109 protein-coding genes, 2 tRNA genes and 1 other RNA gene (1 of these 112 running past the window's edge) are annotated in these 112,799 nt (G+C 65.9%); 77 read left to right on the top strand and 35 right to left on the bottom strand.

From position 1 onward, the window contains the following. The 5 genes from D579_RS0105285 to D579_RS0105265 form a co-directional block, all read left to right on the top strand. Positions 1-648, top strand: the 3' portion of a protein-coding gene (locus tag D579_RS0105285; protein ID WP_018951314.1) for a methyltransferase domain-containing protein. It extends 597 nt beyond the left edge of the window; only the last 648 of its 1,245 coding nucleotides appear in the window; the start codon falls outside the window, past its left edge; it ends in the stop codon at positions 646-648. 372 nt (positions 649-1,020) lie between these two features. Continuing rightward, on the top strand, positions 1,021-3,354 hold the full coding sequence (locus tag D579_RS0105280) for a DNA translocase FtsK (RefSeq protein ID WP_018951313.1): 2,334 nt from the start codon (positions 1,021-1,023) through the stop codon (positions 3,352-3,354). A 140-nt stretch (positions 3,355-3,494) separates the two neighbouring features. Further along, on the top strand, positions 3,495-4,166 hold the full coding sequence (gene lolA / locus D579_RS0105275; RefSeq protein ID WP_018167937.1) for an outer membrane lipoprotein chaperone LolA: 672 nt from the start codon (positions 3,495-3,497) through the stop codon (positions 4,164-4,166). A gap of 295 nt (positions 4,167-4,461) precedes the next feature. After that, positions 4,462-5,850, top strand: a complete 1,389-nt coding sequence (locus D579_RS0105270; protein ID WP_018951312.1) for a replication-associated recombination protein A — start codon at positions 4,462-4,464, stop codon at positions 5,848-5,850. Further along, positions 5,847-6,599, top strand: a complete 753-nt coding sequence (locus tag D579_RS0105265; RefSeq protein ID WP_018951311.1) for a TVP38/TMEM64 family protein — start codon at positions 5,847-5,849, stop codon at positions 6,597-6,599. Before D579_RS0105270 ends, D579_RS0105265 begins: the two co-directional genes overlap by 4 nt. Here the strand turns inward: D579_RS0105265 and D579_RS0105260 are convergent. Further along, a complete protein-coding gene (locus tag D579_RS0105260; RefSeq protein ID WP_018951310.1) occupies positions 6,534-7,091 on the bottom strand; it encodes a TMEM165/GDT1 family protein in 558 nt (185 codons plus the stop codon). The genes D579_RS0105265 and D579_RS0105260 overlap by 66 nt on opposite strands. Before the next feature lie 164 nt (positions 7,092-7,255). Here D579_RS0105260 and D579_RS0105255 point away from each other — a divergent pair, with 164 nt between their 5' ends. From D579_RS0105255 to D579_RS0105190, 14 genes are all read left to right on the top strand, one after another. Further along, positions 7,256-7,498 (top strand): hypothetical protein, encoded by a 243-nt coding sequence (locus tag D579_RS0105255; protein ID WP_018951309.1) that lies wholly within the window; start codon positions 7,256-7,258, stop codon positions 7,496-7,498. 91 nt (positions 7,499-7,589) lie between these two features. Beyond that, a complete protein-coding gene (locus tag D579_RS0105250; protein WP_018167932.1) occupies positions 7,590-7,946 on the top strand; it encodes a DsrE family protein in 357 nt (118 codons plus the stop codon). Between the two features lie 126 nt (positions 7,947-8,072). Continuing rightward, positions 8,073-9,398, top strand: coding sequence for a nitrate regulatory protein (locus tag D579_RS0105245; RefSeq protein WP_018650405.1), 1,326 nt, complete (start codon positions 8,073-8,075; stop codon positions 9,396-9,398). A gap of 464 nt (positions 9,399-9,862) precedes the next feature. Continuing rightward, complete coding sequence (locus D579_RS0105240; RefSeq protein WP_018951308.1) at positions 9,863-11,167, top strand: CmpA/NrtA family ABC transporter substrate-binding protein; 1,305 nt, start codon at positions 9,863-9,865, stop codon at positions 11,165-11,167. Positions 11,168-11,216: 49 nt separating this feature from the next. Further along, positions 11,217-12,155 (top strand): nitrate ABC transporter permease, encoded by a 939-nt coding sequence (ntrB, locus tag D579_RS0105235; RefSeq protein ID WP_018951307.1) that lies wholly within the window; start codon positions 11,217-11,219, stop codon positions 12,153-12,155. A gap of 25 nt (positions 12,156-12,180) precedes the next feature. Beyond that, entirely contained in the window at positions 12,181-12,981 is an 801-nt protein-coding gene (locus D579_RS0105230; protein ID WP_018951306.1) for an ABC transporter ATP-binding protein, read from the top strand. Further along, the gene (gene nirB / locus D579_RS0105225; RefSeq protein ID WP_018951305.1) at positions 12,981-15,470 is read left to right on the top strand and encodes a nitrite reductase large subunit NirB; all 2,490 of its coding nucleotides are present in this window, start codon (positions 12,981-12,983) and stop codon (positions 15,468-15,470) included. Before D579_RS0105230 ends, nirB begins: the two co-directional genes overlap by 1 nt. Then, positions 15,467-15,829 (top strand): nitrite reductase small subunit NirD, encoded by a 363-nt coding sequence (nirD, locus tag D579_RS0105220; RefSeq protein WP_018951304.1) that lies wholly within the window; start codon positions 15,467-15,469, stop codon positions 15,827-15,829. Before nirB ends, nirD begins: the two co-directional genes overlap by 4 nt. Before the next feature lies 1 nt (position 15,830). Next, positions 15,831-18,521 carry a nitrate reductase gene (locus D579_RS0105215; protein WP_018951303.1) on the top strand — a complete coding sequence of 897 codons (2,691 nt, stop codon included), beginning with the start codon at positions 15,831-15,833 and terminating at the stop codon, positions 18,519-18,521. A 2-nt stretch (positions 18,522-18,523) separates the two neighbouring features. Then, on the top strand, positions 18,524-19,972 hold the full coding sequence (gene cysG / locus D579_RS0105210; protein WP_026289447.1) for a siroheme synthase CysG: 1,449 nt from the start codon (positions 18,524-18,526) through the stop codon (positions 19,970-19,972). Beyond that, positions 19,969-20,820, top strand: coding sequence for a uroporphyrinogen-III synthase (locus D579_RS0105205; RefSeq protein ID WP_026289446.1), 852 nt, complete (start codon positions 19,969-19,971; stop codon positions 20,818-20,820). The genes cysG and D579_RS0105205 overlap by 4 nt, the downstream gene beginning before the upstream one ends. Positions 20,821-20,879: 59 nt before the next feature. Beyond that, positions 20,880-21,821, top strand: a complete 942-nt coding sequence (locus D579_RS0105200) for an aldo/keto reductase (RefSeq protein WP_018951300.1) — start codon at positions 20,880-20,882, stop codon at positions 21,819-21,821. A gap of 36 nt (positions 21,822-21,857) precedes the next feature. Then, positions 21,858-22,526, top strand: a complete 669-nt coding sequence (locus tag D579_RS0105195) for a DUF6064 family protein (RefSeq protein WP_018951299.1) — start codon at positions 21,858-21,860, stop codon at positions 22,524-22,526. Between the two features lie 74 nt (positions 22,527-22,600). Next, entirely contained in the window at positions 22,601-22,873 is a 273-nt protein-coding gene (locus D579_RS0105190) for a cupin domain-containing protein (RefSeq protein WP_018951298.1), read from the top strand. Positions 22,874-23,009: 136 nt separating this feature from the next. On the opposite strand, the gene D579_RS0105185 is transcribed toward D579_RS0105190, so the two are convergent. From D579_RS0105185 to D579_RS0105165, 6 genes are all read right to left on the bottom strand, one after another. Further along, positions 23,010-23,687: a glutathione S-transferase family protein gene (locus D579_RS0105185; RefSeq protein WP_018951297.1), complete on the bottom strand. Its 678-nt coding sequence runs from the start codon at positions 23,685-23,687 to the stop codon at positions 23,010-23,012. Between the two features lie 4 nt (positions 23,688-23,691). Beyond that, positions 23,692-24,156 carry an EVE domain-containing protein gene (locus D579_RS0105180; RefSeq protein ID WP_018176468.1) on the bottom strand — a complete coding sequence of 155 codons (465 nt, stop codon included), beginning with the start codon at positions 24,154-24,156 and terminating at the stop codon, positions 23,692-23,694. 19 nt (positions 24,157-24,175) lie between these two features. Continuing rightward, on the bottom strand, positions 24,176-24,823 hold the full coding sequence (locus D579_RS0105175) for a 5-formyltetrahydrofolate cyclo-ligase (protein ID WP_018951296.1): 648 nt from the start codon (positions 24,821-24,823) through the stop codon (positions 24,176-24,178). Between the two features lie 30 nt (positions 24,824-24,853). Then, positions 24,854-25,039: non-coding RNA, 6S RNA (gene ssrS, locus D579_RS14620), on the bottom strand. Between the two features lie 74 nt (positions 25,040-25,113). Next, entirely contained in the window at positions 25,114-25,548 is a 435-nt protein-coding gene (locus D579_RS0105170) for a rhodanese-like domain-containing protein (protein ID WP_018937960.1), read from the bottom strand. Between the two features lie 45 nt (positions 25,549-25,593). Next, entirely contained in the window at positions 25,594-26,100 is a 507-nt protein-coding gene (locus tag D579_RS0105165; RefSeq protein ID WP_018167912.1) for a heme-binding protein, read from the bottom strand. A 148-nt stretch (positions 26,101-26,248) separates the two neighbouring features. Here D579_RS0105165 and aroC point away from each other — a divergent pair, with 148 nt between their 5' ends. The 6 genes from aroC to greA all read left to right on the top strand — a co-directional run bounded on the left by aroC (position 26,249) and on the right by greA (position 35,536). Next, complete coding sequence (aroC, locus tag D579_RS0105160) at positions 26,249-27,352, top strand: chorismate synthase (RefSeq protein ID WP_018951295.1); 1,104 nt, start codon at positions 26,249-26,251, stop codon at positions 27,350-27,352. A 44-nt stretch (positions 27,353-27,396) separates the two neighbouring features. Continuing rightward, the gene (locus D579_RS0105155) at positions 27,397-28,560 is read left to right on the top strand and encodes an MFS transporter (protein ID WP_018951294.1); all 1,164 of its coding nucleotides are present in this window, start codon (positions 27,397-27,399) and stop codon (positions 28,558-28,560) included. Between the two features lie 71 nt (positions 28,561-28,631). Then, positions 28,632-29,426 (top strand): 4-hydroxy-tetrahydrodipicolinate reductase, encoded by a 795-nt coding sequence (dapB, locus tag D579_RS0105150; protein ID WP_018146247.1) that lies wholly within the window; start codon positions 28,632-28,634, stop codon positions 29,424-29,426. Positions 29,427-30,632: 1,206 nt separating this feature from the next. After that, positions 30,633-31,766: a glutamine-hydrolyzing carbamoyl-phosphate synthase small subunit gene (gene carA, locus D579_RS0105145; RefSeq protein ID WP_018937958.1), complete on the top strand. Its 1,134-nt coding sequence runs from the start codon at positions 30,633-30,635 to the stop codon at positions 31,764-31,766. A 60-nt stretch (positions 31,767-31,826) separates the two neighbouring features. Further along, a complete protein-coding gene (carB, locus tag D579_RS0105140; protein WP_018146245.1) occupies positions 31,827-35,060 on the top strand; it encodes a carbamoyl-phosphate synthase large subunit in 3,234 nt (1,077 codons plus the stop codon). Continuing rightward, positions 35,057-35,536 carry a transcription elongation factor GreA gene (gene greA / locus D579_RS0105135; protein WP_018146244.1) on the top strand — a complete coding sequence of 160 codons (480 nt, stop codon included), beginning with the start codon at positions 35,057-35,059 and terminating at the stop codon, positions 35,534-35,536. Before carB ends, greA begins: the two co-directional genes overlap by 4 nt. Before the next feature lie 49 nt (positions 35,537-35,585). On the opposite strand, the gene yhbY is transcribed toward greA, so the two are convergent. Beyond that, positions 35,586-35,885, bottom strand: coding sequence for a ribosome assembly RNA-binding protein YhbY (yhbY, locus tag D579_RS0105130; RefSeq protein ID WP_018951293.1), 300 nt, complete (start codon positions 35,883-35,885; stop codon positions 35,586-35,588). A gap of 67 nt (positions 35,886-35,952) precedes the next feature. On the opposite strand from yhbY, the gene rlmE reads away from it, so the two are divergent. The 31 genes from rlmE to D579_RS0104975 all read left to right on the top strand — a co-directional run bounded on the left by rlmE (position 35,953) and on the right by D579_RS0104975 (position 67,646). Further along, the gene (rlmE, locus tag D579_RS0105125; protein ID WP_018167907.1) at positions 35,953-36,579 is read left to right on the top strand and encodes a 23S rRNA (uridine(2552)-2'-O)-methyltransferase RlmE; all 627 of its coding nucleotides are present in this window, start codon (positions 35,953-35,955) and stop codon (positions 36,577-36,579) included. A 43-nt stretch (positions 36,580-36,622) separates the two neighbouring features. Beyond that, positions 36,623-38,602 carry an ATP-dependent zinc metalloprotease FtsH gene (ftsH, locus tag D579_RS0105120; protein ID WP_018146241.1) on the top strand — a complete coding sequence of 660 codons (1,980 nt, stop codon included), beginning with the start codon at positions 36,623-36,625 and terminating at the stop codon, positions 38,600-38,602. Positions 38,603-38,706: 104 nt separating this feature from the next. Further along, positions 38,707-39,594, top strand: coding sequence for a dihydropteroate synthase (folP, locus tag D579_RS0105115; RefSeq protein WP_018176463.1), 888 nt, complete (start codon positions 38,707-38,709; stop codon positions 39,592-39,594). Beyond that, positions 39,594-40,934, top strand: coding sequence for a phosphoglucosamine mutase (gene glmM / locus D579_RS0105110; RefSeq protein ID WP_018167905.1), 1,341 nt, complete (start codon positions 39,594-39,596; stop codon positions 40,932-40,934). Before folP ends, glmM begins: the two co-directional genes overlap by 1 nt. A gap of 145 nt (positions 40,935-41,079) precedes the next feature. Then, the gene (tpiA, locus tag D579_RS0105105; RefSeq protein WP_018937955.1) at positions 41,080-41,847 is read left to right on the top strand and encodes a triose-phosphate isomerase; all 768 of its coding nucleotides are present in this window, start codon (positions 41,080-41,082) and stop codon (positions 41,845-41,847) included. Continuing rightward, a complete protein-coding gene (gene secG, locus D579_RS0105100; RefSeq protein WP_018167903.1) occupies positions 41,844-42,227 on the top strand; it encodes a preprotein translocase subunit SecG in 384 nt (127 codons plus the stop codon). The genes tpiA and secG overlap by 4 nt, the downstream gene beginning before the upstream one ends. Positions 42,228-42,249: 22 nt before the next feature. Continuing rightward, positions 42,250-42,334, top strand: a tRNA-Leu gene (locus D579_RS0105095). Positions 42,335-42,599: 265 nt separating this feature from the next. Then, on the top strand, positions 42,600-42,956 hold the full coding sequence (locus tag D579_RS0105090; RefSeq protein WP_018146236.1) for an NADH-quinone oxidoreductase subunit A: 357 nt from the start codon (positions 42,600-42,602) through the stop codon (positions 42,954-42,956). Next, positions 42,947-43,423: an NADH-quinone oxidoreductase subunit B family protein gene (locus D579_RS0105085; RefSeq protein WP_012982122.1), complete on the top strand. Its 477-nt coding sequence runs from the start codon at positions 42,947-42,949 to the stop codon at positions 43,421-43,423. The genes D579_RS0105090 and D579_RS0105085 overlap by 10 nt, the downstream gene beginning before the upstream one ends. Positions 43,424-43,440: 17 nt before the next feature. Further along, positions 43,441-44,160, top strand: coding sequence for an NADH-quinone oxidoreductase subunit C (locus D579_RS0105080; protein WP_018146235.1), 720 nt, complete (start codon positions 43,441-43,443; stop codon positions 44,158-44,160). Continuing rightward, positions 44,153-45,406, top strand: coding sequence for an NADH-quinone oxidoreductase subunit D (locus tag D579_RS0105075; protein ID WP_018951292.1), 1,254 nt, complete (start codon positions 44,153-44,155; stop codon positions 45,404-45,406). Before D579_RS0105080 ends, D579_RS0105075 begins: the two co-directional genes overlap by 8 nt. Continuing rightward, entirely contained in the window at positions 45,406-45,936 is a 531-nt protein-coding gene (gene nuoE, locus D579_RS0105070) for an NAD(P)H-dependent oxidoreductase subunit E (protein ID WP_018167902.1), read from the top strand. Before D579_RS0105075 ends, nuoE begins: the two co-directional genes overlap by 1 nt. A 1-nt stretch (position 45,937) precedes the next feature. Further along, positions 45,938-47,218 carry an NADH-quinone oxidoreductase subunit NuoF gene (gene nuoF / locus D579_RS0105065; protein ID WP_018176461.1) on the top strand — a complete coding sequence of 427 codons (1,281 nt, stop codon included), beginning with the start codon at positions 45,938-45,940 and terminating at the stop codon, positions 47,216-47,218. 33 nt (positions 47,219-47,251) lie between these two features. Next, on the top strand, positions 47,252-49,651 hold the full coding sequence (gene nuoG, locus D579_RS0105060) for an NADH-quinone oxidoreductase subunit NuoG (RefSeq protein WP_018951291.1): 2,400 nt from the start codon (positions 47,252-47,254) through the stop codon (positions 49,649-49,651). A 12-nt stretch (positions 49,652-49,663) separates the two neighbouring features. Continuing rightward, positions 49,664-50,728, top strand: coding sequence for an NADH-quinone oxidoreductase subunit NuoH (gene nuoH, locus D579_RS0105055; RefSeq protein ID WP_018146230.1), 1,065 nt, complete (start codon positions 49,664-49,666; stop codon positions 50,726-50,728). A 10-nt stretch (positions 50,729-50,738) separates the two neighbouring features. Then, positions 50,739-51,227 (top strand): NADH-quinone oxidoreductase subunit NuoI, encoded by a 489-nt coding sequence (gene nuoI, locus D579_RS0105050; protein WP_018146229.1) that lies wholly within the window; start codon positions 50,739-50,741, stop codon positions 51,225-51,227. A gap of 15 nt (positions 51,228-51,242) precedes the next feature. Further along, positions 51,243-51,899 carry an NADH-quinone oxidoreductase subunit J gene (locus D579_RS0105045; RefSeq protein ID WP_018146228.1) on the top strand — a complete coding sequence of 219 codons (657 nt, stop codon included), beginning with the start codon at positions 51,243-51,245 and terminating at the stop codon, positions 51,897-51,899. An 89-nt stretch (positions 51,900-51,988) separates the two neighbouring features. Further along, a complete protein-coding gene (nuoK, locus tag D579_RS0105040) occupies positions 51,989-52,294 on the top strand; it encodes an NADH-quinone oxidoreductase subunit NuoK (RefSeq protein ID WP_018141813.1) in 306 nt (101 codons plus the stop codon). A gap of 6 nt (positions 52,295-52,300) precedes the next feature. Further along, the gene (gene nuoL, locus D579_RS0105035) at positions 52,301-54,310 is read left to right on the top strand and encodes an NADH-quinone oxidoreductase subunit L (RefSeq protein WP_018951290.1); all 2,010 of its coding nucleotides are present in this window, start codon (positions 52,301-52,303) and stop codon (positions 54,308-54,310) included. Positions 54,311-54,362: 52 nt separating this feature from the next. Beyond that, a complete protein-coding gene (locus D579_RS0105030) occupies positions 54,363-55,877 on the top strand; it encodes an NADH-quinone oxidoreductase subunit M (RefSeq protein ID WP_018167897.1) in 1,515 nt (504 codons plus the stop codon). A gap of 13 nt (positions 55,878-55,890) precedes the next feature. After that, positions 55,891-57,339: an NADH-quinone oxidoreductase subunit NuoN gene (gene nuoN / locus D579_RS0105025; RefSeq protein WP_018167896.1), complete on the top strand. Its 1,449-nt coding sequence runs from the start codon at positions 55,891-55,893 to the stop codon at positions 57,337-57,339. A gap of 3 nt (positions 57,340-57,342) precedes the next feature. After that, complete coding sequence (locus tag D579_RS0105020; protein ID WP_026287928.1) at positions 57,343-57,687, top strand: DUF2818 family protein; 345 nt, start codon at positions 57,343-57,345, stop codon at positions 57,685-57,687. A gap of 63 nt (positions 57,688-57,750) precedes the next feature. After that, positions 57,751-57,827 (top strand) — tRNA-Met (locus D579_RS0105015). Positions 57,828-58,041: 214 nt separating this feature from the next. Beyond that, positions 58,042-58,497 carry a ribosome maturation factor RimP gene (gene rimP, locus D579_RS0105010; RefSeq protein WP_018951289.1) on the top strand — a complete coding sequence of 152 codons (456 nt, stop codon included), beginning with the start codon at positions 58,042-58,044 and terminating at the stop codon, positions 58,495-58,497. Positions 58,498-58,574: 77 nt separating this feature from the next. Continuing rightward, positions 58,575-60,068: a transcription termination factor NusA gene (gene nusA, locus D579_RS0105005; RefSeq protein ID WP_018146222.1), complete on the top strand. Its 1,494-nt coding sequence runs from the start codon at positions 58,575-58,577 to the stop codon at positions 60,066-60,068. 64 nt (positions 60,069-60,132) lie between these two features. Continuing rightward, positions 60,133-62,895, top strand: a complete 2,763-nt coding sequence (infB, locus tag D579_RS0105000; protein ID WP_018951288.1) for a translation initiation factor IF-2 — start codon at positions 60,133-60,135, stop codon at positions 62,893-62,895. After that, positions 62,895-63,362: a 30S ribosome-binding factor RbfA gene (gene rbfA, locus D579_RS0104995; RefSeq protein WP_018951287.1), complete on the top strand. Its 468-nt coding sequence runs from the start codon at positions 62,895-62,897 to the stop codon at positions 63,360-63,362. Before infB ends, rbfA begins: the two co-directional genes overlap by 1 nt. Before the next feature lie 31 nt (positions 63,363-63,393). Next, on the top strand, positions 63,394-64,365 hold the full coding sequence (gene truB, locus D579_RS0104990) for a tRNA pseudouridine(55) synthase TruB (RefSeq protein WP_018951286.1): 972 nt from the start codon (positions 63,394-63,396) through the stop codon (positions 64,363-64,365). 114 nt (positions 64,366-64,479) lie between these two features. After that, positions 64,480-64,749 carry a 30S ribosomal protein S15 gene (gene rpsO / locus D579_RS0104985; protein ID WP_018146218.1) on the top strand — a complete coding sequence of 90 codons (270 nt, stop codon included), beginning with the start codon at positions 64,480-64,482 and terminating at the stop codon, positions 64,747-64,749. 122 nt (positions 64,750-64,871) lie between these two features. Then, positions 64,872-66,959 (top strand): polyribonucleotide nucleotidyltransferase, encoded by a 2,088-nt coding sequence (gene pnp / locus D579_RS0104980; RefSeq protein WP_018951285.1) that lies wholly within the window; start codon positions 64,872-64,874, stop codon positions 66,957-66,959. 69 nt (positions 66,960-67,028) lie between these two features. After that, positions 67,029-67,646: a class I SAM-dependent methyltransferase gene (locus tag D579_RS0104975; protein WP_018146216.1), complete on the top strand. Its 618-nt coding sequence runs from the start codon at positions 67,029-67,031 to the stop codon at positions 67,644-67,646. A gap of 176 nt (positions 67,647-67,822) precedes the next feature. Here D579_RS0104975 and D579_RS0104970 read toward each other — a convergent pair whose 3' ends face one another. Next, positions 67,823-68,101 carry a hypothetical protein gene (locus tag D579_RS0104970; RefSeq protein ID WP_018937948.1) on the bottom strand — a complete coding sequence of 93 codons (279 nt, stop codon included), beginning with the start codon at positions 68,099-68,101 and terminating at the stop codon, positions 67,823-67,825. A gap of 111 nt (positions 68,102-68,212) precedes the next feature. Between D579_RS0104970 and D579_RS0104965 the strand changes: the two genes are divergently transcribed. Then, positions 68,213-69,661 carry a circularly permuted type 2 ATP-grasp protein gene (locus tag D579_RS0104965; protein WP_018937947.1) on the top strand — a complete coding sequence of 483 codons (1,449 nt, stop codon included), beginning with the start codon at positions 68,213-68,215 and terminating at the stop codon, positions 69,659-69,661. 1 nt (position 69,662) lies between these two features. Next, the gene (locus D579_RS0104960) at positions 69,663-70,622 is read left to right on the top strand and encodes an alpha-E domain-containing protein (protein WP_026313083.1); all 960 of its coding nucleotides are present in this window, start codon (positions 69,663-69,665) and stop codon (positions 70,620-70,622) included. 19 nt (positions 70,623-70,641) lie between these two features. Here the strand turns inward: D579_RS0104960 and D579_RS0104955 are convergent, their stop codons facing one another. Continuing rightward, positions 70,642-71,466, bottom strand: coding sequence for a proteasome-type protease (locus D579_RS0104955; protein WP_018937946.1), 825 nt, complete (start codon positions 71,464-71,466; stop codon positions 70,642-70,644). Between the two features lie 162 nt (positions 71,467-71,628). Here D579_RS0104955 and D579_RS0104950 point away from each other — a divergent pair, with 162 nt between their 5' ends. Further along, positions 71,629-72,225 (top strand): histidine phosphatase family protein, encoded by a 597-nt coding sequence (locus D579_RS0104950; protein ID WP_018937945.1) that lies wholly within the window; start codon positions 71,629-71,631, stop codon positions 72,223-72,225. Between the two features lie 107 nt (positions 72,226-72,332). After that, the gene (locus D579_RS0104945; protein WP_018937944.1) at positions 72,333-72,932 is read left to right on the top strand and encodes a histidine phosphatase family protein; all 600 of its coding nucleotides are present in this window, start codon (positions 72,333-72,335) and stop codon (positions 72,930-72,932) included. 64 nt (positions 72,933-72,996) lie between these two features. On the opposite strand, the gene D579_RS0104940 is transcribed toward D579_RS0104945, so the two are convergent. Continuing rightward, entirely contained in the window at positions 72,997-73,446 is a 450-nt protein-coding gene (locus D579_RS0104940) for a host attachment protein (protein ID WP_018146209.1), read from the bottom strand. Between the two features lie 235 nt (positions 73,447-73,681). On the opposite strand from D579_RS0104940, the gene D579_RS0104935 reads away from it, so the two are divergent. Both D579_RS0104935 and D579_RS0104930 read left to right on the top strand, forming a co-directional pair. Further along, positions 73,682-74,719: a DUF21 domain-containing protein gene (locus D579_RS0104935; RefSeq protein WP_018937943.1), complete on the top strand. Its 1,038-nt coding sequence runs from the start codon at positions 73,682-73,684 to the stop codon at positions 74,717-74,719. A 20-nt stretch (positions 74,720-74,739) separates the two neighbouring features. Further along, entirely contained in the window at positions 74,740-75,321 is a 582-nt protein-coding gene (locus tag D579_RS0104930) for a GNAT family N-acetyltransferase (protein ID WP_026289444.1), read from the top strand. Positions 75,322-75,350: 29 nt separating this feature from the next. Here D579_RS0104930 and D579_RS0104925 read toward each other — a convergent pair whose 3' ends face one another. The 3 genes from D579_RS0104925 to D579_RS0104915 all read right to left on the bottom strand — a co-directional run bounded on the left by D579_RS0104925 (position 75,351) and on the right by D579_RS0104915 (position 78,853). Next, positions 75,351-75,737: a YajD family HNH nuclease gene (locus tag D579_RS0104925; RefSeq protein ID WP_018146206.1), complete on the bottom strand. Its 387-nt coding sequence runs from the start codon at positions 75,735-75,737 to the stop codon at positions 75,351-75,353. 70 nt (positions 75,738-75,807) lie between these two features. Beyond that, entirely contained in the window at positions 75,808-76,842 is a 1,035-nt protein-coding gene (locus tag D579_RS0104920; RefSeq protein ID WP_038038264.1) for an alpha/beta fold hydrolase, read from the bottom strand. Beyond that, positions 76,832-78,853: a site-specific recombinase gene (locus D579_RS0104915; RefSeq protein WP_018937939.1), complete on the bottom strand. Its 2,022-nt coding sequence runs from the start codon at positions 78,851-78,853 to the stop codon at positions 76,832-76,834. The genes D579_RS0104920 and D579_RS0104915 overlap by 11 nt, the downstream gene beginning before the upstream one ends. Positions 78,854-79,119: 266 nt before the next feature. On the opposite strand from D579_RS0104915, the gene D579_RS0104910 reads away from it, so the two are divergent. From D579_RS0104910 to D579_RS0104900, 3 genes are all read left to right on the top strand, one after another. Continuing rightward, complete coding sequence (locus tag D579_RS0104910) at positions 79,120-79,734, top strand: BMC domain-containing protein (RefSeq protein ID WP_018937938.1); 615 nt, start codon at positions 79,120-79,122, stop codon at positions 79,732-79,734. 1 nt (position 79,735) lies between these two features. Then, positions 79,736-80,308 carry an NUDIX hydrolase gene (locus tag D579_RS0104905; protein WP_018146202.1) on the top strand — a complete coding sequence of 191 codons (573 nt, stop codon included), beginning with the start codon at positions 79,736-79,738 and terminating at the stop codon, positions 80,306-80,308. A gap of 76 nt (positions 80,309-80,384) precedes the next feature. Beyond that, entirely contained in the window at positions 80,385-81,674 is a 1,290-nt protein-coding gene (locus tag D579_RS0104900; protein ID WP_018951283.1) for a TlpA disulfide reductase family protein, read from the top strand. A 139-nt stretch (positions 81,675-81,813) separates the two neighbouring features. Here D579_RS0104900 and D579_RS0104895 read toward each other — a convergent pair whose 3' ends face one another. Beyond that, positions 81,814-82,488, bottom strand: coding sequence for a rhodanese-like domain-containing protein (locus tag D579_RS0104895; RefSeq protein WP_019628467.1), 675 nt, complete (start codon positions 82,486-82,488; stop codon positions 81,814-81,816). Between the two features lie 271 nt (positions 82,489-82,759). Between D579_RS0104895 and D579_RS15295 the strand changes: the two genes are divergently transcribed. Then, positions 82,760-82,927, top strand: coding sequence for a hypothetical protein (locus tag D579_RS15295; RefSeq protein WP_018951281.1), 168 nt, complete (start codon positions 82,760-82,762; stop codon positions 82,925-82,927). 14 nt (positions 82,928-82,941) lie between these two features. Next, positions 82,942-83,139: an SHOCT domain-containing protein gene (locus tag D579_RS15290; protein ID WP_018951280.1), complete on the top strand. Its 198-nt coding sequence runs from the start codon at positions 82,942-82,944 to the stop codon at positions 83,137-83,139. Between the two features lie 35 nt (positions 83,140-83,174). On the opposite strand, the gene D579_RS0104885 is transcribed toward D579_RS15290, so the two are convergent. From D579_RS0104885 to D579_RS0104875, 3 genes are all read right to left on the bottom strand, one after another. Continuing rightward, complete coding sequence (locus tag D579_RS0104885; protein ID WP_018937935.1) at positions 83,175-84,479, bottom strand: TlpA disulfide reductase family protein; 1,305 nt, start codon at positions 84,477-84,479, stop codon at positions 83,175-83,177. A 108-nt stretch (positions 84,480-84,587) separates the two neighbouring features. After that, positions 84,588-86,102 carry a GGDEF domain-containing protein gene (locus D579_RS0104880; protein ID WP_018951279.1) on the bottom strand — a complete coding sequence of 505 codons (1,515 nt, stop codon included), beginning with the start codon at positions 86,100-86,102 and terminating at the stop codon, positions 84,588-84,590. 113 nt (positions 86,103-86,215) lie between these two features. Then, entirely contained in the window at positions 86,216-86,449 is a 234-nt protein-coding gene (locus D579_RS0104875; protein WP_018146192.1) for a hypothetical protein, read from the bottom strand. A 137-nt stretch (positions 86,450-86,586) separates the two neighbouring features. Here D579_RS0104875 and D579_RS0104870 point away from each other — a divergent pair, with 137 nt between their 5' ends. From D579_RS0104870 to D579_RS0104850, 5 genes are all read left to right on the top strand, one after another. Then, positions 86,587-87,903, top strand: a complete 1,317-nt coding sequence (locus D579_RS0104870; protein ID WP_018937933.1) for a rhodanese-like domain-containing protein — start codon at positions 86,587-86,589, stop codon at positions 87,901-87,903. A 221-nt stretch (positions 87,904-88,124) separates the two neighbouring features. Beyond that, positions 88,125-88,754, top strand: coding sequence for a TetR/AcrR family transcriptional regulator (locus D579_RS0104865; RefSeq protein ID WP_026287925.1), 630 nt, complete (start codon positions 88,125-88,127; stop codon positions 88,752-88,754). 12 nt (positions 88,755-88,766) lie between these two features. Further along, positions 88,767-89,258 carry a DsrE family protein gene (locus D579_RS0104860; protein ID WP_018937931.1) on the top strand — a complete coding sequence of 164 codons (492 nt, stop codon included), beginning with the start codon at positions 88,767-88,769 and terminating at the stop codon, positions 89,256-89,258. 70 nt (positions 89,259-89,328) lie between these two features. Further along, positions 89,329-89,829 (top strand): DsrE family protein, encoded by a 501-nt coding sequence (locus D579_RS0104855; protein WP_026289443.1) that lies wholly within the window; start codon positions 89,329-89,331, stop codon positions 89,827-89,829. Between the two features lie 384 nt (positions 89,830-90,213). Then, on the top strand, positions 90,214-91,254 hold the full coding sequence (locus D579_RS0104850) for a GGDEF domain-containing protein (RefSeq protein WP_018951277.1): 1,041 nt from the start codon (positions 90,214-90,216) through the stop codon (positions 91,252-91,254). 142 nt (positions 91,255-91,396) lie between these two features. Here the strand turns inward: D579_RS0104850 and D579_RS0104845 are convergent, their stop codons facing one another. Genes D579_RS0104845 through mscL form a run of 3 tightly spaced genes read right to left on the bottom strand, consistent with a single transcriptional unit; the run spans position 91,397 to position 93,607 of the window. Beyond that, entirely contained in the window at positions 91,397-92,164 is a 768-nt protein-coding gene (locus D579_RS0104845) for an ABC transporter permease (RefSeq protein ID WP_018951276.1), read from the bottom strand. Beyond that, the gene (locus tag D579_RS0104840; protein ID WP_018951275.1) at positions 92,161-93,129 is read right to left on the bottom strand and encodes a daunorubicin resistance protein DrrA family ABC transporter ATP-binding protein; all 969 of its coding nucleotides are present in this window, start codon (positions 93,127-93,129) and stop codon (positions 92,161-92,163) included. The genes D579_RS0104845 and D579_RS0104840 overlap by 4 nt, the downstream gene beginning before the upstream one ends. A gap of 55 nt (positions 93,130-93,184) precedes the next feature. After that, positions 93,185-93,607 (bottom strand): large-conductance mechanosensitive channel protein MscL, encoded by a 423-nt coding sequence (gene mscL / locus D579_RS0104835; protein ID WP_018937926.1) that lies wholly within the window; start codon positions 93,605-93,607, stop codon positions 93,185-93,187. A 227-nt stretch (positions 93,608-93,834) separates the two neighbouring features. Here mscL and D579_RS0104830 point away from each other — a divergent pair, with 227 nt between their 5' ends. After that, a complete protein-coding gene (locus tag D579_RS0104830; RefSeq protein WP_018951274.1) occupies positions 93,835-95,328 on the top strand; it encodes a plastocyanin/azurin family copper-binding protein in 1,494 nt (497 codons plus the stop codon). 161 nt (positions 95,329-95,489) lie between these two features. On the opposite strand, the gene D579_RS0104825 is transcribed toward D579_RS0104830, so the two are convergent. Together D579_RS0104825 and D579_RS0104820 are read right to left on the bottom strand one after the other, a co-directional pair. Continuing rightward, positions 95,490-95,837 carry an antibiotic biosynthesis monooxygenase gene (locus D579_RS0104825; RefSeq protein ID WP_018951273.1) on the bottom strand — a complete coding sequence of 116 codons (348 nt, stop codon included), beginning with the start codon at positions 95,835-95,837 and terminating at the stop codon, positions 95,490-95,492. A 262-nt stretch (positions 95,838-96,099) separates the two neighbouring features. Further along, complete coding sequence (locus D579_RS0104820) at positions 96,100-96,402, bottom strand: DUF3817 domain-containing protein (RefSeq protein WP_018176437.1); 303 nt, start codon at positions 96,400-96,402, stop codon at positions 96,100-96,102. Positions 96,403-96,511: 109 nt separating this feature from the next. Here D579_RS0104820 and D579_RS0104815 point away from each other — a divergent pair, with 109 nt between their 5' ends. Next, positions 96,512-97,129, top strand: a complete 618-nt coding sequence (locus tag D579_RS0104815) for a class I SAM-dependent methyltransferase (protein ID WP_018951272.1) — start codon at positions 96,512-96,514, stop codon at positions 97,127-97,129. A gap of 38 nt (positions 97,130-97,167) precedes the next feature. Here D579_RS0104815 and D579_RS0104810 read toward each other — a convergent pair whose 3' ends face one another. The 5 genes from D579_RS0104810 to D579_RS0104790 all read right to left on the bottom strand — a co-directional run bounded on the left by D579_RS0104810 (position 97,168) and on the right by D579_RS0104790 (position 101,622). Next, positions 97,168-97,437 carry a hypothetical protein gene (locus tag D579_RS0104810; RefSeq protein ID WP_018951271.1) on the bottom strand — a complete coding sequence of 90 codons (270 nt, stop codon included), beginning with the start codon at positions 97,435-97,437 and terminating at the stop codon, positions 97,168-97,170. Positions 97,438-97,609: 172 nt separating this feature from the next. Continuing rightward, a complete protein-coding gene (locus tag D579_RS0104805) occupies positions 97,610-98,044 on the bottom strand; it encodes a DsrE family protein (protein WP_018176434.1) in 435 nt (144 codons plus the stop codon). A 347-nt stretch (positions 98,045-98,391) separates the two neighbouring features. After that, positions 98,392-100,026, bottom strand: coding sequence for a methyl-accepting chemotaxis protein (locus tag D579_RS0104800; RefSeq protein ID WP_018951270.1), 1,635 nt, complete (start codon positions 100,024-100,026; stop codon positions 98,392-98,394). A gap of 264 nt (positions 100,027-100,290) precedes the next feature. Then, a complete protein-coding gene (locus tag D579_RS0104795) occupies positions 100,291-100,923 on the bottom strand; it encodes a hypothetical protein (RefSeq protein WP_018169341.1) in 633 nt (210 codons plus the stop codon). A gap of 69 nt (positions 100,924-100,992) precedes the next feature. Continuing rightward, positions 100,993-101,622 (bottom strand): alternative oxidase, encoded by a 630-nt coding sequence (locus tag D579_RS0104790; protein WP_018951269.1) that lies wholly within the window; start codon positions 101,620-101,622, stop codon positions 100,993-100,995. A gap of 236 nt (positions 101,623-101,858) precedes the next feature. Between D579_RS0104790 and D579_RS0104785 the strand changes: the two genes are divergently transcribed. After that, a complete protein-coding gene (locus D579_RS0104785; RefSeq protein WP_018951268.1) occupies positions 101,859-102,278 on the top strand; it encodes a rhodanese-like domain-containing protein in 420 nt (139 codons plus the stop codon). Positions 102,279-102,443: 165 nt separating this feature from the next. After that, positions 102,444-103,373 carry a hypothetical protein gene (locus D579_RS0104780; protein WP_018951267.1) on the top strand — a complete coding sequence of 310 codons (930 nt, stop codon included), beginning with the start codon at positions 102,444-102,446 and terminating at the stop codon, positions 103,371-103,373. Between the two features lie 86 nt (positions 103,374-103,459). Here the strand turns inward: D579_RS0104780 and pyk are convergent, their stop codons facing one another. Together pyk and D579_RS0104770 are read right to left on the bottom strand one after the other, a co-directional pair. Continuing rightward, positions 103,460-104,923 (bottom strand): pyruvate kinase, encoded by a 1,464-nt coding sequence (gene pyk, locus D579_RS0104775; protein WP_018951266.1) that lies wholly within the window; start codon positions 104,921-104,923, stop codon positions 103,460-103,462. Between the two features lie 294 nt (positions 104,924-105,217). Continuing rightward, a complete protein-coding gene (locus D579_RS0104770) occupies positions 105,218-105,802 on the bottom strand; it encodes an ion transporter (protein WP_018176430.1) in 585 nt (194 codons plus the stop codon). 476 nt (positions 105,803-106,278) lie between these two features. Here D579_RS0104770 and D579_RS0104765 point away from each other — a divergent pair, with 476 nt between their 5' ends. After that, positions 106,279-106,926, top strand: a complete 648-nt coding sequence (locus D579_RS0104765; RefSeq protein ID WP_018176429.1) for an HD domain-containing protein — start codon at positions 106,279-106,281, stop codon at positions 106,924-106,926. Positions 106,927-107,339: 413 nt separating this feature from the next. Here D579_RS0104765 and D579_RS0104760 read toward each other — a convergent pair whose 3' ends face one another. From D579_RS0104760 to D579_RS0104740, 5 genes are all read right to left on the bottom strand, one after another. Next, on the bottom strand, positions 107,340-107,777 hold the full coding sequence (locus tag D579_RS0104760) for a GreA/GreB family elongation factor (RefSeq protein ID WP_026289441.1): 438 nt from the start codon (positions 107,775-107,777) through the stop codon (positions 107,340-107,342). A gap of 325 nt (positions 107,778-108,102) precedes the next feature. Beyond that, positions 108,103-109,209: a tetratricopeptide repeat protein gene (locus D579_RS0104755; protein WP_018951264.1), complete on the bottom strand. Its 1,107-nt coding sequence runs from the start codon at positions 109,207-109,209 to the stop codon at positions 108,103-108,105. Positions 109,210-109,466: 257 nt separating this feature from the next. Continuing rightward, positions 109,467-111,263 carry an SLC13 family permease gene (locus D579_RS0104750; protein WP_038050228.1) on the bottom strand — a complete coding sequence of 599 codons (1,797 nt, stop codon included), beginning with the start codon at positions 111,261-111,263 and terminating at the stop codon, positions 109,467-109,469. 167 nt (positions 111,264-111,430) lie between these two features. After that, entirely contained in the window at positions 111,431-112,564 is a 1,134-nt protein-coding gene (gene modC / locus D579_RS0104745; protein ID WP_038050219.1) for a molybdenum ABC transporter ATP-binding protein, read from the bottom strand. Next, positions 112,551-112,799 (bottom strand): integrase core domain-containing protein (locus D579_RS0104740; protein WP_018951261.1); only part of this gene is annotated, 249 nt, incomplete at its 5' end. The genes modC and D579_RS0104740, both read right to left, overlap by 14 nt.

Below are 112,799 nucleotides of genomic sequence, written 5' to 3'. Positions count from 1 at the left end.
TTCTGGACCGACGGCGCGCTGGCACGCGAGGATCCGGACCCCGATGCGGCGTTTTATGCCGAACCGCGCCGGGTACACCACCTGGATGCCACTGCGCGCGCCGAGATCGCCGCGCTGTATGGCGCTTGCATCCCGGCCGGTGCGCGGGTGCTCGACCTGATGAGCAGCTGGGAGTCGCACCTGGACCGGGTGGAGACGCCGGAAGCGGTGATCGGGCTGGGCATGAACGCGCAGGAGCTGGCGGACAATCCCCGTCTGACGTCGTCCCTGGTGCACGACCTGAACCTCCGCCCGGAACTGCCGTATGCGGCGGGGAGCTTCGACGCCGTGGCCTGTACCGCGTCGGTCGAGTATCTGACGCAGCCGGAGGCGGTGTTCCAGGCAGTACGCGAGGTGCTGAGGCCGGGCGGGGTGTTCGTGGTGACCTTCTCCGACCGCTGCTTCCCGACCAAGGCGATCGCGGTCTGGGAACGCCTGTACGACTTCGAGCGCGTGGGGCTGGTGCTGGACCTGTTCCTGCGCGCCGGTTTCACGGATCTCGCGACCTTTTCCCTGCGCGGCCTGCCGCGGCCGGCGGATGATCCCTATGCCGGACGGCTGGAGCATGCGGACCCGGTGTTTGCGGTGTGGGGTTATCGATGGGACTGAGGGATGGGCCTTTGCCGACACGGGCGGAGGCTTCGCGGGCAAGGCCGCTCCAGCAATGGCAGGGCTCGCCGAGCCGAGGCAGCCTGCCGGAAAGCGATCGGACCGGACTCGGTTCTCAGGCTGGGCAGGTCTGGCCCCCCGAAGAACGTTTTAACCGGTAAACTGCGCGATGATCCCGGGAAACGCCGATTCATCGGCGTTTCCCGGCGGCACAAGGAGGTGCCGCCGCAATCGACCACCGCAGGGGGTTGATTGTGAAGCAAGCTGCAAACCGCGTTTGCAGTGCAGCGTGCGCTGAGAAAGCCAGGATGGCTTTATTCAGCGCTTCCTTGAAAAGTTGCCCGCGCCGCGGGCCGGACCAGTGGGGAGCGCATGGCCGCAAGCAAGGCCAAATCCGGGGGCAAGGGCAGCAAAACGGCAGAGCCGGCCGCACCGCCGAGCCTGAGTGGGCAACTCCTGCGTGGTCTGCGCGAGGGTGCACTGCTGATCTTCGGCATGCTGGCGCTGTATCTGCTGGTGGCGCTGGCGAGCTATCACCCGGGCGATGCCGCCTGGTCGACCACCGGCGACGGCGAGGGTCTGCGCAATCTGGGCGGCACCACGGGCGCCTGGTTCGCCGATATCGCTTTCCATCTGCTCGGCTATCTGGCCTACCTGATTCCGCTGGCCGTGGGCGGCATTGGCTGGTGGCTGTTCCGGCACCGCCGCGAGGCGCAGATCGCCAGCCCCATGGAGCTCACCGTGCGCGGGCTGGCGTTGATCGTGGCGCTGATCGCCGGCTCGGCCCTGGCCGCGCTGCACCTGATGCCGGGCGGGATGCCGGTGCATGCCGGCGGCATCCTCGGCGACCTGTTCGGCGGCTGGGCGGTCGCCGGGCTGAGCCTGGTGGGCGGGACACTGGTCCTGCTGGCGCTGTTCCTGGCCGGGGTGACCCTGTTTACCGGGCTGTCCTGGTTTCTGCTGATGGATCGTCTCGGACAGCTGGCCGTGCGTGGCTGGGAGCGTGCCCGCGTGGCGATCGACTCGGCCCGTGACCGCCGTATCGGCGCCCGCGAACGGGCCGAACGCGAGACCCGGGTGGAGAAGGAGCGCAAGCGCACCGAGAAACGCACGCCCTCGCGGGTGGAGCCGCGTATCGAGGCGCCGCCACCCAGCCCGCGGGTGCAGAAGGAGAAGCAGGTCCCGCTGTTCTCCGAGGGGACGGGCGCCGATCCACACCCGCCGCTGGCCCTGCTGGACGAGCCGCCGCCGCCGCCCGACGGATTCTCCGAGGAGTCGTTGCAGGCGCTCTCCCGCCTGGTGGAACTGAAGCTGAAGGACTTCGGGGTCGAGGTCGAGGTGGTCGCGGTGCAGCCGGGGCCGGTGATCACCCGCTTCGAATTGCAGCCGGCGGCCGGGGTGAAGGCCTCGCGCATCTCCGGGCTGTCCACCGATCTCGCGCGTTCGCTGTCGGTCATGGCCGTACGCATCGTCGAGGTGATCCCGGGCAAGTCCACGGTGGGGCTGGAGATCCCCAACGAGAACCGCGAGATCGTGGCCCTCTCGGAAATCCTGCGTTCGGATCTGTTCGACTCGAACAAGTCGCCGCTGACCATGGCGCTGGGCAAGGACATCGGCGGCGGCCCGGTGATCGCGGATCTGGCAAAGATGCCGCATCTGCTGGTCGCCGGGACGACCGGTTCCGGGAAATCGGTGGGCGTCAACGCGATGCTGCTGTCGCTGCTGTACAAGTCCACGCCGGAAGACGTCCGCCTGATCCTGATCGATCCGAAGATGCTGGAGTTGTCGGTCTACGAGGGCATCCCGCATCTGCTGTGTTCGGTCGTCACCGACATGAAGGATGCCTCCAACGCCCTGCGCTGGGCGGTGGCGGAGATGGAGCGGCGCTACAAGCTGATGTCGGCGATGGGTGTGCGCAACATTGGCGGCTTCAACAAGAAGGTGCGCGATGCCCAGGCCGGCGGCGAGCCGCTGAAGGATCCGTTGTTCAAGCCGGAGGAGGCGATCACCGAGACCGAGGCGCCGGAGCTGGAGCCGTTGCCGTTTGTTGTGGTTGTGGTCGACGAATTCGCCGACATGATCATGGTCGTGGGCAAGAAGGTGGAGGAGTTGATCGCCCGGCTGGCGCAGAAGGCCCGCGCCGCCGGCATCCACCTGATCCTGGCCACCCAGCGTCCGTCGGTGGACGTGATTACCGGGTTGATCAAGGCGAACATCCCTACCCGTATCGCCTTCCAGGTTTCCTCGCGCGTGGACTCGCGCACCATCCTCGATCAGATGGGTGCCGAGCACCTGTTGGGTCACGGCGACATGCTCTACCTGCCACCGGGCAAGGCGATGCCCGAGCGCGTGCACGGCGCGTTCGTCAGCGACAACGAGGTGCATCAGGTGGTCGAGTACCTCAAGTCCACCGGCGAGCCGGACTACAACGACGCGATCCTCGACGAGCCGGAGGCGGGTGCGGCCAGCATCCCGGGGCTGGAGTCGCCCGAGGGGAACGGCAACGAATCGGACCCGCTCTACGATCAGGCCGTGCAGGTGGTCATCGAGTCACGCAAGGCCTCGATCTCGTTCGTCCAGCGCCGGCTGAAGATCGGCTACAACCGCGCCGCGCGCATGGTCGAAGACATGGAGGCCGCCGGCCTGGTCAGCCAGGTACAGTCGAACGGCAATCGCGAGGTCCTGGTTCCCGGCCCGAACGACTGAGCGCCCCGAACCCGAGGGCGTGGTTGGTGTCCATGTCCCTGATCGCGTGACGCGGTTCGTCATCCCTGTGCAGCACATTCACGCCGGGTTAAGCCTCGCGGCGCATCATGAATCGCATACTCATCCATCCTGGAGACTGCATGAACGCTCGTCCCCTTACGTGTCCGGGCGCCCTCTGGCGGGCCCTGTCCCTTGGCCTGGTACTGGCCTTGACCGCCGTTCCGGCCCTGGCCGCCGACCGCGGTATGGAGGATGCCCGCGCGGCGCTGGATCGCTTTGTCGATGGCCTGGAAAGCTTCTCCGCCGAATTTACCCAGACCGTGCGCGACGACACCGGCTACGTGCTGCAGGAGTCCGATGGCCGCATGCAGCTGGGGCTGCCCAATCGCCTGCACTGGGAGGTGACCGAGCCGTTCCCGCAGACCATCGTCTCCGATGGCGAGGACCTGTGGATGTACGACCCGGACCTGTCGCAGGCCACGGTGCGCCCGCTGGGGGATGCCTTCGACGCCACGCCGATCGCCGCGATCACCCAGCCGGAGCGTCTGGACGAGCACTTCCGCATGTCACTGCGCCCGGTGCCGGGCGGCGATGCCCTGCGCCTGGTGCTGGTGCCGCGCAACGAACAGGCCGACTTCACCAGTCTGGACCTGGACCTGACCGCGGATGGCGACCTGACCCGCATGGCCTTCCGCGACATCTTCGGACAGGAGACCGTGATCCTCTTCCACGAAACCGAACGCAATGGCGAACTCGACCCGGGCGTGTTCACCTTCGACCCGCCGGCCGGGACCGACATCTATCGGCCTTGAGCGAGGTCCGCTCGCGGGTTATCTGCCACAAAGCGCACAGAGGCCACGGAGAAAATCACTAAGCTTTCAGGTGCGTAGGATGCGTTGAGCGCAGCGAAACGCATCGGTCGGAAGGCGGCGATATTCCGGGTGATCGATGTTGATGCCTTTCGCTTTGCTCAACGCATCCTGCACATGGGCTGTGATACCCCCTTGGGTTGTCTCCGTGCCCTCCGTGGTTCAATAGTCCTTCTTCGTACCTTCGCGCACTTCGTGGTGAACAAGGCTCTTCGGCCCGAGGGGTTACAATCCCTGCATGAGTGATTCCCCCGAAGGCGATCTGTTCGGCCCCGATCCGGACGTGGCCTCGCCCGAACCCGAACCGGCCCCGGTAGCCCTGGATCCCTCGGCGCCGCTGGCCGAGCGCATGCGTCCGGCGCGTCTCGACGAGATGGTCGGCCAGGACCACCTGGTCGGCGCCGATGCCGCGCTGCGCCAGGCGATCGAGCAGGGCCAGACCCCGTCGATGATCCTCTGGGGCCCGCCCGGCTGCGGCAAGACGACGCTCGCGCGGCTGGTGGCGGCGGCCGGAGCCCAGCGCCTGGTCACGCTGTCCGCCGTGCTGGCCGGGGTCAAGGACGTCCGTGCGGTCGTCGAAGCCGCGAAAACCCGCCGCCGCAATGGTGTCGGGACGCTGCTGTTCATCGACGAAATCCACCGCTTCAACAAGGGCCAGCAGGATGCGCTGCTGCCGCACATTGAGGACGGCACGCTGACCTTCGTCGGCGCGACCACCGAGAATCCTTCGTTCGCACTCAACAGCGCGCTGCTGTCGCGCGCGCGGGTCTATCGCATGGAGGCGGTCGGGGCGGAGGCCATCGAGGCCCTGATCGACCGGGCCCTCAATGACCCCGAGCGCGGTCTGGGCGGGCGCGGCCTGACGCTGGACCCGGAGGAGCGTCAGCGTCTTGCGCGCGCCGCCGATGGCGATGCCCGGCGTGCCCTGAACTGGCTGGAGACCGCCTCGGACCTGGCGCGCGATGGCGCCATCACCGGCGACGCGCTGCGCGCGGTGATGGGGGCGCAGTCACTGGCCTTCGACCGTCAGGGCGATGCCTTCTACGACCAGATCTCCGCCCTGCACAAGTCAGTGCGCGGGTCCGATCCGAACGCCGCGGTGTACTGGCTCACCCGCATGCTGGATGCGGGCTGTGACCCGGACTACCTCGGTCGCCGCCTGCTGCGCATGGCCTACGAGGACATTGGCCTGGCCGCGGTTGGCCTCGGTGCGCGGGTGCTGGTGGCCTGGCAGACCATGGAACGTCTGGGCCGGCCGGAAGGCGATCTGGCGCTGGTACAGGCAGTGATCGAACTGGCCTCCGCACCCAAGAGCAACAGCGCCTATGCCGCGCTGAACGGCGCGCGGGCCGCGATCCGCGACAGCGGCAGCGCGGGCGTGCCCCTGCACCTGCGCAATGCCCCGACCGAGCTGATGCGTGCCGAGGGCTTCGGTGCCGGGTATCGCTACGACCACGACGAACCGGACGGGTTTGCGCGTGGACAGGTCTATCTGCCCGAAGGGCTGGAAGAAGCGCGCTTCTATAGTCCGCGCCGGGATGGTACCGAGCGCGCGCTGGCGGAGCGTCTGGAGCGTCTGCGCGGCGGCGGTGAAGATCCCGGGGACCGGGGTGACGGGGTGACATGAGGATTCGACATCACAAGAGCTGGCTGACGGTCGCGGCGATCCTGTTCGGGGTCTCGCTGGCGTGGATCCTGTTGACCACCGAGTGGCCCAGCCTCGGCGTTCCGCTGGGCGAGCTGGAGGTCTGGCTGCTCAGCTGGGGCCCTGGGGCCTACCTGGTATTCGTGCTGGCGTTTGTCGTGCTGGCCCTGTTCCCGCTGCCGAGCACCTTCTGGATCCTGCTGGGCGGGGCCTTGTTCGGTCCCTTCACCGGTGGCGCCCTGAGTCTGCTGGCGGCCACCGTGGCGGCGGTCATCGCCTTCATGCTGGCCCGTACCTGGCTGCAGCCCTGGCTGGTTCCGCGCATGGGGCCGCGCAGTACCCGGCTGCGCGAGGATGTGGAGGCCGAGGGCTGGCGCGTGGTGGCCCTGACCCGGCTGGTACCGGTGTTTCCGTTTGCGCCCACCAACTATGCCCTGGGGCTGGTGCGCCTGCCGCTGCCCGTGTTTGCACTGACGACGGTGGTGGCGCTGATCCCGGGCCTGTTCGCCTATGCCTGGCTGGGGCATGCCACCCGCGAGGTGGCCAGTGGTGCCGACAGCGGGGTGCAACTGGGTCTGGCGCTGCTCGCGGTGCTGGCATTGCTGCTGTTGCTGCCGCGCCTGGTGCGGCGCATCTGGCTGGGACAGAAGATGCTGCGCTCGGAGTCAGACCCAGGCGAGCAGGACTCCGAGGCCCAGGGCGAAGAACAGCAGCGCGGCGAGCGCGCGTAGCAGCCGCAGCGGCAGGTGGCAGGCGAAGCGCTGTCCCAGCCATACGACCGGCGCATTGGCTACGACCATGCCGATGGTCGAGCCGATCACGACCAGGATCAGGTTGTCGAAGGTCGCGGCCAGCGCGGCGGTAGCCACCTGCGTCTTGTCGCCCATCTCGACCAGGAAGAACAGCACCGTGGTGGTCCAGAATACGCCGTGTTTCGAGGTGGCCGGCAGCTCGTCCTCGCTATCCGGCACCAGCACCCAGGCGGCCATGACGATGAAGCCGATCCCCAGCCCCCAGCGCAGCCACTCGTCCGGCACGCTGGCGCCGACCCAGACGCCGGCCAGCGCGGCGAGGAAGTGATTGGCCAGGGTCGCCACCACGATGCCCCAGATGATGGGCCAGGTCTGCTGGTAGCGGCAGATCAGGAGCAGCGCGAGGAGTTGGGTCTTGTCGCCCATCTCGGCGATGGCGACGATGACGGTGGAGACGAGCAGGGCTTCCATGATGGTCTTCCGGGCCAGGCGGCCAATGCGGGCAGCGGTGAGGCCAGGGGGTTCCCGGGCCCGCCGCGTCGCGCCCCCCTGAAGCAGGCAAAAGTGTAGAAGGCGGCCCCGTTACCGGCAAGAACGGGCTGCGCCGTGCGCGGGCCTTGGGTAGGATGCGCGCGATGAAAGCCTTCGTACGCTGGGTCGATCGCGCACCGCTGTGGCTGTTTGCCCTGTTGGTGGCCACGCTGGGCCTGGCCCCCTGGATCCCCGAGCCGCATGTCGCGGAGAAGCTGCGCTGGCTGCTCGCCGGCGAGCTGACCCGGGTGCGGGACATCCTCGACCTGGTCATGCACGCCATCCCCTGGCTGTTGATGGCCTTCAAGCTCTACCGGACCAGCGTTACGGTTAGGGGCAGGCCCTGATCCGAGTGTTTCTCCGCAGCTTGTGGGAAATCGACGCCGGGCGTGCCTGCCGCTACGGTTGCAGCACGTTTCAAGCACTCAGGAGAACTCCATGCGCTTTATTGTTGCTGTCACCGCCGGTACCGACGACCCCACCCGTGCGACGCTCGGCATGATCGCCGCCAACGTGGCCAAGCAGCAGGGCCATGACGTGACCGTCTGGCTGCAGGGCGAGGCCGTGAACATCGCCAACCGCAATGTCTACGACAAGATCGTCGGCCACAACATGCCGGCAATGAAGGACATCGTCGATTCACTGGTCAGTGAAGGCGTCCCGTTCTGGGCCTGCGAGGCCTGCGCCAAGGGCCGCGACGTCGGCGAACACAATTTCCTGCCGAACGCCGAGATGGCCGGCATGGGCCAGTACGTCCAGGCCGTCGCCGACTTCGACCGCTCGATGAGCTTCTAATCGTTCATCGTTGCTCGCGGGCGGGGGTGTGATCCCCCGCTCGTTCTGATCTCCCGCCCCTGCCAGTGCCCCGAACTGGCACATTGCATGCTTGTTTGTTCCGCGAGGCATCCGCGGATCATGAGCATGAGTCAGAATCTCCCCCCGAATACCCTGTCCCCGAGCGTTTCGTATGAAGAGGCCATTGGCGACTTCCTGGTCGCCTCGCGCAAATGCGAGGTAGTGAGCCTGGAGCGCCTGCTGGAGGCCGTGCAACTGGTCGGGTGCATCCGTGCCCTGGTGCATCAACTGCAGCGTGAACGCGGCGCTTCCAGCCTCTGGATCGGCTCGGCTGGCCAGCGTTATGCCGAGGAGCTGGGGCAGTATCGAACCGAATCCGACACCACGGCGGCGGCCTTTCGCGAACACCTTGATGGCTGGTTACAGCCGGGGGCCTGTGCCCACGCGCGCAGCCGGTTGCTGGGGCGTATGGCACTGGCCCTGCACGGGCTGTCCGGGCTGCCCAGCCTGCGCGAGGAGGTCAACGAGCGCACGCTTTCGCCGATGGAGGCGATGCGCGGATTCAGCGAACTGATCCGGTCGCTCCTGGCCGTGGTATTCGAGGCAGCGGATTCGGCTACTGACCCGGAGGTCTCCGGTGCGTTGGTCGCTCTTTTGAACTTCATGCAGGGCAAGGAGCTTGCGGGTCAGGAACGCGCGATCGGTGCTGCGGGCTTTGGCCAGGGCGTGTTTGACGGCGAGCTGCGCCAGGCCCTGTTACACCGTATCGATGCCCAGGAACGTTCGTTTCGCATCTTCTCGGAGTTTGCCCCGGAATCGGCCTGCGGCGCCTGGCGTCAATTACAGGGCGCGAGCTTCGCCGCCGAGGTCGAGCGCCTGCGCCGTCAGGCCTGCACCCAGGCCGATGGCCAGCCGGCCCCGGCCCGGGCCGAGGCGTGGTTTGCCTGCACGACTGCGCGTATCGACGCGATGAAGGAGATCGAGGATCGGCTGGAGATGCACCTGAACGAGTGCTGCTCCGCGCGCATCGTGGCGGATCGCGCGGACCTGGGTGCGGTGCGTGACCGTATCGCGCAATTGGCCGAGTCGGAGTTGCGCGACAGCGTGCCGTATGCGGTGTTCTTCGGTGCGCCCGAGGGGCTGGATTCCGACGGCGTGGGCGGCGATAACCCGCTCAATGTGCCGATCGTCGGACATTCGGTGATGGACCTGGTGCAACGCCAGGCCAGTCGTCTGCAGTCGGTGGAGGACGAGCTGCAGGCGGCGCGCCAGGCCTTGGCCGAGCGCAAGACGATTGAGCGAGCCAAGGCACTGCTAATCCAGCATCGCGGCCTGACGGAGGACCAGGCCTACAAGCTCCTGCGCCAGACTGCGATGAACCAGAACCGGCGTCTGGCCGAGGTGGCCGAGGCGACCGTCGCCATGTCTGACCTGCTGGGGAAGGGCCTGTAGGAGCCGCCTTGGCGGCGAAGCCCCTGCCCGCGCCGGACTTTGGCAGGGGCTTCGCCGCCAAGGCGGCTCCTACGGCGGGTTAGGTCGCCCTCTGGCAGCGCACTATTGCAGGTCAACTGCACCGCAAGTGCGCCCCAGGCTGGTGCCTCAGGGATCGGCTTCCGGACTTCGGGCTTCCCGCAAGCGTTCGACCCGGTGTTCGAAACCATCCGATTTTTCCGCGCCACGTGGCGATTGTTTCCCGCATGGTCGCCTAGCAACGGCTAATTGGCACACCTCCTGCAGGAGTATGGGCAAGACGAGCCAACGGCGGTTCGTCGCCTGACAACAGGGAGACCCGATGACCGGGGCTCCCGTGAGACTGGACAAAGGCGTCCATCACCCGGCTGCACAAGCGGCCGGGCTGATGCGACGCCTTTTTTCGTTTTTGGGATGTGTTTGCTGACAAGGGGAGTGAACCCGTAATGACCGATCAAACGAACGACACGAAGAACACCTCCGGCCTGTCGCGCCGGCGTTTCCTGGGCGGCATGGCCGCCGGAATCGGCGCCACGGCAATGGGCCTTTCGGGCGCGGCGCCCTGGGGCTATGCGAAGGCCGGCAATGGCAAGCCGGAGACCACCGAGGCGAAGCTCGGCTTCATCGCGCTGACGGATGCCGCACCGCTGTTCATTGCGTTGGAGAAGGGCTTTTTCGCCGCTCACGGCATGCCCGATGTGCAGGTGCTGAAGCAGTCCTCCTGGGGCACGGTGCGCGACAACCTGGATCTGGGGTCGCAACGCGGCGGAATCGATGGCTCGCACATTCTCACGCCAATGCCCTACCTGATCCATCGCCGGGGCACGCCGATGACGATCCTCGCGCGACTGAACCTGGCCGGGCAGTGCATCTCGGTCGGGGACGAGTACGCCGACCTGAAGGTCGGCACCGACACCACGGAGTTCAAGGGCGCCCTGGCCGAGAAGGCCGCCGGCGGTGACGACATTCGTGCGGCGATGACCTTCCCGGGCGGGACCCATGATCTGTGGATCCGCTACTGGATGGCCGCCGGCGGGATCGATCCGGACCGCGACATCGCCACCATCGTGGTCCCGCCGGCGCAGATGGTTGCCAACATGCGCGTCGGGTCCATGGACACCTTTTGTGTCTGCGAGCCGTGGAACATGCAGTTGATCAATCAGGGCATCGGCTACACCGCCAACACCACCGGCGAACTGTGGCACAACCACCCGGAGAAGGCGCTGGGCATGCGTGCCGACTGGGTGGAGGCTCATCCGAACGCGGCGCGCGCCCTGACCATGGCGGTGATGGAGGCGCAGATGTACTGCGAGGACCCGGCGAACAAGGAGGAGGTCGCCGAGATCTGCTCGCGCCGGCGCTACATCCACGCCCCGTACGGCGACATCATCGACCGCATGCAGGGGAACTTCGACTACGGCACCGGCCGCGTGGTCGAGGACCACCCGGACCAGATGCGCTACTGGAAGGATCACGCCTCCTATCCGTTCAAGAGCCACGACCTGTGGTTCCTCACCGAGGACATCCGCTGGGGTTATCTGCCGCCGGATCTGGACATGCCGGCGCTGGTGGACGAGGTCAACCGCGAGGACATCTGGCGCGAGGCGGCCGCCGAGCTCGGTATTGACTCCGCCGACATCCCCGAGTCCACCTCGCGCGGCAAGGAGGCCTTCTTTGACGGCAAGGTCTTCGATCCCGAGAACCCGCAGGCCTATCTCGACAGCCTGGACATCAAGGCGATCGCGTCCTGACGCGGCGGCCCGACGACACCCGAAAAAAACGATTCAAGAGGATTCCGCCATGAGTGCCATTCTCGACCGCACCATGACCTTCGGCTCCGGGCGCGATCGCCCGGTGGTCGAGGCATCGCCCACCCGGCCCGTGGCCCGGAAGGCCACCACCATTGCGGCCAGGCCCCAGCCGCGCCCCGGGGCAGATCCCGGGGCCTGGGCCCGGCGCCTGCGCAATACTGCCGCGGTCGTGGTGCCGCCGGTGGTCGTCACGGCGCTTTTTTTGCTTATCTGGGAGATGATGGCGTCCTCCCCGGGAGCCGTGTTGCCCGCCCCGAGCCAGGTGATTACCGACACCTGGGAACTGATCGTCAATCCCTTCTATGACTACGGCGGCAACGACGTCGGCATGGCCTGGCAGTTGCTGGCCAGCCTCGAGCGCGTGGCCTATGGCTATGCGCTGGCGGTGGTCGCCGGCATTGGCCTGGGCGTGCTGGTGGGTCAGTCCACCTGGGCGATGCGCGGACTCGACCCGCTGTTCCAGGTCCTGCGTACCGTGCCGCCGCTGGCCTGGCTGCCGATCTCGCTGGCTGCGTTCCAGGCCAGCAATCCGTCGGCGATCTTCGTGATCTTCATCACCGCGATCTGGCCGATCATCATCAACACCTCCGTCGGTATCCGGAATATCTCGCAGGACTACGTGAACGTGGCCCGCGTGCTGCGCCTGAACGGCTTCGAGTACTTCACCAAGATCATGCTCCCGGCCGCCGCGCCGTATGTCTTTTCCGGTTTGCGCATCGGGATCGGTCTCGCCTGGCTGGCGATCGTGGCCGCCGAGATGCTGATCGGTGGTGTTGGTATCGGTTTCTTTATCTGGGATGCCTGGAACGCCTCCATGCTCAGCGACATCGTGCTCGCGCTCGTCTACGTCGGCCTGGTCGGGTTCTTCCTCGACCGTCTGGTTGCCATCGTCGGCAACTGGGTTACCCGTGGCACGCAGGCCGGCTGAGCCGGCCCCTTACAGGAGAAACATCATGACCAGCTATCTCTCCATCGAACATGTCCACAAGACCTTTGGTGAAGGGCCTTCGGCTACCGAGGTGCTGCGCGACGTCGACCTGCACGTGGACCGCGGCGAGTTCATCTCCATCATCGGCCACTCCGGCTGCGGCAAGTCGACGGTGCTCAACATCGTCGCCGGGTTGCTGGAGACCAGCACCGGCGCGGTGATCCTGGACGGCAAGGAAGTGAGCAAGCCGGGACCGGATCGCAGCGTGGTGTTCCAGAACCACTCGCTGCTGCCCTGGCTGACGGTGCGCGACAACGTCGCCCTGGCGGTGGACAAGACCTTCAAGGGCACCAAGTCGGCGGCCGAGCGTCGCGAGTGGATCCTGCAGACGCTGGAGATGGTCGGCATGGGCCACGCACTCGACAAGCGCCCGGACGAAATCTCCGGAGGCATGAAGCAGCGTGTCGGCATCGCCCGGGCACTGGCGATGGAGCCGAAGGTACTGCTGATGGACGAGCCGTTCGGTGCGCTGGACGCGCTGACCCGGGCGCACCTACAGGATGAGGTGATGCGCATCCAGTCGGATCTGGGCAACACCGTGCTGATGGTCACCCACGACGTGGACGAGGCCGTGCTGCTGTCCGACCGCATCGTGATGATGACCAACGGCCCGGCCGCGACCATCGGCGAGTTCCTGGAGATTGACCTGCCCAAGCCGCGCGAGCGTCTGGCGATGGCCGACAACCCGCAGTACAACCACTACCGGGCCGAGGTCCTGCGCTTCCTCCACGAGCGTCACAAGAACCCGGAAGCGGAGGCTGCGTAATGAACACGCCAAACGACAAGCCGCGGCTGGTCCTGATCGGCAATGGCATGGCCGGGATGCGCACGGTCGAGGAGCTGCTGAAACTCAAGCCCGACATGTACGACATCACCGTGTTCGGCGCCGAACCCTGGGGCAACTACAACCGCATCATGCTCTCGCCGGTGCTGGCCTCGGAGAAGACCGTCGACGAGATCATGCTGAACGACGATGCCTGGTATGCCGAGCGCGGGATCACCCTGCACAAGGGCAAGTGCATCGAGCGGATCGACCGTGTTGGTCGTCGGGTAATCGTCGAGGACGGCACCGAGGCGCCGTATGACCGGCTGTTGCTGGCGACCGGCTCGGATCCGGTGATGATCCCGATTCCGGGTGTCGATCTCGACGGTGTGGTGGGCTTTCGCGACATCCACGATGTCGACGCGATGCTGGCCTCCAGCCGTGAACACAAGCGCGCGGTGGTCATCGGCGGTGGCCTGCTGGGGCTGGAGGCCGCAAACGGCCTGATGCGCCAGGGCATGGACGTGACCGTGGTGCATCTGATGGATCACCTGATGGAGCGCCAGCTGGATCCCGCGGCGTCCGGCATGCTGCGCGCCTCGCTGGAGGAGCGCGGCATGGACTTTCGCATGGCGCACCAGACCCAGGCGATCCTCGGGGACGCGCGGGTCACCGGCGTGCGCTTTGCCGATGGCAGCGAGGTCGACACCGATCTGGTGGTGATGGCGGTCGGCATCCGCCCGAATACCGCGCTGGCCGAGTCCGCCGGGCTGCACTGTGAGCGCGGCGTGGTAGTGAACGACACGATGCAGACGTATGACCCGGCGATCTACGCGGTCGGGGAGTGCGTGCAGCATCGCGGCACGACCTACGGCCTGGTCGCGCCGCTGTGGGAACAGGCCAAGGTCTGTGCCAACCACCTCGCGGAGTACGGCATCGGGCGCTACGAGGGCTCGATGACCTCGACCAAGCTCAAGGTGACCGGAATCGACCTGTTCTCCGCCGGCGACTTCGCCGGTGACGAGACCACCGAGGATCTGGTGTTCCAGGACGCCGCGCGCGGCGTCTACAAGCGCCTGGTGCTGAAGGACAATCGCATCCAGGGCGCGGTGCTCTACGGCGACACCCTGGATGGCTCCTGGTACTTCCAGTTGATGCGCGACGGGACGCCGGTCGCCGATATCCGCGAGAACCTGCTGTTCGGCCAGGCGCATATCGGCGACTCCGGCCACGGCGACGAGGCCTCGCGCGTGGCGGCGATGCCGGACAACGCCGAGATCTGCGGCTGCAACGGTGTGTGCAAGGGGGATATCGTCCAGGCGATCAGCGAGCACAAGCTGTTCACGCTGGAGGACGTTCGCGCCCACACCAAGGCCTCGAATTCCTGCGGTTCCTGCACCGGACTGGTCGAGTCACTGCTGGCGACCACGCTGGGCGGTGACTACTCCGATGCCCCGGCGAAAAAGCCCGTCTGCGCCTGCACCGATCACAGTCACGACGAGGTTCGCGCGGCGATCACCCGCGACGGCCTGAAGACCATGGACGCGGTATTCCAGGCCCTCGACTGGAAGACCCCGAACGGCTGTCACGTCTGCCGGCCGGCGCTCAACTACTACCTGCTGGCGGCCTGGCCGAAGGAGTACCAGGACGACGCGCAGTCGCGTTTCATCAACGAGCGTGCCCACGGCAACATCCAGAAGGACGGGACCTACTCGGTGATCCCGCGCATCTGGGGCGGGGTGACCACGCCGGCCGAACTGCGCGCGATCGCCGAGGTGGCCGAGCGCTACGAGGTGCCCACGGTCAAGTTTACCGGCGGCCAGCGCATCGACCTGCTGGGTGTGGAAAAGAGCGACCTGCCGGCCATGTGGCGCGATCTCGGCCAGGCCGGGTTCGTCTCCGGCCATGCCTACGGTAAGGCCCTGCGTACGGTGAAGACCTGTGTTGGCTCCGAGTGGTGCCGTTTCGGCACCCAGGACTCCACCGGTCTCGGCATCCAGCTGGAACGGATGAGCTGGGGCTCGTGGACCCCGCACAAGTTCAAAATGGCCGTCTCCGGCTGCCCACGTAACTGCGCCGAGGCGACGATCAAGGACCTGGGCGTGGTCTGCGTGGACTCCGGCTACGAGCTGCACGTCGGCGGTAACGGCGGGGTGAAGGTTCGTGCGACCGATTTCCTCTGCAAGGTGGAGACCGAGGCCGAGGTGCTCGAATACGCCGGGGCCTTCATGCAGCTCTACCGCGAAAGCGCCCGCTACCTGGAGCGTACCGCGCCCTGGATCGAGCGTGTCGGGCTGACGCAGGTGAAGGAACGCCTGGTGGACGACGCCGAGAACCGTGCCGCGCTGTACGCCCGCTTCCTTCAGTCGCAGGAGGTGGCGCAGGTGGACCCCTGGGCCGAGCGGGCCGCCGGCCATGCGGCGCACGAGTTCATTCCCATCCGGCCGGTGGATGACCCGCCGAAGGGCCCGCGCCCGGAGGTGTCGGCATGAGCTGGATCGCGATCTGCCATCTCGCCGAGATCCCGCCGCTGGGCGCGCGGGTCGTCGCCGGCCCGCAGGGTGACATCGCCGTGTTCCGCACCGCGGACGACCGCGTCTTCGCCCTGCGCGACCAGTGTCCGCACAAGGGCGGGCCACTGTCGCAGGGCATCGTCCACGGCGAACGTGTGACCTGTCCGCTACACAACTGGGTGATTGACCTGCAGTCCGGCGCGGCCACGGGCGCGGATTCGGGCTGCACACATGCCTTCCCGGTCCACGTGACCGAGGGCCAGGTGTGGCTGGACCTGGCCGCCGCGGCCGCCGATTCGGACGCGGCGCCGGTGGTTGACTGCCGCGAGGCGGGCTGAGATGGCCACGTCCGAATCGGTGACGCGTACCACCTGCCCTTATTGCGGGGTGGGCTGTGGCGTGGAGGTGACCGCGACGCCCGATGGCGAGTTTCCGGTGGCGGTACGTGGCGACGCCAGCCATCCGGCGAACGCCGGGCGCCTGTGTTCCAAGGGCGCGGCGCTGGCCGAGACCCTGGGGGACGAGGGCCGGCTGTTGCACCCGGAGATCCAGGGCGCGCGCGTCGACTGGGACGCAGCACTGGATCATGTCGCGGGCGGCTTTCGCGAGGTGATCGACCGCCACGGGCCGGATGCCGTGGCGTTGTATGTCTCGGGGCAGATCCTGACCGAGGACTACTATGTAGCCAACAAGCTGATGAAGGGCTTCGTCGGCTCGGCCAACATCGACACCAACTCGCGGCTTTGCATGTCCACGGCCGTGGCCGCACACACCCGGGCCTTTGGTGTGGACGGCGTACCGGGTAGCTACACCGACTTGGAACAGGCGGACCTGGTCGTGGTGGTCGGCTCGAACATGGCCTGGGCGCATCCGGTGCTGTTCCAGCGCCTGCAGGCCGCCCGCGCGGCGCGCCCGGAGATGAAGCTGGTGGTGATCGATCCGCGGTGCACGGCCACTGCCCAGGCGGCCGATCTGCACCTGCCGCTGGCGCCGGGCACGGATGCCTGGCTGTTCAACGGCCTGCTGGATCACCTGCGCCGCGAGTATGCGCTGGACCCGGCATTTCTCGAACGCCATGTCGATGGCTTTGCCGACGCCCTGGCGGCGGCGCGCGCCTCCAGCCGGTCGATTGCCGTGACCGCCGAGACCTGCGAACTGGACCCCGAGGCGGTGGCCACCTTCTTCCGCTGGTTTGCTCGAACGGAGCGGACGGTTACCGCGTTCTGTCAGGGCATCAACCAGTCCGACAGCGGTGTGGACAAGGCCGGGACGATCCTCAACGTGCACCTGGCCACCGGCCGCATCGGCCGCCCGGGCATGGGCCCGTTTTCGCTGACCGGTCAGCCAAATGCGATGGGTGGGCGCGAGGTTGGCGGACTGGCCAGCCAGTTGGCCGCGCACATGGGCTTCGACGAAGTGTCCCTGGATCGCGTAAGCCGCTTCTGGAATACCCCGAATCTCGCCCGCAAGCCGGGGCTCAAGGCGCTGGATCTGTTCCGCGCGGTTGAATCGGGGCAGGTGAAGGCGATCTGGATCATCGGCACCAACCCCTTGTTCAGCCTGCCCGAAGCCGAACGCTTCGAGCGGGCCCTGCGCGACTGCCCGCTGGTCGTGGTCTCCGACTGCGTGCACGAGACCGAGACGACCCGCGTGGCCGACGTGCTGTTGCCGGCGACCACCTGGGGCGAGAAGGACGGCACGGTGACCAATTCCGAGCGCCGCATCTCGCGCCAGCGCCCGTTCCGGGAACCCCCGGGCGAGGCGCGTCACGACTGGTGGGCGTTGGCCGAGGTCGCCCGCCGCCTGGGCTTTGCCGAGGCCTTCCCCTATACGCAACCGGTGGAGATTTTCCGCGAGCATGCGGCCCTGTCCGCGTTCGAAAATGACAGCACGCGGGACTTCGATATCGGCGCGCTGGCCACGACCGACGCGGCCGCCTTTGAGGCCCTCGAACCGGTGCAGTGGCCGCTGCCCGCCGGAGCCGAGACGGGTACCCCCTACCTCTACGCCGATGGCCGCTTCTTTACGGACAACGGCCGCGCACGGCTCGCCGCCGTGACCCCGCAATCGCCGACCGACACGATCGATGCCGAATACCCTTTGCGCCTGAACACCGGCCGCATCCGTGACCAGTGGCACAGCATGACCCGCACTGCGAGTACCCCGCGCCTGAGTGCCCACCAGCCGGAACCCTTCGTCGAGATCCATCCGGTGGATGCCGGCCTGTTCCGTGTGCAGGCGGGTGATCTGGCCGAGGTGACCAGCCGACATGGGCGTTTGCTAGCGCGGGTGCAGGTGAGCCGCGAGCAACGCCCCGGAAGCGTGTTTGTGCCGATGCACTGGAGCCGCCCGATCGCCCGCCTGGCGCGGGTGGATGCCCTGGTGCCCGCGCATGTCGATCCGGTCTCCGGGCAGCCGGCGTTCAAGCACACGGCCGTCTCGGTGCGCCCGGCGGCGATGGACTGGCACGGCTTCGTGCTGAGCCGCGAGCCGGTGAGCCTACCGGAGGCCGACTACGCGGTGACCGTGCGCGGCCCGCGGCATCTGCGCGTCGAACTGGCCGGACGCGGCGCGCCACCCGAGATCGCCGACTGGCGGGCACGGCTGGACGGCCCCGGCGAGTGGCTGGAGTTCGCCGACCCCGCGGGCGGGCGCTACCGCGCCGCGCGCATCCACGAGGGCCGGCTTGCCTGCGTGCTGTTCGCGGGTCCCGACCGGGGCCTGCCCGAGCGCGAATGGCTGGGCGGTCTGTTCGCGGCCGAGTCGATCACCGATGACGAACGCATGGCCCTGCTCACGGGCCGTCCGCCGAATGGACAGGCCGCGCGCGGGCGCCTGGTCTGCGCCTGTTTTGGCGTGGACGAGACGCGCATCCGCACGGCGATCCGCGAGCAGGGGCTGGCGAGCTGCGAGGCCGTGGGTGCCTGCCTCGAGGCCGGCACCAACTGCGGCTCCTGCCGCCCCGAGATCCAGACCCTGTTGAATGAAGAATCCGAGGCGCCCACGGAACCCGTGGCGCGGGAGGGATGAGCATGGAACACCTGCCGATCTATATGCAGTTGCACGGTCGCCAGGCCCTGGTGGTCGGGGCCGGTCCGGTGGCCGCGCGCAAGGCAGCGCTGCTGCTGGAGGCCGGGGCGCGGGTGCGCCTGCGGGCCCCTGAGTACAGTGATGCCGCCGAGCGCTTGTTGCGCGAGCACCCGGAGTCGATCACCCGCGAGCCGGGTGCCTACCGAACCGAGTACCTGGGGCAGGTGGCGATCGTGATCGCCGCGACCGACGACGAGACGGTGAACCGCCAGGTCTCGGAGGACTGTGTTGCGCGCTCGATCCCGGTGAATGTGGCGGACCAGCCCGAGCTTTGCAGCTTCATCCTGCCGGCCATCGTCGAGCGCGGCCCGCTGACCATCGCAATCGGCTCCGGTGGCCGCGCCCCGGTCCTGGTGCGTCTGCTGCGCGCGAAGATCGAGAGCCTGATCCCGGCCGGCTACGGGCGCCTGGCGGAGCTGGCCGGTCGCCTGCGTGACCGGGTGCGCGCCCACTTCGACAGCGTGAATGCGCGGCGCGCCTTCTGGGAGCGGGCGTTTGCCGGGCCGGCCACCGAGCTGGCCCTGGCCGGACGTATGGACGCGGCCGCAGAGCGTCTGGAGCAGGAATTGAATGAAGCGGAAGCCGCTACGCCAGGCGAGGTCTACCTGATCGGCGCCGGGCCGGGTGACCCCGACCTGCTGACCTTCCGCGCACTGCGGCTGTTGCAGCAGGCGGACGTGGTCGTCTACGACCGGCTGGTGTCCTCCGAGGTGGTGAACCTGGCCCGGCGCGAGGCCGAGCGCTTCTATGTCGGCAAGGAGCGCGATCACCACTGCGTGCCGCAGGAGGCGATCAGCGAACTGCTCTCGCGACTGGCGCGCGAGGGCAAGCGCGTGGCGCGGCTGAAGGGCGGCGACCCGTTCGTGTTCGGCCGCGGCGGTGAGGAACTGGACGTGCTCGCCCGCGACGGCGTGGCCTACCAGGTGGTGCCCGGCATCACCGCGGCCAGTGGCTGTGCCGCCTATTCGGGCATCCCGCTAACCCACCGTGATCATGCCCAGTCCGTGCGCTTCATTACCGGCCACACCCGCGAGGGCCGGCTGGACGTGGACTGGTCGCAGCTGACGAACACCTGCGAGACGCTGGTGTTCTATATGGGCCGCAAGGGCGTGGGCGAGATCTGCCGGGGCCTCAAGGGTGCGGGCCGTGCCGGGCGGACCCCGGCCGCGATTATCGAGAATGGCACGACCGCCCGTCAGCGTGTCGTGACCGGCACGTTGGATACCCTGGCCGCCCGCGCCGAGCGCGAACAGGTCGGCTCGCCCAGCCTGATCGTGATCGGCGAGGTCGCCGCCTGTCACCAGCGCCTGGCCTGGTTCCGGCCGGATGCCGGGTCGGCCACGACGTTCCCGCAGCTGATGCCGGCATCCGGTGTCGCGACCGCGGCGTGAGCGGATTGGAGGATCGTACGCATGCGGTCTCTGGCGCGCTGGCCGGCGTCCGGGTCGCGCTCCCGGAGAGCCGTGCACTGGAGGTCTTTGCCGGGCTGCTGGAGCGGCGCGGGGCCGAGGTGTGGCGTTGCCCGCTGGTCGCCATCCACGACAGCCTCGACCAGGCGGCCATCGAGTCCTGGCTGGCATCCGCCATCGAAGCGCCGTTCGATCGGCTGATCTTCCTGACGGGCGAGGGGTTTACTCGGCTGACCGGCTTTGCTCGGCGCGCCGGGTGCGAGGATGCCTGGCTGACGGCCGTGGCCGGGACCCCGACGCTGGTGCGGGGCCCCAAACCCGGCCGCGCGATGAAACCGTTCGGTGTGCAGCCCGACGCCGTAGCGGCGGCACCGACCACCGAAGGGATCATCCAGACCCTGTCCGCTCAGGACCTGCACGGACAACGTATCGGTGTGCAGCTCTACGGTGCGGAGCCCAACCGCCGTCTGCTGGATTTCCTGAGGGCGGCAGGCGCGGAGGCGTTCCCGGTCTGGCCCTACCGCTACGCGGATGCTGCCGAGACGGGGCGTGTGAGCGAGCTGATCGAGGCCCTGATCGCGGGCCAGGTGGATGCGATCGCCTTTACCAGCCAGGCCCAGGTCCGGCGTCTGCTGCGGGTCGGCCTGGCCGATGATCGTCAGGATGCGTTGCGAGAGGCGTTGCGGCGCACCATCGTCGCGGCGATTGGCCCCGTGGTGGCGGATGAACTGCACGCTCACGGTATTACCCCCACCGTGGTACCGGATGGTCGATACTTCATGAAACCGCTGGTCTCGGCGCTGGCCCGGCACCTGCAGGCCGTCGCATAGGGAACTTGTGGCGCGGCCGGATGGCCCACGGATGGAGTCTTCTTCGGTGATCACGTGCCATGAAACATCCATTTCCGCGGCGTTCGCGCCGATCCTTCCTGCGCTGGATGGCCGGGTCCGCGGTGGCGTTCGGCGCGGGGTGGCCCCTTGTCGGTGGGACCGCCGAGGGGCGTGAGCCGCAGCGCAAGCCGATCCCGTCTTCCGGGGAGGAGATCCCGGTGATCGGGATGGGGACGTGGATTACCTTCAATGTGCCGGAGGATCCCGAAGCGCTGGCGGTGCGTACCCGGATCCTGGATACCTTTGTCCGCCGTGGCGGCGGGTTGATCGACTCCTCGCCGATGTACGGGCGCGCGGAGGCGGTGGTCGGTCACGGCCTGCGCGAACTGGGCCATCCGGAGGGTGTGTTCTCGGCGACCAAGATCTGGACGCGCAGCACCTCGACCGGCCGCGACCAGCATGCGGAGTCGCGGGATCTGTGGGGTGTCGACACCCTGGACCTGCAGCAGGTGCACAACCTGCAGAACTGGGAGGCGCACCTGGAAACCCTGCGCGAGCGGCGTGAGGCGGGGGAGGTTCGCTATATCGGTGTGACCACCTCGCACGGCCGCCGCCACGACGAGCTGGAGCGCATCCTGCGGCGCGAGGACCTGGACTTCGTGCAGCTGACCTACAACATCCTGGATCGCGAAGCGGAACAGCGCCTGTTGCCGTTGGCGCGGGAACGCGGGGTGGCGGTGATCGCGAACCGCCCGTTTCGGCGCAAGGCGCTGCTCAACCAGTTCGCGGGGCATCCGCTGCCGGAATGGGCGGCGGAGATCGAATGCGAGAACTGGCCGCAGTTCCTGCTCAAGTTCATCGTCTCGCACCCGGACGTGACCTGTGCGATCCCCGCGACCTCGGTGGTGGCCCACATGGAGGAGAATATGGGCGCGCTGTACGGCCCCATGCCGGACGCCGGAATGCGCAGCCGCATGGTCGCGTACGTGCAGGACCTGTAGGGTTGGCCTCCGAATCCTTGCGACCGGGGAGCCGACATGCTGCCGTTTGAGGCCTCGACCTGGCTGGCGATCCTGGGCCAGTACAACACCGCGATCTGGCCCCTGCACGGGATCGGCGCACTGCTTGCTCTGGTGGCTGTGGGGCTGGTGGTTTCGGGGTCGCATGCGGCCGGTCGTGTCATTGGCCTGTTGCTGGGCGTGCTTTGGATCTGGACTGGGGTTGCCTTCTTCGGTGGTTCGCTGGCGCCGTTCCACTTCGCCTCCGAGTGGCTGGCCGGAGTGTTCGTGGCCCAAGGCCTGATGCTGGTGTTCGCCCTGACCCTGATGGGCCAGGCCCGCTTTGGCTGGCCCGGCGGGCTCCCGGGTAGCAGCGCGGTCTTGATGATCGTCTACGCGCTGGTGGGCTATCCCTTGCTGGATCTCGCATTGACCGGGACGCCCTGGACGCAGCTGCAATATGTCGGCGTGGCCCCGGGACCGGTGATGCTGCTGACCCTGGGACTGCTGTTGCTGGTGCCGTCGCGTCCGCCCCTGGTGCTGGCGATCATCCCGCTGCTGTGGGCGTTGGTCACCGGCTACATGGCCTGGGGCCTTGGCCAGTGGCTGGAATTCCTGCCGGCCGCCCTCGGCGTGGGGGCGTTCGTGCTCCTGCTGCTTCGGCGCTTTGGCCGCACGGAGCGGACAGGCTTGCATCCGGGGGGCTGACCGGGGTCATGACCGGTTGGCCCTCGGGCGGGTTCGGTTTAGGCTCGCGTCTTCTCGATAGTGAGGAGGCTGTCATGTCCATCGAAGTGATTCACCGTCCCGACCACGACCACCTGGAACGCCAGGGGGTGTTCGACTGGCCGGTCTGGGAGAAGGAGGTCTCGACCTTCCCCTGGCACTACGACGCGCGCGAGGTCTGCTACATCCTGGAAGGTCAGGTCACGGTGACCCCGGACGGCGGCGAGCCGGTCACGGTCGGCGAGGGCGACCTCGTCACCTTCCCCGAGGGCATGGACTGCACCTGGGAGATCCACCGCGACATCCGCAAGCACTACCGGTTTGGGTGAAATGACTCTGGCCTGCGCTTGGGCCGGGGTCCCTGCGAGATCGCCACGTCGCTGCGCTCCTCGCGATGACGACGAGTCTGAGTGCTGTGGATGAGGGACGCGGCGCATGGCCCGTTGAAGGGTTGTCGCCAACAGGTCAGCGGGCGAGCCAGTGGGTGTTGAGAGGGGTGTGGAAGGTCTCCTCGACGCGGCGGAGGTAGTAGAGCATGTCGACGGGCAGGTTGATGCCGTCGTGCATCTGTAGCGGGTAGAGGTCGGCGGCGATTACGCAGTCGGCGATCGACGGCTGCCCGAGGTAGAAGCGGTTGGCGGCCAGGTGCTTGGCCAGTTCCGGCAGGTGACTCAGCTTGGCGAGCTGGTTGTAGCCGTCGTAGCGGTCGTTGGCGAGTTCCTCCAGCGACAGGCCGAAGCGGTGCTGCACATGCGCCTTGAAATCGGCCAGGGCCTCGGCGCTCTCGCCGATGCCGTGAAAGCCCGGCGCCAGCGGGGCGTAGAGTCGGTCCAGCACGATCTCCACCTTGGCGCGCCAGTCCACCAGGGCCTGCCAGGCGTCCTCGGCGATGACGCCGTCGGAGAGTGGCTCGCCGGTCGGGAACAGGTGGTCGATATCGCGCAATGCGGTGACCGTGTCGGTGTGCAGCGTACCGTCGTCGGTTTTCAGGATCGGGGACTGGCGGGCCACGCCCAGTTCGAAGAAGGTCTCGTCGTCGAACCAGTCCAGCGCGCGGGTCTCCAGCGCGACACCCTTGTAGCCGCAGGCCAGGCGCAGGCGGTCGGCCTTCGCATCGTGCGGGAAGTGGTAGAGCGTGGCCACGCGTTTACTTCCCGCGCTGGGCGTGGCTCAGGATGAAGTCCCACTGGTCCTGGGTGATGGGCATTACCGACAACCGGTTGCCGCGGCGCACCAGCGGGCAGTCCTCGAGCTGCGGCTGCTGCTTCAGCCAGTCCAGGGTGATGATGTCGCCGAATTTTTCCTCGAAGGCGACGTCCACGCGCAGCCAGCGCGGGTTGTCCGGGTCGCTCTTTGGGTCGTAGTGCGGATCTTCGGGGTCGAAGGCGCAGGTGTCCGGGTAGGCCTCTTTCTCGATGCGCAGGATGCCGACGATGCCCGGTGGCTTGGCGTTGGAGTGGTAGAAGAAGGCCAGATCGCCTTTCTTCATTTCGTCGCGCATCATGTTGCGCACCTGGTAGTTGCGGATGCCGTCCCACGGCTCCACGCCGACGCGTTCCAGGTCGTCGATGCTGAACTCGTCGGGTTCGGACTTCATCAGCCAGTAGGCCATGCGGGCTCCTTCAGGGGTTTCAGTCGAGCGTATTGTGCCGCGCGCGGTCTGGAAGCGCATGCCAGCCCTGTTCTGTGACAACGCCATCCAGCGGGACGTCCCAGGGCTGTGTGGGCAGCGCCGGGACGCCCTGCAGCGAGTGGGCCACGCCGATCAGTTTCGGCCGGTGGATGCCGAAGCGGCGCCGGGCGAAGTAGCGATCGTAGTAGCCCGCGCCCATGCCCATGCGGTTGCCGGCAGTGTCAAAGGCCACCAGCGGCATCAGCACCACCTGCATCTCGCGGCGCCAGATGCGCGGGGCGTCCGGACAGGGCTCGGCGATGCCGAAGCCGTTGTGGCAAAGCGGCTCATCCGGGGCCCAGGTGTGGAAATGCATGTGCCCGGGGCGTTTGTCGTCCATCACCGGCAGGGCGATGCGGGTGCCGCGCCGGGCCAGGGCGACGGTCAGTGGGGTCAGGTCGACCTCGCCGCGCAGGCCGCGATAGGCGCCGACACAATGCGGCTTCCAGCGCTCGAACCAGCGCAGCAGGTGTCCGCAAATGGCGGCAGAGTGGTGGTCGAGCTGGGCATCCGACAAAGCCGCCCGCGCGCGGCGCAGGCGCAGACGCAGGGCACGCAGATCGTCGGGCGATAGCGAATCTTGAACGGAGTCGGTTTCCGCAGGCATAAAGGAAATCGGGATCAATAAAGAAGTGGACGCGCCCCGCAGGCGCCGGCGTGGCCCTTGACCTTGAACCTAGGGCTCAGGTGGGAGAAGTCTCCGGATCTTTAGGCTTTCCGCTCGAAGACGGACATGCACAGCGAAACGGAAGTACTCGGTCCCGTGGTGAAAAATTAAGGCTCAAGGGTACCACCGGGCCACAATCGAACGCCGCAGTGACGCGTCCGAGTTCATTATGAACCAAACCCCCTGGGGTGCGCGCAACCCCCGTGGCTGTAGGGGATCCGTCGCGGGCCTCAGCACTGCTCCCAGGGCAGGCCGTGGTAGCGCCAGCCGCTGCGGGTGGAGCGCTGGTGGTTCTCGTCCAGTGGTCCTTCGAAGCCCTCGTCCACCGAGAAGACATGCTCGATGCCGGCGTCCACCAGGGCCTGCCCGGCGTCCAGCGTGCGCTTGCCGCTGCGGCAGATCAGGTACAGGGCCGGTGCTTCTTCGCTGTGATCGCTGACGCCGCCCAGCAGCAGCTTGCGCACCTGCGGCACGAACTGTGGGTTCACGGTCCAGTCGGGTTCGTCGATCCACGGGATGTGGATGGAGCCGGTCGGATGGCCGACGAACAGATACTCCATGGTCGAGCGGACGTCGATCAGCAGGTCGCGCGGGCGTGCCTGCAGACGCTCGTAGGTCTCCACCGGCGAGATGCGTTTCGGGGCGGGGCGGGGGGTGTCGGTCATGGTGTTTTCCTGGGGGCGGGCGCCGTTCCCTGGCACCCGCAATGCTTACATGGCGAAGTCGAGGCGTTCCTGGACCCGGTCGATCCCGGCCTGGGCGCATTCCTCGTCGAGATCGCCGCCGGGCGCACCGGACACGCCGACCGCTCCGAGCATGCTGCCGGCCGCTTCGATTGGCAGGCCGCCGGCCAGCATGATGATGCCATCCACGTGGTTCATCTCCATGCGGATGTCTTCGCGGTTGTCGCGGAAGTTGGCGGAGGTGGTGCCGGACATGGTCACGGCCCGGGCCTTGTCGCCGGCAATCTGGATGGTCTGCACGCCGGCCATGCGGTCACGCAGGACCACCTGGTCGTTGCCGGCGCGATCAACCACGACCACCGCGGTCTGGTGGCCCATCTCGCGGCAGGCCTCGACGGCGCCCATGGCGATGTCGTTGGCCAGTTCAAGGGTCATGAAGCGCTGGGTATAGACATCGGCCTGGGCGCTGCTGGCGAGGCCGAGGCACAGGGCCGCGGCGGTGCCGGTCACCAGGCGGGTCAGGGAATTCGTCATGGGTTCCTCCTTTCTGGTTATGGGTGCTGCACGTCGATCATGGCAGATAGGGGCCGTGGTTGCCGAGCGTGCCATTCCGCCCGTCGCCGACCGGCCGCGGGGTGGGGGAACAGGCGACAGCCGGCGCGGCCGCGGATACACTACGCGCATGTCGGGAAACAGCTTTGGGCGACTGTTCGTCGTCAGTACCTTTGGTGAAAGTCACGGGCCGGCCCTGGGCGCGGTGGTGGACGGTTGTCCGCCCGGTCTGGAGCTTTGCGAGGCGGATCTGCAGTTTGACCTGGATCGCCGCCGGCCGGGCCAGTCGCGCCACACCACCCAGCGTCGCGAGCCGGATCAGGTCCGTATCCTGTCGGGGGTGTTCGAGGGGCGTACCACGGGTACGCCGATCGGGCTGCTGATCGAGAACGTCGATCAGCGCTCCAAGGATTACGGCGACATCCAGGACCGCTTCCGCCCGGGGCATGCGGACTACACCTATCACCAGAAATACGGCGTGCGTGACTACCGCGGCGGCGGGCGCAGTTCTGCGCGCGAAACCGCGCTGCGGGTGGCGGCCGGCGGCATCGCGCGGCGCTATCTCGAGCAGCGCTACGGGATCACCATCCGCGGTTGGTTGTCGCAGCTAGGACCGATCGAGCTGGAGCCGAAGCAGCCGGAGATCGCGAACGACAACCCGTTCTTCTCCCCGGATCCGGACAAGGTCGCGGAACTGGAGGAGTACATGGACGCCCTGCGCAAGTCGGGCGATTCCATCGGGGCACGGGTGACGGTCGAGGCGACCGGGGTGCCGGCTGGCTGGGGCGAGCCGGTGTTCGACCGCCTGGACGCCGACCTGGCCCACGCGCTGATGAGCATCAACGCGGTGAAGGGCGTGGAGATCGGCGCGGGTTTCGAATCCGTGACCCAGCGCGGCACCGAGCACCGCGACGAGATCACCCCCGAGGGCTTTCTGTCCAACCACGCCGGCGGCGTGCTGGGCGGGATCAGCACCGGTCAGGCGGTGCAGGCCAGCATTGCCATGAAGCCGACGTCCAGCATCCGTCTGCCCGGGCGCAGCATCAACACCGCCGGCGAGCCGGTGGAGGTGGTCACCAAGGGGCGGCACGACCCCTGCGTGGGCATCCGCGCGACCCCGATCGCCGAGGCGATGATGGCGCTGGTGCTGATGGACCACGCCCTGCGTCACCGTGCGCAGAACGCCGATGTCCCGGACTCGGGGCTGGAGCTGCGCGACCATCCCGGCGAATGACGCGGCCTTCGGCCGTGTCGTCCTGATCGTGTAGCGGTCCCCTCATGGCAGTGACGCAGAATGCGCGCCTGTCCGCGGTCTACTTCTTCTATTTCGCCAGCCTCGGCGCCTTCATGCCGTTCTGGGGGCCGTACCTCTCCGAGGAGGGGTTCAGCGGCGCCCAGATCGGCGAGCTGATGGCGATCGTGCTGGCGACCAAGATCATTGCGCCCAACGTCTGGGGCTGGCTGGCGGATCGCGCCGGCGCGCACATGCCGATCGCCCGCTGGGGCGCGCTGGGCGGGGCGGTCGCCTTCACCGGAGTGTTGCTGTACACCGGGTATTGGTGGCTGGCCGTGGTGATGGCCGCCTACAGTTTCTTCTGGAACGCGATCCTGCCGCAGTTCGAGGCGGCCACCATGCGGTCGCTGGGGCGGGACGCGCATCGCTACGCGCTGGTCCGGCTGTGGGGCTCGGTCGGTTTCATCGTCGCGGTGGCGGTGCTGGGCTGGGCCTTCGACCGGATCGCAGTGGCCTGGCTGCCGTGGATCGTGCTGGCGGTGCTGATCGCGGTGGTGGCGGCGTCGCAGTTCGTGCGCGAGCCGGCGCGCAACCTCGACGAGGACAATAACGCCCCGCCCCTGCTAACCGTGTTGCGCCGCCCCGAGGTGATCGCGCTGTTTGTGGCCTGCTTCTTCATGCAGGCGAGCCACGGGCCGTACTACGCCTTCTTTACCCTGTACCTGGAACAGGCCGGCTACTCGCGCTCGGTGGCCGGGCAGCTGTGGGCGCTGGGGGTGGCGGCCGAGGTGGTGCTGTTCCTGTTGATGCCGCGGCTGATCCTGCGTTTTGGGGCCTGGTTGCTGGTGTCGGCGGCGCTGGTGTTGACCACGCTGCGCTGGGGGCTGCTGGCGGCGGTGCCGGATTCTCTGCCGATGCTGCTGTTCATCCAGATCCTGCATGCGGCCAGCTACGGGGTATACCACGCGGCGGCGATCTCGCTGATCCACTATTTCTTCCCCGGGCGGTTGCAGGGGCGCGGGCAGGCCCTGTATTCGTCGCTGGCCTTCGGGCTGGGCGGTGCCTCGGGATCCCTGGTGGCCGGCTATCTGTGGGATGGCATCAGCCCAGCCTCGGTGTATGTGTTCGCGGCATTCCTGGCAGCGGCCGGGGTGGTCGCCTCGGTGTATGGCGAATGGCGTTTCCGCACCCCGGTGCGAACCCTGTAACTGGCGTGCCCACGCAAAGCTTCGTAGGGTGCGCGTAACCCGATGGACCGATAGCACTGGATGGAACAAAGATGATTCGAATTGCGATTGCGGGCGCCGGCGGGCGCATGGGCCAGAACCTGGTGCAGGCGGTGGACGAACACCCCGATGCCCAGCTGGGGGCGGCCAGTGAGCGCCCCGGCAGCGAGACCATCGGTCAGGCGGTGGGCGCGGAGGGCCGGGTGCGCCTGGTCGAGGATCTGGCGACGGTTACCGACGATTTCGATGTGCTGATCGATTTCACCTCGCCGCAGGCGACCATGCAGCACCTGGAGCTGTGTGCGAACGCCGGAAAGGCACTGGTGATCGGCACGACCGGGCTGGATGCGGAGCAGGAGCAGCGCCTGCAGGCGGCGGCAGGGGATCTGCCGATCGTCTATGCGCCGAATATGAGTGTCGGGGTCAATCTGACCTTCAAGCTGGTGGAGCTGGCCGCGCGGGCGCTGGGCGACAGCGTGGATGTGGAGATCCTGGAGGCCCATCACCGGCACAAGGTGGACGCGCCCTCCGGTACCGCGCTGAAGCTCGGGCGTGTGGTCGCGGAGACCCTGGGCCGCGATCTGGAGCAGGACGCCGTCTACGGGCGCGAGGGCCAGACCGGAGCCCGTGACCGGCGCACTATCGGGTTTGCCACGGTGCGCGGCGGTGACATCGTCGGCGAGCACACCACGCTGTTCGCGGGTGATGGCGAGCGTGTGGAGATTACCCACAAGGCCTCCAGTCGCACGGTGTTCGCCTCCGGTGCGGTGCGTGCGGCGGTCTGGCTGGCTGGTGCCGGCAATGGGCTGTTCGACATGCAGGATGTGCTGGGGCTGCGCGACCTCTAGCCGGTAGGGGCTGCGTTTGGCGAAGGCTAGGCCTGGTTCGTCATCCGGTGTTTACGGTGCCTTCGTCCGGCCGCCAGGCTTGTTGTGGCTGGCCCTGGTTCGGCATCGGGTGTTTACGGTGCTTTCGTCGAGCCGCCTGCCAGGCGCTGACTCGCCAGCGCGCCGCGAGGTACTTTCTTGCTTGCCCAAGAAAGCACCCTTCGAGGCGCACCCGGATTCCGCCCGGGAACCTTGCTCCAGGGCCCTCGGGCCGGCGGCACTGAACTCGCTGTGCCTTCGGCTCCGCTCAGACATCCAGCGCCCCATGTCTATTCTTAACTGGCCGGCCCGAGGACCCTTCCGCAAGGGGCTCCATACGGGAGGCGAAGGTCAAAACCGACGGTATCCGGTAGGGTGCGGTTGAGCGCAGCGAAACGCACCGTTCCCCACGTCGTGCGAAACCCTGATGCGATTCGCTGCGCTCATCACATCCTACGCCCCCCGGCGCCCGCTACGCGGGCGCGGCACGCCATGGCCGAAGGCCGAGCGTGCCGAAGATGCTCGAAGACCTAGCCATCATCCATTGGCAACAACGCTGGGATAGCCGTTGTTTGGACCTGCCTCCCCGTTGTCGTCGCGCCGAGCGGAGAGGCTTTTCGCGGGAGAAAAGGCGCTGGATGTCTGAGCGAAGCCGAAGGCGCAGCGAGTTCAGCGCCGCCCGCGAAAAGCCTCGGAGCGAGGGAAACCCCGGCCCGCGCAGCGGGCCGGGGTCGCGGCAGTCGGGCGTGTTTCTTGGGTACTTCTTTGCACGAGCAAAGAAGTACCTCGCGGTGCGCTCGCGAGAGAGCGCCTGGCAGGCGGCCGGACGAAGCCACCGTAAACACCGAGCGATGAACCAGGGCCAGCCTGAAAAGGCCAGGCTAGCCACGGAGCATCGGCTTCATACCTGGGCTGGGTAGGCAGTGTTCGGGCCCCGGAAAGCGGGCGGCGAGCGGCGGGCGGAGACGCCGGGCGTGGGGATCTCGTTGGACGCCGCGCGCGGCGCTCGCGTACACTTGAAGGCGTAATCGTATCCGTCCTCCGAGCACCGAATCGTTGCCGAAAAAGGGGTTCACACCCCGGTAGAATGGTGCGGACGAGGGCGGGTCGCAGATCCCGAACGAATCGCAGTACCGCCGCCGGCGAATCGCCTGGCGGCCCCGACCCAGACCACCCGGAGGTCCCCCTGTGTCCGCGCCTGCTCTGCTCGTCCTGGAAGATGGCACTGTGTTTCATGGTCAGGCGATTGGCGCCCTGGGCCAGACGGTTGGCGAGGTGGTGTTCAACACCGCGATGACCGGGTACCAGGAGATCCTCACCGACCCGTCCTATCACCGGCAGATGGTCACGCTGACCTACCCGCATATCGGCAACACCGGAACGAACCCGGAAGACGACGAGTCCTCGCGGGCTCATGCCGCGGGCCTGATCATCCGGGATCTGCCGCCGCTGGTGTCCAACTGGCGCTCGCGCGAGTCGCTGCCGGACTACCTGCTGCGTCATGGCATTGTGGCGATCAGCGGGATCGATACCCGCAAGTTGACCCGCATCCTGCGCGAGAAGGGCGCGCTGAACGGCTGCATTCAGGCCGGCGACGTGGACGAGGCCTCGGCCCTGGCGGCCGCGCGCGAGTTCCCCGGGATCAAGGGCATGGATCTGGCGCGCGAGGTGACCACGCGCAGCCGCTACGAGTGGCTGGAAGGGACCTGGCAGCTGGGTGAAGAACCGGCGCGGGTCGATGCGAAGGCCGCCGACTATCACGTGGTCGCTTACGACTTTGGCATGAAGCAGAACATCCTGCGCATGCTGGCGGATCGCGGCTGCCGCGTGACCGTGGTCCCGGCCGAGACGCCGGTGGACGAGGTGATGGAGCTCAAGCCCGACGGGGTGTTCCTGTCCAACGGGCCGGGCGATCCCGAGCCCTGCACCTATGCGATCGAGGCGATCCGGGATTTCTGCGAGCGCAAGCTGCCGCTGTTCGGGATCTGCCTGGGGCATCAGTTGCTGGGTATCGCCAGTGGCGGCAAGAGCGTGAAGATGAAGTTCGGCCACCACGGGGCGAACCACCCGATCCGGCACGAGGCCAGTGGGCGAGTGATGATCTCGTCGCAGAACCACGGCTTCGCGATCGACGAAGACAACCTGCCGGAGACGCTGACGCCGACGTACCGGTCGCTGTTCGACGGCACGCTGCAGGGCGTCGCCCGCACCGACTGCCCGGCGTTCAGCCTGCAGGGCCACCCCGAGGCGAGCCCGGGGCCGCATGACGTGTCCCCGGCGTTCGACGACTTTGTCGAGATGATGCGCACGGCGCGCAGCTAACGCCTTCCCCCCGATTTTCCGACCGAATTTCCGATTTCGACAGCCTGCGAGAGCCGTCACATGCCCAAGCGTACCGACATCCAGAGCATCCTGATCCTCGGGGCCGGCCCGATCGTGATCGGTCAGGCCTGCGAGTTCGATTACTCCGGCGCCCAGGCCTGCAAGGCCCTGCGCGAGGAGGGCTACCGGGTGATCCTGGTGAACTCCAACCCGGCGACCATCATGACCGACCCCGAGATGGCGGATGCCACCTACATCGAGCCGGTGGACTGGCAGACGGTCGCCCAGATCATCGAGAAGGAGCGCCCGGACGCGGTGCTGCCGACCATGGGCGGGCAGACCGCGCTGAACTGCGCGCTGGACCTGTCCCGGGAAGGCGTGCTCGAGAAGTTCGGTGTGGAGATGATCGGTGCCAACGAGGCGGCGATCGATATGGCCGAGGACCGCGACCACTTCAAGGCGGCGATGGCTGATATCGGCCTGGATACGCCGACCGCGATGCTCGCGCACTCCTGGGAGGAGGCGCAGGAGATCCAGCCGAAGATCGGCTTCCCGGTGATCATCCGGCCGTCCTTCACCCTCGGTGGTTCGGGCGGCGGCATCGCCTACAACCGCGAGGAGTTCGAGTACATCGTCAAGAACGGGATCGATCTCTCGCCGGTGAACCAGGTGCTGCTGGAGGAGTCCGCGCTCGGCTGGAAGGAGTTCGAGATGGAGGTGGTCCGTGACAAGGCGGACAACTGCATCATCATCTGCTCCATCGAGAACCTCGATCCGATGGGTATCCACACCGGCGACTCGATCACCGTGGCCCCGGCGCAGACCCTGACCGACAAGGAATACCAGATCATGCGCGACGCCTCGCTGGCGGTACTGCGCAAGATCGGCGTGGAGACCGGCGGCTCCAACGTGCAGTTTGCGATCAACCCGGAGAACGGGCGCATGATCGTGATCGAAATGAACCCGCGGGTGTCGCGTTCCTCCGCGCTGGCCTCCAAGGCGACCGGCTTCCCGATCGCCAAGGTCGCGGCCAAGCTGGCGGTGGGCTACACCCTCGACGAGCTGAAGAACGACATTACCGGCGGTCTGACCCCGGCCTCGTTCGAGCCGTCCATCGATTACGTGGTCACCAAGATCCCGCGCTTCACCTTCGAGAAGTTCCCGCAGGCGGATGCACGCCTGACCACCCAGATGAAGGCGGTGGGCGAGGCCATGGCCATTGGCCGCACCTTCCAGGAGTCGTTCCAGAAGGCGCTGCGCTCGATGGAGACCGGCATGGACGGCCTCGACGAGCGCATCGATCTGACCGCCGATGACGTGACCGATCAGCTGCGCACGAAGCTCGCCAACCCCAGCCCCGAGCAGGTGCTGTACGTGGCCGATGCCTTCCGTGCGGGTTTCTCGATCCAGGATATCTTCGACCTGACCGCGATCGACCCCTGGTTCCTGGCCCAGATTCAGGAGCTGGTGGACGTCGAGAAGGGCGTGAAGGACCGCATCCTGGGCGAGATCAGCGCCGAGGAGATGTACCGTCTGAAACAGCGCGGATTCTCCGACCTGCGCCTGGCGAAACTGGTGAACGATACCGAGAAGGCGGTGCGCAAACACCGCCATGGACTGGGCGTGCGCCCGGTGTACAAGCGGGTGGATACCTGTGCGGCCGAGTTCGCGACGACCACGGCCTACATGTACTCCTCGTACGAAGAGGAGAACGAGGCGGATCCCACCGACAAGCAAAAGATCATGGTGCTGGGCGGCGGGCCCAACCGCATCGGTCAGGGCATCGAGTTCGACTACTGTTGCGTGCATGCCGCACTCGCGATGCGCGAAGACGGGTACGAGACCATCATGGTCAACTGCAACCCGGAGACCGTCTCCACCGACTATGACACCTCGGACCGGCTGTATTTCGAGCCGCTGACGCTGGAGGACGTGCTGGAGGTCGTGGCGACCGAGAAGCCGGCCGGCGTGATCGTGCAGTACGGTGGCCAGACGCCACTGAAGCTCGCGCGGGACCTGGAGGCCGCCGGCGTGCCGATCATCGGCACCAGCCCGGACTCCATCGACCTGGCCGAGGACCGCGAGCGCTTCCAGGCCCTGCTGAACAAGCTGGGGCTCAAGCAGCCGCCGAACCGCACCGCGCGCAGCGAGGAGGAGGCCGAGAAGCTGGCCGAGGAGATCGGCTACCCACTGGTCGTACGTCCGTCCTACGTGCTCGGTGGGCGCGCGATGGAGATCGTGCGCGACCGCGAGGACCTGCGCAGCTACATGAAGAACGCGGTGTCCGTCTCCAATGATGCCCCGGTGCTGCTGGACCGCTTCCTGGATGACGCCATCGAGGTCGATGTGGACGCGATCTCGGATGGCGAGAACGTGATCATCGGCGGGATCATGGAGCACATCGAGCAGGCCGGCGTGCACTCGGGCGACTCCGCCTGTTCCCTGCCGCCGTTCTCGTTGTCCATGGAACTCCAGGACGAGATGGTCGAGCAGGTGCGCAAGATGGCACTGGGCCTGAAGGTCGTCGGCCTGATGAACACCCAGTTTGCGATCAAGGGCGACGATATCTACGTGCTGGAGGTGAATCCACGGGCCTCGCGCACCGTGCCGTACGTCTCCAAGAGCGTCGGACGGCCACTGGCCAAGATCGCCGCGCGTTGCATGGTCGGGCAGACCCTGCCCGAGCAGGGCGTGGGCGATGCGGTCTATCCGGACTATTATTCGGTGAAGGAATCGGTGTTTCCGTTCGCCAAGTTCCAGGGCGTGGACCCGATCCTTGGGCCGGAGATGAAATCCACTGGAGAGGTGATGGGGGTCGGGCGCAGTTTTGCCGAGGCGTTCGCCAAGAGCCAGCTGGGAGCGGGCGTACTGTTGCCGTCCACCGGCAAGGCCTTCGTGTCGGTGCGCGAGATCGACAAGCCGCACGTGGCGGAAGTGGCCCGGCGCCTGGTGGAGTTGGGCTTCGAGGTCCTGGCGACGCGTGGCACGGCGAACGTGCTGGAGGAAGCCGGCATTCAGGTGACGCGCGTGAACAAGGTCACCGAGGGTCGCCCGCACATCGTGGACATGATCAAGAACGACGAGATCAGCTTCATCATCAATACCGTGGAGGGGAAGCAGTCGACCTCCGACTCCTACACCATTCGCCGCGAGGCGTTGATGCACAAGGTGGGCTATACCACCACGATCGCCGGGGCCAAGGCCACCGTACAGGCCCTGGATCACCTGGGGGCGAATGACGTCTTCCGGCTGCAGGACCTCCACCAGGAAAATCTCGGAGGGAAAAGCGCATGAACAAGACGCCCTTGACCGTGACTGGCGCGGAAAAGATGAAGGAAGAGCTGAAGAAGCTGAAGGGCGAGGATCGCCCGCGCGTGGTCAACGCGATCTCCGATGCGCGCGAGCACGGTGACCTCAAGGAGAATGCCGAGTACCACGCGGCACGCGAACAGCAGAGCTTTATCGAGGGCCGCATCCGCGAGCTGGAGTCGAAGCTCTCCAACGCCCAGATCATCGACGTGGCCACCCTGCCGCAGACCGGCAAGGTGGTGTTCGGGACCACCGTGGTGCTGGAGGCGACTGCGGACGGGCGCCAGGTCACCTACAAGATCGTTGGTGACGACGAGGCCGATATCAAGAACAACATGATCTCGGTGTCGTCGCCGATTGCGCGGGCGCTGATCGGCAAGGAAGAAGGCGACGTCGTGACCGTGCAGGCCCCGGGCGGGGAGACGGAATACGAGATCCTGGAGGTTCGCTACGTCAACTGATGACGCGGCGGATCCCGCTCGCGCTCAGGGGCGCAACCGGGCGGTGGGGTCAGGCCGGGTCCAGGGAGACCTTCGGGTCATCCGGGTTGCGGCGGAACAGGGTGGCGACATAGCCGACGCGTTGCACTCGCGCGGCGCCGGTGCGTTCGCAGAGCTTTTCCACGGTGCCGTTGCGGACCTCGCGGTCGCCGATGTTCACCTTGATCTTGACCAGCTCGTGGTGGGTCAGCGCCAGCTCCAGCTCCGCCAGTACGGCATCCGTCAGCCCATTGCGGCCAATGGTCACGATGGGCTTGCGCGGATGGGCGAGGCTGCGCAGATGGCGGCGTTGCGCGTCGGTCAGATTCACAGGAGGCCATTTTCAGTGTTTAAACATCAAAATTGTAGCATGCCGTCCGCAGCTGCGAGGCCGCTCAATGCCCAAGCGTAGCCGCTCCAGTCAGCGCTGGTTGAAGGAGCATTTCGACGATCCCTACGTCCAGCGGGCCCAGCAGGAGGGTTACCGCGGGCGGGCGGTGTACAAGCTGCAGGAGATCGATGAGCGCGATCGGCTGCTGAAACCCGGCATGCGCGTGGTGGACCTCGGCGCGGCACCGGGCGGCTGGACGCAGTACGCCGCTCGGAAGATTGGCCGCAAGGGCGTGCTGATTGCCACGGACATCTTGCCGATGGACCCGGTGCCGGGCGCGGAGATCGTCACCGGCGACTTCCGCGAGGACGCCGTGCTGGACGCGATACTTGCCCTGGTGGGCGATGAGCGTGCCGATCTTGTGCTTTCCGACATGGCCCCCAACCTGACCGGGACGGGTGCGGTGGATCTGCCGCGTTCGATCCATCTTTGTGAACTGGCGCTGGACTTGGCGACACGCATTCTGAACCCCGGGGGCGCATTTCTGGTCAAGCTGTTTCAGGGTGAAGGTTCTGATGCCTATCTGGCCGAGGTGCGTCGGCGGTTCGGCTCGGTAAAGGTGCGCAAGCCGAAGGCATCGCGGCCACGGTCACGCGAAGTGTACGTATTGGCGCGTGAGCCCCGGGATGTGTAAAGCTGCCAAAAGCTAACGATTAAATGTTCTTCGAGGTGTCGTTTTGAACGGTCTGGCCAAGAATCTGATCATCTGGGCGGTAATTGCCGTCGTCCTGATGTCCGTCTTCAACAACTTCGGCCCGCAGCAGCAGACGCAGGATGTTCGGAGCATTACGTACTCCGAGTTCATCCGCGACGTGCAGGGCGGTCGCGTGGACAACGTGACCATCAAGGGCGAGAAGATCGAGGGTACGACGATCGAGGGCCAGGCGTTTACCACGGTGAACCCGAACGACCCCGGTCTGATCGGCGACCTGCTGCAGAACAACGTGGAGCTGAACGCCCACGAGGAAGCCGAGCGCTCCCTGCTGATGAGCATCCTGATCAGCTGGTTCCCGATCCTGTTGCTGATCGCCGTGTGGATCTACTTCATGCGCCAGATGCAGGGCGGTGGTGCCGGTGGCAAGGGCGCGATGTCCTTCGGCAAGTCCAAGGCCAAGCTGATGTCCGAGGACCAGGTCAAGGTCAGCTTCAATGACGTGGCCGGCTGCGACGAGGCCAAGGAGGAGGTGACCGAGCTGGTCGACTTCCTGCGCGACCCGTCCAAGTTCCAGAAGCTGGGTGGCCAGATTCCGCGCGGCGTGCTGATGGTCGGCTCTCCGGGTACCGGCAAGACGCTGCTGGCCAAGGCGATTGCCGGCGAGGCCAAGGTGCCGTTCTTCAGCATCTCCGGTTCCGATTTCGTCGAGATGTTCGTTGGCGTGGGCGCCTCGCGCGTGCGCGACATGTTCGCCGAGGCCAAGAAGCACGCCCCCTGCATCATCTTCATCGACGAGATCGACGCGGTCGGTCGCCAGCGTGGTGCCGGCATGGGCGGCGGTCACGACGAGCGTGAGCAGACCCTGAACCAGCTGCTGGTCGAGATGGACGGCTTCGAGGGCACCGAGGGGGTTATCGTGATTGCCGCGACCAACCGTCCGGACGTGCTTGACCCGGCGCTGCTGCGCCCGGGTCGCTTCGACCGCCAGGTGGTGGTGCCGCCGCCGGACGTACGCGGTCGCGAGCAGATCCTCAAGGTGCATATGAAGAAAACGCCGATCTCCGACGATGTCCGTCCGGATCTGATCGCGCGCGGCACGCCGGGTTTCTCCGGCGCGGATCTGGCCAACCTGGTCAACGAGGCGGCGTTGTTTGCGGCGCGCTCCAACAAGCGCCTGGTGGACATGTCCGACTTCGAGCGCGCCAAGGACAAGATCATGATGGGCGCCGAGCGCAAGTCCATGGTGATGTCCGAGGACGAGAAGAAGCTGACCGCCTACCATGAGGCCGGCCACGCGATTGTTGGCCTGACGGTGCCGGAGCACGACCCGGTCTACAAGGTCAGCATCATCCCGCGCGGGCGAGCCCTGGGCGTGACCATGTTCCTGCCCGAGGAGGACCGCTACAGCCACTCGAAGACGCGTCTGGAGAGTCAGCTGGCGAGCCTGTTTGGCGGGCGTCTGGCAGAAGAGATTATCTTCGGCAATGACAAGGTGACCACCGGAGCCTCGAACGATATCGAGCGCGCCACTCAGATCGCCCGCAACATGGTCACCAAGTGGGGCCTGTCGGAAAAGCTCGGCCCGCTGGATTACGGTGAGGAAGAAGGGCATCCGTTCCTGGGTGGGCAAATGGGCAAGTCGAAGCCGATGTCCGACGACACTGCGCGCCAGATCGATGCCGAGGTCCGTCACATCATCGATGCGAACTACCAGCATGCGAAGCAGATCCTGGTCGACAATATCGATACGCTGCACGCGATGGCGCGGGCGCTGATGAAGTACGAGACCATCGACGACAAGCAGATCGCGGACATCATGGCCGGGCGCGAGCCCCGCGAGCCGGCGGATTGGGATAGCGGCGGCGGTTCCGGTGGCTCGGCGCAGGCCAGCGACGAAGCCGAGGGTGGTGCCTCGGATGCCGACGGCGACGCCAAGGACGGCTCCGATGGCCGGGGTGACGATGACAAGGGCGTGGTCGGCGGTCCTGCGCCGCAGTCCTGATCCGTCCACTTTGTGACCGGGCTTGGATCCGGTCGCCGCCACTGGCCGCCAGGCCCTCGTCCTGGCGGCCTTTCTCGTTGGGTACTCACAGGAGAACGCCGATCGTGCCGACTGACGCACCGGTACTGCAATGCGGGGGGCACGCCCTGGACCTTGGGCAGCCGCGCATCATGGGGATTCTGAACGTCACTCCGGACTCGTTCTCCGACGGTGGCCAGTACGCGCGGGTGGAAGATGCGCTGACGCGGGCCCGCGCCATGGTCGCGGAGGGGGCGGAGATCCTTGACGTGGGCGGCGAATCCACTCGCCCCGGTGCGGCGCCAGTGGCGCTGGAGGATGAGCGTCAGCGGGTGCTTCCGGTCATCGAAGCCCTGCGCGCGGAACTGGATGTTCCGCTGTCCGTGGACACCATGAAGCCGGAGATGATGCGCGAGGCGGTTGCCGTCGGTGCCGGGATGCTGAATGACGTGAACGGCTTTCGCGCCGAAGGGGCGCTGGCGGTCGCGATGGGGGCGGCCCGCGAGCGTGGCGTAGCGCTTTGCGCGATGCACATGCAGGGCGATCCGCAGTCGATGCAGCGGGCGCCGCATTACGACGATGTGGTGGACGAGGTGCGCGCCTTCCTCGAGCAGCGGGTGGCGGAGTTGTTGCGTGGCGGCGTGCCGCGCGGCCAGATCCTGCTGGATCCGGGCTTCGGCTTCGGCAAGACCCTGGAGCACAACGTCGCGCTGTTTCGCGGCCTGCCGCGCCTGGCGGCCTCCGGCTTGCCGCTGCTGGTGGGCGTCTCGCGCAAGTCGATGATCGGTCAGCTGCTGGATGACCGTCCGGTCGCTGAGCGGGATCCCGGCAGTGCCGTGGCGGCCCTGTTGGCGGCACAGGCCGGTGCGCGTGTCCTGCGTGTGCACGATGTCTCGGCGACCCGTGATGCCCTGGCGCTATACTCAGCGTTGCGACCGGATGGTGGCGACGGACAGGACAATCGAGGGAACTGATGGGCAAGTATTTCGGAACCGACGGCATCCGTGGGCGCACCGGCGACTGGCCGATGACGCCGGAGTTTGCGCTGCGCCTCGGGTATGCCGTGGGCGAGGTGCTGGGCGAGAACGGCCACCGCCAGGGGCCGGTCCTGGTGGGCAAGGACACGCGCGTGTCCGGCTACATGTTCGAGTCGGCACTGGAGGCCGGGTTGTCCGCCGCCGGGCTGGACGTCGCGTTGCTGGGACCGATGCCGACCCCGGCCATCGCCTACTTGACGCATACCTTCCGTGCCACTGCGGGCGTCGTGATCAGTGCCTCGCACAACCCATTCCACGACAACGGGTTCAAGTTCTTCACCCCCGAGGGCGACAAGCTGCCGGATGCGACCGAGGCGGCCATCGAGGCGCGTCTCGATCAGCCGGCACAGCCCATCAACAGTGCGCGTCTGGGCAAGGCCGTGCGCATCCAGGATGCCGCTGGACGCTACGTCGAGTTCTGCAAGAGCGCGATCCCGGCGCGTTCCGAGCTGCGCGGGATGAAGATCGTCATCGATTGTGCCCACGGCGCGACCTACAACGTCTCCCCGCACGTGTTCGAGGAGCTGGGGGCGCAGGTCGAGATCCTCGGTGCCAGTCCGGACGGCTACAACATCAACGACGGGGTCGGCGCCCTGCACCCGGAAAACGTCGCCGAACAGGTGCGGGCGACCGGGGCGGATCTCGGCATCGCGCTGGACGGCGACGGTGACCGGGTGATCCTGGCCGATGCCGACGGCACCGTGGTCGACGGGGACCAGATCCTCGGGATCCTGGCGCTGGCACGGCAACAGGCCGGGGGCTTCGACGGCGGTGTGGTCGGGACCCTGATGACCAACCTGGGGCTGGAGCAGGCCCTGGGGGGCGCCGGCATCCCGTTCGTGCGTGCGAAGGTCGGGGATCGCTATGTCCTGGAGGAGCTCCGCCGTCGCGACTGGACCCTGGGCGGCGAGGGGTCGGGTCATATTGTCTGTCTGGAGCACACCACGACCGGCGACGGTACGGTGGCGGCGTTGCAGGTTGCACACCTGATGCACCGTACCGGCCAGCCGCTCTCGGCGCTCGCAGCGGCCATTCCCAAGCTGCCGCAGTGCCTGATCAACGTGCCCGTCAGCGGTGCGGCGGCCGGCTGCCTCGAGGCCGAGCCAGTGCGCGCCGAGGTTGCCGCGGTGGAAGATCAGCTCGGCCAGCGTGGCCGGGTCCTGCTGCGTCCCTCCGGTACCGAGCCCCTGGTGCGGGTGATGGTTGAGGGCGAAGATGTCGACGAGACCCGCTCGGCCGCCGAGCGCATCGCGGACAGCATCCGGGCGGCGATCTGATTCCCGCAACCAAGCCTCGCCTGCGCGCCCCGCGACGGCTTGGTTGATTTGCTACCGGTGCGCCGGTAACATCCCGCCGCTCTAATCATCATGATCGGACCCCGTGTATCTGCGGGGTTCGGCCGATCGCAGGAGGAAGATCCGCATGCGCACGCCGCTGGTCGCCGGAAACTGGAAGATGAACGGTTCGCGGGACGCGAACCGCGCGCTCCTGTCCGCCCTGAAGGGCAGCCTGGGCGACATCCGGGGCGTGGACGTGGCGGTCTGCCCGCCCGCGGTCTACCTCGCCGAAATCGCGAACGACCTGTCCGGTGGCCCCATCGCCGTCGGCGCGCAGGATTGTTCCGACCAGGAAAAGGGTGCCTACACCGGCGAACTGGCCGGCTCCATGCTGGCCGAGGTGGGGTGTCGCTATGTGATCGTCGGGCATTCCGAGCGCCGCGAGCGGCAGAACGAGGACAATGCCTGGGTGGCAGCCAAGTTCGTTGCGGCGCAGGCCGCCGGGCTGACCCCGATCCTGTGTGTGGGCGAGCAGAAGGCCGACCGCGAAGGCGGGCGCACCGAGACTGTGGTGGCCGAGCAGCTCGATGCGGTCCTGGATGCGGCCGGAGTCGAGGCATTCGCCGGCGCCGTGATCGCCTACGAGCCGGTTTGGGCGATTGGCACCGGTTTGACCGCCACGCCGGAACAGGCCCAGGAAGTGCATGCATTCATCCGCAACCGTGTTGCGGGTCGCGACCCGCAGGTCGCAGCCGATCTTCGGATCCTCTACGGTGGCAGCATGAAGGCCGATAATGCGGCCGGCCTCCTGGCGCTCGAGGACATCGACGGCGGTTTGATCGGTGGTGCCTCGCTGGATGCCGACGCATTTTCCGCCATTGCCCGCGCCGCGGGCGAGCAGGTCGCGGCATGATTTACGGCCTGCTCCTGGTGGTCCAGGTCGCGGTATCGCTTGGCCTGATCGCGCTGATCCTGATGCAGCACGGCAAGGGCGCCGACGCGGGCGCGGCCTTCGGCAGCGGCGCATCGGCGACGGTGTTCGGTGCGGCCGGGTCGGCCAACTTCCTGAGCCGCTCGACGGCCGTGCTGGCGGTGGTCTTTTTCCTCAACAGCCTGACGCTGGCGTATCTGGCGGCATCCAGCCCGGAGGCCGAGAGCCTGCTGGACCAGATGGAGGCGATGGAAGAAGAGGGCGATGGTCCGCCGGACCTCCCGCCCGAAGTGCTCCCGGGGCAAGAGCCCCCGGGTGGCAGCGGCCCGCAATCCGGCCGGCCGGCCGATGTGCCCGATTGAGATCCGGTACCTGTACGAATTGGCAGATGTGGTGGAATTGGTAGACACGCTATCTTGAGGGGGTAGTGGCGCAAGCCGTGTGGGTTCGAGTCCCACCATCTGCACCAAATACTCGTTGCCCCGGGCCGCTGAATATCTGTCGGCGCCCGGGGTAATTAACAATAAAAACAGCATCTTATAAAATTACGAATACTTGACACCGTTTTTGGGCATCACCTAGACTCCGTGCCCGGTGTACGGCTCTGCCGCGTCTGTGCGGGACCGAGTCGTACCCGCGCTTTCAACCAGCAACGCTGAACGGCTCGCCGGCGCGCTCGATCCACGCGACGCCTCGCGAACCTGCCCGCCTGAGGCGGCGTACGGGAGAGAGAAATGCTGGAAGGTTATTTACCCATCCTGCTGTTCATCGCAGTAGGCATCGTGATCGGCGTCGTGCCGCTGGTGGTCGGTATGGCCGTGGGTCCGCACAAGCCGGACGCGGCGAAGAATTCGCCCTACGAGTGCGGCTTCGAGGCCTTCGAGGATTCGCGGCTGAAGTTCGATGTCCGCTTCTACCTGGTTGCGATCCTGTTCATCATCTTTGATCTCGAGATCGCGTTTCTCTTCCCGTGGGCCGTGTCGCTAGACACCATTGGCCTGTTCGGGCTTCTTGCGATGGCCCTGTTTCTTGTCATTCTGGTCGTCGGTTTCATCTACGAGTGGAAGAAGGGGGCGCTGGAATGGGAATAGAAGGCGTTCTTGAGAAGGGCTTCGTCACCACCTCGGCGGACAAGCTCATCAACTGGGCCCGCACCGGGTCGCTCTGGCCGATGACCTTCGGTCTCGCCTGCTGCGCGGTGGAGATGATGCATGCCGGTGCCGCGCGCTACGACCTCGACCGCTTCGGGATCATCTTTCGGCCGAGCCCGCGCCAGTCGGACGTGATGATTGTGGCCGGCACCCTGGTCAACAAGATGGCGCCGGCTCTGCGCAAGGTCTACGACCAGATGCCCGAGCCGCGCTGGGTGATCTCCATGGGGTCCTGCGCCAACGGGGGCGGGTACTACCACTACTCCTACGCGGTGGTGCGCGGATGCGACCGCATCGTGCCGGTGGATGTCTACGTGCCGGGGTGTCCGCCGACGGCGGAGGCGCTGCTCTACGGCATTATCCAGCTGCAGAACAAGATCCGGCGCACGAACACGATCGCGCGCTGACGCACCCGGGGTAGCAGATGGCTGAACAAGACAACTGGACCGACGCCCTGCGGGCGGAACTGGGCGATGCCCTGGAAAGCCTGCACGAGGCGAACGGCGAGATTACCGTCGATATCGCACCGGGCTCCTGGCGCGAGGCGGGCGAGAAGCTGCGCGACGCCCTGGGCTTCGAGATCCTGATCGACCTGTGCGGGGTGGACTACCTCGAATACGGGCAGGACGAATGGGGCACCGACTCCGCCACCAATACGGGCTTTTCCCGCGGTGTCGAAGCGGCGACCTCCGGGCGTTTCACCTTCGATGATGCGCCGGAAGATTCCAACTGGGACGGCCCGCGGTTCACCGTGGTGGCTCACCTGCTGTCGCTCGAACATAACCGCCGCGTGCGGATGCGCGCCTGGCTCAGTGACGAGGAGTTCCCCGAGGTCGAATCCCTCGTGGACGTCTGGGCCTCGGCCAACTGGTTCGAGCGCGAGGCCTTCGATCTGTTCGGCATCCTGTTCTCCGGGCATCCGGACCTGCGCCGCATCCTCACGGACTACGGCTTTGTGGGGCATCCGTTCCGCAAGGACTTCCCGCTGATCGGGCATGTCGAGATGCGTTATGACGCCGAGCAGGCCCGTGTGGTGTACCAGCCGGTGACGATCGAGCCGCGCGTGCTGGTGCCCAAGGTGATCCGCGCCGACCATCGCTACAGCGAGGGCGAGAAGCCGGGCGAAGGAGCCGAGAATGCCTGAGATTCGCAACTTCACCCTCAACTTCGGGCCGCAGCATCCCTCCGCCCACGGCGTATTGCGCCTGGTGCTGGAGATGGATGGCGAGGTGGTGCAGCGGGCCGACCCGCACATCGGCCTGCTGCATCGCGGCACCGAGAAGCTCGCGGAGAGTAAGCCGTACAACCAGTCGATCGGCTACATGGACCGTCTGGACTACGTGTCCATGATGGCCAACGAGCACGGCTACGTGCTCGCGATGGAAAAGCTGCTGGGCATCGAGGCCCCGCTGCGCGCGCAGTACATCCGGGTGATGTTCGACGAGATCACCCGCATCCTGAACCACCTGATGTGGCTGGGGGCGCATGCGCTGGATATCGGCGCCATGGCGGTGTTCCTGTACGCCTTCCGTGAGCGCGAGGACCTGATGGACTGCTACGAGGCGGTCTCGGGTGCGCGCATGCACGCGACCTATTACCGCCCTGGCGGTGTCGCGCGGGACCTGCCCGGCACGATGCCGAAGTATCAACCGTCCTCCTGGAAGTCGCAGGAGGTGGTGGATGACCTGAACAAGATCCGTCAGGGCTCGTTGCTGGACTTCATCGAGGCGTTTACCGAGCGCTTCCCCGGCTGCGTGGACGAGTACGAGACCCTGCTGACCGATAACCGGATCTGGAAGCAGCGCACCGTCGGGATCGGCGTGGTCGACCCGGATCGTGCGAAGCAGCTGGGCTTCACCGGCCCGATGCTGCGCGGCTCGGGCATCGAGTGGGACCTGCGCAAGAAGCAGCCCTACGAGGTCTACGACCGTCTCGACTTCGACATCCCGGTGGGCACCAACGGCGATTGTTACGACCGCTACCTGGTGCGCATCGAGGAGATGCGTCAGTCGAACCGCATCATTCGTCAGTGTGTGGACTGGCTGCGCCAGAATCCGGGCCCGGTGCTCCTCGATGATCACAAGATCACCCCGCCCAAGCGCGAGGAGATGAAGGCCGACATGGAGGCCCTGATCCACCACTTCAAGCTGTTCACCGAGGGCATGTGCCTGCCGGAAGGCGAGGCCTACGCGGCGATCGAGCATCCGAAGGGCGAGTTCGGGGTCTACCTGGTCTCGGATGGTTCCAACAAACCGTATCGTCTGAAAGTCCGTCCGCCGGGCTTTGTGCACCTGTCCGCGCTGGACGAGATGGCGCGCGGCCACATGCTGGCCGACGTGGTCGCCATCATCGGGACCCAGGACATCGTATTCGGGGAGATCGACCGCTGATGGCTGCCGAACAGAAAACTGTCGCCTTCCACAAGCACGCCGCGAAGAAGGTCGAGCTGAGCGCGCACGAGCGCGAAGAGATCGACGCCTGGCTGGCGCGCTATCCCGAGGATCAGAAGCGCTCGGCCGTTCTGGGCGCGCTGCGTGCGGTGCAGCACGAGGATGGCTATCTCTCCACCGCGAAGATGGATGCCGTGGCCGACTATCTCGGGCTGCCGGCGATCGCGGTGTACGAGGTGGGTTCGTTCTACTCCATGTACGAACTGGAGCCGGTGGGCAAGCACACCATCATGGTGTGCGACAACATCTCCTGCATGCTGCGCGGCGCCGAGCCGATCATCGAGCATCTCGAGAAGCGTCTGGGCATCAAGCGCGGCGAGAGTACACCGGACGGCAAGTTCTACCTGAAGCTGGAAGAGGAGTGCCTTGCAGCCTGTTGCGGCGCCCCGATGATGCAGGTGGACCACAAGTACTACGAGAATCTCACCCCCGAGCGGGTCGACGAGATCCTCGACGGTCTGGAGAAGTAGCATGGCCAACCAGATCTGCTTTGCGACGCGTTACCTGGACAACGCCGCCGCGCTCGAGACCTACAAGAGCGTCGGTGGCTATCAGGCGCTGGAGAAGGTCTACAAGGGCAAGATGGCCCCCGAGGACGTGATCGAGGAGGTCAAGACCTCCAACCTCCGCGGCCGCGGAGGTGCGGGTTTCCCGACCGGTCTCAAGTGGTCGTTCATGCCGCGCAACAGCCCGGGGCAGAAGTACATCGTCTGCAACTCGGATGAATCCGAGCCGGGTACCTGCAAGGATCGCGAGATCCTGATGTACAACCCGCATGCGCTGATCGAGGGCATGGCGATCGCTGGGTACGCGATCGGCGCGACGGTGGGCTACAACTACATGCGCGGCGAGTTCATGGACGAAGTGAACACGCGCTTTACGGCCGCGCTGCAGGAGGCCTACGAAGCCGGCTACCTCGGCAAGGACATCTTCGGCTCGGGGGTGGACTTCGATCTGCATCCGTCGCTGGGGGCGGGCGCCTATATCTGCGGCGAAGAGACGGCGCTGCTGGAATCGCTGGAAGGCAAGAAGGGCCAGCCGCGCTTCAAGCCCCCGTTTCCGGCCAACTACGGCCTGTACGGCAAGCCGACCACGATCAATAACACCGAGTCGCTCGCCTCGATCCCGTCGATCATCCGAAACGGCGGCCAGTGGTTCGCGGATCTGGGTGTGCCCAAGTCCGGGGGCGAGAAGCTGTTCTCGGTGTCCGGGCACGTGAACAAGCCGGGCAACTTCGAGATCCCGCTGGGCACTCCGTTCAAGGATCTGCTGGAAATGGCCGGCGGTGTGCTGAACGGGCGCAAGCTGAAGGCGGTGATCCCGGGCGGATCATCGGTGCCGGTGGTACCGGGCGACGTGATGCTGAAGGCCAACATGGACTTCGATTCCATCGCGCATGCCGGCTCCATGCTGGGCTCCGGGGCGGTGATCGTGATGGACGAGACCGCCGACATGGTGAAGTCCCTGCAGCGGATCTCTCGCTTCTATTTCTCCGAGTCCTGTGGCCAGTGCACGCCCTGCCGCGAGGGGACCGGGTGGCTCTACCGCATGCTCACTCGCATCGTCGAGGGCCAGGGCCGACCCGAGGACCTGGAACGGCTGGACGACGTGGCCAGCAAGATCGAGGGCCATACCATCTGCGCCCTGGGCGACGCCGCCGCCATGCCGGTGCGCAGCTTCGTCAAGCATTTCCGCCACGAATTCGAATACTACATCCAGCACGGCCGGAGCCCGGTGGCAGACGCCGCCTGACGCTCTACCGCGCCATCGCATCAGGAATCGAGCATGAGTCAGGATCAGAAACAAGATCTGGTCAGCATCGAGATTGACGGCCGTACGGTGGAGGCGCCCAAGGGCGCCATGCTCATCGATGTCGCCGATGATGCCGATATCCGCATTCCGCGGTTCTGCTACCACAAGAAGCTGTCGGTGGCGGCCAACTGCCGTATGTGTCTGGTCGAGGTGGAAAAGGCACCCAAGCCGCTGCCGGCCTGCGCCACGCCGGTGATGGACGGCATGAAGGTGTACACCCAGTCCCCGCTGGCGCTGCGCGCGCAGAAGGGGACCATGGAGTTCCTGCTGATCAACCATCCGCTGGACTGCCCGATCTGTGACCAGGGCGGCGAGTGCGAGCTGCAGGACGTGGCCATGGGCTACGGCGAGAGCGTGTCCACCTATACCGAAGCCAAGCGCGTGGTGAAGGACAAGGACATCGGTCCGCTGATCGAGACCGAGATGACCCGCTGCATCCACTGCACTCGTTGTGTGCGCTTCGGCGAGGAGATCGCCGGGGTGCGCGAGCTGGGCGCGACCGGACGCGGCGAGCACATGCGCATCGGCACCTACGTCGAGAAGACCGTGGCCCACGAGCTCTCCGGCAACGTGATCGACCTGTGTCCGGTTGGGGCGCTGACCGCCAAGCCGTCGCGCTACAGCGCGCGTGCCTGGGAATACGCGCAGGCGGCGACGATTGCCCCGCATGATGCGGTCGGCTCCAATCTGTTCCTGCATACCGACGACGGCCGTGCGATGCGGGTCGTCCCGCGCGAGAACGACGCGGTCAACGAGACCTGGATCTCCGACCGCGATCGCTTCAGCTACACCGGTCTGTATGCGGAGGATCGACTGACCCGCCCACGGATCAAGGTCGACGGCCAGTGGCAGGAGGTCTCCTGGGAGACCGCATTGAGCTACGCCGTCGAGGGCCTGAAGGAAGTGGCCCCGGCGCGCGTGGGCGCGTTGCTCTCGCCTGCACTCTCGCTGGAAGAACACTACCTGGCGCAAAAAGTGCTGCGGGGCATGGGTGTCACCGACATCGATCACCGCGTGAATCAGCGCGATTTCCGCGACGAGGCGGCGGCCCCGCTGTTCCCGTATCTGGGGGTCGCGATTGGCGAGCTCGAAAACGCGGATGCCGTTCTGCTGGTGGGCAGCAACCCGCGCCGCGAGCAGCCATTGCTGGCACACCGCCTGCGCAAGGCGGCCTCGCGCGGTGCACATGTGAGCCTGATCAACGACATGCTGCTGGACCTGACCTATCCGGTTCAGGCCCAGCTGGTGGGCGACGAGCACGACCAGGTCCTGGCGCTCGCCGGGATCGCCGGGCAGCTCGCCGCGGCCGGCAAGTCGCTGCCGAAAAAGCTGGAAAAGATCGTCAAGGCGGCCGCGACAGACGACGGCGAGACGCGGGAAGCCTTCGAACGCGCAGCCCGTGCGCTGCTGGACGGGAAGCGGGGCCATGTGCTGCTGGGCGCCGCCGCAATCAATGGGCCAGCTTTCGCCACGTTGCGGGCCCTGGCAGGCTGGATCGCCAAACATACCGGTGCCAGCCTGGGTTACCTGCCGCAGGGCGCGAATGCCGCGGGTGCCTGGCTGGCTGGCGTCCTGCCGCATCGTGGCCCGGGTGGGGCGGAGCTGGATGTCGCCGGTACGAATGCCGCCGAGATGCTCGAACAGGGACGCGATGCATTCGTGATCGCCGGGCTGGAGCCGGGCCGCGATGGGGTCGATCCGGCGGCCTTCCAGGCAGCCCTGGAGCGTGCCGGTCTGGTGGTCGCCCTGAACAGCTTCGCCACGCCTGAACTGGAGGCTGTGGCGGATGTGCTGCTGCCGATCGCCACAAGCTTTGAGCAATCCGGGACCTTCGTGAACGCCGAGGGCCGCTGGCAGAGTTTCCGCGCCGCCTCGCGCGCCCCGGATGACGCCCGGCCGGGCTGGAAGGTCTGGCGCGTGCTGGGCAATCTGCTCGACCAGAGCGGCTTCGATTACCTGGATTCGCCCGCAGTGCGGGACGAGCTGAAGGGCCAGCTGGCGGAAGCCAGCTTCGATACCGGTGTCAACCTCAACAAGGTGCAGGTGGAGGTGCGCGAGGCCGGCGCGGGCGACGGTCTGTACCGTGTGCAGGCGGCCGCACTCTACAGCGGCGATCCGCTGGTGCGCCGTGCCGAGCCGCTGCAGACCAGCCCAGAAGGGCTGCTGGCCGAGAGCGTGCTGGTGCATCCCGAGTCCGCCGGCGAGCACGCCCATGGCAGCCGCGTGCGACTGCGTCAGGGCAAGGCCGAAACGGAATTGACCCTGTTGCTGGACGATTCGGTGCCGCCGGGTCTGGCCGTGACCTTTGCGGGCTCCGCGGCCATGGGGGCCCTCGGCCTGCCGAACACCACGGTCACGCTGGCGCGGGCCTGAGGGACTTAAGACATGTTCGACTGGATGATGAACCTCTTCTACAGCCTTCCGACGGTCATGCAGATCCTGATCGGCATTCAGCTGATCGTGATTCCGCTGATGCTGGCCGTGGCCTACACGACCTTCGCCGAACGCAAGGTTATCGGTTACGCCCACGTGCGCATCGGCCCGAACCGGGTGGGCCCGCGCGGCTGGTTGCAGCCGATCGCGGACGCCCTGAAGCTGTTGACCAAGGAGGTCATCCTCCCGACCAACGCCAATCGCTTCCTGTTCCTCAGCGCCCCGGTGCTTACGATTGCGCCGGCTTTGGCGGCCTGGGCGGTGGTTCCGTTTTTCGACGGCGGGGCCCTGGCGGACGTGAACGCCGGCCTGCTGTATCTGCTGGCGCTGACCTCCCTCGGTGTGTACGGCATCATCATCGCGGGCTGGGCCTCGAACTCGAAGTACGCGCTGCTGGGCTCGCTGCGCTCGGCCGCGCAACTGGTCTCCTACGAGATCGCGATGGGCTTCGCCCTGGTGGGCGTGCTGATGGCTGCCGGCACCCTGAACGTGGGCGGGATTATCGAGGCGCAGTCCGGGAGCATGTACCACTGGTTCCTGCTGCCGTTGCTGCCGATGTTCTTCGTGTACTTCATCTCCGGGATCGCGGAGACCAACCGTGCGCCCTTCGACGTCGCGGAGGGCGAGTCCGAGATCGTGGCCGGGTTCCATGTGGAATACTCCGGCATGGCGTTCGCGGTGTTCTTCCTGGCCGAATACGCCAACATGATCCTGATCTCGGCGCTGACCGCGATCCTGTTCCTGGGGGGCTGGCTGTCGCCGTTCCAGGGCATCCTGCCGGCCGCCGTGTTCGACTGGCCGGTGATCGGGGCACTGCTGGATCACGGGATTCACTGGTTCCTGTTCAAGACGGCGGTGTTCCTGTTCGCCTTCCTGTGGTTCCGCGCCACCTTCCCGCGCTATCGCTATGACCAGATCATGCGCCTGGGCTGGAAGGTCCTGATCCCGGTGACCATCGTCTGGCTGTTTGTCGAGGGCGTGCTGGTCGCGTTCAACGTCGGCCCGTGGTTCGCCTGAGGAGATCGTGATGAAAGCCGTGCGCCGTTTCTTCAAGAGTTTCCTGTTCTTCGAGCTGCTGCTGGGGCTGCGCCTGACCGGGCGTTACCTGTTGAGCCGCAAGTTCACCGTGCAATACCCGGACGAGAAGACGCCGATGTCGCCGCGCTTCCGCGGACTGCACGCCCTGCGCCGTTATCCCAACGGCGAAGAGCGCTGCATCGCCTGCAAGCTGTGCGAGGCGGTGTGCCCGGCGCTGGCGATCACCATCGACTCCGAGGAGCGCGACGACGGCACGCGGCGGACCACGCGCTACGACATTGACCTGTTCAAGTGCATCTTCTGCGGCTTCTGCGAAGAGGCCTGTCCGGTGGATTCCATCGTCGAGACGCACCTGTTCGAGTACCACTTCGAGAACCGGGGCGAGCAGATCATGACCAAGGACAAGCTCCTGGCCATTGGTGACCGCTTCGAGAAAGAGATCGCGCAGGCCCGCGCGGTCGACGCCCCCTACCGGTAACGCAGGGAACGCCTCATGACCTTCGAGCTTGTCCTTTTCTACCTGTTCGGTGCGATCCTGCTGGGAGGTGCGCTGGCGATGATCAGCGTGCGCAACCCGGTGCATGCGGCGCTGTTCCTGGTGCTTTGCTTTGTTGCCGCCGCGGCATTGTGGGTCATGGCGGAGGCCGAGTTCCTGGGCATCGTCCTGGTGCTGGTGTACGTCGGCGCGGTCATGGTGCTGTTCCTGTTCGTGGTGATGATGCTGGACATCAATCTCGCCAAACTGCGCGAGGGCTTCGCCGAGTATCTGCCGGCGGGGATCGTGGTCGCGCTGGCCATGGCCACCGTGCTGGTGCTGGTGATTACCCGCTACATCACCATGGACGCCCCCGAGCGCGCCGGCCCCGAGTACGCCAACACCGAGGCCCTGGGCGCGATCCTGTACACCGAGTACGTCTACCCGTTCGAGATCGCCGCGGTCATCCTGCTGGTCGCGATCATCGCCGCGATCTCGCTGACCATGCGCAAGCGGCCGGACAACAAGTCGATCGACCCGGGCAAGCAGATGGCGGTCTCCCGCGAAGGGCGGGTGCGCATGGTCGCCATGCCGTCGGAGAAGAAAGAAGCCCCGCGCCGGGGTGCGCAGGGGTCCGGGGCGAACGCCCCGGGCAGGGACGACGGTTCGAAGTAGGCACACCGAGTACACAGGCATCCCGGCCGCGCGCCGGGACCCGGACACCGGGGGCGGCCAACGTCCCCGAAAGAACTCAGGGCTAGAACATGATTACGCTAGAGCACTACCTGGTGCTGGCCGCGCTTTTGTTTTCCATCAGCGTGGCCGGGATCTTCCTGAACCGGAAAAACGTGATCGTGCTGTTGATGTGCATCGAGCTGATGATGCTCGCGGTGAACATCAACTTCATTGCCTTCTCGTTTTTCCTGCAGGACCTCGCGGGCCAGGTGTTCGTGTTCTTCATCCTGACCGTCGCCGCGGCCGAGGCGGCCATCGGCCTCGCCATCCTGGTGTTGCTGTTCCGTAACCGCGGAACCATCAACGTCCAGGACATGGATGCAATGAAGGGATAAACGGCCATGGATACGATCTATCTACTCATTGTTCTGGCGCCGCTGTTCGGCGCGATCGCCGCCGGCCTGTTCGGTCGCCAGATTGGCCGTGCCGGGGCGCACATCGTCACCATCCTGGGGGTGGCGGTGTCGTTCATCCTGTCTGTGGTGGTCTTCTGGGCGCATGTCTTCGGGGATGCCGGGGTCTACAACGAGACCCTCTACACCTGGCTGGTGTCGGACGGAATCCAGTTCGAAGTCGGGTTCCTGGTCGACAACCTGACCGCGATGATGATGCTCGTGGTCACCTTCGTCTCCCTGATGGTGCACATCTACACCATCGGGTACATGAAGGACGATCCAGGCTATCAGCGCTTCTTTGCGTACATCTCGTTGTTCACCTTCTCCATGCTGATGCTGGTGATGGCGAACAACTTCATGCAGCTGTTCTTCGGCTGGGAGGCCGTGGGGTTGGTCTCCTATCTGCTGATTGGCTTCTGGTACAAGCGCCCGACCGCGACCTACGCGAACATGAAGGCGTTCATCGTGAACCGGGTCGGGGACTTCGGTTTCCTGATCGGCATCGCCGCGCTGGTGTTCTATACCGGCAGCCTCAACTACACCGAGGTGTTCGCCGAAGGCCAGGCGATGAGCGAGGCCACGATCACCATCTGGCCGGGCTGGACCTTCGGCCTGCTGGACCTGGCGCTGATCTTCCTGTTCATCGGTGCGATGGGGAAATCTGCCCAGGTGCCGCTGCACGTCTGGCTGCCGGATTCCATGGAAGGCCCGACGCCGATCTCCGCGCTGATCCACGCGGCCACCATGGTGACCGCGGGCATCTTCATGGTCGCGCGCATGTCGCCGCTGTACGAGTTCTCGGTCGCGGCGCTGTCGTTCATTCTAATCATCGGCGCGATCACTGCGTTCTTCATGGGCCTGATCGGGCTGGTGCAGAACGACATCAAGCGCGTGGTCGCCTATTCGACGCTGTCCCAGCTGGGTTACATGACCGTGGCGCTGGGTGCGTCGGCGTACGCCGCGGGGCTGTTCCACCTGATGACCCACGCCTTCTTCAAGGCGCTGCTGTTCCTGGCGGCCGGCTCGGTGATCATCGCCATGCACCACCTGCAGGACATGCGCGCGATGGGCGGCCTGCGTCGGTACATGCCGATCACCTACGTGACCGCGCTGATTGGCTCGCTGGCCCTGATCGGCTTCCCGTTCTTCTCCGGGTTCTTCTCCAAGGACGCGATCATCGAGGCGGTGGGCTATTCCGAAACCCCGGGGGCCACGTTCGCCTACTGGCTGGTGCTGGCCGGGGTGTTCGTCACCGCGCTATACACCTTCCGCATGTTCTTCATGGTGTTCCACGGCGAGGAGCGCTATGACCAGGCACACAAGTACATGCCGGACCACGGCGACGAACACGACGATGAGCATGGCGATGACCACCACCACGGTCCGTTGCAGCCGAAGGAGTCGCCGTGGGTGGTGACCGTGCCGCTGATCCTGCTGGCGATCCCGTCGGTCGTGGCTGGCTACTTCATCGGTCCGATGTTGTTTGGTGACTTCTTCGCCAACAGCTTGTTCGTGCTGCCGGAGCAGGATGTGCTGGCGACCAAGGGCGAGACCTACACCGGGGTCATCGGCTTTGTACTGCACGGTCTGATGCTGCCGGCGTTCTGGCTGGCAATGGCTGGCCTGGCGACCGCCTGGTACCTGTACATGAAGCGCCCGGAACTGCCGGCGTTAATCGCCGAGCGCCTGAAGCTCGGGGTGCGCATCCTCGAGGACAAGTACGGCTTCGACCGCTTCAACGACTGGTTCTTTGCCGGCGGGTCGGTGCGTCTCGGGCGGGCGCTGTGGCGCTATGGTGACGCGCTGATCATCGACGGCTTGCTGGTCAATGGCACGGCGCGCTCGATCGGCTGGATCTCGTCGCGTGTCCGTCACATGCAGTCCGGCTTCCTCTACCACTACGCGTTCGTGATGATCATCGGCCTGCTGGTCTTGATGTTCGCCTTCGTGATCTGAGCGGCTTCGACACCCATGCGCTCGAAGCCCATCGCTGTTTCAAGGAACGACCATGTTTGCTGACTGGCCTATCTTGAGTCTGTTGATCTGGCTGCCGATTCTCGGCGGCTTCCTGGTGCTCGCCGCCGGGCGCGACGCGCCCCATGTGGCGCGTCGGCTCGGGCTCGCGGTGGCCGTAGCGACCTTTGTCGTCAGCCTGCCGCTCTGGTTCGTGTTCGAGCGGGGGACCGCCGAGATGCAATTCCAGGAGCTGGCCTCCTGGATCCCGGCGTTCAACGTGAACTACCACCTGGGTGTGGACGGCATCTCCATGCCGCTGATCCTGCTGACCACGCTGATCACTGTGGTCGTCGTGGTTGCCGCGTGGGAATCGGTGAAGGACCGCATCGCCTACTACATGGCCGCGATGCTGGTGATGGAAGGCCTGATGATCGGCATGTTCGCATCGATGGATGCGGTGCTGTTCTACGTGTTCTTCGAGGCGATGCTGATCCCGATGTTCCTGGTGATCGGGATATGGGGCGGTCCGCGGCGTGTCTACGCCACCCTCAAGTTCTTCCTCTACACCTTCCTCGGTTCGGTGTTCATGCTGGTCGCGCTGATCTGGATGTACATCCAGTCCGGCAGCTTCCTGATCCAGGATTTCCATGCCCTGCAGATCGGCCTGACCGCGCAGATCCTGATCTTCCTCGCGTTCTTCATGGCGTTCGCGGTGAAGATCCCGATGTTCCCGGTGCATACCTGGCTGCCGGATGCCCACGTGGAGGCGCCCACTGGCGGCTCGGTGATCCTGGCGGCGATCATGCTGAAGATCGGGGGCTATGGCTTCCTGCGCTTCTCGCTGCCGATCACCCCGGATGCCAGCGCCGTGCTCGACACCATGATGATCGTGCTGTCGCTGATCGCGATCGTCTACATCGGTCTGGTGGCGCTGATCCAGAGCGACATGAAGAAGCTGATCGCGTATTCGTCGATCGCGCACATGGGCTTCGTGACCCTGGGCTTCTTCCTCGCCTTCTACATCTACTCCAACACCGGTGACTGGGAAGGCGCCTCGCTGGGTATCGCCGGCGGCATGGTGCAGATGATCTCGCATGGCTTCATCTCGGCGGCGATGTTCCTCGCGGTGGGGGTGCTGTACGACCGCCTGCACAGCCGGCAGATCGCCGACTACGGCGGTGTGGTGAACACCATGCCGTGGTTCGCCGCGTTCTTCGTGCTGTTCGCCATGGCCAACACCGGCCTGCCGGGCACGTCCGGATTCGTCGGCGAGTTCATGGTCATCCTGGCCGCGTTCAAGGCGGATTTCTGGATCGCCTTCCTCGCCGCTACCACCCTGATCCTGGCCGCTGGCTACACCCTGTGGCTGGTCAAGCGCGTGATCTTCGGCGCGGTGGCCAATGAGAACGTGGCCGGTCTTTCCGACATGAATCGCCGCGAGTTCTTCCTGATGGGCGTGCTGGCCTTCTTCACGCTGCTGCTGGGCGTATGGCCGGCCCCGCTGCTGGATGTGATGAACGCGACCATCGACCACCTCGTGGCGCATATCGCGCAGTCGAAGCTCTGAAGGGGCGCCTGACATGAATTTCGAGATCCCCAATTTCCTCCCCGCCGTGCCCGAGATGTTCGTGCTCGGGATGGCGTGCCTGATCCTGGTGATCGACGCGTTCCTGCCGGATTCGCGGCGTGATGTCACCTACGGCCTGGTGCAGGCGACCCTGGTCGCGGCGGCGGGTCTGACACTGTGGATGATGGGGCCGGAGACGGTCCTGACCTTCTCGGATACCTTCGTGAAGGACCCGATGGCCGACATCCTGAAGGTGGCGGTGTACGTGACCAGCTTCCTGGTCTTCCTGTATGCCCGTCCGTACCTGATGGAGCGCGGTATCCACAAGGGCGAGTTCTACGTGCTGGGCCTGTTCGCGGTGCTCGGCATGATGATCATGATCTCGGGGCACAACCTGCTGACCCTGTACCTGGGCCTGGAGCTGCTGTCGCTGTCGTCCTACGCGCTGGTCGCGTTCTGGCGCGACAACTCGCGCGCCACCGAGGCGGCCATGAAGTACTTCGTGCTGGGTGCGCTGGCATCCGGTTTGCTGCTCTACGGCATGTCCATGATCTATGGCATGACCGGTTCGCTGGATATCGCCGTGATCGCCGCCGAATTGGTGGCTGCGGACGAGAGCATGAACGTCCCGCTGGTCTTCGGTCTGGTGTTCCTGGTGGTCGCTATCGCGTTCAAGCTGGGGGCGGTGCCGTTCCATATGTGGGTGCCGGACGTCTACGACGGTGCCCCCACCGCGGTCACGCTGTTCATCGCCACGGCGCCGAAGATTGCGGCATTCGCCTTCCTGATGCGGTTGCTGGTGGAAGGCATGGGGCCACTGCACGCCGACTGGCAGGGCATGCTGATTATCCTCGCGGTCCTGTCGCTCGCCGTGGGCAACGTGATCGCGATCGCCCAGACCAGCATCAAGCGCATGCTGGCCTATTCGACCATTGCCCATATCGGGTTCCTGTTCATGGGGATCCTGGCGGGCACCGATAGCGGGTACGCCTCGGCCATGTTCTACGTGATCGTCTACGCGATCACGGCCGCCGGTGGTTTCGGGATGATCGTGTTCCTGTCGCGCAAGGGGTACGAAGCGGACCAGATCGATGACTTCAAGGGGCTCGCCAAGCGCAACCCCTGGTTTGCGTTCATCATGCTGCTCCTGTTGTTCTCCATGGCCGGTGTACCGCCGACGGTCGGCTTCTACGCCAAGCTGGCGGTGATCCAGGCCGCGGTGGGCGCGGAACTGGTCTGGCTGGCGATCGTCGCGGTGATCTTCTCGATCATTGGCGCCTTCTACTACCTGCGTGTGGTCAAGATGATGTTCTTCGACGACCCCCAGGAAGGTGCCGAGGAGCCGGTCCAGCCGTCCGGTGCGCTGGCCGCTGCGCTTAGCATTAATGGGCTTGCGGTGCTGCTGTTGGGAATTTTCCCGGGTCTGCTGCTGTCTTTAACCCACTACGCAATTATCGGGTAACTCGTGACACAGTGGATTCCGTTTGATGTTCTAGTCTGGGGGTTTGTGGTGGTGGCGTTTATCAGCGCCAACCTGCCCTGGCTCAGTGATCGTATCGGCCTGATGGTGGTGCCGGAGAGTGGCATCAAGGGGCCGTGGACCCGCATTGGCGAATGGCTCGTGCTGTATATCGTGATCGGCGCCATCGGGAAGGGGCTGGAGTTCCAGGCGACCGGCGGTATCCATCCGCAGGGCTGGGAGTTCTACGTGATCACCCTGTCGCTGTTCGCGATGTTTGCCCTGCCCGGATACATCTGGCGCTACGACCTGCGTCCACACCTGCGGGCTGGCCAGCGCCGGGCACGCTAGTAAATAATCGGCGACAGCCCTTGCGGGGCGGGTCGCCGCTTTGGTATAGTTCTGCGTCTCGGATGCGGGGTGGAGCAGTCTGGCAGCTCGTCGGGCTCATAACCCGAAGGTCGCAGGTTCAAATCCTGCCCCCGCTACCAATTGTCAGAGAGGCCCCGTACGGGGCCTTTTTGTTAAGGACCGATGGTCCGGTCGCAACTGCTCGCGGTCGGCCCGCCGTCCTTAAGGCCGCGCTCCCGCGCGCCTCGCAGCGGAGGTTTCGCTGCAGTCATCTTGAAAGGTGTACGAGGGGCGTTCGGCGCCCTTTTTTTGTTTCTGGGTCCCGCCCGCGGGACGGAGTCGATCGAGACGCCCTTGTCGCAGAAGGCTGAACAACTGAAAACACTGCTGACCCCGGTTGTCGAGGGGGAAGGCATGCAGCTGTGGGGGCTGGAGTACCACTCCGGTTCCACGCCGCCTGTCCTGCGGATCTATATCGATGGCGAGAATGGCGTCACGGTGGACGATTGCGCGCGCGTCAGCGATCAGGCCGGTGCGGTCATCGAGGTCGAGGAGGCTCTGAAGGGGAACTACACCCTGGAGGTGTCCAGCCCTGGTATCGAACGCCCTCTGTTTACCCCCGAGCAGTTCCGGACCTACATCGGTCATCCGGTGAAGGTGCGTCTGGCATGGCCGGAGCATGACCGCCGCAATTTCCGTGGCGTACTGCTGTCGGTGGAAGATCCGATGATCGAGGTGGAAGTGGACGGCATGGCCTATGAGCTGCCGCTGGCCGCGATCCACAACGCGCGTGTCCTTGAGCAGCTATAAAAAATAGCTGTAGTCCGGGGCGCTGCTACGCTTTTTGTTGAATCGGCAGGCAACTGCCGAGTGCGGAGAGGCAAGACATGAACAAGGAGATCCTGCTGGTCGCTGATGCCGTGGCGAACGAGAAGGGAGTGGAGAAGGACATCATCTTCGAAGCCCTGGAATCGGCCCTGGCGATGGCGACCCGCAAGTACCACGGCGGCAAGATGGACGTTCGCGTGAGCATCGACCGCGAGGAGGGTGATTACGAGGCCTTCCGGCGCTGGACCGTGGTGGACGACGAGGACCCCGAGTTCGAATCCCCGGAATACCAGACGCTGCTGTCCTATGCCCAGCAGAAGAATCCGGACGCCCAGGTCGGCGACGTGATCGAGGAGCCGGTCGAGGCCGTGGACTTCGGCCGCATTGCGGCCCAGGCCGCGAAGCAGGTCATCGTGCAGAAAGTACGCGAGGCCGAGCGGGCCAAGGTCGTCGCGGAGTACCAGGATCGCGTTGGCACGCTGGTCATGGGGATCGTCAAGCGTACGGATCGCAATGGCACCTATGTGGACCTCGGGAGCAACGCCGAGGCCCTGATCCCGCGCGAACACATGATCCCGCGCGAGACCGTGCGTACCAATGATCGGCTGCGCGGCTATCTCAAGGAGATCCGCCCCGAGGCCCGTGGCCCGCAGTTGATCCTCAGCCGCACCGCGCCGGAGTTCCTGATGGAACTGTTCAAGCTCGAGGTGCCCGAGGTCGGCCAGAACATTATCGACATCATGGGCGCGGCCCGTGACCCGGGTATGCGTGCCAAGATTGCGGTGCGCTCCAACGACCCGCGTCTGGATCCGGTCGGCGCCTGCGTCGGCATGCGCGGCTCGCGTGTGCAGTCGGTGTCCAACGAGCTGGCCGGCGAGCGCATCGACATCATTGTCTGGGACGAGAATCCGGCTCAGTTCGTGATCAATGCGATGTCGCCGGCGGAGGTCCTGTCGATCGTGGTCGACGAGGACAAGCAGTCGATGGATATCGCGGTCGAGGAAGACAAGCTGTCGCTGGCCATCGGCCGTGGCGGCCAGAACATCCGCCTGGCCTCCCAGCTGACCGGCTGGGAACTGAACGTGATGACCGAGGAACAGGCGGCCGAAAAGAGCGACGCCGAGGCCCAGCAGTTGGTCGCGTTCTTCATGGAGGCCCTGGATGTCGACGAGGAAGTTGCCAGCATCCTGGTTCAGGAAGGCTTTACGACCCTGGACGAAGTGGCCTATGTGGAAGAGGCAGAACTGCTGGCGATCGAGGAATTCGACGAGGCCATGGTCGAGGAGCTGCGCAATCGTGCGAGCGACGCGCTCCTGACCAAGGCCATCGCGGCCGAGGGTGGCGATGGCTATCAGCCCGCGGAGGATCTCCTCGGCATGGAAGGCATGAGCCCGGCGCTGGCGAACAAGCTGGCGTCACATGGCGTGTGCACCATGGAGGACCTGGCGGAGCAGGCATCCGACGACGTGGTCGAGATGACCGGCCTGGATACGGAAGAGGCGTCGGCGCTGATTATGACGGCGCGCGCCCCGTGGTTCGAAACCGGGGAGTAAGCCCCGGTCGCTCGTCTCGCGGACGCGTATCACAGGCTGTCGGTTGGCCTGAAAAGAATCTGGAATGGAGGTAGGCGCCATGGCGCAAATGACAGTGCAGCAATTCGCGGAATCGGTGGGAACACCGGTTGACCGCCTCATGGTTCAGCTCAAGGAGGCGGGCGTCGAGGTCGATGGTCCGGAAGCGGCGATCACCGATGCCGAAAAGCGCAAGCTGCTCGATCACCTCCGTCAGGCGCATGGCGAGGGCGACGCAGGGCGCGTGACCCTGAAGCGCCGGACCCAGGCGCAGACCCTCAAGGTCAGTTCCGGCCAGGGGCGCTCCAAGACGGTCAACGTCGAGGTGCGCAAGAAGCGGACCCTCAAGCCCAAGCCCGCCGAGGCACAGCCCGAGGCCCCGGTGGAAGAGCCGCCGGTGGCCGAGGAGCAACAGGCCCCGGCGCCCGAGGCCCCGGAAGAAATCCGTGCCGCCGGCCCGGCGGAAGACACGGCCCCCGAGGCCCCGGTCGAGGACGAGACCCCGGTCGCCGAAGAGGTGCCGGTCGAGGAGCCCAAGGCTGAAGAGCCGGTCGTCGAGACTCCGGCCGAGCCGGAACCCGAGGTGGCCGAAGAGGCGCCGGTCGAGGAGCCCGCTGCCGAACCGGAACCCGTGTCCGAGAAGCCGAAGCGTGCGCTCAGCCGTACCGAGCAGCTGGCGCTGCAGGTGGAGGCCGAGCGCGAAGCCCAGCGCAAGGCGTCCGACGCGCGCAAGCAGGAAGCCGTTGAACGCGAAGAACGCCAGAAGCGTCGGGCGAAAGAGCTCGAGGCCCAGGAGGCCAAACGCGAGAAGGAAGAACAGACACGGTTGGAGCGCGAAGCCGCAGCGCGGCAGGCCGCTCCGGCGGCTGCCCCGGCAGCCGATGCCAAGGCCGGCAAGGGCGCCCGCAAGGGTGGCCGCAAGGACGAGCGCAAGGAACTGCATGTAGCCGGGGACCGCCGCGGTCGCCGCAAGAAGGGCGAGAGCCGCAAGGCCCAGTCCGCTGCGGCTCAGGCCGTGACCAGCAAGCATGGCTTTGCCAAGCCGACCGCGCCGGTGGTGCGGGATGTCGAGGTGCCGGAAACCATTACCGTGGCCGACTTGGCCCAGGCGATGGCGATCAAGGCGCCGCAGCTGATCAAGGCCCTGATGGGCATGGGCGTGATGGCGACCATCAATCAGTCGATTGATCAGGACACCGCGATGCTGGTGGTCGAGGAGATGGGGCATAACCCGATCGCCGCGAAGGAAACCTCGGTCGAAGACGAGATCGATACCGGTCTCGAGCAGAATGCCGAGGCCCGGCCGCGGCCGCCGGTGGTGACCGTGATGGGTCACGTCGACCACGGGAAGACCTCGCTGCTGGACTATATCCGCAAGGAGAAGGTCGCCTCTGGCGAGGCGGGTGGGATTACCCAGCACATCGGCGCCTACCACGTGAAGAACAACCACGATGGCGTGACCTTCCTGGATACCCCGGGGCATGCCGCGTTTACCGCAATGCGTGCCCGCGGCGCCCAATCCACCGACATTGTCATCCTGGTGGTTGCGGCGGATGACGGCGTGATGCCGCAAACCATTGAGGCGATCCAGCATGCGAAGGCTGCGGGCGTGCCGATGGTCGTGGCGGTCAACAAGGTCGACAAGCCCGAGGCCGAACCGGATCGGGTCATGAACGAACTGGCCCAGCACGAGGTAATCCCCGAGTCCTGGGGCGGCGATACCCAGTTCATTCAGGTCTCCGCCCATACCGGCCAGGGGATCGACGATCTGCTGGAGTCCCTGGGGCTGCAGGCCGAGGTGATGGAGCTGAAGGCCCCGGACGAGGGTCCGGCGCGTGGTGTGGTCATCGAATCGCGCCTGGAGAAAGGCCGCGGTCCGGTGGCGACCATTCTGGTCCAGTCCGGCAAGCTCAAGCACGGCGACATCGTGCTCTCGGGCAAGGAATACGGCCGCGTGCGGGCGATGTTCGACGATACCGGCACGGCCGTGAAGGAAGTCGGCCCGTCGATGCCGGTCGAGGTCCTGGGCCTGTCCGGGGTGCCGGACGCTGGCGACGAGGTGCTGGTGGTGGCCGATGACAAGACGGCCCGCGAGGTCGCAGAACATCGCGACACCAAGCAACGCGAGCGCAAGCTGGCCGCGCAGCAGGCGTCGAAGCTGGAGAACATCTTCAACCAGATGCAGGACGGCCAGATCGCGACCGTGAACATCCTGATCAAGGCGGATGTGCAGGGCTCGGCCGAGGCCCTGCGCGAGTCGCTGATCAAGCTGTCCACCGACGAGGTCCGCGTGAAGGTGGTCTCCGCCGGCGTGGGCGGGATCTCCGAGTCTGACATGAACCTGGCGATGGCCTCCGAGGCGATCGTGATCGCGTTCAACGTGCGTGCCGATGCGGGCGCGAAGCGCCTCGCGGCGGAGAACGAGATCGACGTGCGCTACTACTCGGTGATCTACGAGGCGATCGACGACGTGAAGCAGGCGCTGTCCGGTCTGCTGTCGGCCGAGATCCGCGAAGAGATCGTCGGCCTGGCGCAGGTGCGCGACGTGTTCAAGGCCTCGGGCTTTGGTCAGGTGGCCGGCTGTCTGGTGATGGAGGGCGCGGTCAAGCGGGGCAACCCGATCCGCGTGCTGCGCGACAACGTCGTAATCTACGAGGGCGAGCTGGAGAGCCTGCGTCGCTTCAAGGACGATGTGAACGAGGTCAAGGCCGGTACCGAATGTGGTATCGCGGTGAAGAACTACAACGACGTGAAGGCGGGTGACCAGATCGAGGTCTTCCAGCGCGTCGAGGTGGCCCGGACGCTCTGATGCCCGGTAACCGCGACTTCCATCGTTCCGACCGAGTCGGGGAGCAGATCCAGCGCGAGCTGGCCGAGCTCATCCGCATGGAGGTCAAGGACCCGCGGGTCGGCATGATCACGCTGGCCGGGGTCGAGGTGTCGCGCGATCTGGCGTATGCCCGAGTGTATTTCACCCAGCTCGGCGGGGCCGAGAAGGGTCAGGATGCGCAGAAGGGCTTGAACAGCGCCGCCGGTTTTCTGCGCCGGGCCCTGGGGCAGCGCATGCGTCTGCGCTCGGTGCCGCAATTGCGCTTCATCTATGACGACACGCCGGAGCGCGGCGCGCACCTGTCGTCACTGATCAACCAGGCGCTGGCCGAGGATCGGGCGCATCATGCCGACGATCCCGAGGCCCCGGATGGGGACGGCGCGGCAGATGACGGTGGCTCCGACGAGCGACGCGATCCGGACGAGGGACCGGAACGCGGGGCCTGAGCCCGGGCGTTTTCGGCCGGGCGGTTCATCCATGGCGAGCAAGCGGCGCGAGGTCGACGGCATCCTGTTGCTGGACAAGCCGCGGGGGCGCAGCTCCAACCAGGCGCTGGGCCGGGTCAAGTATCTGTTGCAGGCGAAGAAGGCCGGTCATACCGGGGCACTGGACCCGCGGGCGACGGGCCTTTTGCCGTTGTGCTTCGGGCAGGCCACCAAGGTCTCTGGCTGGCTGCTGGATGCGGACAAGCGCTATGTCGCCGAGGCGCGCCTGGGGGTGGAGACGGACAGTGCGGACCTCGATGGCGCAGTGATCCGCGAGGCGGCGGTGCCGCCCATCGAGCCGGCCACCCTGCGCGAGCTGGAGCGGCGGTTCAGTGGCGACCAGGCGCAGGTCCCGCCAATGGTCTCGGCCTTAAAGCATCAGGGCAAGCGCCTGTATGAGCTCGCGCGTCAGGGTGTGGAGGTGGATCGCCCCCCGCGTCCGGTGCAGATCCATTCCCTGGAGATCGAGCAGATCGCGGCGGACGGCCTGCGTTTGACGGTGCATTGCTCCAAGGGGACCTATATCCGTTCGCTGGTTGCCGACATCGGGCATGCGCTCGGTTGTGGAGCGGCGGTGGATACGTTGCACCGGGTCGGGCACGGCCACTTCGACGCCGCCGCGATGGTCTCGCTGGATGCCATTGAGGCGGCCTTCGAGGCGGACGGGGTCGCCGCCATCGAGGCCTTGCTGCAACCGGCGGAGGCGGCGCTGGCGCACTGGCCGTCGGTCACGCTCGACGCCGCCGCCAGCGCCGCCATGCGCCATGGTAACCCGGCCGCGCCGACCGCCGTGATCGGGCAGGCCCCAGGGGCGGCGGATGCCCCGCACGAAGGGGATACTGGCTGGCCCCTGGTGCGGATTCTTGATGACGGTGGCCGCTTCCTTGCGGTCGGTGTCCGCGACCCCGACGGGCAGATCCGGGCGCGACGTTTGTTCGTGCCGGCGGCGCACGCGCCGGCCTGAGCGTGCCCGGTCTCTTTCTGTTCACGTCGTCGTGCGTCGTGCTACCATTGCCCGCCTATCGCCAGCGCCACTGGTCGGTTAACGGTTTAGAAATTTTTCAGGAGTCAGGTTTTCATGTCGCTCACCACCGAAGAAAAATCGGCCATCGTCGAGAAGCACAAGCGCGATCCCAACGACACCGGTTCGCCGGAAGTCCAGGTCGCGCTGCTGACGGCCCGCATCCAGCATCTGATGGGGCACTTCGACAAGCACAAGCAGGATCATCACTCGCGCCGCGGCCTGTTGAAGATGGTCAGCACGCGCCGCAAGTTGCTGACCTACCTCAAGCGTCATGACCAGGAGCGCTATCAGGCCCTGGTTCAGGAGCTTGGGCTGCGCCGCTAAGGCCGGCATGACGGGCCCGCGCCATTGGTGCGGGCCCGTTCGCTTTCGGGCCCGCACCAATGGGTCGCGAGAGCCAGAATTCAGGCATCAAAGTCGCAAGAACACGGGAAACGGGAAATAACGTGGCATACAAGAAGTCATTCCAGTACGGAAACCATACGGTCACCTTCGAAACCGGTGACATCGCTCGTCAGGCCAGTGGCGCCGTCATCGTCAATATGGCCGAGACCGTGGTGCTGGTCACCGTGGTGGCTCGCAAGGAAGCCGACCCGGGCCGAGACTTCTTCCCCCTGACCGTGAACTACCAGGAACGCACCTACGCGGCCGGCAAGATCCCGGGTGGATTCTTCAAGCGCGAGGGGCGTCCGAGCGAGAAGGAAACCCTGACTTGTCGCCTGATCGACCGACCGATCCGTCCGCTGTTCCCGGAAGGCTTCAAGAACGAGACCCAGGTGGTCGCGACGGTAATGTCGATCAACCCCGAGGTGGATCCCGATATCCCCGCGATGCTCGGGACCTCGGCCGCGCTGGCGCTCTCCGGCGTGCCCTTCGCCGGGCCGATTGGCGCCGCGCGAGTCGGTTACCGCGCCGGTGAGTACCTGCTGAACCCGACCTACAGCGCCCTGGCGGATTCCGACCTTGATCTTGTCGTGGCGGGTACCGAGAACGCCGTGCTGATGGTCGAATCCGAGGCCAACCAGCTCTCCGAAGAGGTGATGCTGGGTGCGGTGATGTACGGCCACGAGCAGATGCAGGCCGCGATCCAGGCAATCAAGGAACTGGCGGCCGAGGCCGGCAAGCCCGCGTGGGAGTGGCAGCCGACGGCGTCGCTCGAATCGCTCGAGGAGCAGATCCAGGGGGTGGTCGGCGAAGAACTGGTGGAGGCCTACCAGATCGCCGAGAAGCAGGCGCGCACGCAGCGCATTGGCGAACTGCGCGGCAAGGCCGTGGAGGCTCTGGTCAGTGAAGACGAGTCCGGGCCCAACCTGGATGACGTGAAGACGGCCTTCCACGACCTGGAGTACCGCCTGGTCCGTGATCGTATCCTCGACGGCAACCCGCGCATCGACGGCCGCGACACCAAGACGGTACGCCCGATCCACGTGGATACGGGCGTGCTGCCGCGCGCGCACGGCTCCGCCGTGTTTACCCGGGGCGAGACGCAGGCAATGGTGGTGGCCACCCTCGGCACCGATCGCGATGCCCAGATCATCGACGCCCTGGAAGGCGAGCGCCGCGACCGTTTCATGCTGCACTACAACTTCCCGCCTTACTGCACCGGCGAAACCGGATTTGTCGGGTCACCCAAGCGCCGCGAGATCGGCCACGGGCGCCTCGCCAAGCGTGGCGTGCAGGCGGTGATGCCGAACGAGGCGGACTTCCCCTATGTGCTTCGCGTGGTCTCCGAGATCACCGAATCCAACGGGTCCAGCTCCATGGCCTCTGTCTGCGGTACCTCGCTGGCGCTGATGGATGCCGGCGTGCCGCTGAAGGCTCCGGTTGCAGGTATAGCGATGGGCCTGATCAAGGAAGGCGATCGCTTCGCCGTGCTCTCCGACATCCTCGGCGACGAGGACCATCTGGGCGACATGGACTTCAAGGTGGCCGGCACCAACGACGGCGTGACGGCGTTGCAGATGGACATCAAGATCGACGGGATCACCCGCGAGATCATGGAGCGGGCGCTGGCCCAGGCCCGTGAAGGCCGCATGCATATCCTCGGATGCATGAACGAAGTGCTGCCGCATCATCGTGACGAGATGTCCTCGCACGCGCCGCGCTTCATCACCATGAAGATCAACCCGGACAAGATCCGCGACGTGATCGGCAAGGGCGGGGCGACCATTCGCGCACTGACCGAAGAGACCGGCGCGACCATCGACATCCAGGACGACGGCACGGTGAAGGTCGCCTCCACCGATCAGGCGGCGGGCCTCGAGGCCAAGCGCCGTATCGAAGAGCTGACGGCGGATATCGAGGTGGGGCGCCAGTACACCGGGAAGGTGGCGAAGATCATGGACTTCGGGGCGTTCGTCTCGATTCTGCCGGGCCGTGACGGTCTGGTCCACATCTCGCAGATCTCCGACGAACGTGTCGAGAGCGTCGGCGATTTCCTCTCGGAAGGGGATTCGGTGACGGTGCGGGTCCTGGAAGTGGACAAGCAGGGCCGCATCCGTCTGAGCATGAAGGCGGTCGAACCCGAGTCCTGATCGGACTCGCTTCGATCAGGGGCGCTGCTTTTTCCGGCGCCCGGCCATTCAGATTCGGGACGCGTGGGCATGGACCTCGTCAGTATTCGCAAAAGTTACCGGCGCTACGCTCGCCACTACGACGCCACCTTCGGTCGAGTGTTCGCGACCGGGCGGGCCAGCGCGCGGGAGACCCTGGCGCCGGTCTCGGGCAAGCGCATCCTGGAGGTCGGGGTCGGCACCGGGATCTCGCTGCCGGATTATCCGGATGACTGCGAGGTGGTGGGGATCGATGTATCCCGCGAGATGCTGGAGGTTGCGCGTGGGCGCCTGAACGGCGGTCTGCCGGCGGTATCCGGCCTGTGCGAGATGGATGCCGAACAGCTCGGCTTCGCCGACAATAGCTTTGATGCGGTGGTCGCGATGTATGTGGCCACCGTGGTACCCAACCCCGATGCCCTGTTCGCCGAGATGTGGCGAGTCTGCCGCCCCGGGGGACGCTTGCTGGTGGTCAACCACTTTGCCTCGCAGCAATGGTTGTTGCGCGGCGTCGAGCGCTGCCTGCGGCCGCTGTCGAAGGCCGTTGGGTTCCGGCCGGACATGGAATACGAGGACTTCGTGCGCGTGACCGGGCAGGAGCCCTGCATGGTCGCCCCGGCCAGCCTGTTCGGCTACTGGAAACAGGTCGAATTCCGCAAGCCTGTCTGAACGTTCGTCCTCGCGGGGCTCAGCTACGAGCACCGTGATTGCGAGGAGCGCAGCGACGAAGCAACCTCCGTCTGTACCCCCGCGTTTCGTTTGGATCGGTTCCGGGGCCGCCGATGGAGGTCGCCACGTCGCTGCGCTCCTCGCGATGACGGTGCTCGTGGCGACGCCGCGGTTTGTCAGCGGCGGGTGAACAACGGCAGCTCGTGGCGCCGCGCATTGGCGGCGAGAAATTGCCCGCGGCCGTCCCGCTCGGCATCCAGCCCGGCCTGTTCCGTTGAAGGTTCCCCCAGGATTGTTGCCAGGAACACCTCCAGTTCCCGCCCGTCCACCCGCAAGCTGCCGAAGGGCGTGCCGTCGGCGGCCGCATGCCAGAACAACCGTGGTTGCCAGTTGCATCCCTGGATCTTCGGGTGGCGGTAGAGTTCGATCAGGCGCTGTTCGAGTGCGTCGGACATGGGAACCTCGGTCGGGGCGGGCCGGACGAAACGCTGTAGGCAGAAACGTCGGCTAGCGCGAAAAGACGTTACTGTAGAACAACACCATCCCCGCGTCAGAGGACCCGACGAATGGCCATCGACTGGAAGCATTACGATTCCGCCCCGTTTTACGACGAACTGATCGAGAAACCTGGCCAGCCGCGCGCTCCGGCTCGGGCACTCGCGGAATACCTGGCCTCGCTAGACGAGGGCGAGATCCACAGCCGCAAGCAGGCCGCGGACAGCGCGATTCTCGAGATGGGTATCAGCTTCACGGTCTACACCGAAGGCGAGAACATTGACCGCGCCTGGCCGTTCGACATCATCCCGCGGGTCATTGCGCGCAAGGAATGGGATCAGGTCACGGCCGGCCTCGAGCAGCGCCTGAATGCCCTGAACCTGTTCATCGACGATATCTACAACGAGCAGCGGATCTTCCAGGACAAGGTGATTCCGCGCTATGTCCTGAATCAGTCGAAGAACTTCCGCGAACAGTGTGTTGGTATCAAGCCGCCGCAGGGCGTCTGGGCACACATCTGCGGCTCGGACCTGGTGCGCGACGGCTCGGGGCAGTTCTACGTGCTGGAGGACAACCTCCGCGTGCCTTCCGGCGTGTCGTACATGCTGGAAAACCGGCAAGTCACCAAGCGGGTGTTCCCGGAGCTGTTCGAGAGTTCCAGCATCCTGCCGGTGGATGAATATCCCACCCAGCTGTTCGACATGCTCGCCTCGATCTCGCCGCGTCCGCAGGATTACCCGGAGATCGCGGTGCTGACGCCGGGGATCTACAACTCGGCCTACTTCGAGCACTCCTTCCTCGCGCAGCGCATGGGCGCGGAGCTGGTGGAGGGCGCGGATCTGGTGGTCGGCGACGACGACTGCGTCTACATGCGCACCATCGATGGTCTGGAGCGCGTCGACGTCATCTACCGGCGCATCGACGACGAGTTCCTGGACCCGGAGGTCTTCAACCCGGATTCGATGCTGGGCGTGCCCGGGCTGATGCGCGCATGGCGCCAGGGCAACGTGGGGCTCGCCAACGCGCCGGGCGCGGGCGTGGCCGACGACAAGGTGATGTATGCCTTTGTGCCGGACATCATCCGCTATTACCTGGATCAGGAACCGATCATCCCCAACGTGCCGACCTATCTCTGCGTCAACGAGAAGGATCGTGCCTACGTGCTGGATCACCTCGACGAGCTGGTGGTGAAGCCGGCCAACGAGTCCGGTGGCTACGGCATGCTGGTCGGCCCGCACGCAACCAAGAAGCAACGGGCCGAGTTCGCGCAGCTGATCAAGAAGGACCCGCGCAACTACATCGCCCAGCCGACGCTGGACCTTTCGGTGGCCCCGACGCTGTGCGGTGACGAGATCGAACCGCGGCACCTGGATCTGCGCCCGTTCGTCCTGCAGGGGGTGCGCACCGACGTGACCGCCGGCGGGCTGACCCGCGTGGCGATGCGCAAGGGCTCGCTGGTGGTGAACTCCTCGCAGGGCGGGGGCAGCAAGGACACCTGGATCGTGGACGAGGAGAACTAAGATGCTCTCGAGAGTCGCAGAACGCGTGTACTGGATGGCGCGCTACGTTGAGCGTGCCGAGAACACGGCGCGCATGGTCATGGCCTTCAATCTGCTGGCGCTGGACATGCCGAAATCGGTGCAGCTGTCCTGGAAGGGGCTGGTGGACGTCACCGGTAACGAGGCCCTGTTCGACAACCACTACCAGCGCGAAGATGAACGGAACTGCGTGAAGTTCCTGCTGGCCGATGCCGATAACCCCAGCTCCATCCTCAACTCCCTGCGCGCCGCACGCGAGAACGTTCGCACCACGCGCGATCTGGTGCCCTCCGAGGCCTGGGAGGTGATGAACGAACTCTATCTGTTCGCGCGCGACCATATCGACCAGGGTATCGGCAAGCGCGGACGTTTCGAATTCCTCTCGGACGTGATCCAGCGCTGCCAGACCCTGACCGGGCTGCTGGCCGGAACCATGAGCCACGATGCCGCCTACGACTTTATCCGCCTGGGGCGCAACCTGGAGCGGGCCGACATGGGGACGCGGCAGATCGACGTTGGCGCACTGCGCCACCTGAAGAAGGATGGTGAGGACCCGGGGCCCTACGAGGGACTGCTGTGGACCAGCATCCTGCGTTCGGAGAGCGGCTTCCAGATGTATCGTCAGCATGTGAAGCGGCGCATCAACGGCGTGGATGTGGTGCGCTACCTGTTGCAGGACACCGCCTTCCCGCGGTCGGTTACCCACGCCCTGACCCAGGTACAGGACGCGCTGGAAAAACTGCCGAACAACGAACTGCCCCTGCGCCTGGTGATCCAGGGGCGCCGTCACGCGGCCGATGCCCACGTGGACGAATTGATCAAGGAAGAGGCCCTGCACGCCTTCATCGACGTGCTGCAGCGGGATATCGGAGATATTCACGGCGCGAACGCCGAGACCTGGTTCCTGGCCTCGCCGGCGCAGGTGCAGACTCAGGCGGCGTAGCTTCGCCGCGCTGCGGTGTTCAGCGCCGCGGCTTTTTCGTCTTGGCCGAGGAAGACCCCGCCGTCTTGCCGGAGCCGCGGCTGACGCGCGTCCCGCGCTGCTTGCGTTCGTGGGCGGATTCCCAGTCGAAGCGCGGCAGGTCGGTGAAGGCCTTCTTGATGTTCATGTCCCAGGCCTGGGTGAGCGACCGCAGGTAGTCGTCGTCCGTCTCCAGGCACAGGTAATGGTCGAAGGTCAGGGTGCCGCGCTCATAGACCATCACCTCGATCGGTGGCCCCACGGTCAGGTTCGAACGGATCGTCGAGTCGATGGAGACCAGGGCACAGCGCGCGGCATCGCCCAGCGGGGTGGTCGGGTCGATGATGCGGTCCAGAATGGGCTTGCCGTATTTGCTCTCGCCGATCTGCAAGAAGCGTGTCTGCTGCGAGGTGGTGATGTAGTTGCCCTGCGGGTAAACCATGAAGATCGCCGGCGCGTCCTGGCCGATCTGGCCGCCGATGATCAGCGTGGCCTCGGCCTTGATGCCGGAGCGGGACAGTGCCTCGGAGTGCTTTTCCGCCTCTTCGCGGTTGAGCCGGCCCAGATAGTCGGCCGCATCCGACATGCGCTCCACGGTGGCCAGGCTCTCGTCGGCACCTTCTTCCATGTCCCGTTTGAGCTGCTGTACCACGGATTGTGTGGTGGCGAGGTTCCCGGCAGCGAGGACCACAAAGACCCGCTGACCCTCGATCTCGAAGGTGTGCATCTTGCTGTAGGTGCTGACCTGGTCGACGCCGGCATTGGTGCGGGAGTCGGAGGCGAAGACGAGACCGTCGTCCAGATCGATGGCGACACAATAGGTCATGGGGACGCGGGTTTCCGGGCAAGGGGGTGACGGCATACTAGGGCTGGGGTCGGGGGGCGTCAACGCGCCGGGCGGATGGTTGCGCCCAGAACATGCATCGAACCGATGCCCTTGGGTGACGGTCTCTTGCTTCGTTGAACCCCTTTCTTACTGGAGGTCCCGATGCTTCGGCGCTGGTTCTTGTTCTTGATCATCCTTGGATTTTCCCCCGTAATCGCGAGCGCCGACACACTGGCCCCGGATGCGCTGATCGAGCGCATGCAGGCGGGTGGGCTGGTGATCTACTGGCGGCATGCGGCCACCGACCGCAGCCAGCGGGACACCGACCTGTCCGACATGAGCCGTTGCGAGGGGCAGCGCAATCTCGACGACCGCGGGCATGAGCAGGCGCGTCAGGTGGGCGAGGGCTTCGAACGCCACGCGATCCCGGTCGAGCGCATCCTGAGCTCGCCCTTCTGCCGCAATGTCGACAGTGCCCGGATTGCCTTCGGCGAGGACTCCTGGGAGGTCCGTGACGACCTGTTCAATGTGCCGCCAGTGCGTGACCGTCAACGCCAGCAGGAGCTGGTCGATGCATTGCGGCGCTATCTGGTGACGGCGCCGGGGGATGCCGGGAAGAACGTGGTGATCGTGGGCCACAACATCAATCTTCAGCAGGCCGCCCGGGTTCGCATCGACGAGGGTGAAATCGCCGTGTTCGAGCCCGGCAGCGACTTGCCCCGGGTACTCGGGGTGCTCACGCCCGACGACTTCGACTGAGCCCCGGGAGACTGTGAGGCGCGGGCCCGGTGGGTGCCGGGTACCGCGGCCGCAGAGCGTCCGCACACAAGGGAAACACCGAATCCATCACTCGCAAGGAGGACGGCATGCGAAATGGGATGCTGAGCGCAATCCTGGCCCTGTTGCTGGTGGCGTTCGCTACCGCAACTGCGGAGACGCTGGCACCGGATGCGCTGATCGAGCGTATGCAGGCGGGTGGGCTGGTGGTGTACTGGCGGCATGCGGCGACCGATCGTTCGCATGACGACTACGACCTGTCCGACATGGACAATTGCGAAGGACAGCGCAATCTGAGTACGCGCGGGCGCGAGCAGGCGCGCCAGGTGGGCAAGGGCTTCGATCATTACGCGATCCCGGTGGAGCAGGTACTGACCAGCGAGTTCTGCCGTAACTGGGAGACCGCGCACTATGCCTTCGGTGACTACGAGATTCGGACCGAGCTCTACAATCTGCCGATTATCCAGGACGATGAACGCCGCGAGGACCTGATCGAAGGCCTTCGGGGGCATCTGAACACGCCGCCCAGGGATCCGAAGCAAAACATCGTCGTTGTGGGCCACGATCTCAACCTGCGCCACGCCGCGGATGTGGAAATCGAGGAGGCGGAAATGGCGGTGTTCGAGCCACACGCCGACGGCCCGCGCTTGCTGGGCACGCTGAAGCCGGACGATCTCGGCAAGCGTTGAGGGGCGTTGGAGCCGACCGGTCGCCCCTGGCCCCGCTATGCGGGGCCAGGGGCTGGAATGGTGCCTAGTAGAGGAAGTCGGGCAGGTGCTTGCGCAGGGTGGTGGCGTCGGTCGACTTGGTGATGTTCTTGGCGACCTCGGCGGTGACGCTATGGGCAACGGTCGGGTCCAGCATTTCGCGCAGGGCGCCGAGGAACGAGGGTGCGGCGACGATCACCAGTTTTTTGAAGGTGCCGTCGTTATGGGCGGACTTGAGGCGTTCGGCCACCTGTCGGGCAAAGCGGTTGCGCTCGTTGGCGGCGGGGTCGGTGCTGTCCTGCATGGCGTGGCGGGCGTCCCCGCTGGCGCTGCTCCAGCTGCGCCCGGGACGATCCGAGACGAGATCCTGATTGTGGGCGCGGGATTCGCTGTGCGAGAGCGTCTCGCTCTCGTGCATCCCCTGGCAGGCACGGCCCTCGCAGGTGAAGATGCGGGCTCGTGCGGCGTCGGCGACAACGATCCAGACAGTATCCATGCAGATCCTCCTGTAGCGTATTCGGTGGCCCGACCGGCCGTTTCCTGACGTACCGGGCCGCTGTGGTGCCGGCCCGACAGGCATCGGCCCCATCTCCGAGTGTAGATGTTTTGCCGGTTTGCGGGTGCGGCTTGGCACGACGAAACGAACGTTCCGTGCGGGCGCGCACGGCCTGCCACGCGGTACCCTGAAGCCTCTCCCGTTCGTGCGCCGTGTTGCCCAAGGAAAAGACCCCATGAGCGTCCTCACCTGGCTGGGTATCCTCGTCTGCCTGTCCCAATCGGCGATTCTGTCCGGACTCAATCTCGGACTGTTCTCGCGCAGCAAGCTGGAGCTGGAGGTCGAGGCGCAGAAGGGTGACCGGCGCGCGGAGCGCCTGCTGGCCCTGCGCGCCGATGCCAACTTTGCCCTGGTGACCATTCTCTGGGGAAACGTCTCCGTCAACGTGCTGCTGGCGTTGTTGTCGGGTTCGGTGATGGGCGGCGTGGCGGCATTCCTGTTCTCTACCGTGGTGATCACGATCTTTGCCGAGATTCTGCCGCAGTCTTATTTTTCGCGGCATGCCCTGCGGGTTGCCGGGGCGCTGTATCCACTGCTGCGCTTCTACCAGATCCTGATGTACCCGGTGGCACGGCCGACTGCCTGGGTGCTGGACCGCTGGCTGGGGGGCGAGGAGATTCGCTTCTTCCCCGAGCGGGACCTGCATCACCTGATTGACCTGCACATGCAGGCCCACGGCAGCGAGATTACCCGGGTCGAGGGGCGGGGCGCGCGGAATTTCCTCGAGCTGGACGACATCCTGGTGCAACACGAGGGCCAGGCGCTGGCCCCGGACAGCGTGATCACGCTGGACTTCGAGGCCGGGCGTCCGGTGTTCCCGGCGATCGAGCCCCGTACCGATGATGCGTTCCTGCGTCGACTCAATAGGCCGGGTCGCAGCTGGATGGTGGTCATCGATCCCGAGGGCGAGCCGCGCACGGTGATCCGGGTCGCGGATTTTACCCGCGAGGCGCTGTTTGCGCCGGAGCGGTTCGATCCCCACCATCACTGCCATCACCCGCTGGTCGTGCGTGATGGCAGCCACCGGCTGGGCAGCCTGGTACCCCATTTCCGGGTGCGCCCGGCCAGCAGCGGCGACACGGTGGTTGGGGACGACGTGATCCTGCTGTGGACCGACAGTCAGCGCCGGATATTGAGTGGGTCGGATATCCTTGGGCGCCTCTTGCGCGGTGTCGGCCGGGAGGCCCCTGCGGACACGCCGGCGCCGGTTTGATTGAGATACTGGGGAGGCGAATGGAGTTCAGGGTCGTGGGAGGGGCGGGGATTGTCCCCTATCTGGAGGATGTTGCACGCCTGCGCATCGCAGTCTTCCGCGAGTGGCCCTATCTCTACGACGGCAGCGCGGAGTACGAAGAGCGGTATCTGCAGGACTACGTCGACTGCCCGGATAGTACGCTGGTGCTCGCGCTGGAAGGTGATCGCGTCGTGGGGGCCTCCACTGCGCTGCCGCTGGCTGCGGCCGAGGCGGAATTCCAGGCTCCCTTCCTTGAGCAAGGACTGGACCCGGCGGCGTATTACTACCTGGCGGAATCGGTACTGGAGCCGGACTTCCGCGGCCAGGGGGCGGGGCATCGGTTCTTCGACGAGCGCGAGGCGGCAGCGCGGCGCCTGGGCTTTGCCCATGCCACCTTCTGCGCGGTGGTGCGCCCGGAGGATCACCCGCGACGCCCGGCCGGTTACCGGCCCCTGGACGGGTTCTGGAAGAAGCGCGGCTACCGGCGCGCCGAGGGGCGGGTTGGCCACTTCCCGTGGCCGGATATCGGCGAGAGGCAGGAGAGCCTCAAGCCATTGCAGTTCTGGTGGCGCCGGCTCTGACCCGATGCCGACTCCAGCCCGCAGTCGTTCTACGCCTTCGAGTCGTCGCCGCCCCGGTCGTTCGTGTCAAGCAACCCGGCCAGCCCGGCAAACGGGTTGTGGGTGGCCGAGGAGGTGCTCGCCGTATTCCCGCTGCCCGGAGTGGCGTCGGTGTAGCGCTGGTGTTCGTTGTCGTGGCAGTACAGGCACAGCAGCTCCCAGTTGCTGCCGTCGGATGGATTGTTGTCGTGGTTGTGGTCGCGGTGGTGCACGGTTAGCTCGCGCAGATTGACGCGGGTGAATTCGCGCCCGCAGCGGCCGCATACCCACGGATACATCTTCAACGCTTGCTCGCGGTAGCCCTGTTCCCGTTCCGCCTGGTCGCGGCGGCTGCGGGCAACCAGGTCGTCGAGGCGGTTGGGGGTCGAGTGGCTCATAGGGCGTTCTCCGAAGGTTGGCTGGGTCCACCGTAGCGCCAGCGCGCGGTGGTGGCCAGAGAAACCCGAGTCAGTGCTTTTCGCGCAGGTACTGCGCCAGGGCGTCGGGCGAGCGTTCGTGGCCCGAGGGGAGGCTTCCTTGGGGGTCCCGCAGCCAGGCGGCGATGTCGTCGAACGTGGTCTCGGCCCCGGTATACCGGGTCAGCATGTGATAGCCCTCGGGGTACAGCGCGGCCCGATGGTCATCGGATCCCTGGGCGCTCAGGGCCTCCAGCAGGCGCGCCAGGGGCAAGGGTGGCACCAGATCGTCGCGCGCTCCGTACAGCGTCAGGCTCGGTGGGGGCAAAGTCGGGCCCGCCTCCAGCGCGTGGGTCATCAGGGTGGTCAGGCCGTCCAGGGCATCGATGCGGGCATCACGCAACACCAGCGGGTCGTCACGCATCTGTTGTAGCACCGCGGGGTCATCGGTGGGGTGGATGTCGAGGTCAGCGGCCATCTCGCCGTCCAGGCGCCAGCCGGGCGCCAGGCGCGCCCCGAGCCACAGGCCGAAGCGCTGATACCAGGGCATGTCGCCACGGCTCCAGACCGCCGGGGCGATCAGGACCGTGCCGGCGACCCGGGGCGATGCAGTGGCGGAATCGGTCGTTTCCTCCATGGCCAGCAGCGCGACAGCGCCGCCCATGCTCTTGCCGATCAGGTAGGGCGTCTGGTCGGGGTAGCGCTCTTGCAGCAGCCGGAGTGCGGTGCGGGCGTCCTCGGCCAGCAGTCGGTGACCGGACCAGTAGCCGGCGTTGCGCGTGGCTCCGAAGCCGCGCTGGTCATAGGCATACACCGCAATGGCGTGCCCGGCCAGCGCCTCGCCCAGCGCCTGCATGCTGCCACCGTGGTCGTTGAAGCCGTGCAGGGCCAGCACAACCCGCTCGGGGGTGTCCGGCCCCCAGCGGTGCAGCGGCAGCCGGTCGCCATCCGTCGTGTGGATCACCTCGGAGGCGATCATCGGGGTGCGGGTCTCCTCACCGGAGGGGCTGGGTGCCGTCCCGGCACAGCCGGCGAGCGCTAGCGCGAGTGTCGGCGCCAGCAGACGCAAGGCCCTGCTAACGAGCATCGGACTCGTCGTCGCCTCCGTTGGTCGTGGTCTGCGCGCCGGGCGGGAACAGGAATTCGCCCGGACGTTCGCGCAGGTGGCGACCATAGGCGCGAACGACGCGGCCAAAGGTGCCGATGCGCACGCCACGGGCACGCAGCGCAACGTACAGCGCGAGCCCGAAGCTGACCCACAGGTTGACCGCCCCGATCAGCAGCACGAACCCCAGAAACAGGACGAACATGCCCAGCCCGGGCGCTTCGCTGGCGGTGACATAGCCGAGGTTGGCCGAGGCAAAGGCGACGTGCTGGATGTCCAGGGGCAGGTTCAGCAGGTAGCCGACATATCCGGTCACTCCCAGAAGCACGCCGAACAGGAAGTTGCCGATCAGTGCACCGTAGTTGTGACCGATCCAGTCGGCCAGGCGGTGGCGCGCCCCGGTCGGCAGCAACCGGCGCAGAAGCGGATGCTCGCGCAGGCGGCCGGGCAGGTCGAGGTAGGCGCAGCGGTTGTCGAAGAAGCCCGCAATCAGGCCGGAGACGAACAGCCAGACTCCGGCGATCGCGGCAAAGAATAGCGCCAGGCCCATGATCGGGTGCAGCCCGTCCACCAGGTAGTCGACCTCGCGACCGGACAGGACTGGAGCGCTGAACAGGCCCGCCGCAAACAGACCGATCAGGATGGCGGTCGGCAGCGCGATGCCCACGTTGCCGAGTACTGCGGCGAACTGCGAACGGCCCACCCGCATCAGGAGATCGGCCATGGTTCGTGGATCGGCTGTGCCGCGTTCGCTTTCCTCGATGGCGGCGGCCAGACGCGCGGCGGTCATTGCCGGCTGCTTGGTGGCCACGGTGAAATGCAGGATGTGGATCAGCACAAAGCCGAGGCCGTAGTTCAGGCTCACCCACAGGGTGTTGACCGCGTGGGACAGTCCCAGGGATTCGATCTGGATCTTGATCAGGGCCATGACCGCGATGATCAGCCCGGCGCCGGCTCCGGAGCGCAGCATCTGGAAGTATTCGCTGCGCGACTGGGTGATGTAGTGCTCGCCGGTGTCGCTGACTTGCTGGGTGATGCTGCGCGAGACCAGCTTGATGTTGTCCTGCCACAGCGCGCGTACACCGTGCTGGCGGGCGCTGATGGTGATGAGTTCGCGGAACACCCCGACCGAGGCTGCGCGCGTGTCGCGGTCCGCGTCCGGCTCCAGCAGGTCCAGTAGCTTGTGAATGCGGCCGAGGGTCTGGTCCAGACGTTCCAGAAGGTGGGTGAGCGACAGGCTGTTGCCATGGGTGATGGCTAGCTGGCGCAGGCGCGCGATCTGCTCGCTGCACTGCTCCAGTAGCACCCGGGCATGGCGGTCATCCATGCGCTCGTGATCGGGGTCTTCCAGCGCGGCTCGGTAGTCGCGCACATAGGCGGAGATCTCGCGCTCCTGGGCGACAAAGGCCGAGTTGTGCTCGGCGATCGACGGGTCCAGGCGCAGCAGTTCCGGTTCCAGTTCTTCCGCGGCCACCCAGATCGACAGCATCTCCAGGGCGTAGAGGATCTCCTCGCGTGCCCGTTGCAGGACCCCGGGGTGTTCCCCGGTCAGGCAGCCCAGGGCCTCCAGCAGGCGCCACCAGGCATCGTCCGGCAGGGCCGCAACCCAGGCGGCGTCATCGGTCTGGTGAAACACGTGATAAAGCACGTCTTTCAGGTCGCGCCGGTCCATTGGGCGCGGATTGATCCGCTCGTAGATCAGCTCCGCGGCCTCGCGGAAGAAACCCTTGCGCGAGAACAGCCCGATCCCGGTGTACAGCGTCAGGTGCCGGGCGTCCTCCAGCCCGTCCTCCAGGCGCTCACGCAGCCGGTCCTGCAGGCGCGGGTTCTCGCCCAGGGCGAGGGTTAACTGCTCAATACGGGAGATCACCGGCGCGACATTGCGCGGGTCTTCCGGGCGCAGCCAGTCCACGAGCTGGCGCAGGGTCTCGGCCAGATCGAGATCGGCGTCTTCCACGCTGGCGAGGAGGTGTTCCGCATCCTGCTTCGGCATGACAATCCCTGTGGCTGCGGGGTTGGCGTTGCATTATACGAGCGTCTTCCCGGGACGTGTGGCCGCCCGAAGGCCGGCCCCTGAAGGCACTCAACGTTGAGCTTGGGGCGCGCTGCGTTCACAATACGTCCTTCAATTCTCCCGCGTGTGCACGCGAGCCCGCCCATTTCGGGGCGGCTTGCATGAGGCGTGCGCGAATTCCCGCGCGGGTTCGGGCCGCGACGCGCGGGAACCATGGGCCGCGGGCCCTGGCCCAGAGCGAATCGATGATCCAGCTGCGCACCTACGTCTACATGGATTCCCTCCAGCCGCAGCTGGCGGAATACATGGCTACGGTCTCCCAGGGCTTCCTGCCCGTTCCGGGAGACTCCTGCCTGTGGGTGGAAGTGTCCCCGGGGATGGCGGTGCACCGCCTGACCGACGTCGCACTGAAGGCGACCAACGTGCACCTCGCGCAGCAGGTGGTGGAGCGCGAATTCGGCTCCATGGTGATTCACCATCGCAGCCAGAGCGAGGTGATCGAGGCCGGCCGGGTGCTGCTGGAGCGTCTCGGTGCCAGCCAGGAGGACCGCCAGCCCTGTCGCATCCCGTGGCAGGAGACCATCCGTGGGATGACCCCGGACCACACCGTGTTGATCAACCGCCAGAACCGCCGCGGGAACATGATCCTGCCGGAACAGAGCATGTTCATCCTCGAGGCGGAACCGGCCGGCTACATCATTTATGCCGCGAACCAGGCACTGAAGGCATCCAATGTTTCGCTGATCGACGTGCGCGCAGTCGGCGCCTTTGGTCGCTTGACCCTCGCGGGACGGGAAGGCGACGTGGACGAGGCGGCGCGTGCGGCGATCCACGCGCTGCACAACCCCGCCGGGACCTGAGATGCATCGCGCCCAGCTGCTGGACCTGCTCGCCCGACACCAGACGACCTTCATCGAGGAGGCCGGCTACGTCCGCCGCGCCCTGGAGTTCGTCAGCGAGCACCCGGACTGCTTCCACTGCGATCTCCTGCCCGCGCATGTAACCGGTTCCGCCTGGGTGGTCAGCCCCGACCGTGAGCAGGCCCTGTTGCTGCTGCACGGCAAGCACCACCGCTGGTTCCAGCCCGGCGGGCATGCCGACGGCCAGGCCGACATCCTGCAGGTGGCTCTGCGCGAGACCCACGAAGAGACTGGCCTCGCCCCCGAGCAGATCCGCCTGGTGGAAGAGGATGTCTTCGATCTCGACATCCACACCATCCCGGCCAGCCCGCATTTCCCGATGCACGAGCACATCGACGTGCGCTTCCTGCTGGAGATCGACGACCGCCTGCCGGTGCCCGGCAGCGACGAGTCGAACGACATCCTCTGGGTGCCGCTGCAGCACGTCTCGCGCTACAACAACTGCCGTTCCCTCTGGCGCATGGTGGAAAAGACCCGCCGTCTACGCACGTTCCGGCATACGCACCCGCGCTGACCCAATCCCTCGGGGCTCTTCCGTGCGGCGTTCCCGCGGGCATGACGGGACGCTATAGTCGCGGTCGGTCCCCTTGATGGATGCCCGCGTGTCGATACGATTCCTGCCGCGCCTGTGCCTGCTGCTGTCTCTGCTTCTGCTGCTTCCGCCGGCGGGTGCCGGAGAGGTTGAATCGCGCACGTTGACAGTGACCGATCCCGCCGGCGTCGACCTGGGCGTCACCGTGTACCCGGCCACTGGCGATCGGCTCTACCTGTGGCTGCTTCCGCAGGCGGGCGAACATACCAACCATGCGCGCTTCGGGCACGAGCTGGCGGCGATGGGCGTGGAGGTCTGGCAGGTCGATCTGCTGGATGCCCATTTCCTCCCGCGCACCAATGAGAGCATGCGCAGCCTGGATGGCGTCAGCGTGGCCGCATTGCTGCGCGCAGCGCACGCGCAGACCGGCAAGCAGGTGATGCTGGTCGCCTCGGGCCGCCCGGCGATCACCGCCCTGCGCGGCCTGCGTCAGTGGCAGGCGGACGGCCCCGAAGCGGCCTACGTACTCGGTGCGGCGCTGGCCTTCCCCAACCTGATGGTCGACACGCCGGTGGCGGGTGCCCCCGCCGAGTTCGTCGATGTGGTGCGCGCCACCAGTCTGCCGGTCTTCCTGCTGCAGCCCGCACAGGGTGTCTATCGCTGGCACCTGGACGACATCCTGACCGACCTGCGCCGCGGCGGCAGTGCGGTGTTCGTGCAGACGGTCCCGGATGTGCGCGATTTCTATTACCTGCGCCGCACCGATCCCGAGCCGGAGGAACAGGCCGCGGCCGAGCGCCTGCCTGCGCAACTGCTGCAGGCGGGCCGGCTCCTGGCCAGCGTCCCGCGCCCGCTGGCGGCCGCGCCGCTGCCGGAGGCCACCCGTGCGATCGAAGTCGGCCGCGGGCTGGTGGAGCGCGATCGTCCACGGCCGGTCGCGGACTTCGCGCTGACCGATCACCTGGGTGACGAGCAGTCGCTGTCCGATTACGACGGCCAGGTGGTGCTGCTGAATTTCTGGGCCAGCTGGTGTCCGCCCTGCGTGCACGAGATCCCGTCGATGAACCGCATGGCCGAGACCCTGGGCGAGGGCTTCGCCATCGTATCGGTCAATTATCAGGAAAGCGCCGAGCACATCACGGCCTTCATGCAAGAGGTGCAGGTGGATTTCCCGGTCCTGATGGACTTCGACGGACGGGTGGCTGCCGATTGGCGCGTTTTTGCCTTCCCCAGTTCGTTCATTCTCGATCGTGACGGCCGCGTGCGCTATTCGGTCAACAGCGCCATCGAATGGGACGACCCCGACGTCATTGCCACCGTAGAGGCCCTGATGGCGGAGCCGAAGTAGCCGGTGGGCTGGCTGTCGGAGTCACCGTTGATTCGCCACCCATCCCGTCATTGCGAGCTCAGCAATCGGGCGGGGCTGAGCCCTTGTCTGGCCGATTGCTTCGCTGCGCTCGCAATGACGAGGTGGACGGCCTCCTGGGCTAGCCGTCGGTCTCGCCCTCGACCGTGGTCAGGCCGAAGGCGTGCCACATCTGCATGCCGCCGCGGTACCACTTGAGGCGCTCGGCCGGGTAGCCGAGGTTGGTCAGGGTGCGGATGTTGGTGGGTGACTGGCCGCACCAGGGGCCGTTGCAGAACAGCACCAGGGTCTTCGCCCGGCTGAAGTCGTAGAAGTCGCCGTCGAAGATTGCGCCGAAGTCTTCGGTCAGCACGTTGCGCACGTCGTCCGGGTTCGCGCCGGAGGCAAAGTGCAGGCGGTCCCAGGGGATGTTGACGGCGCCGGGGATGGTGCCGCGGCGGTATTCGCGCGGGGTGCGCGAATCGATGATCACCAGGTCGTCGTGCTCCGTGGTCTGCTGGAGGTAGTCGATGAACTCCAGCTCGCCCAGGGTCTCGACGCCGGGCCCAAGGCTCATCGGCTGGATACAGAACGGTGGGCAGGGCCGCGCGACCTGTGCATAGTCGAGGTCGATGGTCGCGAAGGTGTCCTGGTCGCGGGTCACCGTTACCAGTTCGTCGCCGTGGCGCACCTCGAACTCGGCCATGTCGGTGGTGATGCCGACCTCTGTTTCCGCGAATGCCGGAACGCTCAGGAACAGGACCGCCGCTGCGAGCAGGTTTGATCGCACTTTTGGTGCGGTAAAGGGTGCTTTCATGGGGGAGGCTCCGCTATGTCTCTCATACCTCGAACGTAGACTCGAACTGCGGCGATTGCGCGAAATAACGCCTGCCCGCGTGGGCATTTCCTGACCCGGTAACGTCCTGCACAAGGGGGCGCGCGATCCATCTGGTGGGGGTGACCGATGATGTACGGACGCCTTGATATTCGGGGGGGCGTGCAGGTCTGGTAGGGTGCGCGCTCGCTCGCGCGGGGCAGGTGCGCACAGGATTGCGTCCAGAGGAAGGAAGGTGTTTGTGTTGCGAGGGATGCGTACGTTTTGGGTGGCCGGCATTGCGCTGGTGGCCACCGGGTGTTCCATCACCCAGTCGATCGAGCCGCTGGATGCGGTGGATGTCAGCCTGGTCTGCGTGCTCGACAACCCCGAGATCCACATGGCTGGATTTCAGCCCGAGATGCGCGAACGTGTACATTGATCAGTGTTTCCCTAGTGGACGAACTGTTCGCGCAAGTGAATGCCGTGGAGTTGATCCGCGGAGGCGAACAGGCGGATCAGGGACGCGATGAAGACTCCGACGGCCGTTCGGTCGAGGCGCGACTGGAAGAGCTGGATCGCTTGCACGACCGGGGGCTGATTACCGAAGCGGCCTACGAGGAGCGTCTGCGCGCCATCCTGGCGGATCTTTAGCACACCCCGCGCGGCGCCGCGCCCTTTCCGGGCCGCTATGCGTCGTCGTCCAGCAGGTCGCGGATCTGGTCGATCACGCCGGGTTCGGTCCATTCGATGGCGCCGAACAGGTAGTAGCGCAGGCGGCCCTTGCGGTCGACGACGTAGCTGGTGGGGTAGGCCATCGCGCGCCAGTCGTCGAGGGAGTCCTGTTCCGGATCGAGGAGGATGGTGAACTCGGTCTGCACCTCGTCCTCGATGAAGCGGCGGATAGTGTCCTTGTCCTCTCCCAGGTTCACCGCCAGGATGCGAAAGCCTTCGTCGCGCAGTTCGTCCTCCAGCAGTTGCATGGACGGCATCTCGTGCACGCAGGGCGGGCACCAGCTGGCCCAGAAATTGATCAGCACCACCTCGCCGCGATAGTCCTCCAGTCGATGGATATCCCCCGCCAGGTCGGGCCGCTCCAGCGGCGGGGCCGCCACGGGTTCATCCAGGGCGTTGAGCTGTGCGTCGGTGCCGCTTGGGGTGCGTACCGTCAGGTCCGTGTCCGCTTCGGCCACGGCGGGCGTCCGTTGGTGAGGCAGCCGCGTCAGCAGGTCCATGGCGAAGATCATCTCGCGGTGGAAGGTCTCGCTGGCGAGCCGCTCGGCTTCTGTCGCATCGGGGCGGAAGAAGAAGCGGTCGCGGATCCCGGGAAGCAGCCGCGCACCCACCGCGCTACTGCCCTCGGTCAGCCCGCTGCGAATCCGCCCGAGATGCTGGCGCTGGGGCGACTGGGCCGGTTGCAGGATGTACACCGGCAGATTAGTCAGCCGGACGATGGGTTGTAGTTCGGCCTCATCGGTATCCACCCCGGTATGCAGAAAGGGGCTGGTCATCAGCAGTCCGGCCAGGTAGTCGGCCTCGGGGTGGGCTTGTTGCCACTGGTACAGGCCGGTGAGCAGCCAGGGCAGGGCACGGTCATGCCCGAAGGCATAGACCGGTCGTCCGGTATCGGTGTGGGTTGCCTCGATCAGGTCCGTCACCGTGGCGGTGGGCATGTCGTCGAAGCTGGATGCCGCCTCGGGCAGGAAGTGGCCGGTGAACGGATCGACCAGCCAGGTCTCGACCCCGGCCGCCTGCAGCGCCAGCGCCTGTTGTCGATGGCCGTCCTGCAGGCCGTGTTCGGAAGGAAACCACAAAAGCACGGCGTCGCCATCGGCGCGATAGCGTTCCACCGGGATCTCGGCCCCGCCGGCCTCGATCGAAGCGGCGGCGTCGACTGCGCCCGTCGGGCCGTTCGCCTCCTGCGCCGGTGCGGCGAACGGCATCATCAGCAGGGCCGCGAGGGCAAACAGGCGTACGAGAATGCGGTGTGTCATGGAAACCTTGGTGAAGGGGCTCGGGAATAGACGCGCGAGAGCTTGATATTGCTCCACGGGTCTCCTGCGGGGTGTCAGGATTGTGTTCGCAGTCGGGGATTCCGGTCCCTACAACACGGGCATGCCTGCAACGGGTATGGGTTCGGCGGGGGCGATGATGATGCGGTCACGTCCGCCGTCCTTCGCGGCGTACAGGGCCTGGTCGGCGCGTCCCAGCAGCGAGTCCATGGTGTCGCCGGGGTGGAAGCTGGCGATCCCGGCCGAGCAGGTCTGGCCGTTGGGCATCGCGGTGCGCAGGCGCTCCAGCACGCGGCGGGCCTGCTGCGCATCAATGTGCGGGAATACCACCACGAACTCCTCGCCGCCAAAACGTGCCAGCAGGTCCGTGGGCCGCAGGATGGGGCGCCAGGCATCCACCATTTCCTGCAGCAGGGCATCGCCGGCTGCATGGCCGTGGGAATCGTTGAAGCGCTTGAAGTGGTCAATATCCAGGAATGCGAGGTTGAGCGGGCCCTGGGTGCGTTCGGCGCGGGCGATCTCGCGGGTTAACTGTTCTTCCAGGTGGCGACGATTGCCGGCCCCGGTCAGCGGGTCGGTACGCGAGAGGTTCTCCAGGCGCTTGGCCTGGTGCTGGGTCTCGCGCAGCAATCCAGCCATGCGGTACAACACCAGCAGGAACAGCAGGATGGAGGCGATCGCCGCAACGCGAATGATCTCCATCTCGCTGCCCGCCGTGAACAGGATCACCATCGGCACCAGGACGGACGCGGCGCCCAGCACGAGCAGACGCCGGCCGGAGAGTTCGGCGTGCGAGGTGTGCGCGCGCGGTTCGATCTTCGCGGAAGGGTGCCATGCGGCCGCCATGATCAGGGAATAGGCAATCAGCCAGAAGGCATCGGTGAGTCCGCCCGCGGTGTACCAGCCGGTGGAGTTGCCGTGGGCGTAGAGCAGGTCGGCCGTCAGATAGGCGAGCATCCCCAGGAGGAGGAAGCTGTGGGCCGTGATGCCGGTTCGGTGGAGGAACACCAGGCGCAGGACCAGGGGCAGCAGGACCAGGTCGGCGACCGGATAGCCCGTGGATACCAGCAGTTGCAGCCAGGTCAGGTCGGGGTCGTAGGTGTAGGGTGCGATCAGCAGGGCCCATCCGAGCACTGCGGCCGAGATTCCCACGATCAGGGCATCCACAAACGCGCCGTCGTCGCGTGCGGTCTGGCTTCCCAGTTGCCACAGCGCCATGGCAAACAGCGGGTATACCGACAGGTAGAAGATATCCGCGGCCGACGGGAAGGGTTCCAGGCCCTGCAGGTCCAGCCAGTACCAGATGCCGTGCCCGATCGCCGCCAGCGTCAGTGCGGTGGCGATCAGGCCCCAGGCGGTCGCGCCGAATGGCCTCGGCCGGCGCAGTACGGCGATGCCGACAGCGAGGGCAGCGCTTGCGGTGCCCAGCACGTAGAGACTGCTGGCCAGCAGGCCATAGGGCAGGGCCACATAGGTTGCGGTCAGCAGGAGGCCAATGCCCAGGAGGACCTGCCAGGTATCCGGCCGAACGGCCCGGGCGCCGCGATGGTTTCCCCCGTCAGCGCAGTGCGTGTCGTCGTGCTGGATACTGGCCCATTTCCCCATGGACAATATGGTGACAGACCGATTGCGGGTTGTCCCGTTTCGGCATGCCTCTTGAGCCGCTCAGCCGGGCGCCACGGGCTACAAATAGCCGGTGACGCCCGTGTGAGGTCAGGTTACAGGCCGATCAGTTCGGCGTGGACACCGGTGGCGGTTACCGTGTCCAGCAGCTTGCGGCTGTCGACCCGTTCCGGATCGTACTCCACCACCATCAGGTGGGGCCGTTCATCGTGACTGGAGGCGGCCATGACGCCGGGGAGTTCACGCAGGGTGTCCTGTATGCGCTCGCGGGCCGCGTGGTCGGTGTTTTCGTCGATGTGGATGGTGACATCCGCCATGTGATTGCTCATTGGGGGTTCCTTCGGCTGCTGGGCCGTGTGCCTTTACCCTGAATATAGACACTGTACGGGGTGGCTCAAGCGGAGGCCTGGCCGGCGGCGGAACAGGGGGCTATGGTGGAGGGATGGACGCAAAAAGGAGAATCACGATGCGAGCGATCTGGCTGGGACTGGTCCTTGCCGCGGCAGGTAGTACCGCGCAGGCCGAAGAACTGACGGGCGACACGCTGCTGGACGCCGCCAACGCCGAGATCACCAACATCGACAAGGAGGGCCTGCAGGAGTGGATCGCCAGCGAGCCGGACCATGTCGTGATCGACGTGCGCACCCGCACCGAGATCGAGCACACCGGCGGGCAGATCCGGTCCAGCGAGACGCTCAATATCCCGCGTGGCTGGATCGAGTTCGAGGTGCCCGGCGAGATCCCGGACAAGGACACCCCGATCGTCGTCTATTGCGGTCAGAACCTGCGTAGCGTGGCCGCCGCGCAGACCCTGCAGCAGATGGGCTACACCAACGTGCAGAACTACCCCGGCGGCTTCTTCGAGTGGCAGGACGCGGGCCTGCCACTGTACGTGCTGGACAAGGCACGCGACTCGTTCCTTTATGACCGGCCGCAGGAGGTGACCGATGGCGTTTGGTCCGCGATCGGCGCGACCCAGCCCTCCACCTACGAGAACTCCGGCCACAACAACAACCTGTCGTTCATCATCACCGAGGACGGTGTGGTGGTGATGAACGCCGGCGACAACTACCTGCTGGCGAAATCACTGCACGAGGAGATCCGGAAGCTTACCGACCAGCCAGTGAAATACGTGGTGCTGGAGAACGCCCAGGGCCATGCCATGCTCGGCATGACCTACTGGCAGGAGCAGGGCGCCACGGTGATCGCGCACAAGGATGCCTGGCGCGAGATCGAGGCCAACGGCCAGGCCAGCCTGGAGGGTGCGCCCAACCGCACCCGTGACAAGGCGTTCATGACCGAGCTGGGTACGCCGGATGTGACCTTCGCCACGCGCCTCGACCTGGACATGGGCGGCGAGACCATCCAGATCCGCTACCTCGGACCGGGCCATGCCCCGGGCGATATCGCCATCTGGGCGCCCGCGCGCAAGGCGCTGATTACCGGCGACCTGGCCTTTCACCAGCGCATGCTCCCGATCTTCGATTACACCGATACCGCCGGCTGGATCGAGACCTGGCATGAACTGGAGGCCCTGGATGCCGACTACATCATCCCGGGCCACGGTGAGCCGGTGAATGACTTCGACGTGCTGCGCCGCTACACCCACGACTACCTCGTGCATCTGCGCGAGGAGGTCCAGCGCATCCTCGACGAGGGCGGCACGCTGAACGATGCCTACAACATCGACCAGTCCGCCTACCGCCACCTGGACACCTACGGCGAGCTGCACCGCCAGAACGCCGGCCGCGTCTTCCGCACCATGGAGTTCGAGGACTTCTGAACCGGAATCCGGGTGCGGTGACCCGGTCATTGCGAGCGCAGCGAAGCCATCTTCATCCATAACCCGGGCCGCCCATCCGCGGCCCGCCCCCCTCCAGGGTATTGATCGGGCCTGTGCAGCGCATGGGCTCGATCGTTTTTCCGCGATGTCTCGTGGCCGGCGTATGGCGTTTCGCATATGTTCGCGCTAGATTAGAACGAACGTTCGGTTCGGTTGTGATGATGACGGAAAACCCAAAGCAATCGGTGCGCGGTGCGGCACTGCGCAAGCTCGTGCTGGATACCGCCCTGGAGCGGTTCAGTCGCGATGGCTATTTCAATACCTCCATCCATGACATCCGTCGCCAGGCCGGGGTCTCCATTGGCTCGATCTATCACCACTTCGGCAACAAGGAGGCGCTGGCCAAGGCGCTGTACGACGACCTGCTGCAGCGCATGGACGCCGGCCTGGCCGAAGTGATGGGGCGCGAGAGTGACTGCCGTGCGCGCTGCGACGGAATCATCGCGTTCCTGTTCGAGGCCGCGATCGAGGCCCCCCAGGCCATGCGTTTCGTGCTGGAGGCGCGCCACCGCGAGTTTCTCCCGGACGAGCCGCCGGTGTGTTCTTCGCAACCGTTCCAGCGGATGCGCGAGTGCATCGAGCGGGGCATTCAGAGCGGCGACGTTCGCCCGATGGAGGTGCCCGTAGCCGCCACCGCCGCGTTCGGTGGCGCAATCCGCCTGCTGCATTTACACCTCGACGGGGCTCTGGAGAGACCCCTGCCGCACTACCTGTCCGAGACCCAGGAGGCCGCCTGGCGCGCCATCGTCATGCCCCCCCCCGGACAACCCGTACCCCGCTTCCACCCCTAAGGAGAGTCCCCTATGAAAATCGTCGCTTCCTTGTTCCTGCTGTTTGCCCTGTCCCTGTCTGCCTTGAGCGTCCAGGCCGATGCTCCCACCGATGCTCGGGCCCTGGAGGGTGTTGAGCAGGGTCGGGTGGTGTTCGACCTGAATAACAATGATCCGGAGATGCTGGCGCTGTACCTGATGGTGATTCGCGAGACCTTTGAAGACCTGACCGATCAAGGTGTCGAGCCGGATATGATTCTGGCGTTTCGCGGGCGGGCCGTGACCATGGTGTCCGAGGACCGCGAACGCTTCGATCTGACCGAGTTCGACCACCTCGACGCCATCGAGGAGCACGTGGCTGCGTTGAAGGAGAAGGGCGTTCGCATGGAGTCCTGTGCCGTGGCCACCCGCCTGTTCGGGGTCGAACATGGCGAGCTGCTGCCCGGCATCGAACCGGTGCGCAACACCTTCGTCTCCCTGACCGGCTATCAGGCGCAGGGTTACGCGGTCATCCCGATCTACTGAGTCCGATTGATTCAGGCACCGAGTCCGGGCACGAGAGATCCGGACCTAAACCACGAAAGGAGGAGTATCCATGCGAAACCGAATAGTGATCCTGCTGGTGGCCCTGCTGCTGCCGCTCGGGCTGGGCTCGACGGCCACCGCCGAGGGCCTGGACAACCGCGAGGCAACCCAGGGCATCGAGACCATGCGAGCGGTCTACGACATGCGCAAGTCCGACCCGAACGTGATGCTCGCCTATTTGCGTGGCATCGCCACCAACCACGAGAACCTCATCAAGGAGGGCGTGGAGCCCGATCTGCGCATGGTCTTCATCGCCGAGGCCGTCAAGTTCATCACCACCGACCCCGAGCCCGAGATCGCTATCGACCACGGCGACACCCTGGAAGAGATCGCCAAGGCCGTCGACCGCCTCGATGAGCTGGGCGTGAAGATGGAGGTCTGCGCCGCTGCGACCCGCGCCTACGGGGTGGACAACGACAAGGTGCTGGACGCGATCCAGCAGGTCCGCAGTGGGTTCATCGCCGTCATGGGGTACCAGAACCAGGGCTACGCACTGGTCCCCGTCTACTAGGAAAACGCTGACCAGCGTCTTCCTGGGTTCCCGCCGACCCCACACGGGTCATGTCTTGTCGCCGCAGGGATGCGGCGATTTTTTTGTCCTGCAAAGGGGCGTTGACATGGCCGCCAATCTGCGTGGATTGATCATTGCCTTCCTGGTGGATGGCGTCTCTATCCGTATGGATCGGCGCCGTTCATTCGAACTCCGCCGTTTTCTATTACCATAAAACTCCAATGTTTGGCGTTGCCCCGCAGGGAAACCTTGCAGGCGGGGTAGGGTCCGACATCCGCGTGATGCCGAAAGGCACCCTACGTAGAGATGATTTCGCCCCGTTGGCGGCCCCGGATGATCGACCGGGGACGGTGGCGGCCCCTTCGACGAGACGAGATCAATGCCATGACCAGCGGTCGAGATCTGCTTGATGGGCTGGCCCACCTGACGGGCATACGCAATGCCCAGCGCTTGGAATATAGTCTGCTCAAGACGCTGGACGACATCTACGAAAGTGCCCGTATATGGGCGATTCAGCTCGATGCAGAAGGCCAGCCCCGCAGCCTGCATACCTTTGATCGCAAGCACGATGCCGTGATGACGGTGCCGTTCGACCCCAAGGACCAGCCGGTCCCTGATGGGTTGCTGGAGCAGGCGTTGGCAACCGGTCAGCCGGTTGCCGAGGCCGATGTGTCCGGTCGTCGGGTCTCGGTCTTTCCGATGTCCGGGCTCAACGAGTTCAGTATCTGCCTGGTGTTTTCATTCGATGACGACGATGCTGACGAGTCCCTGGATGCCCGCCTGGTCAAGAGCTTCCTTTCGGTGTATCGCAACTTCGTCAAGCTGATTGATGACGCCCAGACCGATGAGCTGACCGGTCTGCTCAACCGCAAGACGTTCGACGACAATTTTCGCGATCTCGCGACCCTGGAACGTAGTGTCCACCGGCCGGGGCTGGCGGAGGATCGTCGCCGGGAGCCCGATCCGGAAGAAACGCAGATCTGGCTGGGTGTGATCGATGTCGACGACTTCAAGAAGATCAACGACGGTTTCGGTCACGTGTATGGCGACGAGGTACTAATTCTGCTCGCGCGGCTGTTGCAGAAGAGCTTTCGCGAAAACGACCTGATCTATCGTTTTGGTGGGGAGGAGTTCGTGGTGCTGGCCGAGATCGCCGGTGCCGACCGGGCCGCCGCCACCTTCGAACGGCTGCAGCACGCGGTTGCCGATTATGTAGTGCCGCGAGTCGGCCGGGTCACAACGAGCATCGGCGTGACCCAGTTGCGCCCGTACAAGACGGCCAGCGCCGTACTGGACGAGGCCGATCAGGCCTTGTATTACGCCAAGGCAAACGGCAAGAACCGGGTCTGTATGTACGACCGCCTGGTCGCCGAAGGCATGATTAAGCCCTCCAGGATTGACGTGGGCGAGATCGAACTGTTCTGACCACGCCGCTCGGTGCAGCCCCGCAACTAGGGGCTCGGGCGGCTTGGTCGGATGGAACGGCCGCTGGCGGTACCCCCGACCCGCGAGACCCCGGTAAATACGATTCAATGGTCTCCTGCGTACGGGGGTGCCCCAGGTTTCCCTAGCCGCGGGCGAGGCGGCGGTTGAGCGCGTAGACCGACAGCGGTGCGAAGACCAGCGCGATCGCCAGCGCCCAGGCGAGCGACCACAAGGCCGGTTCAAGGGCCGGACCCTCGGCGTTCATCAGGCCGCGGGCGGCATCTGCCAGCAGCGACACCGGGTTGGCCTGCACGAAGCCCTGCAGCCACACGGGCATCGTATCCACCGGCACGAAGGCCGAGCTGACGAAGGTGACCGGGAACAGCGCGGTAAAGCCGAACAGCTGCACGTGCTCCGGGTCGCGTGCGATGACGCCGACCAGCACCATCACCCAGGAAAAGGCCACGGCAAAGGTCAGCACCAGCGCCACCATCGCCAGTAGATGGGCCCATGAAGTCTCGAGGCGAAAGCCCAGCAGGAATCCGACGACCAGCAACAGGGCAATGCACAGCAGCTGCTTGACCACGTCCGCCAGGATGCGCCCGGCCAGCGGCGCCCAGCGCGGGATGGGCAGGGCGCGAAAGCGGTCGAACACGCCGCGGGTCAGGTCGGTGTTCAGGCCGTGGCCCACGTACACGGTAACGAACAGCATGTTCATCACGATCACACCTGGCAGCACGAACGCCAGGTAGTTCTCTGGCGAGCCGGCAATAGCCCCGCCGAATACGAACAGGAACAGCACCAGAAACAGGATCGGCTGGATGCTGTAGTCGCCCAGCTCCCAGGGGTTGCGCCGCACCTGCACCAGGCTGCGCCAGGCCAGCGCCAGGGTCTGATCGAGGGCCTTCATGGCGTGGCCTCCGCGTTGCCCGACTCTTCGCGGCTGGCCCCGCTGCGCCCGGTCAGGGACAGGAACACATCATCCAGACTGGCGCCGCGCAGCCCCAGCTCCGCGACCTCGATGCCGGCGGCGTCCAGCTCTCGCAACAATGCGGGCAGCAGGGCCGGGTCCGACACCGGTACGCTGATCGTTTCGCCCTCCACACGGGGCGGGGTGCCCACCATCGCGGCGACCCGCTCGCCCGCCGCCGCGGCCTGTTCCGCGCGGGCTACCATCAGGAACAGCGAGCGTCCGCCGACCCGGGCCTTCAGCTGTGCGGCGGTGCCTTCGGCGATCACGCGTCCGTGGTCCAGTACCACGATGGCATCGGCCAGGGCGTCGGCTTCCTCCAGGTACTGGGTGGTCAGCAGCACGGTTGTGCCGTCGGTCTGCAGTTGGCGGACACGCTCCCACAGGTCGCGGCGGGCCCGGGGGTCGAGGCCAGTGGAGGGCTCGTCGAGGAACAGGATGCGCGGGCGCCCGACCAGGCTGGCGGCCAGATCCAGCCGGCGCCGCATCCCGCCGGAGTAGGTCTGGGCCGGGCGCTGGCCGGCCTCGCGCAGGTCGAAATCCTGCAACAATTCATCGGCGCGGGCCCTGGCGTCACGGCGTTTCAGGCCCAGCAGGCGGCCGATCAGGATCAGGTTCTCCCGTCCGGTCAGCTTCTCGTCCACCGAGGCGTACTGGCCGGTCAGGCCGATGATCTCGCGCACCCGAGCGCCGTCGCGAGCCACATCGAAGCCGCCTACACGGGCGACCCCGGCGGTGGGCGTCAGCAGGGTGGCGAGCATACGCACCACGGTTGTCTTGCCGGCGCCGTTTGGCCCCAGCAGGCCCAGTACGTGGCCGGCCGGCACCCGCAGATCCACGCCGTCCACGGCCCGCGTGCCGCCAAAGTCGCGCACCAGGCCTTCCACTTCGATGGCGTTGTCCAAACTCGTCTCCCTGTTCGATGCCCTTGCTGAGACGCCGTCTGGCCGTACCGGTTCCTCAGCGTGTCCCCCAGTCACCTTGCCGCACCTTCAACAGGTCGCGGATCTCCGTCAACAGTTTCTCTTCGTTGCTGGGTGCCGCGGGTTCCTCCGGCTTGGCCTCTTCCTTGCGCTGCAGGCGGGCGATCCCCTTGATGGCGGCGAATACCACCACGGCGATAATCAGGAAGTCCACCACGCGCTTGATGAACAGTCCGTAATTGATCGTGACCGCCGCCACGCCGTTCTCTGCCTCGCGCAGCACGATCGCGAGTTCTCCAAAGTCGACCCCGCCGATCAGCAGGCCGATGGGTGGCATCACTACATCGGAAACCAGTGAGGACACGATCTGGCCGAACGCCAGCCCGATGATGACACCCACGGCCATGTCGACCACGTTGCCGCGCGCCACAAACTGCTTGAACTCGTTCACGATGCCCATTGCCCTTCACCAGTCGATGGATGCTGCTAGATCTATAGGCCAGCGCCGGGGCGGTTGCCATGGCAGGGCGAAGGGGGGAGACCGGAGTTTGCGCGGTGGGCACGTCAGTTTGAGTGCCGCGCCGTTGCGCTTGACGCGCGTGATTGTGCCGCGCGACGCTGTAAATAGATGCATAGTCTATAAAGGTTATAGCGGAGCGTCGTGGAGCCGATCCAGAAGAGGGGGCAATGAAACGAGCAGAATCGGCATATCCTTCGGCCATTGGCCGTAACCCACTGGGTGGACATTTCGCGGTCGGGTTTGCCGTGGTCCTGTTGTGGTGTTTCGCCTCAGTGGCCCAGGCATCGGCGGGCCCGGATTTCAGCGAACTGTTCGGCGACAGCGACTTTATCGAGATCATCGAGCGTGACGAGGGGCTCGAGACGCGGCCGACCGGGTATGTGCATCCGGATGCCGAGCCCGATCATGTGTTCCGCATTGATCTGGACGAGGGGCAGGTGCCGATCGGGCAGGGCGTGGTCTACGACGGCTTCCTGATCGACGGGAAACTGCCCGGGCCAACCTTGCGGGTGACCGAGGGCGACATCGTGCGCATGGAGATCACAAACAGCGGGGATGTGATGCATGGGGCGTCGATCCATGCCGCCTATACCCAGACGTCGAAGCACGTGGGAAACATCCTCCCCGGGCAGACCAAGTCGGTCACCTTCCGGGCAACCACGCCGGGCGTGTTCATGTATCACTGTGCCCCGGGTGGTCATGCCATCCCGATGCACGTGATGTTTGGCCAGTACGGGATGATCGTGGTCGAGCCGCGCGATAAGTCCTACCAGCTGGAGGCGGATCTGGGACAGGAGCCGGACCTGAAGCTGTACATGTTGCAGCACGAACTGTACGCCAGCGGCAAGGAGGCGGTGGAAGGCGACGCCAGCTACACCGCCTTCAATGGCGAGCTGTTCCGCTACGTGGAGAACCCCATCCGGGTCCGTCCGGGCGACTACGTGCGCATGTACTTCCTGAATGTCGGCCCCAACCTCCTGTCCACCTTCCATATTGTGGGCATCCTCTGGGACTACGTGTACTGGCAGGGGCACCCGGAAGCACAGTGGCCCGGCGGGCAGACGATAACCGCGGGCCCCTCGGACTCCTGGGTGATCGAGTTCCGCATTCCCCCGGAGGAAGGCGTCTACACGATGCTGGATCATGGCGTCGGGGCCACCAGCCGTGGTGCCATCGGGTTGCTGGACGCCCGAGCGGACGCGGAGACCTCCTCCGAGATCCTGGCCGAAGGCCCCTCGTACGAGCCGGCAGAGCGTGCGGAGCGGATCGGTGAAGCCCGGCGTGGCCTCGCGCCGTTCGGCATTCCCGACGCCGACACCAATCCGGTACCCGCCCGGGCGGATCGTCCGGTCCGGTTCGGGGCGGATGTGGACGAGGTCGTGATCGAGATGAAGGGCAATTCCTTCTACCCGAAGGTGGTCGAGGTGGCGCCGGGCACCAAGATCACCTGGGTGAACGAGGATGTCTTCACTTATGGTCTTGGGGAGACCTCGGGTGCGCACAATGCCGTCGCCATGCGCGGCCCGCAATCGTTCGCCACGGCGATGCTGGGCCACGCCGAGAGCGACAGCGTCACGCTGACCGAGCCGGGCACGTATGACTACATCTGTGCCCCGCACCCGTACATGGAAGGCCGCATCATCGTGCGCGATCCTGGGTAGGTCAGCGCTGCGTCAGGCCATCCTGGCCCTCTCGGAGCACGGGGGCTGCAGCGTGCAGTAACAAAATGCCAGCCCATCAGTGTTTCCTGAACACTCGGCAGGTCGGCTGGACGCGGCTCGATCGCGATCGAGCCGCGTGTGACGGGCGTTGGTGGCGAGGATCAGGCTCCGTGGGCACTGCGGGAGTCGTCCGGCGCCTGGTCGCGGTCCTGCATGCCGTAGTCGCGCACGACCTCGGCCACGCGCAGGCGGTAGTCGGCGAAGATGCCGCCGCGGCCGGCCGCCTGCACCTGGCGGTGTTCCTCCAGGTTGCGCCATTCCCGAACGGCGGCTTCATCCCGCCAGAAAGACAGTGACAGCACCTTGCCCGGCTGGCTCAGGCTCTCGAAACGCTCGATGGAGAGGAATCCGTCGATGTCCTTCAGGTGTTCGCGCAGACTCGCGGCCGCATCCAGGTAGTCCTGTTTGCGTTCGGCGTGTGGTTCCACTTCGAAGATTACGGCGATCATGGTGGGCTTTGGTATGGGGATGAAGGGCCGATTAGACCACGCGAACGTCGGTTCTGGGGAAGGCATTCAAGGGACGAGTGGCCAGTCCGATTCATCGAGGCACACCTGGGGCCGTCATCCCGGACGCCGCGCCGCGGCGATCCGGGATCTCCGGCGCTGGGGGAGTCGCTGACGTAGGAGATCCCGGCTCTGCGCTTCGCTCCGGCCGGGATGACGAGCGGGGGCTGCAGGCGGCTGGGTCGTGGCCCGTGATGATTCGGCGTCAGGCTGTCCTGGCCGCGCTTGCGTTGGGGATTTCGCGCCGGATCAGGTGGTCGACGTAGAGAAAGCCGAAGGGCACCACCCCAAGGAACAGGACCAGCAGCCATTTCCAGACTGGCCACCCGCTCAGGTGGCTGGCGATCAACGACGTCGCGCCATAGACGATGAACAGGATGCCGTGCACCCAGCCCACGTAGGTCACCGCCAGTGGCATATCCGCGTAGGTGCGTAGCGGCATGGCGACAAAGAGCAGGGTGACGAGGGAAATGCCCTCGACAATGCTGATCAGGCGGAAGAATTTCATAGGGCTGGCCCGGCGGCATGGGAATCGGCGCGGAGGGTAGCACACGGGGCCCGAACGCCTGATAACCTTCCGGTACGAGAAGCCTTTGCTCCGGTAACCAGGAACCCGCATGAGCACCAAGCCGCACTGGGAAGACGTCTACCAGACCTGCGCCACCGATGCCGTGGGGTGGTATCAGGCGGAGGCGCGGATGTCGCGAGCCCTGATTCGGGCGGTGGCGTCGGCCCCCGATGCCGCGATTGTCGATATCGGTGGCGGTGCCTCGGTCCTGGTGGACGAACTGCTGGCTGAAGGCTATCGCAACCTGACGGTGCTGGATCTGTCCGGGGCGGCGCTCGAGAAGGCGCGCGAGCGGGTCGGGGGGCGCGCCGCAGCGGTCGCATGGCAGGAAGCGGACGTACTGGAACACGCATTCCCGGAGGCCGCGTTGGATGTCTGGCATGACCGCGCGGTGTTTCACTTCCTGACCGATCCGGATCAACGCGCCCAATACGCGAGGCAGATGCAGCATGCCCTTCGCCCGGGGGGGCATATCGTAATCGGGACCTTTGCGCTGGACGGCCCGGAAAAATGTTCCGGCCTGCCGGTGCAACGGCATTCCCCGGAGACCCTGCAGGGCGCGTTCGGCCCGGATTTCGCGCTGGTGAAGTCGCAGCGGGAGGTCCACGTGACCCCGGGCGAGACCGAACAGTCGTTCAACTGGTGCGTGTTCCGCAAGAACGACTGATCCCGAGTGCTCCACGTTCAGCGGTGCCGACGCGGCGATCAGCGGCGTTTGACCTCCGCGGCATGGGTCTTGGCCCGGGAGCGGATCTCCTCGAAAAACAGTGCCTCCCAGCGGGTGTTGCGTTCGTCCCTCGACAGGGCGTTGTCCTGCGCCTCGCGCTTGAGGCGCTCATCCGCTCCCGTCTCCGCAGCGTCCAGGATCTGCTTGAAGCTCTCCTGTGCCGCGGCCGCCTTCGGGTCGATCCCTTGGCGTTGCAGGACATCGGCCAGCAGTGCCCCGCCTTTCTTCCACTTCGACCAAAGCCTCATAAGTGGCCCCCTGGGGTTCGTTTGGAACGGCCCGGTCCCATGCGTGACGGGCTCGGAGCCTGGGCTCCGCCAGACAACAAACAGTGTACCCGGGCCCGCCTGCAATGGAATCCGGCCGTCCAAACGGAAAAGGCCCTCCGAAGAGGGCCCCGTCAGCATCGAAAGCGGGCGATCAGTTCGAGAAGAAGCGCACGTTCGGATCGGCCATATAGGCACCGACTTCTTCCGGGTCGGCCGGGGTGATGCCGTCAAGCAGGTCGGCCTCGGTGTAGTCCGTGTTCGGCAGGAAGATGGCGCAGGTCTCAACGGTGGCGCCGTTGTTGAGCAGGTTCATCATCAGCTGCTGCGCGTTCCGGTCGGCCGGCTGCATGGTGGCCCCCTCAAAATCTTCGGTCGCCATCGTAGCGGCGGGGCCGCACAGCAGGACGCGGATCTCCTGACCCTGACGCATGCTCTGGTTGGCCAACACCATGGACATGAACTGGGTGTGGTCGTCGGCCGAGGTGACGCTGACGAACAGCTTGGAGGGCTCATCCGCCTGCGCAACTGTGCCGGCACCGGCGAGGGCGAGAAGGGCGGAAGCGGCTAGAGTCTTGATGGCTCGCATGGAAGCTCCTGATCGGTTCTTAAAGTGGAATGCCAGAATATAATCGTATGCTGATACTAAATGCAAAAGAATGCGTCTAGATCGCGTTTGTCGGGCCACCCCGCATGGGTCCACCTTCGTCGGGTGGAGGCATCGCGGGCAACTTAAATCTGGGAGTGCGTTCGGCGGCTGGAGTTCCTGGGGCCCTGTGACGAGCCCCCATTTTTCGCATCGCAAGCTCGGATCGCGCGGCTGCTCCTGACGGATCCGCTTCTTCGGGTACTTTCTTGCAAGGCGGTGGCGATCCGCCTGGCAAGTCGCAACCCTGGACCCGAAGCCGAGCTCACGGTGCCCTATAAGCGTGGGGGTCAGCCAATGCGGTAGGCGGAGGCCAGGTCGCGTACGCGCGAGGCGATGTCCGCGACCTCCTGGCTGGCGGTGGCCGTCTGGCGGGCCCCGTTGGCGGTATCGCCGGTGATGTCATTGATGGCGTAGATGTTCCGGTTGATCTCTTCGGCCACCGCGTTTTGTTCTTCCGCCGCGCTGGCGATCTGTGTGGTCATGTCGCTGATTCGGCCGACCGCCTGGACGATGGATTCCAGCGCCTCGCCGGCGCGTTCGGCGTCGTTGCTGGTGGCCTCGGCCATTTCGCGGCCGCGGCCCATCGCGGTGACGGCGTTGCGGGTACCCGCCTGCAGCGACTCGATCATCGCCTGGATATCCGCCGTGGAGTCCTGCGTGCGCGAGGCGAGGGTACGTACCTCGTCGGCGACCACGGCGAAGCCGCGTCCCTGTTCGCCGGCGCGGGCGGCCTCGATGGCCGCATTCAGGGCCAGGAGGTTGGTCTGCTCGGCAATGCCGCGAATGACGTCGAGCACCGAGCCAATCTGCTGCCCCTTTTCGTCCAGGTTGCGCACGGATTCCTCGATGGTCGCGACCTCGCCCGATAGGCGTCCGATGTCGCTAACCACCGTGCGCACCACTTCGCCACCCGCGCGGGACTCCTGATCGGCTTCCTGGCTGGAGGAGGCGGCATCGGAGGCGTTGCGCGCGACCTCCTGCACCGTCGCGGCCATCTCGTTCATCGCCGTCGAGACCTGTTCGGTCTGCGAGCGCTGCTGGTCGATGTTCCCGTTGGTCTGGGTACTGACGGCGGACAGCTGTTCCGCGGCAGAGGCCATCTGGTCCGTCAGGGTGCGCAACTCGCGGATCGAGTCCTGGAATTGGTCGAGCATGCTGTTCAGGGCGCCTGCAGTGGCGCCGATCTCGTCGTCGGAGCGAACGTCGACCCGGCGCGAGAGGTCATGGTGCTCGGCGATTTCCGTGAGTGTCGCGCGCATCCGCGAGATCGGGAGTGCCACCGAGCGATACGTCCACACCCCGGTGACCACGACGATGATCAAGACCACCAGCATCAGCGCGCCGCTGCGCACCAGAACCTGGGTGTAGAACGCCGATACCCGCTCGGCCTCGGTCCCGGCAACATCGATCTGCAGGTCGACCAGCTGGGTAATCTGGTCGCTGATCGGATCGATGGTGTCGTACAGGGGACCGTTGAAGGCGTCGAGCTCGCCCTGGACATCACCGGACATCCCGCCCAGGGCCCCCTCCAGACGGTCCAGGTGGGCGTTGGCTGCGCGGAACAACCCGCGGGCACCATCAGCCAGTTCCTGCTCACGGGGCGTCAGGGTCGTGGCCAGGTAGGCATCCCAGATCTCGGCGATCTCCTCTCGTGCCTCGCGGACGTCGGCGAGTGCCTCTTCCGCCGTCATCCGTCCGGCGTCCGCCTTGTTGACCGCGTCGATGACCAGCACCGCATAGTTGTCGGCGATGGTCTTCAGCTGCTGCAGGGGCACGACGCGGTCGTGATAGATGTTCTGCACGCCCTCTTCGATGTTGGCTGTGCCGCGTGCGGCCAGGGCCGCCAACAGCAGGAGCGCGGCCACGGGTACTACGATGGTGATGACCAGCTTGGATCGAACAGAGAGCGAGCGGAAATTCATGGGCGGTCCTTGTGTGGCCAGTATTGGGAGCAGCCCGCAACCTCGGGCCTTGACCACAGTAAACGGCCTGGCCGGCCAAACCTTGAGGTGGGTCACCCGTGGCGACGTCCGCTAGAGTCCGCCGCCAGCCGGTTCGAATGGGTGTCGGGCCTGCACGGTTGGCGGTGTATTTGCTGGGGGTTCCGCGGCGTTTTCTGCGGGGCCGACTGACGAAGCAAAAGGCAAGGTTTGAACCCGAAGGTCGCGAAGGTCTCGCGTTCTACTTCATCTCGCGGACGGTCCGGACGACAGGGTTTCGCGGATGCGCCGCACGTCGCGCACATACTCCAGCATGGCTGTCATGGCATCGGCGAACAGGTAGGCCCCGAACAGGACCATCCCGCCCGCGAACAATCCGGCGAGGGGCCACAGGATCGCCGTCAGGATGGCCAGTCCCCAGCTCGCCGGTTCCACCAGCTCGGCTTCAAGGCCGAACGCGGCCACCGCAACGCCCGCAAAGGGCTCGACCGCCGTCAGGGAGATGACCGACAACGCCAGTGCGAGCAGCACGAAGGCAATCGCTAGCAGTTCGCCGACCAGCCGTGTGCAGACTACAACGCAGGTGATGGCGGGATAGTCCCGCGTCTCCAGCGCGCCCAGTGCGCGGGCCCTTCGCCACAGGAGCACGACCCAGGCCAGCACCGCAACGGCAAAGAGGGCCTGCAGCAACACCAGGGATGCGACCGGCCAGGGCACCTGCGGCGTTTCCTGTGCCAGCGTCCAGAGCGTCACCGATGTCAGTAGCCCGACCAGGCCCGTCAGGACCGCGATACCGCGCAGCCCCCATCCTGCCAGCCGCTGCAGGGGGAGTGCGCCCTCGGTCCCGCCGGTTGTCTCGTCGTTCACGGCCGTCTCCATGTCGTTCGCATACGGCCACACGATAGTGCCCGAAAACCGGCCCCGTCAGGTCGCGGGAGAGCGCCCGGGTCAGTCTTTCTTGCCGAGCAGGTCGGCGAAGCCGTGGTTAACGTCCCGGTGGCCTGCCTCATCGGCGCGTACCGCGCGGATCACGTCGGACAGGCGGGCATCTTCCGGAAGGTTCCAGTACTGGATTGCGCGTGCCGGCGCGGCGACGTTATCGAGCCCGCCGGACTCCACTTCCTCCAGGTACTCGGTGTAGCTGACGACCGCTTCCTCTTCAAAGTAGCCTACGATCCGGTGCGCCGTGCGCGACGAGATGATGTAGATCATAAAGAACAACGTGTAGAAGAAGCCCTGCGCCAGGATGATCAGGAAGCGCTCCAGCCAGTTGGGCGAGGTGATCTCGATGAAGGTGAGCAGGTGCATGCGCTCGTTCTCGGCCTCGTCCATCAGCGTGCGGATCCAGCCGTGGTCATCCTCCATGCGCCGCAGCGAGCGCAGGTGCTGCAGCGTGGCGCCTACCATGCCGGGGACGCCCGCAACCGTCTCCAGGACCACGGCGCGGTGTCCGTAGCGCCGGGCAAAGAAGGTGTCGGCGAAGAATCGCATCAGCGAGGTGAAGCTGCGTGCCACGCGGTCGGAGAAGTCGCGTGGTTCGTGATGACAATTCAGGTCGATGTCGCGGTCGTTCGGCATGCTGCCCCCAACGCTGATCAACGCGCCGTTTTTGGCGGCAGGTGTCCATGGAGCATAGAACCCGCAGTCTGAAATGTCGTGGGGCCGCTTCACAGAGCGTGAAACCCCATGCATGACAGAAGCCCGGACTGGGTTTCTGAGGTCCAATGTCGAGGTTGTGGATCGGGCGGTGCAATCGGGGGAACCGGGAGCCGAGAAGGCGGCCTCAGAGAGAGGCGAACATCAAAGGAGAACGCATGGCGAACGAAACGAGCAAGCCGCAGCTGGAGATCAGCGTGAACGCGGCGCGCGAACTGGTCGATATCGGCCTGGCCGTGTTGCTGGATATCCGTCAGCCCTTTGAACTGGAGCTGGAAGGCGCGGTAGAAGGTGCCGTCCCTGTGCCCCTGTTCCGCCTGAAGCAGTTGCTGGGTCGCGAGCTGTCCGAGGAGGAACAGGAACTGCTGGATGCGGACGAGCCGGACGAGCGGGATTTCCAGCACTTCATCTCCCTGATCAACCGCCACCACGTCACCCAGGACCAGATCCTGCTGTGCCTGTGCAACAGCGGCCGCCGCAGCCTGCGTGCCGCAGAGCTCCTGCGGGACCTCGGGTATGCACGCTGCCTTTCCGTCCGGGAAGGTTTCCGCGGCTGGACCGGCAAGGGAGACACATGATCCATGGGCATGTTCGCCCGTGCTGATCGCGGATATGGGCTATCTAAGGAGGTGAGTGGGGGCGATTTCGCCTCAATGGTCACCGTTTCGGGCCCTGACCCGGGGCCGACCCCGTCATGACCGTCAATGGGCGCCGGCCGGGTGATTCTACAGAGGGGCGCTGCCATGCTGCGACTGCCGGCCGTTCCGTTTGCCCACCAATCCTGGTGCTGCCGACTGCACATCGTCGCGCTTGTCGGGTTGGCTCTGCTTGTCGGAAGCCCTCTACTGGCGCATGCGGATGGCGCCGAAGACTGGCTGGCCGCCATTGCCGAATCACCGCTGGGCGAGCCGATTGCCGTTACCTCCACTGTGCAGGGCGGTGTCGTCGAGGGGGCGGTGCACGCCCGGCTGCCGTATTCGTTTGCCCTGGTGGCCAGTGAGCTGGAAGCGCTTTCGGCGTGGTGCGAAATCACCGTCCTGCACATCAACATCAAGAGCTGCGTCTACCGCGAGGGGGCGGATGCCTTGCTGCACCTGTACGTGGGCCGTGCGCGTTACGAGCAGGCGGAGTATGCAGAGCGTGTGGAGCTCGTCAGGCGGTCGGCCCAGATGGGTGAGGACTGGCTGCTGATCGAGCTGGAGGGCGATCGTGGGCCCTACGGAACCCGGGATTACTCCATCGTCGTCCACGTCGTTCCGCACGACACGGGGACCCTCGTCAACCTCGAGTATTCGTTGCGCTTCGGGGTGATTGCCCGGCTGGCCGCGCTCGTCTACCTCGCCACCGGGGGGCGCGAGCGGGTGGGTTTCACCGTGGTCGGTTACGAAAACGGCGAGCCACAATACATCGGAGGCCTGGAAGGCATGATCGAGCGCACCGTCATGCGTTTCTATCTTGCACTGCAGGCCTGGCTCGACGTCCGCGACCGGCCGGCTCAGGAGCTCCTTTTGGCCCGCCTGGAACGCTGGTTCGACCTGACCGACGAATACCCGCGCCAGCTACGCGAGCTGGACCGCGAGACCTACCTCGAGCAGAAGCAACGCGAGTACGCGAACCAGCAGAGGCTGCAGGATGCCCCACCGCCCCGCCGGCGCATCCTGCCCCTGGACTGACGGGCTACCCGAATCTCCCTGTCCTTGCAGCTCGGATAGGAGGCGGGTGTCGTGTTCTTCCGTCTTCGGCCGCATGGCGGTGTGGGTCAGGGGTGCTCCGGTGCGTTGGTGTATTCCTGGCGGGGGCGGTCGAGTTCGAGCAGTTCCAGGCGGTGGTTGCCGGTCGGATGGGGTCCCGAGGGGCCCTGGACGAGGAGGGCGAGGCCGTCGTCGATGCCGTGCTCGGTGAGCCACTGGCGCGCGAAGTCGTTCCAGTCGGCGCGGTCCTCGGCGACATCCACGGGGTGGACACCGTAGGAAAACTGCAGGCCCTGGGCGGTGGCCGGGTTCGGGGTGAAGGCGGCGATCCAGCAGGGCAGGCGCAGTCGCGCGATGCGCCGGGCGGTGGCGCCACTGGCCGTAGGCGCCAGGGTGACCCGTGGCAGGCGCCGCTGCGCGGTGTGCAGTACGCTGCGCGCGATGAGGTCGACGGCTCGGTCAAGACCTGCCTCGTCAGGGTCGTCCGGGCCGTCGGCGCCGATGCCGCCGTCGCGTTCCGGTTCGATGGAGCGGGCAATGGCCGCCAGCATCGCCACGGCCTCCACCGGGTACAGCCCCATCGCCGACTCGGCGGAAAGCATCACGCAGTCGGTGCCGCCGAGGATGGCGTTGGCGACGTCGGTGGCCTCGGCGCGGGTAGGGCGGCGCGAGGCGACCATGGACTCCAGCATCTGGGTGGCGGTGATCACCGGGCGGTTGTGCTGGTTGGCGCGTCGGGTGATGCGCCGCTGGGCGAGGGCAATGCGCGCGATCGGGATCTCCACTCCGAGATCCCCGCGTGCCACCATGATGCCGTCGGCGGCTTCGAGGATGCTGTCGAGCTGCTCCAGCGCGGCGGCGCGCTCGATCTTGGCGATGATGAAGGGGGCGTAGTCCAGTGCTTCTGCCGCCTTGCGCACCGCAAGGATGTCGTCGCCGTCGACCACGAAGCTCTGGCTGACCGCATCCACGCCGTGTTCCGCTGCAAACCGCAGCCATTGGTGGTCTTCCGTGGTGAAGGCGCGGATGCCGAGATCGATGCCCGGCAGATTCAGGCCCTTGCGCGAGCGCAGTTCGCCGCCGGTATGCACGCGGCAGATCACTTCGCTGCGCTCGACCGTCACCACCTCCAGCTCGATGAAGCCATCGTTCAGGAACAGGGCATCGCCCGGCTGCACCGCCTCCGGCAGGCTCGCGAACGACACGCTGACCCGCGAGGCATCGCCAATGCAGTCCTCGGTAGTCAGGGTGATGGTCTGGTCGGGGTGCAGTTCGATCGGCTCTTCCGCCAGTTCGCCGATACGCATCTTCGGACCGGGAAGGTCACCGAGGATCGCGACGCGGGTGCCGGTCGCATCCGCGACGTCGCGGATGCGACCGATCAACTCGGCATGGTAGGCGGCATCGCCGTGCGAGAAATTCAGCCGAGCTACATCGAGCCCGGCCAGCATCATGCGCCGCAGCGTCTCTGGTGAATCGGACGCGGGCCCAATGGTGGCAACGATCTTGGTCTTCTGCGCGGGAAACGGCATGGGCGGGTTATTCATCCGGGCGGTGTCTTAGGAGGGTAGACCGTGCCGCGGATACCTGTCGCCGTGTCCGTGGCGTGTCCATGTGCGGCCGCTGGAATCGGTAGACGGCCTTCGTAGACGACCCTCAGTGCGATGCGTCCGCTTTAATCGTGGCGTAACCCTGTCGGAGCAGTGATAGCGGCCCGTTGAGTCGAACGTTCGGACCATCGGAACAACATGGGTGTCCTCTTATTCCTGGTCCTGGAGCAAGAAGGATGAGCGAGATAACAGCACAACCCATCGAGCGGTTTCCATTTATTCGTTCATGTCTTCGCGCTTTGAGCGCTCCTCCTGACGTCGCTTGCGAATGGTGCTGGACTTTATGAATGGCAGGAGTTTCAGCAGCCCCGTAACAAGGCGTGAACGATAGTACTCGACCCGCACGATGAAGCGGACAGCCCAGTGTTCCTTACCCAGCTTTTCCTTGGCCTCCGTCATCGCGGCACTGCTGCCGGCATTGCGGACGCTGGCCAGGCGGAACAGTTCAATCTGTCGGAGCAGGGCCGTGTGTCGCAGCAGCGGCAGGGGGCGGAGAAGTCGGATCAGGCGAGTGGATTTGAGTATCTCGTGAAGCAGTGGAAAGGAGAAGATGATAATCAACACCGACAGCCAGTTTTCTTTGGTCGTCTTCCAGCGGTCATGCGAGATGGCCATGTAAAAAGCATACTCGACCACGAACACTGCCCAGATCAGCCAATCGGCGACCGTGATCAGGGGGTGTTCCACGTCTAACCAGTAAGTGATCGTCAGCGGTGCGGTCAGTATGGCGGCAATGATGACGGCAGCGGTCAGGTAATTGCTGAGCGATTCTTCAAGCGCCGATTCAAGCTTCAGTCGCACCGGCTCCCTCCCGCTACCCTGAGTGGCCGCCTTCCAGCGCACGAATGGCAATGGATAACGTCACGCCAGGGATTCGTGCCTTTGCATGGCGCGTTCGTCATCAACACAGACTGTTCGCCACCATAGGCCGAGGTCAGGCTGGCGTCGGTACGGTGCCAAACAGAACGGTTTTGCGGCTCTTTGCGGCGGAAAATCCGGCCTTTTCCAGCAGGGCGAGCGCCGCGGCTGACGCCAGGAGCCCGTATTGCTGGGGCCGGTGAAGGCCGGCTGCAAGAAGATGGGGATCTCTTCTTCCGGCTGAGGGGGTACCACTAGCTCCGCCATGATCGGAAGGAGGGGCAACAGGCAAGGTCGACCCCATGCCATGCGCGCACCCAATAGCGTGACGCACTTGACTGAGACCGGCGCCGTAACGTGGAGCCCTTCTGATTCGGTTTCTCTACAATACCCGGCATCACACCCTTCCGGATCAACCCATGCAGCTGGAACAACGCGCCCGTTCCTTCGCCATTGCCGCGCATGCGCGCGTCGAGCACGTCTGCCGGTATACCGGCGAGCCCTATATCGTGCATCCGGCGCGGGTTGTGGAACTGCTGCGTTCGGTGCAGCACACCGAGTGCATGCGGGCGGCCGTCTGGCTGCAGGACACTATTCGGGATACCGGGGTCAAACCCGAGACCCTGGAGCGGCTGTTTGGTGCGGAGGTCGCAGAAATGGTGGTGATGATCAGCGACGTGAGTCATCCGGAGGACGGCAACCGGGCCCAGCGCAAGGCGATCGACCGGGCGCATCTGGCGCGGGCGACGGCCCCGGCCAAGACCGTGAAACTGGCCCAGCTGATCGATCTGGCCTGTACCGTATTCATGCATGATCGTGCCTTCACCCCGGTGTTTGTTCGCGAGAAGGCGGCCTGGCTGGAGGTGCTGGAGGGCGGCGACCCGTTGCTCTGGCGCCAGTTGCGGGATCTGACACCGGCCATGCACCCGGAAATGGCGGACAAGGACGCCGACTGGCGTCGAAACTGCCCCTTCGCACGGCGCTCTCCCCTGCGCCGGTACGATGTCGCAGTGGGGCGTGGTATTCGGGAAGGATCCAGCAACCAGGACACGGCTGCGGCCGGGTGAAGCGACAGTCCGAACCGCGCAGGAACAGGAACCGGTCCCCATTATCGCGGTCGGCGGCGGATTGGTTCTAGCGCGAGTCTTACACCGTCCCCAGCAGCGTTGGCCTCACTCGCCGGGGACACTCGCGGTGCTCGTGCCGAACGGGTGATGGACTAACTAACTGGAGGCTCGGCCTTGCGCGCTTCGGGATGGAAGGGGTCAGACCTGGTCTTTATTCTCTGCCTTCACCACAGGGGCAAAAGGCAAGGTGTGACCCCATGCCATAGCGGGAGATGCCGCATTGCCGTCTGTCTGCGAGCAAGTTGGCCATTTTTGTCCCTGAAATTGTCCGTTTAAGGCCATCTGTGGGCCTGGAAACCGCTATAACCAAAAGTATTTCAGGCTCTTGTCGTGGTCCGACCCCGTCGCGCTTGTCAGCCCTTTTCCGGATCGGCTTCATCCGGGTGTTGCGGTGTCCGCTCGTCGGCGCGAAGTATGTTGACCACCATGAACCGCAGCCGGCTCCGCAGGAGGGAGACCTCGGCGGTCCCGTTCCGTTGGAGCCCCAGCAAACGTGCGCCAAGCGGCGACAGGATGGATATCTTCGCCTGTTCGGGTCTCGCGTCTTCCGGCTCGCAGAGTTCGACGACAAACGTCTCCTCGGTTTGCAGATCCAGTAGTTGTACCCGGGAGCCTACTCTGGCGATGGGCTCCCCGCGGGTTGCTGCCGCTTGGCTTCCATCGTCGAGCTTCTCGAGAAGGCAGGCGAGTTCCATCGGGGTGCCGATAGCCCGGCAGTAGTCCTTCCGGATCCATTGATGGGTTCGGGTATCGGCGGCTGGCCGAAGGTAATACGGGTTGTTGCGCGCCACGGTCGCATCTCCTGATCAGAAACAAGAAGAAGGGGGTTGGCCGGGCGCACGAACGAGGAAACGGCGCCCGGCCTAAGCGAGAGTTCTCATGGCGTTTGGGACTCCAGACCGAGTATTGCGGGGGTTGTCGTTACGAAAGCCGGATGCTAGACAGCTCCCTCAACAAAGGCAAATCCGCACGAATAGTGGCAGTTATCGTGTGCGTATAAGAGTCCGGCGTTCCCGGCTCAACAGGATGGTGCCTGTCCCTGTCCTTCTCGTTACAACCGTGCCGTGGCCTCGCATCGCCAGGCGCAAGATGCGGGATCGGCGCGTGCGCGCTCGCCTATCGAGTGATGGGCGGACCGAAGGGTTCGGTCTTGCGCGTCTCGGCCTCCGCGCGTTGCTCCGGGGTGAGTTGCTGGTGGATGTAGTCGCGCGCCTCGGTCGCCGGCTTGTGGCCCTGATCGGCGGCGCGCGCGAACCAGACCCAGGCGGCGACCCAGTCGACCTCCACACCGTGGCCCTCGGCCAGCACGATGCCCAAGTTGTACTGCGCCGGGGCCAGACCCTGCCGGGCAGAGGCTTCATACCAGCGCGCTGCCGCCGACTGGTCCCGGGGTACCCCCAGGCCTCGATCCAGCAGGACTCCAAGGTTGGCCTGGGCCTGGGGGTGGCCCGCTTCGGCCGCCGCCCGGTACCAGTGAGCAGCAGCTTCCATGTCTTCCTTTGTGCCCTTGCCATCGCGGCAGAGATTCCCCAGTTTCGCCGCGGCGTCGGGGTCCCCGGCCTCGGCCGCCTGCTGATACCAGCGGACAGCGGCGGTCAGGTCCGCGTCCACTCCATCGCCCTGTTCCAGGGCGAGGGCAAGGTTGAAGGCCGCGTCCCGGTGGCCCGCGCTGGCGGCCTGGGCGTAGTACTCCGCTGCGGCGGTTCGATCCCGCTCGCAGCCACTGCCTTGTTGGTGGGCGACCCCAAGGCTGTTCAGGGCATCGGGATCGCCGCGTTCCGCGGAGCGTTTCCACCACTGGACGGCTTCGGTGGCGGCGGCGTCGCCGCCCTGGTTGAGCAGCAGAACCGCCAGATTGTTCTGTGCCGCGACGTGTCCTGACTCGGCCGCGCGGCGATACCAATGCCGGGCCATCTCGGTATCCGCCGGATCTGCCTTTTCGGCCATCACGCCCAGGTTGAAGCTGGCATCGCTTAGCCCCTGTTCCGCGGCCTGTGTCCAATACTCGCGTGCACGCTCTGGGGCCGCCTCCAGCCCCAGTCCCTCCGCGTAGAGGATTCCCATGCCGAGCTGCGCCCAGGCCGAGCCACCATCGGCGCGGCCCTCCCAGATGTCCCGGGCGGCCTGGTAGTCGCCCCGTTCGAAGGCGAAAAAACCCTCGCGGTCGGCGCCGCCCGGACTTTCGGGGGGCAAGGGGTTGGAGGATGAGATGGGCGTGTCCATGGCTGATGCGCTCGGTGGCAGGTGACAGCCCGAGGATACAGGCCCGGATGCCTACCGCAAGGCACAGCACGGAACATCGTCGGGGTTGCACGGCTCGCCACCCATTCGCCCGGCCGAGCCGTTCGGTCATGGCCCGTCTCCAGCCCGGACCTTGGCTCTTGGGGAACTACGATCCGGCAGCGACCGCTCGATGCTCAGTACCTTGTCGAGGTCCGCACGGGCCATGCGTGGCTGGCCCCGCTAGCCTCTACAACCTTTTAGGGCGGCCAAATCCACAGGATCAGCGGCACGGCAGTCACGATGACGATCAGCGACAGTGGCAGTCCCATGCGCCAGTAGTCGCGGAATTCGTAGCCACCGGGGGCCATGACCAGGGTGTTCGACTGGTGCCCGATCGGCGTCAGGAAGGCGCAGGACGCACCCACGGCGACCGCCATCAGAAACGGATCCGGGGCGGCCTCCATCGACCGGGCCAGCGCGATCCCCACCGGCGCCGCCAGCACTGCCGCGGCGGCGTTGTTGACCACGTTCGACAGCAGCATCACCACGACCATTAGCAACGCCAGCATCACGGCGGGGGAGGCGGCTTCGCCCAGCGCGAACAGGCCATCGGCGATCAGCTGCGAGCCGCCGGTCGTCTCCAGCGCCCGACCCACCGGCAGCAGCGCCGCCAGCAGTACGATCACCGGCCACTCGATCCCGCGATACACCTCGCTCGGCCCGATCAGCCCGACCAGCACCATCGCCACCGCGGCCCCGACCAGCGCGGGCGCCGCCGGTACCCAGCCCAGCGCCACCGCGCCCAGCGCCAGCGCAAACAGGCTGCTGGCGAGGATCACCTTGCGCGGCTGGGTGATGCGCAGCCCGCGCGAGGCCAGCGGCAGGCAGCCGAGCTCGCTCAGCGCGGCGGGCAGTTCCTTCTCGCCGCCCTGCACCAGCAGGATGTCCCCGGCCCGGAAGCGCACCTGATCCAGCCGCTCGCGCAGCCGGACCCCCTGACGTGCAACCGCGAGTACGTTCAGTGCGTAGCGCTGGCGCAGTTCCAGGGCGCTGGCAGTGGCACCGACCAGGCGCGAAGTGGGTGTGACGATGGCCTCCTCCAGTGCCAGTTCGCCCATGGGGCTATCGCGGCCCTCTCCGCGGCCTTTTTGCGCGTCTTGTTCCTGTGCCTCTTCGAGCCTTGCCTCCAGCTCCATTCCCGTCACGTCCAGTAGCGTCTTCAGGCTGTCGGGGTCCGCCTCGACCAGCAGGATGTCGCCCGCGCGCAGTACTTCATAGATGGCTGGCATCGGCTCGCGGCGTTCTCCGCGCACCAGACCGACCACCACCACCTCGGCCTCCCCCTGCAGTTCGCGCATCAGCTCAAAGACGGTGTGCCCTACATAGCGATTCTCCTCGGTGACCCGCACCTCGGTCAGGTAGGCGCTGATCTCGAACAGCTCGCCGGTCGCGGCCGGGCGTTCCCGCTGGGGTATCAGGCGCCAGCCGATCAAGGCGATGAAGATCACGCCGACCGCGGTGACGCCCAATCCCACCGGCATGAAGTCGAACATCGCGAACGGCGCGCCCGTAATCTCCGCGCGGTACCCTGCGATGATGATGTTCGGTGGCGTGCCGATCATCGTCAGCATCCCGCCAAGCAATGACCCGAACGCCAGTGGCATCAGCAGGAAAGAGGGTGACCGGCCGCTCTGGCGCGCCATCCACACGGCCACCGGCATCAACAGGGCCAGCGCGCCCACGTTGTTCATGAACCCCGAGGCCAGGGCGACAATCACGGTCAGCGCGGTCACCTGCACCCAGGGGCGTTCCCCCACCCGGGTGAGTTGCCGCGCCACTGCGTCCACCACGCCCGCATTCAGCAGCCCTCGGCTCAGTACCAGGACCGCCGCGACCGTAATCACCGCCGGATGACCGAATCCGGAGAACATCTCGCCGAACGGGACCAGCCCCAGGAACGCCGCAGTCAGCAGCGCCGCAATGGCGACGATGTCGTAACGCCAGCGGTTCCACACGAACAACGCCAGGGTTGCCGTCAACACCCCAAAGATCATCCACTGCTCGGTCGTCACACCCGGATCCCTGGCTACCGTCTGCAATCAATGTAAGGCCTTCATCCCCCGATTGCATCGCTCATGGCGGTCGGCGTGCGCCTGGTCTGTCGTTGTCTCCAGTCGCCGACACCGCTCGGTTACCCGGGGCGCAGCACATCCGGAGAGAGTCAATCCAGGAAGGCTGCCGACTTGACCAAGGCGTGGGCGCGGATGCCGGGCTTCAGGCCGAGGCGTTCGGTGGAGAGCTGGGTGAGTTCGGCCATCAGGGTCTGGCCGTCGTCCTGGCGGCAGGTGGCGAGGATGCGGGCGAGGCCATGATGGCCGGGGGCCTCGTCCAGGGCCTCGATGGTGACGGGGATGATGTTGAGGATGGAGATATCCTCGGGTGGGGACAGGGCGATGGAGACGTCGCGGGCGTCGATGCGCAGGCGGGCCTGGCTTCCGGCGCGGTTGGTAGAGCCGGGGGTAGCGGGGACGCGATAGCGTGCGTCCGGGGGGCCGAAGGGGTGCAGGCCGTGTTGGTCGGGCGGGCCGAGTTCGCCCTGGAGGACGGAGACGGCGCCTTCTTCGCGGAACAGGGGGGAGTCGGCGCGGGCGAGGGCGTCGCGCAGGGGTTCCAGGCGTTCGAGTTGGCCGTCGTGCATGAAGGCGACGCGGTGGGCGAGGCGTTCGACTTCTTCCGGGGTGTGGGTCACCAGCAGCGTGGGGATGCCGGTCCTGTCGGACAGGCGCGCGAGGAAGGGCATGATCTCGCGTTTGGTCTGGGTGTCCAGCGCATTCAACGGCTCGTCGAGCAGTAGCAGGTCGGGGCTGATGAGCAGGGCCCGGCCCAGCGCCACGCGCTGGCGCTGGCCGCCGGAGAGCTGGTCGGCGCGGCGGTCCAGCAGTTCGTAGATGCCGAGCAGGTCGGCGACCTCGTCCAGGTGCAGGCGGCGTAGGGGTTCTGGCGTGCGCTTGTAGCCGTAGAGCAGGTTGCCGCGCACGGAGAGGTGCGGGAGCAGGGTCGATTCCTGGAACACCAGGCCGACGCGGCGGCGATGCAACGGCACGAAGGTCTTGCCGGACTGCCAGACGGTGCCGCCGAAGTGCACCTCGGCGCCGGGCGGATGCTCTAGGCCGGCGATGATGCGGAGGAGGGTGGTCTTGCCGCAGCCGGAGCGGCCGAACAGGGCGGTGACGCCCTCCAGCGGGAAGGCGGTGTCGACGTCCAGTGCGAAGCCCGCGCGTTCGAGGCGCGCCTTGATGCGCAAGGTTTCGCTTGTGGGTCGGTTTGTCGACTTCCCCGGATTAGGTCCACGCATAACTAGAGGTTTCCGGGGTGTGTAACTGCCGGTATTCGACCGGCGTCAGGTCCCCCAGCGCGTCGTGAGGGATGGTTTCGTTGTAGTCCTGCAGCCACTGCTCGGTGTGTTCCCGGACTTCGGTCAGCGTTCGGAAGACGTAGAGGTCCAGGACCCCGCGGCGGTAGCTGCCGTTGAACCGTTCGATGAAGCCGTTCTGCATCGGTTTGCCCGGCTGGATGAAGCTCAGTTCCAC

It is taken from the genome of Thioalkalivibrio sp. AKL12, assembly GCF_000377925.1.
Lineage (GTDB): Bacteria > Pseudomonadota > Gammaproteobacteria > Ectothiorhodospirales > Ectothiorhodospiraceae > Thioalkalivibrio > Thioalkalivibrio versutus.
The sequence above is the reverse complement of the archived record's forward strand: the minus strand, read 5'-3'. Positions and strand labels throughout refer to the sequence as shown.

Bases quoted from the DNA above. Each gene is read 5' to 3' on its own strand.
- D579_RS0105280 (WP_018951313.1), top strand. From the start codon at position 1,021: ATGGCCGCAAGCAAGGCCAAATCCGGGGGCAAGGGCAGCAAAACGGCA.
- lolA (WP_018167937.1), top strand. From the start codon at position 3,495: ATGAACGCTCGTCCCCTTACGTGTCCGGGCGCCCTCTGGCGGGCCCTG.
- D579_RS0105270 (WP_018951312.1), top strand. From the start codon at position 4,462: ATGAGTGATTCCCCCGAAGGCGATCTGTTCGGCCCCGATCCGGACGTG.
- D579_RS0105265 (WP_018951311.1), top strand. From the start codon at position 5,847: ATGAGGATTCGACATCACAAGAGCTGGCTGACGGTCGCGGCGATCCTG.
- D579_RS0105260 (WP_018951310.1), bottom strand. From the start codon at position 7,091: ATGGAAGCCCTGCTCGTCTCCACCGTCATCGTCGCCATCGCCGAGATG.
- D579_RS0105255 (WP_018951309.1), top strand. From the start codon at position 7,256: ATGAAAGCCTTCGTACGCTGGGTCGATCGCGCACCGCTGTGGCTGTTT.
- D579_RS0105250 (WP_018167932.1), top strand. From the start codon at position 7,590: ATGCGCTTTATTGTTGCTGTCACCGCCGGTACCGACGACCCCACCCGT.
- D579_RS0105245 (WP_018650405.1), top strand. From the start codon at position 8,073: ATGAGTCAGAATCTCCCCCCGAATACCCTGTCCCCGAGCGTTTCGTAT.
- D579_RS0105240 (WP_018951308.1), top strand. From the start codon at position 9,863: ATGACCGATCAAACGAACGACACGAAGAACACCTCCGGCCTGTCGCGC.
- ntrB (WP_018951307.1), top strand. From the start codon at position 11,217: ATGAGTGCCATTCTCGACCGCACCATGACCTTCGGCTCCGGGCGCGAT.
- D579_RS0105230 (WP_018951306.1), top strand. From the start codon at position 12,181: ATGACCAGCTATCTCTCCATCGAACATGTCCACAAGACCTTTGGTGAA.
- nirB (WP_018951305.1), top strand. From the start codon at position 12,981: ATGAACACGCCAAACGACAAGCCGCGGCTGGTCCTGATCGGCAATGGC.
- nirD (WP_018951304.1), top strand. From the start codon at position 15,467: ATGAGCTGGATCGCGATCTGCCATCTCGCCGAGATCCCGCCGCTGGGC.
- D579_RS0105215 (WP_018951303.1), top strand. From the start codon at position 15,831: ATGGCCACGTCCGAATCGGTGACGCGTACCACCTGCCCTTATTGCGGG.
- cysG (WP_026289447.1), top strand. From the start codon at position 18,524: ATGGAACACCTGCCGATCTATATGCAGTTGCACGGTCGCCAGGCCCTG.
- D579_RS0105200 (WP_018951300.1), top strand. From the start codon at position 20,880: ATGAAACATCCATTTCCGCGGCGTTCGCGCCGATCCTTCCTGCGCTGG.
- D579_RS0105195 (WP_018951299.1), top strand. From the start codon at position 21,858: ATGCTGCCGTTTGAGGCCTCGACCTGGCTGGCGATCCTGGGCCAGTAC.
- D579_RS0105190 (WP_018951298.1), top strand. From the start codon at position 22,601: ATGTCCATCGAAGTGATTCACCGTCCCGACCACGACCACCTGGAACGC.
- D579_RS0105180 (WP_018176468.1), bottom strand. From the start codon at position 24,156: ATGGCCTACTGGCTGATGAAGTCCGAACCCGACGAGTTCAGCATCGAC.
- D579_RS0105175 (WP_018951296.1), bottom strand. From the start codon at position 24,823: ATGCCTGCGGAAACCGACTCCGTTCAAGATTCGCTATCGCCCGACGAT.
- D579_RS0105170 (WP_018937960.1), bottom strand. From the start codon at position 25,548: ATGACCGACACCCCCCGCCCCGCCCCGAAACGCATCTCGCCGGTGGAG.
- D579_RS0105165 (WP_018167912.1), bottom strand. From the start codon at position 26,100: ATGACGAATTCCCTGACCCGCCTGGTGACCGGCACCGCCGCGGCCCTG.
- aroC (WP_018951295.1), top strand. From the start codon at position 26,249: ATGTCGGGAAACAGCTTTGGGCGACTGTTCGTCGTCAGTACCTTTGGT.
- D579_RS0105155 (WP_018951294.1), top strand. From the start codon at position 27,397: ATGGCAGTGACGCAGAATGCGCGCCTGTCCGCGGTCTACTTCTTCTAT.
- dapB (WP_018146247.1), top strand. From the start codon at position 28,632: ATGATTCGAATTGCGATTGCGGGCGCCGGCGGGCGCATGGGCCAGAAC.
- carB (WP_018146245.1), top strand. From the start codon at position 31,827: ATGCCCAAGCGTACCGACATCCAGAGCATCCTGATCCTCGGGGCCGGC.
- greA (WP_018146244.1), top strand. From the start codon at position 35,057: ATGAACAAGACGCCCTTGACCGTGACTGGCGCGGAAAAGATGAAGGAA.
- rlmE (WP_018167907.1), top strand. From the start codon at position 35,953: ATGCCCAAGCGTAGCCGCTCCAGTCAGCGCTGGTTGAAGGAGCATTTC.
- glmM (WP_018167905.1), top strand. From the start codon at position 39,594: ATGGGCAAGTATTTCGGAACCGACGGCATCCGTGGGCGCACCGGCGAC.
- tpiA (WP_018937955.1), top strand. From the start codon at position 41,080: ATGCGCACGCCGCTGGTCGCCGGAAACTGGAAGATGAACGGTTCGCGG.
- secG (WP_018167903.1), top strand. From the start codon at position 41,844: ATGATTTACGGCCTGCTCCTGGTGGTCCAGGTCGCGGTATCGCTTGGC.
- D579_RS0105090 (WP_018146236.1), top strand. From the start codon at position 42,600: ATGCTGGAAGGTTATTTACCCATCCTGCTGTTCATCGCAGTAGGCATC.
- D579_RS0105085 (WP_012982122.1), top strand. From the start codon at position 42,947: ATGGGAATAGAAGGCGTTCTTGAGAAGGGCTTCGTCACCACCTCGGCG.
- D579_RS0105080 (WP_018146235.1), top strand. From the start codon at position 43,441: ATGGCTGAACAAGACAACTGGACCGACGCCCTGCGGGCGGAACTGGGC.
- D579_RS0105075 (WP_018951292.1), top strand. From the start codon at position 44,153: ATGCCTGAGATTCGCAACTTCACCCTCAACTTCGGGCCGCAGCATCCC.
- nuoE (WP_018167902.1), top strand. From the start codon at position 45,406: ATGGCTGCCGAACAGAAAACTGTCGCCTTCCACAAGCACGCCGCGAAG.
- nuoF (WP_018176461.1), top strand. From the start codon at position 45,938: ATGGCCAACCAGATCTGCTTTGCGACGCGTTACCTGGACAACGCCGCC.
- nuoG (WP_018951291.1), top strand. From the start codon at position 47,252: ATGAGTCAGGATCAGAAACAAGATCTGGTCAGCATCGAGATTGACGGC.
- nuoH (WP_018146230.1), top strand. From the start codon at position 49,664: ATGTTCGACTGGATGATGAACCTCTTCTACAGCCTTCCGACGGTCATG.
- nuoI (WP_018146229.1), top strand. From the start codon at position 50,739: ATGAAAGCCGTGCGCCGTTTCTTCAAGAGTTTCCTGTTCTTCGAGCTG.
- D579_RS0105045 (WP_018146228.1), top strand. From the start codon at position 51,243: ATGACCTTCGAGCTTGTCCTTTTCTACCTGTTCGGTGCGATCCTGCTG.
- nuoK (WP_018141813.1), top strand. From the start codon at position 51,989: ATGATTACGCTAGAGCACTACCTGGTGCTGGCCGCGCTTTTGTTTTCC.
- nuoL (WP_018951290.1), top strand. From the start codon at position 52,301: ATGGATACGATCTATCTACTCATTGTTCTGGCGCCGCTGTTCGGCGCG.
- D579_RS0105030 (WP_018167897.1), top strand. From the start codon at position 54,363: ATGTTTGCTGACTGGCCTATCTTGAGTCTGTTGATCTGGCTGCCGATT.
- nuoN (WP_018167896.1), top strand. From the start codon at position 55,891: ATGAATTTCGAGATCCCCAATTTCCTCCCCGCCGTGCCCGAGATGTTC.
- nusA (WP_018146222.1), top strand. From the start codon at position 58,575: ATGAACAAGGAGATCCTGCTGGTCGCTGATGCCGTGGCGAACGAGAAG.
- infB (WP_018951288.1), top strand. From the start codon at position 60,133: ATGGAGGTAGGCGCCATGGCGCAAATGACAGTGCAGCAATTCGCGGAA.
- rbfA (WP_018951287.1), top strand. From the start codon at position 62,895: ATGCCCGGTAACCGCGACTTCCATCGTTCCGACCGAGTCGGGGAGCAG.
- truB (WP_018951286.1), top strand. From the start codon at position 63,394: ATGGCGAGCAAGCGGCGCGAGGTCGACGGCATCCTGTTGCTGGACAAG.
- rpsO (WP_018146218.1), top strand. From the start codon at position 64,480: ATGTCGCTCACCACCGAAGAAAAATCGGCCATCGTCGAGAAGCACAAG.
- D579_RS0104975 (WP_018146216.1), top strand. From the start codon at position 67,029: ATGGACCTCGTCAGTATTCGCAAAAGTTACCGGCGCTACGCTCGCCAC.
- D579_RS0104970 (WP_018937948.1), bottom strand. From the start codon at position 68,101: ATGTCCGACGCACTCGAACAGCGCCTGATCGAACTCTACCGCCACCCG.
- D579_RS0104965 (WP_018937947.1), top strand. From the start codon at position 68,213: ATGGCCATCGACTGGAAGCATTACGATTCCGCCCCGTTTTACGACGAA.
- D579_RS0104960 (WP_026313083.1), top strand. From the start codon at position 69,663: ATGCTCTCGAGAGTCGCAGAACGCGTGTACTGGATGGCGCGCTACGTT.
- D579_RS0104955 (WP_018937946.1), bottom strand. From the start codon at position 71,466: ATGACCTATTGTGTCGCCATCGATCTGGACGACGGTCTCGTCTTCGCC.
- D579_RS0104950 (WP_018937945.1), top strand. From the start codon at position 71,629: ATGCTTCGGCGCTGGTTCTTGTTCTTGATCATCCTTGGATTTTCCCCC.
- D579_RS0104945 (WP_018937944.1), top strand. From the start codon at position 72,333: ATGCGAAATGGGATGCTGAGCGCAATCCTGGCCCTGTTGCTGGTGGCG.
- D579_RS0104940 (WP_018146209.1), bottom strand. From the start codon at position 73,446: ATGGATACTGTCTGGATCGTTGTCGCCGACGCCGCACGAGCCCGCATC.
- D579_RS0104935 (WP_018937943.1), top strand. From the start codon at position 73,682: ATGAGCGTCCTCACCTGGCTGGGTATCCTCGTCTGCCTGTCCCAATCG.
- D579_RS0104930 (WP_026289444.1), top strand. From the start codon at position 74,740: ATGGAGTTCAGGGTCGTGGGAGGGGCGGGGATTGTCCCCTATCTGGAG.
- D579_RS0104925 (WP_018146206.1), bottom strand. From the start codon at position 75,737: ATGAGCCACTCGACCCCCAACCGCCTCGACGACCTGGTTGCCCGCAGC.
- D579_RS0104920 (WP_038038264.1), bottom strand. From the start codon at position 76,842: ATGCTCGTTAGCAGGGCCTTGCGTCTGCTGGCGCCGACACTCGCGCTA.
- D579_RS0104915 (WP_018937939.1), bottom strand. From the start codon at position 78,853: ATGCCGAAGCAGGATGCGGAACACCTCCTCGCCAGCGTGGAAGACGCC.
- D579_RS0104910 (WP_018937938.1), top strand. From the start codon at position 79,120: ATGATCCAGCTGCGCACCTACGTCTACATGGATTCCCTCCAGCCGCAG.
- D579_RS0104905 (WP_018146202.1), top strand. From the start codon at position 79,736: ATGCATCGCGCCCAGCTGCTGGACCTGCTCGCCCGACACCAGACGACC.
- D579_RS0104900 (WP_018951283.1), top strand. From the start codon at position 80,385: ATGGATGCCCGCGTGTCGATACGATTCCTGCCGCGCCTGTGCCTGCTG.
- D579_RS0104895 (WP_019628467.1), bottom strand. From the start codon at position 82,488: ATGAAAGCACCCTTTACCGCACCAAAAGTGCGATCAAACCTGCTCGCA.
- D579_RS15295 (WP_018951281.1), top strand. From the start codon at position 82,760: ATGCGTACGTTTTGGGTGGCCGGCATTGCGCTGGTGGCCACCGGGTGT.
- D579_RS0104885 (WP_018937935.1), bottom strand. From the start codon at position 84,479: ATGACACACCGCATTCTCGTACGCCTGTTTGCCCTCGCGGCCCTGCTG.
- D579_RS0104880 (WP_018951279.1), bottom strand. From the start codon at position 86,102: ATGGGGAAATGGGCCAGTATCCAGCACGACGACACGCACTGCGCTGAC.
- D579_RS0104875 (WP_018146192.1), bottom strand. From the start codon at position 86,449: ATGAGCAATCACATGGCGGATGTCACCATCCACATCGACGAAAACACC.
- D579_RS0104870 (WP_018937933.1), top strand. From the start codon at position 86,587: ATGCGAGCGATCTGGCTGGGACTGGTCCTTGCCGCGGCAGGTAGTACC.
- D579_RS0104865 (WP_026287925.1), top strand. From the start codon at position 88,125: ATGACGGAAAACCCAAAGCAATCGGTGCGCGGTGCGGCACTGCGCAAG.
- D579_RS0104860 (WP_018937931.1), top strand. From the start codon at position 88,767: ATGAAAATCGTCGCTTCCTTGTTCCTGCTGTTTGCCCTGTCCCTGTCT.
- D579_RS0104855 (WP_026289443.1), top strand. From the start codon at position 89,329: ATGCGAAACCGAATAGTGATCCTGCTGGTGGCCCTGCTGCTGCCGCTC.
- D579_RS0104850 (WP_018951277.1), top strand. From the start codon at position 90,214: ATGACCAGCGGTCGAGATCTGCTTGATGGGCTGGCCCACCTGACGGGC.
- D579_RS0104845 (WP_018951276.1), bottom strand. From the start codon at position 92,164: ATGAAGGCCCTCGATCAGACCCTGGCGCTGGCCTGGCGCAGCCTGGTG.
- mscL (WP_018937926.1), bottom strand. From the start codon at position 93,607: ATGGGCATCGTGAACGAGTTCAAGCAGTTTGTGGCGCGCGGCAACGTG.
- D579_RS0104830 (WP_018951274.1), top strand. From the start codon at position 93,835: ATGAAACGAGCAGAATCGGCATATCCTTCGGCCATTGGCCGTAACCCA.
- D579_RS0104825 (WP_018951273.1), bottom strand. From the start codon at position 95,837: ATGATCGCCGTAATCTTCGAAGTGGAACCACACGCCGAACGCAAACAG.
- D579_RS0104820 (WP_018176437.1), bottom strand. From the start codon at position 96,402: ATGAAATTCTTCCGCCTGATCAGCATTGTCGAGGGCATTTCCCTCGTC.
- D579_RS0104815 (WP_018951272.1), top strand. From the start codon at position 96,512: ATGAGCACCAAGCCGCACTGGGAAGACGTCTACCAGACCTGCGCCACC.
- D579_RS0104810 (WP_018951271.1), bottom strand. From the start codon at position 97,437: ATGAGGCTTTGGTCGAAGTGGAAGAAAGGCGGGGCACTGCTGGCCGAT.
- D579_RS0104805 (WP_018176434.1), bottom strand. From the start codon at position 98,044: ATGCGAGCCATCAAGACTCTAGCCGCTTCCGCCCTTCTCGCCCTCGCC.
- D579_RS0104800 (WP_018951270.1), bottom strand. From the start codon at position 100,026: ATGAATTTCCGCTCGCTCTCTGTTCGATCCAAGCTGGTCATCACCATC.
- D579_RS0104795 (WP_018169341.1), bottom strand. From the start codon at position 100,923: ATGGAGACGGCCGTGAACGACGAGACAACCGGCGGGACCGAGGGCGCA.
- D579_RS0104790 (WP_018951269.1), bottom strand. From the start codon at position 101,622: ATGCCGAACGACCGCGACATCGACCTGAATTGTCATCACGAACCACGC.
- D579_RS0104785 (WP_018951268.1), top strand. From the start codon at position 101,859: ATGGCGAACGAAACGAGCAAGCCGCAGCTGGAGATCAGCGTGAACGCG.
- D579_RS0104780 (WP_018951267.1), top strand. From the start codon at position 102,444: ATGCTGCGACTGCCGGCCGTTCCGTTTGCCCACCAATCCTGGTGCTGC.
- pyk (WP_018951266.1), bottom strand. From the start codon at position 104,923: ATGCCGTTTCCCGCGCAGAAGACCAAGATCGTTGCCACCATTGGGCCC.
- D579_RS0104765 (WP_018176429.1), top strand. From the start codon at position 106,279: ATGCAGCTGGAACAACGCGCCCGTTCCTTCGCCATTGCCGCGCATGCG.
- D579_RS0104755 (WP_018951264.1), bottom strand. From the start codon at position 109,209: ATGGACACGCCCATCTCATCCTCCAACCCCTTGCCCCCCGAAAGTCCG.
- D579_RS0104750 (WP_038050228.1), bottom strand. From the start codon at position 111,263: ATGATCTTTGGGGTGTTGACGGCAACCCTGGCGTTGTTCGTGTGGAAC.
- modC (WP_038050219.1), bottom strand. From the start codon at position 112,564: ATGCGTGGACCTAATCCGGGGAAGTCGACAAACCGACCCACAAGCGAA.